This window comes from Pseudomonas sp. B22129, from assembly GCF_044218875.1.
Classification (GTDB): domain Bacteria; phylum Pseudomonadota; class Gammaproteobacteria; order Pseudomonadales; family Pseudomonadaceae; genus Aquipseudomonas.
On the sequence record NZ_CP162592.1, the window covers coordinates 5,960,277 to 6,074,648 of the forward strand.

The 114,372-nt window shown below is 57.4% G+C and carries 107 protein-coding genes and 9 pseudogenes (2 of these 116 running past the window's edge); 63 read left to right on the forward strand and 53 right to left on the reverse strand.

What is annotated here, in order from left to right; genetic code table 11:
- From AB4P94_RS26970 to AB4P94_RS27005, 8 genes are all read right to left on the reverse strand, one after another.
- Positions 1–788, reverse strand: partial view of an ABC transporter substrate-binding protein gene (locus AB4P94_RS26970; protein ID WP_395608322.1) — the 5' end (the start) only. It extends 871 nt beyond the left edge of the window; the window shows 788 of its 1,659 coding nt (coding positions 1–788); the start codon lies at positions 786–788; its stop codon lies beyond the left edge, outside the window.
- Positions 789–1,084: 296 nt separating this feature from the next.
- Entirely contained in the window at positions 1,085–2,503 is a 1,419-nt protein-coding gene (locus AB4P94_RS26975; RefSeq protein WP_395608323.1) for an LLM class flavin-dependent oxidoreductase, read from the reverse strand.
- Between the two features lie 36 nt (positions 2,504–2,539).
- Positions 2,540–4,198 carry a dipeptide ABC transporter ATP-binding protein gene (locus AB4P94_RS26980; protein WP_395608324.1) on the reverse strand — a complete coding sequence of 553 codons (1,659 nt, stop codon included), beginning with the start codon at positions 4,196–4,198 and terminating at the stop codon, positions 2,540–2,542.
- Positions 4,195–5,070 carry an ABC transporter permease gene (locus AB4P94_RS26985; RefSeq protein WP_395608325.1) on the reverse strand — a complete coding sequence of 292 codons (876 nt, stop codon included), beginning with the start codon at positions 5,068–5,070 and terminating at the stop codon, positions 4,195–4,197. Before AB4P94_RS26985 ends, AB4P94_RS26980 begins: the two co-directional genes overlap by 4 nt.
- 15 nt (positions 5,071–5,085) lie before the next feature.
- On the reverse strand, positions 5,086–6,138 hold the full coding sequence (locus AB4P94_RS26990) for an NADP(H)-dependent aldo-keto reductase (RefSeq protein ID WP_395608326.1): 1,053 nt from the start codon (positions 6,136–6,138) through the stop codon (positions 5,086–5,088).
- 32 nt (positions 6,139–6,170) lie between these two features.
- Positions 6,171–7,424, reverse strand: coding sequence for an acyl-CoA dehydrogenase family protein (locus AB4P94_RS26995; protein WP_395608327.1), 1,254 nt, complete (start codon positions 7,422–7,424; stop codon positions 6,171–6,173).
- A 23-nt stretch (positions 7,425–7,447) separates the two neighbouring features.
- Positions 7,448–8,380 (reverse strand): ABC transporter permease, encoded by a 933-nt coding sequence (locus AB4P94_RS27000; RefSeq protein ID WP_395608328.1) that lies wholly within the window; start codon positions 8,378–8,380, stop codon positions 7,448–7,450.
- Positions 8,377–9,987, reverse strand: a complete 1,611-nt coding sequence (locus AB4P94_RS27005; RefSeq protein WP_395608329.1) for an ABC transporter substrate-binding protein — start codon at positions 9,985–9,987, stop codon at positions 8,377–8,379. Before AB4P94_RS27005 ends, AB4P94_RS27000 begins: the two co-directional genes overlap by 4 nt.
- A 525-nt stretch (positions 9,988–10,512) precedes the next feature.
- Between AB4P94_RS27005 and AB4P94_RS27010 the strand changes: the two genes are divergently transcribed.
- The 3 genes and pseudogenes from AB4P94_RS27010 to AB4P94_RS27020 all read left to right on the forward strand — a co-directional run.
- Positions 10,513–12,642: a TonB-dependent receptor family protein gene (locus AB4P94_RS27010; protein ID WP_395608330.1), complete on the forward strand. Its 2,130-nt coding sequence runs from the start codon at positions 10,513–10,515 to the stop codon at positions 12,640–12,642.
- Between the two features lie 210 nt (positions 12,643–12,852).
- Positions 12,853–14,063 (forward strand): annotated as a pseudogene (tnpC, locus tag AB4P94_RS27015) (IS66 family transposase); the annotation flags it as partial.
- A 255-nt stretch (positions 14,064–14,318) separates the two neighbouring features.
- Positions 14,319–14,524 (forward strand): annotated as a pseudogene (locus AB4P94_RS27020) (FAD-dependent oxidoreductase); the annotation flags it as partial.
- Between the two features lie 916 nt (positions 14,525–15,440).
- On the opposite strand, the gene AB4P94_RS27025 reads toward AB4P94_RS27020, so the two are convergent.
- Genes AB4P94_RS27025 through AB4P94_RS27035 form a run of 3 tightly spaced genes read right to left on the reverse strand, consistent with a single transcriptional unit; the run spans position 15,441 to position 16,704 of the window.
- Entirely contained in the window at positions 15,441–15,743 is a 303-nt protein-coding gene (locus AB4P94_RS27025; RefSeq protein WP_196775063.1) for a hypothetical protein, read from the reverse strand.
- Positions 15,744–15,765: 22 nt separating this feature from the next.
- On the reverse strand, positions 15,766–16,275 hold the full coding sequence (locus AB4P94_RS27030) for a formyltransferase family protein (protein ID WP_196775062.1): 510 nt from the start codon (positions 16,273–16,275) through the stop codon (positions 15,766–15,768).
- 21 nt (positions 16,276–16,296) lie between these two features.
- Complete coding sequence (locus AB4P94_RS27035) at positions 16,297–16,704, reverse strand: ABC transporter transmembrane domain-containing protein (RefSeq protein ID WP_395608331.1); 408 nt, start codon at positions 16,702–16,704, stop codon at positions 16,297–16,299.
- Positions 16,705–17,250: 546 nt separating this feature from the next.
- Here AB4P94_RS27035 and AB4P94_RS27040 point away from each other — a divergent pair.
- The gene (locus AB4P94_RS27040; protein ID WP_130886755.1) at positions 17,251–17,658 is read left to right on the forward strand and encodes a hypothetical protein; all 408 of its coding nucleotides are present in this window, start codon (positions 17,251–17,253) and stop codon (positions 17,656–17,658) included.
- Here AB4P94_RS27040 and AB4P94_RS27045 read toward each other — a convergent pair.
- Positions 17,624–17,881: a hypothetical protein gene (locus tag AB4P94_RS27045; protein WP_016973502.1), complete on the reverse strand. Its 258-nt coding sequence runs from the start codon at positions 17,879–17,881 to the stop codon at positions 17,624–17,626. The two genes, AB4P94_RS27040 and AB4P94_RS27045, sit on opposite strands and share 35 nt — an antisense overlap.
- On the opposite strand from AB4P94_RS27045, the pseudogene AB4P94_RS27050 reads away from it, so the two are divergent.
- From AB4P94_RS27050 to AB4P94_RS27065, 4 genes and pseudogenes are all read left to right on the forward strand, one after another.
- Positions 17,859–18,432, forward strand: a pseudogene (locus AB4P94_RS27050) (transposase); the annotation flags it as partial. The gene AB4P94_RS27045 and the pseudogene AB4P94_RS27050 overlap by 23 nt on opposite strands.
- A 139-nt stretch (positions 18,433–18,571) precedes the next feature.
- On the forward strand, positions 18,572–21,130 hold the full coding sequence (gene valS / locus AB4P94_RS27055; protein ID WP_080520669.1) for a valine--tRNA ligase: 2,559 nt from the start codon (positions 18,572–18,574) through the stop codon (positions 21,128–21,130).
- A 990-nt stretch (positions 21,131–22,120) separates the two neighbouring features.
- Positions 22,121–22,180, forward strand: a pseudogene (locus AB4P94_RS27060) (hypothetical protein); the annotation flags it as partial.
- Between the two features lie 74 nt (positions 22,181–22,254).
- The gene (locus tag AB4P94_RS27065) at positions 22,255–22,470 is read left to right on the forward strand and encodes a 3-hydroxyacyl-CoA dehydrogenase NAD-binding domain-containing protein (protein WP_250638331.1); all 216 of its coding nucleotides are present in this window, start codon (positions 22,255–22,257) and stop codon (positions 22,468–22,470) included.
- Here AB4P94_RS27065 and AB4P94_RS27070 read toward each other — a convergent pair.
- The 6 genes and pseudogenes from AB4P94_RS27070 to AB4P94_RS27095 form a co-directional block, all read right to left on the reverse strand.
- Positions 22,406–23,566: pseudogene (locus AB4P94_RS27070) on the reverse strand (IS3 family transposase). The gene AB4P94_RS27065 and the pseudogene AB4P94_RS27070 sit on opposite strands and share 65 nt — an antisense overlap.
- 410 nt (positions 23,567–23,976) lie before the next feature.
- Positions 23,977–24,279 carry a TetR family transcriptional regulator C-terminal domain-containing protein gene (locus AB4P94_RS27075; RefSeq protein WP_016973507.1) on the reverse strand — a complete coding sequence of 101 codons (303 nt, stop codon included), beginning with the start codon at positions 24,277–24,279 and terminating at the stop codon, positions 23,977–23,979.
- Between the two features lie 14 nt (positions 24,280–24,293).
- Positions 24,294–24,551: a TetR/AcrR family transcriptional regulator gene (locus tag AB4P94_RS27080; protein ID WP_051032812.1), complete on the reverse strand. Its 258-nt coding sequence runs from the start codon at positions 24,549–24,551 to the stop codon at positions 24,294–24,296.
- Positions 24,552–24,682: 131 nt separating this feature from the next.
- Entirely contained in the window at positions 24,683–24,853 is a 171-nt protein-coding gene (locus AB4P94_RS27085) for a hypothetical protein (RefSeq protein WP_395608332.1), read from the reverse strand.
- 335 nt (positions 24,854–25,188) lie between these two features.
- The gene (locus tag AB4P94_RS27090; RefSeq protein WP_196775061.1) at positions 25,189–25,335 is read right to left on the reverse strand and encodes an NAD(P)H-binding protein; all 147 of its coding nucleotides are present in this window, start codon (positions 25,333–25,335) and stop codon (positions 25,189–25,191) included.
- A gap of 51 nt (positions 25,336–25,386) precedes the next feature.
- Positions 25,387–26,493 (reverse strand): annotated as a pseudogene (locus AB4P94_RS27095) (alkene reductase).
- Between the two features lie 525 nt (positions 26,494–27,018).
- Between AB4P94_RS27095 and AB4P94_RS27100 the strand changes: the two are divergent.
- Both AB4P94_RS27100 and AB4P94_RS27105 read left to right on the forward strand, forming a co-directional pair.
- The gene (locus AB4P94_RS27100) at positions 27,019–27,231 is read left to right on the forward strand and encodes a LysR family transcriptional regulator (RefSeq protein ID WP_395611396.1); all 213 of its coding nucleotides are present in this window, start codon (positions 27,019–27,021) and stop codon (positions 27,229–27,231) included.
- Between the two features lie 17 nt (positions 27,232–27,248).
- Positions 27,249–28,154, forward strand: a complete 906-nt coding sequence (locus AB4P94_RS27105; RefSeq protein ID WP_016973508.1) for a LysR substrate-binding domain-containing protein — start codon at positions 27,249–27,251, stop codon at positions 28,152–28,154.
- Positions 28,155–28,179: 25 nt separating this feature from the next.
- On the opposite strand, the gene AB4P94_RS27110 is transcribed toward AB4P94_RS27105, so the two are convergent.
- Positions 28,180–28,530, reverse strand: coding sequence for a RidA family protein (locus AB4P94_RS27110; RefSeq protein ID WP_016973509.1), 351 nt, complete (start codon positions 28,528–28,530; stop codon positions 28,180–28,182).
- Positions 28,531–28,613: 83 nt separating this feature from the next.
- Positions 28,614–29,936, reverse strand: a complete 1,323-nt coding sequence (locus AB4P94_RS27115; protein ID WP_016973510.1) for an FAD-binding oxidoreductase — start codon at positions 29,934–29,936, stop codon at positions 28,614–28,616.
- A 426-nt stretch (positions 29,937–30,362) separates the two neighbouring features.
- Here AB4P94_RS27115 and purU point away from each other — a divergent pair, with 426 nt between their 5' ends.
- From purU to AB4P94_RS27130, 3 genes are all read left to right on the forward strand, one after another.
- Positions 30,363–31,211 (forward strand): formyltetrahydrofolate deformylase, encoded by an 849-nt coding sequence (gene purU / locus AB4P94_RS27120; RefSeq protein ID WP_016973511.1) that lies wholly within the window; start codon positions 30,363–30,365, stop codon positions 31,209–31,211.
- 9 nt (positions 31,212–31,220) lie between these two features.
- A complete protein-coding gene (locus tag AB4P94_RS27125; protein ID WP_016973512.1) occupies positions 31,221–31,565 on the forward strand; it encodes a tetrahydrofolate dehydrogenase/cyclohydrolase catalytic domain-containing protein in 345 nt (114 codons plus the stop codon).
- 157 nt (positions 31,566–31,722) lie between these two features.
- Positions 31,723–33,066 carry an amino acid permease gene (locus AB4P94_RS27130; protein ID WP_016973513.1) on the forward strand — a complete coding sequence of 448 codons (1,344 nt, stop codon included), beginning with the start codon at positions 31,723–31,725 and terminating at the stop codon, positions 33,064–33,066.
- 193 nt (positions 33,067–33,259) lie between these two features.
- Here the strand turns inward: AB4P94_RS27130 and AB4P94_RS27135 are convergent, their stop codons facing one another.
- Positions 33,260–34,312 carry a GlxA family transcriptional regulator gene (locus tag AB4P94_RS27135; protein ID WP_016973514.1) on the reverse strand — a complete coding sequence of 351 codons (1,053 nt, stop codon included), beginning with the start codon at positions 34,310–34,312 and terminating at the stop codon, positions 33,260–33,262.
- Between the two features lie 66 nt (positions 34,313–34,378).
- Between AB4P94_RS27135 and AB4P94_RS27140 the strand changes: the two genes are divergently transcribed.
- From AB4P94_RS27140 to AB4P94_RS27150, 3 genes are all read left to right on the forward strand, one after another.
- Positions 34,379–36,013 (forward strand): L-serine ammonia-lyase, iron-sulfur-dependent, subunit alpha, encoded by a 1,635-nt coding sequence (locus AB4P94_RS27140; RefSeq protein WP_395608333.1) that lies wholly within the window; start codon positions 34,379–34,381, stop codon positions 36,011–36,013.
- Positions 36,014–36,016: 3 nt separating this feature from the next.
- A complete protein-coding gene (locus AB4P94_RS27145) occupies positions 36,017–37,027 on the forward strand; it encodes a proline racemase family protein (RefSeq protein WP_395608334.1) in 1,011 nt (336 codons plus the stop codon).
- 132 nt (positions 37,028–37,159) lie between these two features.
- A complete protein-coding gene (locus AB4P94_RS27150; protein ID WP_051032813.1) occupies positions 37,160–38,479 on the forward strand; it encodes an MFS transporter in 1,320 nt (439 codons plus the stop codon).
- Between the two features lie 241 nt (positions 38,480–38,720).
- Here AB4P94_RS27150 and AB4P94_RS27155 read toward each other — a convergent pair.
- A pseudogene (locus AB4P94_RS27155) lies at positions 38,721–38,891 on the reverse strand (LLM class flavin-dependent oxidoreductase); the annotation flags it as partial.
- A gap of 78 nt (positions 38,892–38,969) precedes the next feature.
- Here AB4P94_RS27155 and AB4P94_RS27160 point away from each other — a divergent pair.
- The 25 genes and pseudogenes from AB4P94_RS27160 to AB4P94_RS27280 all read left to right on the forward strand — a co-directional run bounded on the left by AB4P94_RS27160 (position 38,970) and on the right by AB4P94_RS27280 (position 60,565).
- Positions 38,970–39,137, forward strand: a complete 168-nt coding sequence (locus AB4P94_RS27160; protein WP_231124379.1) for a transporter substrate-binding domain-containing protein — start codon at positions 38,970–38,972, stop codon at positions 39,135–39,137.
- Between the two features lie 59 nt (positions 39,138–39,196).
- A complete protein-coding gene (locus AB4P94_RS27165) occupies positions 39,197–40,957 on the forward strand; it encodes an aconitase X (protein ID WP_395608335.1) in 1,761 nt (586 codons plus the stop codon).
- A gap of 226 nt (positions 40,958–41,183) precedes the next feature.
- Positions 41,184–41,276: pseudogene (locus AB4P94_RS27170) on the forward strand (LysR family transcriptional regulator); the annotation flags it as partial.
- Positions 41,277–41,662: 386 nt separating this feature from the next.
- The gene (locus tag AB4P94_RS27175; protein WP_130886754.1) at positions 41,663–42,415 is read left to right on the forward strand and encodes a hypothetical protein; all 753 of its coding nucleotides are present in this window, start codon (positions 41,663–41,665) and stop codon (positions 42,413–42,415) included.
- Between the two features lie 101 nt (positions 42,416–42,516).
- Positions 42,517–42,747, forward strand: a complete 231-nt coding sequence (locus tag AB4P94_RS27180) for an AlpA family transcriptional regulator (protein ID WP_016973520.1) — start codon at positions 42,517–42,519, stop codon at positions 42,745–42,747.
- A gap of 4 nt (positions 42,748–42,751) precedes the next feature.
- Entirely contained in the window at positions 42,752–43,594 is an 843-nt protein-coding gene (locus AB4P94_RS27185; RefSeq protein ID WP_016973521.1) for a ParA family protein, read from the forward strand.
- Between the two features lie 83 nt (positions 43,595–43,677).
- Positions 43,678–43,887, forward strand: coding sequence for a hypothetical protein (locus AB4P94_RS27190; RefSeq protein WP_031320302.1), 210 nt, complete (start codon positions 43,678–43,680; stop codon positions 43,885–43,887).
- 14 nt (positions 43,888–43,901) lie between these two features.
- Entirely contained in the window at positions 43,902–45,488 is a 1,587-nt protein-coding gene (locus AB4P94_RS27195) for a ParB family protein (protein WP_016973523.1), read from the forward strand.
- Positions 45,485–46,033 (forward strand): DUF2857 domain-containing protein, encoded by a 549-nt coding sequence (locus AB4P94_RS27200; RefSeq protein ID WP_016973524.1) that lies wholly within the window; start codon positions 45,485–45,487, stop codon positions 46,031–46,033. The genes AB4P94_RS27195 and AB4P94_RS27200 overlap by 4 nt, the downstream gene beginning before the upstream one ends.
- A complete protein-coding gene (locus AB4P94_RS27205; protein WP_080520666.1) occupies positions 46,030–47,214 on the forward strand; it encodes an STY4528 family pathogenicity island replication protein in 1,185 nt (394 codons plus the stop codon). The genes AB4P94_RS27200 and AB4P94_RS27205 overlap by 4 nt, the downstream gene beginning before the upstream one ends.
- A 221-nt stretch (positions 47,215–47,435) precedes the next feature.
- Entirely contained in the window at positions 47,436–48,191 is a 756-nt protein-coding gene (locus AB4P94_RS27210) for a PFL_4669 family integrating conjugative element protein (protein WP_016973527.1), read from the forward strand.
- Positions 48,188–48,706 (forward strand): DUF3158 family protein, encoded by a 519-nt coding sequence (locus AB4P94_RS27215; protein ID WP_016973528.1) that lies wholly within the window; start codon positions 48,188–48,190, stop codon positions 48,704–48,706. The genes AB4P94_RS27210 and AB4P94_RS27215 overlap by 4 nt, the downstream gene beginning before the upstream one ends.
- Positions 48,703–49,158 (forward strand): single-stranded DNA-binding protein, encoded by a 456-nt coding sequence (locus AB4P94_RS27220; RefSeq protein ID WP_016973529.1) that lies wholly within the window; start codon positions 48,703–48,705, stop codon positions 49,156–49,158. Before AB4P94_RS27215 ends, AB4P94_RS27220 begins: the two co-directional genes overlap by 4 nt.
- Positions 49,159–49,383: 225 nt before the next feature.
- A complete protein-coding gene (locus tag AB4P94_RS27225) occupies positions 49,384–51,351 on the forward strand; it encodes a DNA topoisomerase III (RefSeq protein WP_016973531.1) in 1,968 nt (655 codons plus the stop codon).
- A gap of 894 nt (positions 51,352–52,245) precedes the next feature.
- Positions 52,246–52,827: an STY4534 family ICE replication protein gene (locus AB4P94_RS27230; protein WP_016973532.1), complete on the forward strand. Its 582-nt coding sequence runs from the start codon at positions 52,246–52,248 to the stop codon at positions 52,825–52,827.
- 71 nt (positions 52,828–52,898) lie between these two features.
- Positions 52,899–53,156, forward strand: coding sequence for a hypothetical protein (locus tag AB4P94_RS27235; RefSeq protein WP_016973533.1), 258 nt, complete (start codon positions 52,899–52,901; stop codon positions 53,154–53,156).
- Between the two features lie 99 nt (positions 53,157–53,255).
- Complete coding sequence (gene radC, locus AB4P94_RS27240) at positions 53,256–53,750, forward strand: DNA repair protein RadC (protein ID WP_016973534.1); 495 nt, start codon at positions 53,256–53,258, stop codon at positions 53,748–53,750.
- Positions 53,751–53,802: 52 nt separating this feature from the next.
- A complete protein-coding gene (locus tag AB4P94_RS27245) occupies positions 53,803–54,549 on the forward strand; it encodes a hypothetical protein (RefSeq protein ID WP_016973535.1) in 747 nt (248 codons plus the stop codon).
- Positions 54,550–54,655: 106 nt separating this feature from the next.
- Complete coding sequence (locus tag AB4P94_RS27250) at positions 54,656–55,198, forward strand: PilL N-terminal domain-containing protein (protein ID WP_016973536.1); 543 nt, start codon at positions 54,656–54,658, stop codon at positions 55,196–55,198.
- On the forward strand, positions 55,195–55,866 hold the full coding sequence (locus AB4P94_RS27255) for a hypothetical protein (protein WP_016973537.1): 672 nt from the start codon (positions 55,195–55,197) through the stop codon (positions 55,864–55,866). The genes AB4P94_RS27250 and AB4P94_RS27255 overlap by 4 nt, the downstream gene beginning before the upstream one ends.
- Positions 55,867–55,875: 9 nt before the next feature.
- Positions 55,876–56,595: a TIGR03759 family integrating conjugative element protein gene (locus AB4P94_RS27260; protein WP_016973538.1), complete on the forward strand. Its 720-nt coding sequence runs from the start codon at positions 55,876–55,878 to the stop codon at positions 56,593–56,595.
- Positions 56,577–57,116: a lytic transglycosylase gene (locus AB4P94_RS27265; RefSeq protein WP_016973539.1), complete on the forward strand. Its 540-nt coding sequence runs from the start codon at positions 56,577–56,579 to the stop codon at positions 57,114–57,116. The genes AB4P94_RS27260 and AB4P94_RS27265 overlap by 19 nt, the downstream gene beginning before the upstream one ends.
- Complete coding sequence (locus AB4P94_RS27270) at positions 57,113–57,628, forward strand: integrating conjugative element protein (protein WP_016973540.1); 516 nt, start codon at positions 57,113–57,115, stop codon at positions 57,626–57,628. Before AB4P94_RS27265 ends, AB4P94_RS27270 begins: the two co-directional genes overlap by 4 nt.
- A gap of 8 nt (positions 57,629–57,636) precedes the next feature.
- A complete protein-coding gene (traD, locus tag AB4P94_RS27275) occupies positions 57,637–59,796 on the forward strand; it encodes a type IV conjugative transfer system coupling protein TraD (RefSeq protein WP_016973541.1) in 2,160 nt (719 codons plus the stop codon).
- Positions 59,797–59,836: 40 nt separating this feature from the next.
- Entirely contained in the window at positions 59,837–60,565 is a 729-nt protein-coding gene (locus AB4P94_RS27280) for a TIGR03747 family integrating conjugative element membrane protein (RefSeq protein ID WP_395608336.1), read from the forward strand.
- Positions 60,566–60,584: 19 nt separating this feature from the next.
- Here the strand turns inward: AB4P94_RS27280 and AB4P94_RS27285 are convergent, their stop codons facing one another.
- Entirely contained in the window at positions 60,585–61,166 is a 582-nt protein-coding gene (locus AB4P94_RS27285) for a hypothetical protein (protein ID WP_080520663.1), read from the reverse strand.
- Positions 61,167–61,463: 297 nt separating this feature from the next.
- On the opposite strand from AB4P94_RS27285, the gene AB4P94_RS27290 reads away from it, so the two are divergent.
- From AB4P94_RS27290 to AB4P94_RS27330, 9 genes are read left to right on the forward strand one after another with little or no spacing between them, the layout of a single operon-like run.
- A complete protein-coding gene (locus AB4P94_RS27290; RefSeq protein WP_016973543.1) occupies positions 61,464–61,799 on the forward strand; it encodes an RAQPRD family integrative conjugative element protein in 336 nt (111 codons plus the stop codon).
- Positions 61,796–62,035 carry a TIGR03758 family integrating conjugative element protein gene (locus tag AB4P94_RS27295; RefSeq protein ID WP_016973544.1) on the forward strand — a complete coding sequence of 80 codons (240 nt, stop codon included), beginning with the start codon at positions 61,796–61,798 and terminating at the stop codon, positions 62,033–62,035. Before AB4P94_RS27290 ends, AB4P94_RS27295 begins: the two co-directional genes overlap by 4 nt.
- 17 nt (positions 62,036–62,052) lie before the next feature.
- The gene (locus AB4P94_RS27300; RefSeq protein WP_016973545.1) at positions 62,053–62,424 is read left to right on the forward strand and encodes a TIGR03745 family integrating conjugative element membrane protein; all 372 of its coding nucleotides are present in this window, start codon (positions 62,053–62,055) and stop codon (positions 62,422–62,424) included.
- 7 nt (positions 62,425–62,431) lie between these two features.
- On the forward strand, positions 62,432–62,845 hold the full coding sequence (locus tag AB4P94_RS27305; protein WP_016973546.1) for a TIGR03750 family conjugal transfer protein: 414 nt from the start codon (positions 62,432–62,434) through the stop codon (positions 62,843–62,845).
- The gene (locus tag AB4P94_RS27310; RefSeq protein ID WP_177007289.1) at positions 62,842–63,483 is read left to right on the forward strand and encodes a PFL_4703 family integrating conjugative element protein; all 642 of its coding nucleotides are present in this window, start codon (positions 62,842–62,844) and stop codon (positions 63,481–63,483) included. The genes AB4P94_RS27305 and AB4P94_RS27310 overlap by 4 nt, the downstream gene beginning before the upstream one ends.
- Positions 63,480–64,292, forward strand: a complete 813-nt coding sequence (locus tag AB4P94_RS27315; RefSeq protein ID WP_016973548.1) for a TIGR03749 family integrating conjugative element protein — start codon at positions 63,480–63,482, stop codon at positions 64,290–64,292. The genes AB4P94_RS27310 and AB4P94_RS27315 overlap by 4 nt, the downstream gene beginning before the upstream one ends.
- The gene (locus tag AB4P94_RS27320; protein WP_016973549.1) at positions 64,282–65,799 is read left to right on the forward strand and encodes a TIGR03752 family integrating conjugative element protein; all 1,518 of its coding nucleotides are present in this window, start codon (positions 64,282–64,284) and stop codon (positions 65,797–65,799) included. Before AB4P94_RS27315 ends, AB4P94_RS27320 begins: the two co-directional genes overlap by 11 nt.
- Positions 65,762–66,178, forward strand: a complete 417-nt coding sequence (locus AB4P94_RS27325) for a TIGR03751 family conjugal transfer lipoprotein (protein ID WP_080520661.1) — start codon at positions 65,762–65,764, stop codon at positions 66,176–66,178. Before AB4P94_RS27320 ends, AB4P94_RS27325 begins: the two co-directional genes overlap by 38 nt.
- On the forward strand, positions 66,178–68,931 hold the full coding sequence (locus AB4P94_RS27330) for a conjugative transfer ATPase (RefSeq protein WP_016973550.1): 2,754 nt from the start codon (positions 66,178–66,180) through the stop codon (positions 68,929–68,931). The genes AB4P94_RS27325 and AB4P94_RS27330 overlap by 1 nt, the downstream gene beginning before the upstream one ends.
- Before the next feature lie 36 nt (positions 68,932–68,967).
- On the opposite strand, the gene AB4P94_RS27335 is transcribed toward AB4P94_RS27330, so the two are convergent.
- The 3 genes from AB4P94_RS27335 to AB4P94_RS27345 all read right to left on the reverse strand — a co-directional run bounded on the left by AB4P94_RS27335 (position 68,968) and on the right by AB4P94_RS27345 (position 70,365).
- Entirely contained in the window at positions 68,968–69,702 is a 735-nt protein-coding gene (locus AB4P94_RS27335; protein ID WP_016973551.1) for a zeta toxin family protein, read from the reverse strand.
- Positions 69,699–69,962, reverse strand: a complete 264-nt coding sequence (locus AB4P94_RS27340) for a hypothetical protein (protein ID WP_016973552.1) — start codon at positions 69,960–69,962, stop codon at positions 69,699–69,701. Before AB4P94_RS27340 ends, AB4P94_RS27335 begins: the two co-directional genes overlap by 4 nt.
- Positions 69,963–70,107: 145 nt before the next feature.
- The gene (locus tag AB4P94_RS27345) at positions 70,108–70,365 is read right to left on the reverse strand and encodes a LasR-specific antiactivator QslA (protein ID WP_016973553.1); all 258 of its coding nucleotides are present in this window, start codon (positions 70,363–70,365) and stop codon (positions 70,108–70,110) included.
- A gap of 169 nt (positions 70,366–70,534) precedes the next feature.
- Here AB4P94_RS27345 and AB4P94_RS27350 point away from each other — a divergent pair, with 169 nt between their 5' ends.
- The 5 genes from AB4P94_RS27350 (at position 70,535) to AB4P94_RS27370 (ending at position 75,091) form a co-directional block, all read left to right on the forward strand.
- Positions 70,535–70,789, forward strand: coding sequence for a helix-turn-helix domain-containing protein (locus AB4P94_RS27350; protein ID WP_016973554.1), 255 nt, complete (start codon positions 70,535–70,537; stop codon positions 70,787–70,789).
- A 105-nt stretch (positions 70,790–70,894) separates the two neighbouring features.
- Positions 70,895–71,851, forward strand: a complete 957-nt coding sequence (locus tag AB4P94_RS27355; RefSeq protein ID WP_031320304.1) for a TIGR03756 family integrating conjugative element protein — start codon at positions 70,895–70,897, stop codon at positions 71,849–71,851.
- Positions 71,848–73,230, forward strand: a complete 1,383-nt coding sequence (locus AB4P94_RS27360) for an integrating conjugative element protein (protein WP_031320306.1) — start codon at positions 71,848–71,850, stop codon at positions 73,228–73,230. The genes AB4P94_RS27355 and AB4P94_RS27360 overlap by 4 nt, the downstream gene beginning before the upstream one ends.
- Before the next feature lie 3 nt (positions 73,231–73,233).
- Entirely contained in the window at positions 73,234–73,542 is a 309-nt protein-coding gene (locus AB4P94_RS27365; protein WP_016973557.1) for a hypothetical protein, read from the forward strand.
- 10 nt (positions 73,543–73,552) lie between these two features.
- Complete coding sequence (locus AB4P94_RS27370) at positions 73,553–75,091, forward strand: conjugal transfer protein TraG N-terminal domain-containing protein (protein ID WP_016973558.1); 1,539 nt, start codon at positions 73,553–73,555, stop codon at positions 75,089–75,091.
- Here the strand turns inward: AB4P94_RS27370 and AB4P94_RS27375 are convergent.
- Positions 75,084–75,491, reverse strand: a complete 408-nt coding sequence (locus tag AB4P94_RS27375) for a DUF3742 family protein (RefSeq protein WP_081493190.1) — start codon at positions 75,489–75,491, stop codon at positions 75,084–75,086. The genes AB4P94_RS27370 and AB4P94_RS27375 overlap by 8 nt on opposite strands.
- Positions 75,492–75,947: 456 nt before the next feature.
- Between AB4P94_RS27375 and AB4P94_RS27380 the strand changes: the two genes are divergently transcribed.
- On the forward strand, positions 75,948–76,286 hold the full coding sequence (locus AB4P94_RS27380; protein WP_016973560.1) for a hypothetical protein: 339 nt from the start codon (positions 75,948–75,950) through the stop codon (positions 76,284–76,286).
- Positions 76,287–76,411: 125 nt separating this feature from the next.
- The gene (locus AB4P94_RS27385) at positions 76,412–77,392 is read left to right on the forward strand and encodes an ArdC family protein (RefSeq protein WP_080520658.1); all 981 of its coding nucleotides are present in this window, start codon (positions 76,412–76,414) and stop codon (positions 77,390–77,392) included.
- 292 nt (positions 77,393–77,684) lie between these two features.
- Here AB4P94_RS27385 and AB4P94_RS27390 read toward each other — a convergent pair whose 3' ends face one another.
- Complete coding sequence (locus AB4P94_RS27390) at positions 77,685–77,879, reverse strand: hypothetical protein (protein WP_031320307.1); 195 nt, start codon at positions 77,877–77,879, stop codon at positions 77,685–77,687.
- A 230-nt stretch (positions 77,880–78,109) separates the two neighbouring features.
- Here AB4P94_RS27390 and mobH point away from each other — a divergent pair, with 230 nt between their 5' ends.
- From mobH to AB4P94_RS27415, 5 genes are all read left to right on the forward strand, one after another.
- Positions 78,110–79,840 carry a MobH family relaxase gene (gene mobH / locus AB4P94_RS27395; protein ID WP_016973562.1) on the forward strand — a complete coding sequence of 577 codons (1,731 nt, stop codon included), beginning with the start codon at positions 78,110–78,112 and terminating at the stop codon, positions 79,838–79,840.
- Between the two features lie 141 nt (positions 79,841–79,981).
- Positions 79,982–80,350 carry a hypothetical protein gene (locus tag AB4P94_RS27400; RefSeq protein ID WP_016973563.1) on the forward strand — a complete coding sequence of 123 codons (369 nt, stop codon included), beginning with the start codon at positions 79,982–79,984 and terminating at the stop codon, positions 80,348–80,350.
- Positions 80,347–81,144, forward strand: a complete 798-nt coding sequence (locus tag AB4P94_RS27405) for a hypothetical protein (protein ID WP_016973564.1) — start codon at positions 80,347–80,349, stop codon at positions 81,142–81,144. Before AB4P94_RS27400 ends, AB4P94_RS27405 begins: the two co-directional genes overlap by 4 nt.
- A gap of 264 nt (positions 81,145–81,408) precedes the next feature.
- Complete coding sequence (locus AB4P94_RS27410) at positions 81,409–82,224, forward strand: hypothetical protein (RefSeq protein ID WP_016973565.1); 816 nt, start codon at positions 81,409–81,411, stop codon at positions 82,222–82,224.
- A gap of 46 nt (positions 82,225–82,270) precedes the next feature.
- Positions 82,271–82,489 (forward strand): antitoxin Xre/MbcA/ParS toxin-binding domain-containing protein, encoded by a 219-nt coding sequence (locus AB4P94_RS27415; RefSeq protein WP_218166706.1) that lies wholly within the window; start codon positions 82,271–82,273, stop codon positions 82,487–82,489.
- A 189-nt stretch (positions 82,490–82,678) separates the two neighbouring features.
- On the opposite strand, the gene AB4P94_RS27420 is transcribed toward AB4P94_RS27415, so the two are convergent.
- The 10 genes and pseudogenes from AB4P94_RS27420 to AB4P94_RS27465 form a co-directional block, all read right to left on the reverse strand.
- Positions 82,679–83,272, reverse strand: coding sequence for a hypothetical protein (locus tag AB4P94_RS27420; protein WP_016973566.1), 594 nt, complete (start codon positions 83,270–83,272; stop codon positions 82,679–82,681).
- On the reverse strand, positions 83,273–83,782 hold the full coding sequence (locus AB4P94_RS27425; protein WP_130886752.1) for a hypothetical protein: 510 nt from the start codon (positions 83,780–83,782) through the stop codon (positions 83,273–83,275).
- A gap of 110 nt (positions 83,783–83,892) precedes the next feature.
- Positions 83,893–84,378, reverse strand: a complete 486-nt coding sequence (locus tag AB4P94_RS27430; protein WP_016973567.1) for a Mov34/MPN/PAD-1 family protein — start codon at positions 84,376–84,378, stop codon at positions 83,893–83,895.
- Positions 84,366–85,982, reverse strand: coding sequence for a ThiF family adenylyltransferase (locus tag AB4P94_RS27435; protein ID WP_016973568.1), 1,617 nt, complete (start codon positions 85,980–85,982; stop codon positions 84,366–84,368). Before AB4P94_RS27435 ends, AB4P94_RS27430 begins: the two co-directional genes overlap by 13 nt.
- A gap of 3 nt (positions 85,983–85,985) precedes the next feature.
- The gene (locus tag AB4P94_RS27440) at positions 85,986–87,125 is read right to left on the reverse strand and encodes a CBASS cGAMP synthase (RefSeq protein ID WP_016973569.1); all 1,140 of its coding nucleotides are present in this window, start codon (positions 87,123–87,125) and stop codon (positions 85,986–85,988) included.
- A 280-nt stretch (positions 87,126–87,405) separates the two neighbouring features.
- Complete coding sequence (locus AB4P94_RS27445) at positions 87,406–88,065, reverse strand: hypothetical protein (protein ID WP_080520656.1); 660 nt, start codon at positions 88,063–88,065, stop codon at positions 87,406–87,408.
- Positions 88,066–88,233: 168 nt separating this feature from the next.
- Positions 88,234–88,389: pseudogene (locus AB4P94_RS27450) on the reverse strand (IS5/IS1182 family transposase); the annotation flags it as partial.
- Between the two features lie 335 nt (positions 88,390–88,724).
- Positions 88,725–89,882, reverse strand: a complete 1,158-nt coding sequence (locus tag AB4P94_RS27455) for a hypothetical protein (RefSeq protein WP_016970324.1) — start codon at positions 89,880–89,882, stop codon at positions 88,725–88,727.
- A gap of 108 nt (positions 89,883–89,990) precedes the next feature.
- Entirely contained in the window at positions 89,991–91,121 is a 1,131-nt protein-coding gene (locus tag AB4P94_RS27460; protein ID WP_016970323.1) for a hypothetical protein, read from the reverse strand.
- Between the two features lie 50 nt (positions 91,122–91,171).
- Positions 91,172–91,588 carry a hypothetical protein gene (locus tag AB4P94_RS27465; RefSeq protein ID WP_231124393.1) on the reverse strand — a complete coding sequence of 139 codons (417 nt, stop codon included), beginning with the start codon at positions 91,586–91,588 and terminating at the stop codon, positions 91,172–91,174.
- Between the two features lie 595 nt (positions 91,589–92,183).
- Here AB4P94_RS27465 and AB4P94_RS27470 point away from each other — a divergent pair.
- The gene (locus AB4P94_RS27470) at positions 92,184–93,662 is read left to right on the forward strand and encodes a glycosyltransferase family 9 protein (RefSeq protein WP_031319654.1); all 1,479 of its coding nucleotides are present in this window, start codon (positions 92,184–92,186) and stop codon (positions 93,660–93,662) included.
- 6 nt (positions 93,663–93,668) lie between these two features.
- Here the strand turns inward: AB4P94_RS27470 and AB4P94_RS27475 are convergent, their stop codons facing one another.
- From AB4P94_RS27475 to AB4P94_RS27545, 15 genes are all read right to left on the reverse strand, one after another.
- The gene (locus AB4P94_RS27475; protein WP_051032790.1) at positions 93,669–94,406 is read right to left on the reverse strand and encodes a glycosyltransferase; all 738 of its coding nucleotides are present in this window, start codon (positions 94,404–94,406) and stop codon (positions 93,669–93,671) included.
- Positions 94,407–94,468: 62 nt separating this feature from the next.
- Positions 94,469–95,599 carry a hypothetical protein gene (locus AB4P94_RS27480; protein ID WP_370590140.1) on the reverse strand — a complete coding sequence of 377 codons (1,131 nt, stop codon included), beginning with the start codon at positions 95,597–95,599 and terminating at the stop codon, positions 94,469–94,471.
- 2 nt (positions 95,600–95,601) lie between these two features.
- A complete protein-coding gene (locus AB4P94_RS27485) occupies positions 95,602–96,459 on the reverse strand; it encodes a histidinol-phosphatase (RefSeq protein ID WP_016970318.1) in 858 nt (285 codons plus the stop codon).
- Positions 96,456–97,484 carry a radical SAM protein gene (locus tag AB4P94_RS27490; RefSeq protein WP_016970317.1) on the reverse strand — a complete coding sequence of 343 codons (1,029 nt, stop codon included), beginning with the start codon at positions 97,482–97,484 and terminating at the stop codon, positions 96,456–96,458. Before AB4P94_RS27490 ends, AB4P94_RS27485 begins: the two co-directional genes overlap by 4 nt.
- 38 nt (positions 97,485–97,522) lie before the next feature.
- A complete protein-coding gene (locus AB4P94_RS27495) occupies positions 97,523–99,349 on the reverse strand; it encodes a hypothetical protein (RefSeq protein WP_016970316.1) in 1,827 nt (608 codons plus the stop codon).
- Positions 99,346–101,802, reverse strand: coding sequence for an AAA family ATPase (locus AB4P94_RS27500; RefSeq protein WP_130886736.1), 2,457 nt, complete (start codon positions 101,800–101,802; stop codon positions 99,346–99,348). Before AB4P94_RS27500 ends, AB4P94_RS27495 begins: the two co-directional genes overlap by 4 nt.
- Entirely contained in the window at positions 101,802–103,295 is a 1,494-nt protein-coding gene (locus AB4P94_RS27505; protein ID WP_016970313.1) for a hypothetical protein, read from the reverse strand. Before AB4P94_RS27505 ends, AB4P94_RS27500 begins: the two co-directional genes overlap by 1 nt.
- Positions 103,279–106,686 carry a DEAD/DEAH box helicase gene (locus tag AB4P94_RS27510; RefSeq protein WP_016970312.1) on the reverse strand — a complete coding sequence of 1,136 codons (3,408 nt, stop codon included), beginning with the start codon at positions 106,684–106,686 and terminating at the stop codon, positions 103,279–103,281. Before AB4P94_RS27510 ends, AB4P94_RS27505 begins: the two co-directional genes overlap by 17 nt.
- 6 nt (positions 106,687–106,692) lie before the next feature.
- On the reverse strand, positions 106,693–108,087 hold the full coding sequence (locus AB4P94_RS27515) for a protein kinase (protein WP_080519972.1): 1,395 nt from the start codon (positions 108,085–108,087) through the stop codon (positions 106,693–106,695).
- Positions 108,084–108,785, reverse strand: coding sequence for a PP2C family serine/threonine-protein phosphatase (locus tag AB4P94_RS27520; protein ID WP_016968904.1), 702 nt, complete (start codon positions 108,783–108,785; stop codon positions 108,084–108,086). The genes AB4P94_RS27515 and AB4P94_RS27520 overlap by 4 nt, the downstream gene beginning before the upstream one ends.
- Positions 108,785–109,456 carry a VWA domain-containing protein gene (locus tag AB4P94_RS27525; RefSeq protein ID WP_016968903.1) on the reverse strand — a complete coding sequence of 224 codons (672 nt, stop codon included), beginning with the start codon at positions 109,454–109,456 and terminating at the stop codon, positions 108,785–108,787. Before AB4P94_RS27525 ends, AB4P94_RS27520 begins: the two co-directional genes overlap by 1 nt.
- A gap of 165 nt (positions 109,457–109,621) precedes the next feature.
- Entirely contained in the window at positions 109,622–111,106 is a 1,485-nt protein-coding gene (locus tag AB4P94_RS27530; RefSeq protein WP_031319371.1) for a sigma-54-dependent Fis family transcriptional regulator, read from the reverse strand.
- Positions 111,107–111,814: 708 nt separating this feature from the next.
- The gene (locus AB4P94_RS27535; protein WP_016968899.1) at positions 111,815–112,723 is read right to left on the reverse strand and encodes a carbohydrate kinase; all 909 of its coding nucleotides are present in this window, start codon (positions 112,721–112,723) and stop codon (positions 111,815–111,817) included.
- A 44-nt stretch (positions 112,724–112,767) separates the two neighbouring features.
- Positions 112,768–114,270, reverse strand: a complete 1,503-nt coding sequence (locus AB4P94_RS27540) for a mannitol dehydrogenase family protein (protein ID WP_016968898.1) — start codon at positions 114,268–114,270, stop codon at positions 112,768–112,770.
- 15 nt (positions 114,271–114,285) lie between these two features.
- On the reverse strand, positions 114,286–114,372 hold the end of the coding sequence (locus AB4P94_RS27545) for an ABC transporter ATP-binding protein (protein ID WP_016968897.1). Its footprint extends 1,014 nt past the window's final position; only the last 87 of its 1,101 coding nucleotides appear in the window; its start codon lies beyond the right edge, outside the window; its stop codon occupies positions 114,286–114,288.

Sequence of the window (114,372 nt, forward strand, 5' to 3'; positions counted from 1 at the left end):
ACCTCGCCGGCCTGCAACGAGGCGAAGCGCACGGACGGCTCCTGGATGAACTTCCAGACGATGCGGTCCAGCCACGCCGGGCCCTGATGTTTGGCGGTCGGCGGTGCCCAGTTGTAATCCGGGTTGCGCACCAGTTCGACCTGGCTCTGGCGGTCCCAGCGCACTACCTTGAACGGGCCGCTGCCGACCGGGCTTTCACAGTTCACATCGCGCGAGCGCAACAGCGCCGTGGGCGACTCGATCCCGAGAAAACCCTGGGCCAGCACCTCCAGAAACGCCGCGTAAGGCGTGGCCAGATGCACCACCGCCGTGGCGTCGTCGAGCACGTCGGTGCTGCGGTATTGGCGAATATAGCCGCCGGCGGTGCTGGACTGGGTCTTGGGGTTGGCCATGTGGTCGAGGTTGGCCTTGACCGCCGCCGCGTTGAACGGCGTGCCGTCGGTAAAATGCACGTCGTCGCGCAGGTGGAAGGTGTAGGTCAGGCCGTCGGGCGAGACCTCCCAGGCCTTGGCGAGCCAGGGGCCGATGCGGCCGTCGGCGTCCATCGAGACCAACGAGTCGAGGTACTGCTGCGCGACAAACACCTGCGGCATGTCGCCGGCCACATGGGGGTCCAGGCAAGTCGGTTCACGGTCGGTGGCGTACACCAGGGTGCCGCCCTTCACCGGCTGGTCACTGCGCGCAACGGTCGAGCCGCTTTGGCCGCAGCCGAGCAGCAGGGAACAGAGCGCGACGGCGACGACAAGGCGGGAATAGGGTTGTCGCAGGTATGGGGCGGGTTCTCGCATGATGAGGGATGCCTGAAGTGCGGGAACAGGGGCATTGCACAAGGCATGCCGGGTTTTTGGGGCCGTAAACACGGCACATTGCGGGGTCAGGGGATGGCTGAAAACGACAATGTGTGGGGTAGGTGTTGGTTAGCCAACAGCGACGGGCTGGAGCGATGGGAACGCGGTGAAAAATGTGGGAGCGGGCTTGCTCGCGAATGCGGTGTGTCAGTTGATACATATGCAAACTGATCCACCGCATTCGCGAGCAAGCCCGCTCCCACATTTTTTGACCGCGTCTATCAGGAAGACAGCTGTCAGATGTTGATTGGCTGCTGCTCAGGAAACCGCAACGGCAACGCCGGTTGCAGCAACGCCGCCGGGTCGCGATAACGCGCGCCGAAATGGTCACTCGGCAACCGCGCCTGCCCGGCGCCGAACAAGCGCTCGCGCAGGGTTTCGCCGTCGTTGTAGCGCTCGCGAAAACGCCCGCGTCGGCGCAGTTCCGGCACCACCAGTTCGATGAAGTCGCGCGCCGTTTCAAAGGACAGGTACTGCCGCAGGTTAATCCCGTCGATACCGTCTTCATCCAGCCACTTCTCGATGGCATCCGCCACCACCGTCGGCGTGCCGGCGACGAAAAAGCGCTCGCGATTGAAGCCGCCCAGCTGCGCCAATACCGCGCCCACCGTGGCGTCGGTTTTGTAGCGGCTCAGGCTCTGCCATCCCTTGACCTCACGGCTGACCAGTTCACTGATCAAGGTGTCATGGGGGTACGCCGTCAAGTCAATCGCCGATTGCCCGTGGGCCAGGGACGCTTCGACACTGACCAGCTTGCGGTAGCTGTCGAGCTTGGCACTGACCTCTTCGTCGGTGCGCCCGACGATCACCCCGGCCATGACGATAAATTTCAGGCCCGCCGGATCACGCTCATGCTCAACCGCCTTTTGCCGCATGGCCTGGATATTCGCACGCACCGCCGGCGCATCGTTGCCGCCGGTAAACACCACTTCGGCATGGCGCCCGGCAAACTCGATGCCGGCCGGTGAACCGGTGGCCTGGAACAACACCGGCGTGCGCTGGCGCGACGGCTGGCACAGGTGCGGGCCTGCCACCTTGAAATGCTCGCCGACGTGGTTGATGTAGCGCACCTTGGCCGGGTCGGTGTAGATGCGCCGCTCGCGGTCGACGATGACCGCGTCGTCGTCCCAGGAGCCTTCCCAGAGTTTGTAGAGCACGTCGAGGTATTCGTCGGCGATCTCGTAACGGTGGTCATGCACCACTTCCGTGTCGTGGCCAAAATTGCGCGCGGCATTCGGCAGGTAGGAGGTGACGATGTTCCAGCCCACCCGGCCCTTGGTCAGGTGGTCGAGGGTGCTCATGCGGCGGGCGAAGGCAAACGGGGGTTCATAGGTGGTGGAAAAGGTCGCGCCGAAACCGAGGTTTTTCGTCACGCCGGCCATGGCCGGAATCACCAGCAGCGGGTCATTGCTGGGGATCTGCATGCCTTCGCGCAGGGACGTTTCGGGGCCGTCGCGAAAGCGGTCGTAGGTGCCAATCACGTCGGCCAGGAACACCCCGTCAAAGGTGCCGTATTCCAATAATTGCGCCAGCTCGGTCCAGTAATCGAGGTCGTTGAAGCGGTGCCGGTTGTTGTCCGGGTGCACCCACAAACCATGGACGATGTGACTGACGCAGTTCATCTCAAACAAATTCACGTGCAGCTGCTTGGGCACCGGGAATACTCCTTTCGTAGAGGCGTGTACAAGACGTCAGATCGCGACGTTCAGGTAGAACGGGACTGGCGTGTAGTCGGTTTCAAGGGTCGGGATCGCGTCGATCAGCGCGCGGGTATAGGCGTGTGCCGGGCGGTCGAACACCGCGCGCACCGAGCCGGACTCGACGACTTCACCGGCCTTCATCACCAGCACGCGCTCGCTGACGTGGTTGATCACCCCGAGGTCGTGGGAGATGAACAGGCAAGCCAGACCGAGGCGGCGTTTGAGGTCATCGAGCAGTTCGAGAATCTGCGCCTGTACCGACACATCCAGCGCCGACACCGGCTCATCGCAGATGAGGATCTGCGGTTCGCTGGCCAGCGCACGGGCAATCGCAATGCGCTGGCGCTGGCCGCCGGAGAGTTCGAGGGGCCGACGCGACAATGCACTGGCATCCAGGCGAACCAGCTCCAGCAATTCCAGTGCACGGGCGCGCCGGGCATGACGCGGCACGCCCGCCACCACCAGCGCTTCGAACAGCACACGCTGCACGGTGTAGCGCGGGTCGAACGAACTCAGCGGGTCCTGGAACACCACTTGAACGGCACGCCGGGCTTCACGCTTTTGCCGGGCATCCAGGTCGGACCAGCGCTGGTCCTTGAGCCACACCTCACCGGCATCGGCGGTTTCCAGGCCGAGGATCAAGCGGGTCAAGGTGGTTTTGCCGCAACCTGATTCACCCACCACGCCGAGCGTCTCGCCGCGCCGCAACTGCAACGACACCTGCTTGAGCACCGTGCGCGTTTTACCGTCGGGGCCGACAAAGGACTTGGATAGCTCACGCGCCTCCAACAGCACTTCACCCTGCGGCGCGGGCTCGGGCTCCACGGCGGCGAGCAGCCGGCGCGCGGGCTGAAAGTGCACGGCCTTGGCGGCGCGCAGCAGCAATTGGGTATAGGGATGTTGCGGGTCTTGCAGGACCTGTTCGGTGCTGCCCTCCTCCACGATCACGCCATGGCGCATCACGGCCACGCGGTCGGCCAGCCGTGAGACCACCGACAGGTCATGGCTGACCATCAGCAACGCATTGTCCTCACCGCGCAGGCTTTCCAGCAGCTCGATGACCTGCGCCTGCACGGTGGCGTCGAGGGCGGTGGTCGGCTCATCGGCGATGATCAGCCGCGGGTTGCAGGCAATCGCCGAGGCGATCAGCGCGCGCTGGCGCAAACCGCCAGAGAGTTGCCACGGGTATTGGCGGGCACGCAGTTGCGGTTCCGGCACGCCGACATCGCGCAACAGCTCCAGCACCCGCAGGCGGCGTGCCTCCAGCCCCAAGGCGGTGTGCAGGTGCAAGGGTTCTTCAATCTCGGCACCGACGCGGCGCAACGGGTCCAGCGCGCCCAGCGCATCCTGCATCACAAAGCCGATGCTCGCGCCGCGCAGTTGCTGCCAGGCGCGCTCATTGAGCAGGCGCAGGTCGATGCCCTGAAAGGCCAGCTTGGCCGCCTGAATCTGGGCGCCCTTGCCGGTGAGGCCGGCGAGGGTGCGGGCGGTCACGCTTTTGCCGGAGCCCGACTCCCCGACGAGCGCCAGGCACTCACCGCGATGCAGCTGCAAGCTGACGCCGTGCAGCACTGGCTCGGCCTGGCCGAAACGGACCGTCAGGTCGCGGATATCGACCAGCGGGCCGAGGGTGTGAATGTTCATCGTCATAGGGGTTTTCCTTCGCTGCGACGCAGCAGTTCACGGCCGATGGCGCTGATGGAAACAACGGTCAAGGTGATGATCAGGGCGGGCCAGGCCACCAGCCAGGGCGCGTTGGCCAGGAAGCTGCGCCCGATGGCCAGCATGCTGCCCCACTCCGGCGCGGGGGGCGGCGCGCCAAAACCGAGGAAGCTCAAGGCTGCGCCGGCGGTGATTGCGCCGCCGATGCCGATGGTGGCGAGGATCAGCACCGGCTTGAAAGCATTCGGCAAGATATGCCGCAGCACCACCGCCAGCTGTGACTGGCCGAGGGTCACGGCGGATTCGATGTAACCGGCGTTGCGCACCGTGAGGGTTTGCGCCCGCACCAGCCGCGCGTATCGCGGCACACCGGCGATGCCGACGGCCAGAATCAGGTTGGCCGTGCCCTGGCCGAAAAACGTAATGATCACCAGCGCCAGCAACAGGTCGGGAAACGACAGCAACACATCGATGCCGCGCATCAGGGCGCCGTCCAGCCAGCGCGGGCCCAGGCCTGCGGTCAACCCGAGCAACGTGCCCCAGGCCAACGCCAGTGCGGTCGCCGCCAGCCCCATGAACAGCGAGGCGCGCACGCCATGGATCAGCCGGCTGAGCACATCGCGGCCATTCTCATCGGTGCCCAGCCAGTGCACATGACTCGGCGGCCGAAACGCCTGGCGCGCGGACGCGTCCAGCGGGTCAAAGGGCGCGAGCCATTGGGGAACCAGCGCCGCCAACAGCAGCAGCGCGACAAATACCCCTGCCAGCAGCAAACCGGGGCGCAGCCGGGCCCACCCGACAAGACGCAACGGGCGGCCAGTTGCAGGCCTTGCGAGCAGCGTTTCAATGCTTTGCGTCATGCCAGGCTCCTTGTGCTAGGGCGCGGGGTTGGGAATGCGCTGGTGAATGGCCTGGACCTGCGCCTTGATCGCGTCGCTGAGGTTCACGTCCAGCGCACTGAGGTTGTCGCGCAACTGCGCCAGGCTGGTTTGCCCGGTGAGCGCGCTGGTCACGAACGGCTTGTCGATGACGAACGCCAGCGCCAGTTGCGCCGTTGTCAGGCCATGCTCGCGGGCGATCTCCACGTAGCCGCTGATGGCGTCCTGCGCCGAGGCGCTGTCATAGCGATTGAAGGTGCGGTACACCGACGACAACCGCGAACCCTCGGGGCGGGCGCCGCCCAGGTACTTGCCGGTCAGTGCACCAAAGGCCAGCGGCGAGTACGCGAGCAGCCCAACACCTTCGCGGTGGGTGAACTCCGAGAGCCCGCCCTCGTACAGGCGGTTAAGCAAGCTGTAGGGGTTTTGCACGCTGGCAATGCGCGGCAGGCCGAGGTGTTCGCTCTGTTTGAGAAATTCGGCGACGCCCCATGGGGTTTCGTTGGAGACGCCGATGTGGCGCACTTTGCCGGCCTTGACCTGATCGGCGAGCACCGCCAGGGTTTCCTCGATGGCCACGCTTTGGCTGTCGTCCTGATACGGGTATTCGCGCTGGCCGAAGATGTTGGTGGTACGGTCGGGCCAGTGCAGTTGGTAGAGGTCCAGGTAGTCGGTGTTCAGGCGTTTGAGGCTGCCGTCCAGGGCTTCGACAATGTTGCGTCGATCATGGCGGCTGAGGCCGTCGCGGATATGCTGCTGGCTATTGGGGTCACGGGCCGGGCCGGCAATTTTGCTCGCCAGGATCACCTCGTCGCGCCGGCCGCTGGCGGTCAGCCAACTGCCGATGTAACGCTCGGTGGTGCGCCAGGTTTCGGCTTTGGTCGGTGTGGGGTACATCTCGGCGGTGTCGATGAAGTTGATGCCTTCAGCCAGGGCCAGGTCGATCTGCTGGTGGGCATCGGTTTGCGTGTTCTGATGGCCCCAGGTCATGGTGCCCAGGCCCAGCACGCTGACCTGGATGTCGGTGTTGCCCAATTGGCGGTAACGCATGGGTGATCCTTTTTGATTAAGGGGTTGAAGGCTCATACCGCACTCGCTTCGTCGCGGGCGGCCTGCTGTTCGGCGTCGGCGGCTTGCAGGCTGCGCCACGCGGCATTCGGGGTGACGTCGTTGAGGTAGTAATTGCCCAGGGCGCGCTCGCGGAAAATCGCCGGGTTATGGGAGGCCAGGGTGCGGGCGTTACGCCAGTGGCGATCGAAGCGGCGCGATTCACTGGTGGCCGATGCGCCCCCCACTTCGAACAACAAGGTGGTGGCTTCCAGTACTTGCTCCAGCACGATCTGCTGCGCCTGATAGGCGCGAATTTCAGCCTCGGTGTAATGCGCCTCCACGGCCGTGCCGCCCTGCTCTGCCTCGTGCACCTCTTGCAGCACTTGGGCGACAGCCAGCACTTGCGTGCGCGCGGCGTATGCCAGGCTCGACAGGCGGCCGATCACGCGCTGCACCAAAGGGTCGTCCTTCGGGCTCGATTGCCCCGGCACGCCAAACGCCCGGGTGCGCCCTTTGACAAACGCGGTGGCGTCGCGCAGCACCGCGTTGGCGATGCCGGCCAGGGTGGCGAGGTGGAACAGTTGGTAGAACGCGCTCAGGTAGGACTCGGCGCGCAGCTCGTCTTTTTTGAAGCGCCGCACGATGTGCTGCGCCGCGACGTTCACCGCCTTGAAGCGTGTGGTGCCGCTGCCCGTGAGGCGTTGGCCGAAGCCGTCCCAGTCGTCCTCGACCGTGACGCCCGGAGCGTCGGTGCGCACCGCGAGGCTGACAAAGTCTTCCCCCTCCAGGGCAACCGCCGCAATCCAGTCCGCGTACAGCGTGCCGGTGCAGTAGTACTTCTCGCCATCCAGCTGCCAGCCGGCGTCCACGGCGCGCAGGGTCACCGAATTGCGCGTGGTGTCGGTGCGCTCGGCCATCGCCGCGCCCCACAGCTCACCGCCGACCACTTTGGCAAACCAGTAAGCCTGGGACTCGGGGTCGCGGCTGGACAGCCGGCCTTCAACGAAACCGAAATGCGCACGCACAATCTGCGGCAAGTTCGAATCCGCCTCGCCCAGCTCGATCAGCAAGCGAAACAATTGCGGCAGGCTGGCGCCCAGGCCGCCCTGGGCCTGCGGCACGCGCAGGGCACCAAAGCCGGCTTCGCGCAGCCAGCGAACCGCGTCATGGGCCAACTCGCGTTGCTGTTCGCGGGCGACGGCGGTAGCGGCTATCTGCGCAAAAACGCCGGCAAAACGCTGGTGCAAATCGGGGTAGCTCACCGGCGCAGGAATCGAAGCACTCATGGTTTTTCCTTCTTCAGAGGCACTCACGCTTGAACGGCCCGAGGGTCGATCCAGCGGTTGATCAAATCGACGGCCAGGTTGACCAGCACATAAACGGTGGCGGCCAGCAGCGTCACGCCCAGCACCACCGGCACGTCTTTGTTGCTGGTGGCGTCGAGCATCAAGCGCCCGATGCCCTGGCGGGCAAACAACAGCTCCACGACCACCGCGCCGCCCAGCAGGCTGGCGAACACAAAGCCGGCCAGGGTCACCAACGGCACCAGTGCATGGCGCAAGGCGTGGCGCAGGCGCACGGCGGTTTCAGACAGGCCGCGTGCACGAGCCATGGCGATAAAGGGTTGTTCGAGGGTGTCCTCCAGGGACTGGCGCAACAGCTGGGTCAGCACCGCCGCGACCGGCAAGGCCAGCGCAACCGAGGGCAGGATCAGCGAGCGCCAGCCCACGGAACCGGACGGCGGCAACAGGTGCCAATGAAAGGAAAACACCAGCAATAACAGCATGCCGATCACAAACGACGGCGCCGAAGACAGCACCAGTTCGCCGCCCGAAACGATTGACCGAACCCGCCGCGAACGGTTGGCGGTGAGGATCGCGCACACCAGCGCCAGCACCACCGCCAGCACGGCCGCGCTTAACGACAACTGGAGCGTGGCGCCCATCTGCTCGGCAATCGCCTGCTGCACCGGGATGCGCAAACGGTAGGACTCCCCCAGGTCGCCATGGGCCAGGCGCACCAGGTAATGGCCGTACTGCACGATCAGCGGCTGGTCCAGGCCGTACTCGGCGCGCACCCGAGCCAGCAGTTCCGGGGTGGGCATTGCGTCAGGCCCGCCGAGGATCGCCAGCGCGGTGTCGCCGCCACTGAAATTGACCGCGAGAAACGTCAAGGTGGCCGCGCCCCACAGAACGCCAATTCCAGCGAGCAGGCGCCAGGCAATGGCTTTGAACAGGCTCATGGTTGCCCCCGGTCCAGCCAGAGGCTGGTGAAAAACGGCACGTTGTGGGAGGTGTCGAAGATCACGCCCTGGACGTGACGGTTGTAGGCGGTGAGCACCTGGCTTTCTACCGAGGGCACTGCCGGGACGGTTTCAGTCAGGCGCTGTTGTGCTTCGCCATACAGCGCCTGCAACTCGGCAGGGTCACGGGAACGGCGAGCGGCACTGAGCACACGATCGACTTCAGCGTCGCGAAAGCGCCCGACGTTTTGGCCGATCATCTTGTCGGTGCTGATGGCCTGGCTGTGATAGAGCACGAACAGGGCATCAGGTGTATTGGTGTGCCAGTAGCCGCCCGCCAGTGCCTGGAATTTTCCGGCGTAGCGTTTCTCGGTGACACGGGTCAGCGGGAGCATTTCGATGGGCATCTCGAAGCCGACTTTTTTCAGGTCAGCCTGAATGGCCACCGAGACGCTGGCGGGAAAGGCCGGGTTGTCGTAGGACAGCAAAGTGGCCTTCAGGCGCTGGCCGTCTCTGGTGCGGTAGCCCTGGGCATCACGGCCGGTCCAGCCGGCGTCGTCGAGCAAGGCATTGGCGGCTTTCACGTCGTAGGCCAAGGCGTCGTTGTTGGGCTGGTAAAACCGGGTGTTGGCCGCGAGGAAGTCAGCCTTGGCGAGGTATTCGCCAAAACCGGAAATCCACGCCAGCCCTTCGCGGTCGATGGCTTTGGCCACCGCGCGGCGCACGCGCACGTCATCAAACGGCGGCTGCTCGACGTTGAACGTCATGCTGCGGCTCGGGTTGCCCTTGCGAATCCGGCTGCGCATCACCAGCTCAGGGTTGGCACGGATCGCGGCGGCATTCTGGGCCGGGGCATCCAGGGTGAAATCCGACTGGCCGGATTCCAGTGCGGTGAAACGAATCATGGCCTCGGGCACATAGCTCAGCTCGATGCGGTCCAGGTAGGCCTCCCCCGTGTGCCGCGTCACCGGGGGTGCCCAGTGGTAGCCGGGGCGCTTGATAAACACTGCGCCCTGGTCGCGGGTGTAGCTCTGCAACAGGAACGGGCCGCTGCCGACGGGGTGCTCGGCGATGGTCTTGGGTGCTTCGCGAATCTGTTTGGGCGAGACCATCCCCAGCCAGGACTGTGCCAGTACGTCGAGAAAGGGCGTGTAGGGTTCGCGCAAGTGGGCTTCGAAGGTGTACTCATCGATAACCTTGCCGTCCAGATACGGCGCGATATAGGCCGCCGCCAACGGGGACTTGGTCGCCGGGTCGCGCATATGCTCCAGGTTGGTCTGCAACGCGCGGGCGTTGAAGCGTTCGCCGTCGCTGAAGGTCACGTCGTCGCGCAGGTGAAAGGTGTAGGTTTTGCCGTCGTCGGATATTTCCCAGGAACGCGCCAGCCACGGGCTGATAGCACCCTGCTCGTCCTGATACACCAGGCAATCGAAGAGAATCCGGCCCATCCATTGGATATTGCCATTGGATAACGCATGAATATCAAAACTGCCGGCATCGGCGGCGGCCGACACTCTTAACGTGCCGCCCGGGCGCCCGGGCGCTGTTTCATGAAAGTCGGTGGCGGCATACGACACCACGCCATTATTGACACTGCCATCCGCCATGGAAGTTGAACTTCCTGGCTCAGCAGGCGGCGCACAGCCCCCCATCGACAGGGGCAGTAACAGCCCCGCAAACAGTTTCAGGTAGTTGGTCAACGTCGCTTCCCTGGAAGAACTTCATGGACACTTAAAGTTTGCATCTTGAAGAGGTAATGCAGTGAACATGCCACTCTTGGAGATTGCTCTTCCACGGCCATAAAAGACGGAAAAACCCCGCAGAGCAGGCGCCTATCATCAAAATACTTATATGAATATGCCCAATGTAATGCCACTGATTGTTGATAGCCTTACACACTGCCCGAGCGCTGTTGCCTTTGCGACAGTTGCAAAAAAACCTCACACAAACAATGACTGTTGAGAATCAAACATCGCGCCAAAACAAAGTACCGCGCCAGACAGCCGGACTCCATTAAACGCCGCTGTTTATGGCCAAACAGCCTTGGCATAAAAACTGCTCAAGGGAAAACAGGCATGACTATTCGAATAGAAAGCTGGGGCTCTTTTATCTATTCACAAGGAACACGCTTAATGAATCAACATGTTCGGGGAGCGCTGCACGGTTTGACACTTGCGGTACGCCAGGCCACCTGGCTGGGGCTCGGTTCGGCGCTGGTATTTTCCACCGCCGCCTACGCCGATGACGACGCATCGCCACGGCTCAAGACGGTGACGGTAGAGGCACAGAAAGTGACGGCCGTTGAGGCGGCGCAGAGCCAGTTGTCCGAGGTGCCGGGGGGCACCAGCGTGGTGGACAGCGAGCAGGTGGCAAAAGGACGAACCGCTACCTTGCAGGACACCCTCGCCTATCAGCCGGGTGTGTTTGTGCAATCCACCGGCGGCAACGACGCCGCCAAGATCTCGATTCGCGGATCGGGTGCGAACACCTCGCCCGGGTACTTTCGCGAAGGCATCAAGTTCCTGTTCGACGGCCTGCCCATCACCGGCCCGGGCGGTACGCCCTATGAGTTCCTGAACGGTTCCGGGGTGAACTACACCGAAATCCTGCGGGGCGCGAACGCCTTCCAGTACGGTGCGTTGAGCCTGGGAGGCGCGATCAATTTCGTCAACCAGACCGGCTACACCGCACCCGGTGTGCGCCTGCGCGCCGAGACCGGCAGCTACGGCTACAACAAGCAAAGCGCAAGCGTGGGTGGCGTGGAGGGTAATTTTGATTACTACCTCAATGCCGACAACTACCGCAGTGATGGCTACCGCGACTATAGCCTGTCGAAAAGCCAGGGCGTGGTGGCCAACTTCGGCTACCGCTTCAGCCCGCAGCTGGAAACCCGGGTGATGCTGCGTTACCGCGACGAGTTCCACAACGACCCAAGCGCCACCACCCTGGATGCCGTCAAGCATCACTCCGATCGCGCCAGTGCAACCGCCGAAAGCAGCGGCGCCGGCAGCCGGCGCCCCGGCAGCGTGTGGGCGGGCAGCAAGACCACCTACACCTTCGATGACGACGCCACCCTGTCAGTGGGTTTTGTCTACTACCAGTACGCCCACAACAACAGCCCGAACAGCCCGAGCAACCCCAGTTATTGGGACTGGCATGACCTGAGCGCCGTGATCAATTACGACCGCAGCGACACCTGGTTCGGCCACGAAAGCCGCTCCAGCGTGGCCTTCACCTCCACCGAACACCTCAAGGGCGAGGTCAACTCCACGTTCGCCAACAAGCAGACCCGCAAGCTCGTTGACTACGGCTCATCGTTTGATCACGTGTTTTCCCTAGGCAATGACCTGGAACTGGTCGACGGCCTGTGGCTGACCAGCGGCGTCTCGGCCATCAACGTGCGCCGGCATGCCAACGTCAAGGAAGCCCTGGTCGCCAACACCACCACTTACCCCAGCGACGTGACCTACAACAACTGGAGCCTGGCGCCCCGCGTCGGTGTGCGCTACGAGTTCACGCCGCAACTGCAGGTGTTCGCCAACGTCAGCCGCTCCATTGATCCACCGGCCTCGTGGGAGTATTCCGGCTCGGGGCCGACCGCGCCCTACGTGAGGCCATTGGTTGAGCAGAAGGCCAACACGGTGGAGGTCGGCATCAAGGGTTCATCGGGTATCTTCGACGGCAGCCTGGCGATTTACCGTTCGTGGGTGCGTGACGAATTGCTCAACGTGCAGATCATTGCGCCGACGGCCACCGCCGCTGCGGTCACGGGCGCGTTCAATGCGACGCCGACCATTCACCAGGGCATCGAGGCGGGCTTGAACACGCGCCTGTGGGAAAACACCTCGGGCGAGAAGATCACCTTGCGCCAGGTCTATACCTACAACGACTTCTATTACCGCCACGACCCGACCTTCGGCGACAACCAACTGCCGGGCATCCCGAAACACATCTACCAGGGTGAGCTTCAGTACCAACATCCGCAGGGCTTTTACACCGGTGTGAACGTGCAATCCGTATCGCGTACTGCCGTCGATTACGCCAACACCTTCTATGCGCCCTCCTACACGATCTTTGGGGCCAACATCGGCTACGAAACACCGAAGAAAGACTGGAAGGTGTCACTGGACTTGAAAAACCTGACCAACGAGAAGTATGTGACCGCCGTACAGCCGCTCTACAACGCCGCAGGCCAGGACACGGCTTCGCTGTATCCGGGTGACGGCATCGGCGCTTATGTGGGGGTGGAGTACCGCTATTAGGCTTGCCAAATCGCGGACAAAAAAAAGCCCGCTCAATGAGCGGGCTTTCTGTGGTGACCTGGCGTTCAGTGTTCCAGGTTACCGAATATGGCGCAGCGGACGGGAACATAACTCAACCTCTAACCTGTTGATTTAACGCAAAACCAAACTAGAAAACATAATGCAAGTACTTAAATATGTACTCATTTTCTCTGGCTGACAAGCCCCTCACCGCTCGCGCCGCTAGAGCAACGCCAGCAACCCAATCGTGCGCCATTACCGCCGCATTTCCCGCGCACCGTGACCTATTAATAACCGGACACCACTCGATGCGTTTGCGGCTGCCAGCTTCAGCGCATCGGAGAAGATGTCAGCGAGAAGCGGGATTACACACCGGGCGTGTTCACCGCTGAACAGTACGTAAGGGGGAAATGGGTTTGCCCAGTGCGAAACACTGATCCAAGCGCCGGTGCCGCCGCAGGTGATCGACAAGGGCATCCCCACGGCGGGCCTGCTGGCGCACGTGATGGTGCCAAGTTCGCCGATTACCTACCATCCTGCGTTCAACGCTGTCGTAGTGGGTGGGTCAAACCGGCGTACTACTTCAACCCTTGGTCGATGCGCTGCGCGATGTGGTGCTGGCCCAGCGCGTGGTTCACGCTGACGAAACGCCGGTACAAATGCTGTTGCCGGGTCGGAAGAAAACCCACCGCGCTTACATTTTGGCCTACAACTCTACGCCGGTTTCGGCACTCAACGCCGTGGTCTACGACTTCAGCCCCAGCCGTGCTGGAGAACATGCGCGTTACCTCCTGGGCTCCTGGAACAGCAAGCTGGTCTGTGACCACTTCGCCGGCTATGTGGCTAGCTTCGTGCTGGGCATCACCGAAATTGGCTGCATGGCCCATGCGCGCCGCAAGTTCTTTGACCGGCATATGGCCAACAAAAGCCAGATGGCGGAGCAGGAGCTTCACTCGATTAGTGGGCTGTACAAAGTCGAAAAACACGCCAAGGAAATGAGTGACGAGGACCTTTGGCGATTACGCCAGGAAATGGCGGTGCCCATCGCTGGAAAACAGCATGAGTGGATGTTGGCTCCGCGTGCACTTGTGCCCGAGGGTTCGACCACGGCCAAGGCCCTAGATTACAGCCTGAAAAGCTGGGTAGCGCAGGCGCGCTACCTAGAAGAGGGTGCTGTGCGCATAGACAACAACCAGATCGAGAACTTGATCCGCGCGTGGGCGCTTGGGCGGTCGAACTGGTTAGTTGCTGGGTCGCTGCGCAGCGGCAAAAAGGCGGCGGTGATAATGAGCTTGATTCAATCTGCACGCTTCAATGGGCATGACCCGTACACTTATCTCAAGGATGTGCTCACGCGGCTGCCGACTCAGCGAGCCCTTCACTTTGAGCAATTGCTGCCTCATCAGTGGTCGCCTGCCTAACTTGCGCATGGGAGGTGCACTCAGGCTCGAATACTCGCAGCCGGAGCCACCGCGCAGTACCCTCATCCTGTCTTCGAAGCCGAAGCGAACAGGGCGTTAGACCGCGTCATGCAAGACGGCTTCGACATGTTATGGGATGTCTACCTCTCAATCCCTGACTCTCCTGCCCCTGTCGATTTGCTAAGCCCAACGGCGCATCAGCGTCGATGAATAATTGAGTTTCGAAAGTTTAGATAACATTAATGAGGGTGGATCATGGCTCAAACCGAAGTTCTCGTAGTCGGAGCTGGCCCAACTGGGCTCGCTCTCGCTCTCTGGCTAACCAAGCAAGGGGTTACCGTAAGAATCATAGATAAAAGCAGCGACTCAGGTGAAACGTTTTGCACAATGGCTCTTAAGGCGCGAACGCTGGAGTTCTATCGCCAACTCGGCTGGCCGATGCGGTCGTAGAGGCCGGCTATTAAAACTGCGAAAAACAATAGTGAAAGGCTAGACCAAGCAAAGGCCTGTCCAGCAACTATCCTCATTTATGAACTTGTTGTTGGGCGGATCGGTGGAGGAATCCACGCCTGTGGCTGCAGCACCTGCCCTCGATATTGAGAGTCGACCGGGTCTTACCTTCCACCCAGGGCTAGATGCGACTCAGCCCCCTGCACCTATAAAGGTGCGCATCAGGGTAATCGATCTTGATCGAGGTGACCATGAAGTAAATCCTCCATCCTGCCCTGCCGTTTGCACGCTTGGTTGACGTCCTGAATTTGCCCCTTTGTGCTGGATACCAACTCTCAGTTAAGTCGATGTCTCCGCTGACGAAGCCCTGCGCCAAACCGTTACCGTTTAGGCTTTGCCGGGGGCGCTTTGCACATGACACCATATCGACTTTCAACACTCCCTAGCTTCAAGTCGCGGGCATTAACACCGCGATATCCGGCTGGGGACGCCGCAGTCGATGTCCGATAAATTTGTTTCGCCGGACAGCTAATCGCGAGCGCACCATACCAAGATAACCGGGTCCGCTAGCCATTTCCGGCGACAAAGGTAAGGGGACAATCCATCTTCGCGAGCAGATAATCACCACGGTATCTTTGAGAATTTTCGCCTCCCGAGTTTTCTGCTCAGCATCCGTTGCAGTTCGCGAATCGCCTGAGCATAATTTTCAGCTCGGGCGCCCGCACCTACTCACTGGGGTTGCATGCAGGATCAGACTGGAGGGAAAAATGGGGGCGGGCAGCGCATGAATAAAATAATAACATTTAAATTCAAGAACTTAATAAAATAAAAACGTCTCCCACAAGCCGGGCTAACCTAAAACCAAATAGCTAGAGTCAGAGGGTTGCCGGGGACGTACTGACGAGAGTTGAGTCCACACGCCTCGGCCTAGGAGGTCTTGTTTCGCACATACACCCGGCTGGCCATGTCCTCGCCGACCAGCACCACTGCAGGACCAGGTGTAATGGCGTGCCACCCCACAGCCGAGCGAATCCCTTCCAAGATGTGTTCCACGATGACCTGGCTGCGCATCACCTGGGCGGCACTAGTAGAAAACGACTGTGCGATCGTCATTGAGCAGAATTCTGTGTTCAACGTGAAGTTGCACGGCGCGGGCGAGTACCTAGCATTCGGTGTCGCGACATTGGCCACCAGATCATCTGCAGTTGGGGCATGATCAATGCGCTGCAAGTTCGACTCGATGAGTGGATCCTCATCGTGGCCCGCCGTCACATAGTGGGCAGTGGCTGCGATGAGCTTCACCCCTAAGTTTATGGGTTTGATGGTAAGAACCCTCGACCTTGACGCTGAGTAGGATCGAGTGATGGATATCGATGATTTGGCCGGCCCATAGTCTTGATACGTCACCGCTCAGGATCTGTGTGTAACGGGCGAGAATCACGGTGTCGATCTTCTGCTCACGCACCATTTCCAGAAGTTGGCTTCCTGCTTGTTTTTTTTCAGAAGTGACAGGCAGGTAGTGAAAATCCAGCCTCTCATGCTCAGCTCTGCGCCTGAACTTCTCAAGGTTCGATACGATCAAGACCAGTTCCATTGGCAAATGATCGACACTGTTGCGGTACAGCAGGTCATTCAAGCAATGGCCCATCTGAGACACCATCATCATGACCCGCGGCTCCACTGACGTGTCATAGGTGTTCCATTCCATGCCGTAGCAGGCTTCGCGCGAGTCGCTCAGCGCAACGCCGTGGCGCAACTCCACGCAAACGCGCATGAAGAACTTTTACGTTAGGCCGAAAAAATTCAACGACTGATGGAGCTGAAGTATGTACGCATTGACTAGTACAATATCGCCCAAGCCCATTGCCCCTTCATGTATGCGCCTTACTGCAATCAGCATTATGAAAATTAGGCCGGTGGATATGATGAAGACCTGCCCAATGCTCAAACAAACAAACGTCCACTCATTCCTGGCAGATGCGTCCTCCCGCTTTCTCAACGCAGCATCGAGACGCTGAGCCTCATGATCTTCTGCGCCGAAGTATTTCACCGTCTCGAAATTTAGAAGACTATCAATTGATTTGCTGCTGGATTCAGCGCTCGCCTCGTTGAGCGCGCGACGGAAACGAGTGCACCACGCGCTAATGGAAATTGTAAACCCTGCGTAGGCAGCCACAGTAGCCAAAGTCACCAATCTGAAGATCGCACCGAAGAGGTACCAAAGAATGGTTCAGACAAGCACGACCTCGAAGGCGATAGGCACCAGAGAGAACAAGACTGTCGATAGAATGACCGGGATACAGTGGGTACCCGCTCGATTTAACGCGCTACCCCCTCCCCTGTCTTCCGATCAAGGTGGAATCTGAGACTGAGCTGATGCAGCCTCTTGAAGATGCGAAGTCCTGACAAGCGAGTTGCGTTAGCGTTGACACGGACGAATACTGCGGTCCGCAGCTCATCAAAGACGGTAGCCATCAGTCGGCCGCCGCCGTAGGCGAGTACAAGGCCAACCGGTGTCGCAAGATCCCCCGTGTTTACCTCCAACTTCAAGCGATCGATTTCCCGCAGGAAATTCAACTGTTTTTCCAGTGCTAAGACCGTCATGACGCTTACCCTTGTGATTCTGCACTCAGCAATACCCATTCGAAGAGCGTGTAGGTAGGTCCAGGAAGAATAATTTTTATTTGCCTTCCAACTAGTAAACAGTTAAACCCAAGCCGTGTCATAAGGAACTATCATGATCATCATTCCTGCCCTGCTGCCAGCACCTTATGTGTTACCAAAAACCGCAGAAACCGGGAGTTGCCCGGGGGCGAAAGCAGTTGCCGCTGATTTTCCGGCGCTGTTGAAGGAACAATGCCAGCTTACTTCGGCGAGCGTCGACGTCCACAGCGCACCCCGAGACGACATCGGACACGCCAACACGTGTAAGAACGCCTATATTCTCGGTATTCCTTTCGAATGCAGAGTGCCCGCTTCCCTTAATGCCTTGGCGCAGCCCGCAAGCGTGCTCACCTGGATACAGACTGACGTGGCTCGAACGTCGGCGCAGCCGCCCCGGGCCCGGCCTTCTTATAAGCCCGAACCCGTGCTCTCTGACTTCAATCTTTTTAAAGGAAGAGCCTGTCGAACAGGGGCTCAGTGATCACACCGAAGACTTCTGGATCGCCATAGGCGCGCGCCGAAAGCATGGCGCCATGGACCGCTGCCATGAACATCTCTGCTTCGGCACGCGCATCACTGGACAACACCAATACTCCCTGTTTTGCCCCTCGCTCTAGTACAGAGGTTATCCAGGCCGAAAGCGAGCGAAAATGGGCCCGCACCTCCAAAACCACGTCTTGAGGCATCACCGAGATCGGCTGCATGGCACACGCATGCCGTAAGTTCTTCGAACTGCATGCGGCAAACAAAAGCCAACTGGCTGAACAGGCACTTCACTCAGTCGGCGGCCTGTACGAGATCGAGCGGCAAGCCAAAGACATGGACGATGAAGAACGCAGGCGATTACGTCAGGAAATAACGGTGCCCATTGCAGCAAAGTTGCATGAGTGGATGCTGGTTCAGCGCGAGCTTGTGCCAGAAGGCTCAGCGACGGCCAAGACTTTGGATTACAGCTTGAAACGCAGGGTAGCGCTAACGCGCTACCTGGATGATGGTGCTGTGCCCATCGACAATAACCCGGTCGAAAACACGATCAGGACATGGGCGCTTGGGCGCTCCAATTGATTGGTTGTTTGCCGGATCTCTGCGCAGCGGCAAACGAGCGGCCGCGATCATGAGTTTGATCCAGTCGGCGCGGCTCAACGGGCATGATCCATATGCTTACTTGAAAGACGCTGTGGCTCGACTGCCAACACAGCGTGCAAGTGACATCGCCGAGCTGCTGCCGCATAAATGGGCTCCTCAGGTGATGTAAATCTGAATGCATCCTCTTGGACGAGCCGTCAGTTGCATTGAACTACGAGGGTAAACGTTGATTAGGGGGTTTACTTCAAAGGGGATTCAATATAATTTTAAATTGTGCGCACACTAACCGTTGTGCCCCTTGATATTAAATAGGAGGATGCTATGTCACCGTTAAACGTGATGAAGTTCTAAACGATCAAGCTGTCACCCCCTCTCTCGAAAATCTTGAAACACGCTGGTCTCAACGTTGGCAGCTCGAAGGCACTTACGCCTTTGACCACGCAGCCCAACGCGACGCCGTGTTCTCAATTGATACGCCCCCGCCGACGGCTTCAGGCTCGCTGCATGTCGGCCATGTCTTCAGCTATACCCACACAGATATCATCGCTCGATTCCAGCGTATGCGAGGCAAGGCTGTGTTCTATCCCATGGGATGGGACGACAACGGATTGCCTACCGAACGCAGGGTCGAGAATTTCTATGGGGTACGCTGCGACTCGCTGGCAGCCTATCAGCCTGGTTTCAGGCCATCTGAGCCCGCTCCTTTAAAGCGAGGTGACTTTACTGTCATCAGTAGGCGCAACTTCATCGAGTTGTGTCACGAACTGACAGCTATTGATGAGCAAGCATTCCGTGCACTCTTCGTGCAACTGGGCTTGTCCGTTGATTGGAGCCTTTCATATGCCACCATTGATGAGCGCTCCCAACGAGTAAGTCAGCGCGCTTTACTTCGTAACTATCAGCGTGGCGAACTTTATAGCCAGGAAGCGCCTTGCCTGTGGGATGTAACGTTTCAGACAGCCGTGGCTCAAGCAGAGCTTGAAGAGCGCGAGGTCGATGGTGCATATCACGAACTCGTCTTTGAGTCAGCGGATGGTGGCGCATTGAAGGTTGCTACCACTCGGCCTGAGCTACTGATGGCATGCGTGGCGCTGGTAGCTCACCCGGACGACGTTCGCTATCAGGAGCAGTTCGGGCAATCCATGCGCTTGCCGATTTTTGACTTTGAGGTACCGCTGCTGGCACACCCTTTGGGTGATCCTGATAAGGGCACCGGCTTGGTCATGGTCTGCACCTTTGGCGATCTTACCGATGTGATTTGGTGGCGGGAATTGCAGTTGCCAACGCGATCGATACTGGGAAAAGATGGGCGCCTGTTGCTTGAGACGCCTTCCTGGTTGACGACACCCCGTAGCCAGCAAGCCTATGCAGGCTTGGCCGGCCGTAATTTGTCTCAGGTTCGTACACTGCTCGTGTCGATGCTGCGCGACTGCAGCGCCATGCAAGATGAGCCACGACCGATTCGACACTTTGTAAAGTTTTTCGAAAAAGGTGACCGACCTTTGGAAGTTCTCGCCACTCGGCAGTGGTACTTGCGCAATGGCGGACGCGATATGAGCCTGCGGAACTCGTTACTTACCTCTGGCCAGGCGCTGGACTGGCATCCGCCGCATATGCTCAGGCGTTACGAGCACTGGGTCGGTGGTTTGAATGGTGATTGGTTAATCAGTCGTCAGCGCATGTTCGGCGTGCCGATACCGTTCTGGTACAGCCTGAACGCACAAAGCGAAGCGCAATACAGCGCTCCGATTATTGCCTACGAGGAAAGCTTGCCAGTTGATCCGAGCCTGGATACTCCGCCAGGGTATCGGCCAGAACAACGTGGGCAACCGAATGGTTTCATCGGCGAACAGGACATCATGGATACGTGGGCCACCAGCTCGCTGACGCCTCAAATCGCAGGAGGGTGGGGAGATGACGACGCATTGTTCGCCAAAATATACCCCATGGATCTCAGGCCTCAAGGTCACGACATAATCCGCACTTGGCTATTCTCAACTTTGGTACGCAGCCATTTTGAACACCGTTGCGTGCCATGGCGTAATGTCGCGCTCTCTGGGTGGATTCTTGATCCTGACCGTAAAAAAATGTCTAAATCCAAGGGTAACGTGGTGACCCCTCAAGACTTGCTCGACCAGCATGGAAGTGACGGCGTGCGCTACTGGGCAGCCTCAGCGCGGCTCGGCAGTGATACAGCCTTTGAGGAACAGCAGATGAAGATCGGCCGCCGTTTGGCCGTCAAGCTGTTCAATCTATCAAAGTTGGTTCAAGGTTTTGCGAAGGATGACAACGGAGATATCGACCAACCGCTGGATCAGGCCATGCTTAAACGCTTGGACTGCGTAGTCCAGGACGCTACGTTCGCCCTTGAGGCGTACGACTATAGCGTGGCGCTCTCGCGTATCGAAGGGTTCTTTTGGTGGTTTTGCGATGACTACGTCGAGTTGGTCAAGCGTCGCGCCTATCGACCAGAAGACCATTCGGCCCGTAATGCTCTTGCACATGCACTGAGCGTGCAACAGCGACTGTTTGCGCCATTTCTGCCATTTGTGTGCGAGGAAGTATGGCAATTTTGGAATTGCGGCTCAGTGCACAATGCGTCTTGGCCGCAAGGGGATGCTTCTCCTGACGCGTCTAGTGAAAGCTTATTGATGAGTGTTAGTGCCGTGCTATCCGCGATTCGCAAAGCAAAATCTGACAGCCGCCAATCCATGAAGGCTCCGGTAGCACGTGTTGAACTGGTTGACAGTGCTGCGCGGCTTGAAGTGATAAAAGGCGTTCGCCAAGACTTGATCGAAGCAGGTCAGGTTGAGGCTTTGGTGTTTATAGAGGGAACTGAGCAGCAGGTCGGTGTATGGCTGAAGTGACGCATACTTAAAGGCAAGTCTATTCGCGGGGCGATCAAGGAGATCGCTTCGCGTGCACGTGTATAGTCGTCCATCAAACACTTGGTTCATATACCAAACAGAAGATATGCCGTAGTGGTTTGACCTGCAACCAGATCTCATTCCGTCAGGCATCTCAGTAGTTAGAGCTCCTACCTGCCTAGATTGCTGCCGTCAAAGTTATCGCGTTGGGTGGGTTTACCAACCGCTTACCCCACAGACCCGTAGGTGCTGAACTACCGCATACGGCTCCTGCCTTGGATGGGTGACGCGAAACGATCCTCAGGGTAAGGATGTGCACTCTTAGGGCTCGGCATATTGAGGTCAGCAAAGCGTCCAAGACGTGACCATTGAAGCCGATGACGCTGACTGCGACGCTTGTAGGCTTGCCGCTAGAGACGACACACTGCCAGACGAAAACCGCCAAGACATATCAGTTTTCCGGCACCGCGTGGTAATTGAAGTAACCGCTTATCACACGTTTTAGCCATCGCCCTTGAATCCGGATAAGGTCATGACGCCGGCGACTCAACTCCTCACGGATCGCAAGAAGGGTCGCACGCATACACTTTTTGACAGTCAGTGGCAGTACTTGCATACCATGGCGAAAAAGGCGGTGTTAACGATCCACCTCGACTCAGCCAGCCCCCCGCATCGTTTTCCATCCTGCCGAGGCTTTTTCCTCACGCCCAATCCCTCCTAATGCCAATCGTCCGGCACCTCAAACAAACATATTGTGATCTGTAATAACACTAGCTAGCAAGATCCACACGTCACCCGACTTTGTTCCCTTGTATCTGCCAGCAACGCCGGAGGTAGCCAGGGCAATGATGATGGCGAGAGCGAAGTCACAACTCAGAATCACAAATAAAAGAAGTTGGAAACAACTTGAGTACTACATCATCCGCTGCCGCTGGTCGCGAACCTGTCGCTGTTGTAGGTGCAGGCCTGATCGGTAGAGCTTGGGCAATTGTGTTTGCTCGCGCAGGGCACCCTGTACGTTTGCACGACATGGATGAGCAAGCCGTGGCAAGCAGCCACGGCTATATCGAGGCCAGATTGAATGAGCTCGCTGAATTCGATCTACTGAATGACACCCGTCCACCGTGCTGGAGCGCATTACCTGCGTTGCGGATCTGGGTGAGGCGTTACGGGACTCTGTTCTCATGCAAGAAAACGTGCGAGAAACCGTCGAGGCTAAGATCGACATCTTCTCTCGCATGGACGCCTTAGCTCCAATGAATCGCCCCGGATTCTCTAGATACCTTGCAAGTTCATTACGTAACGCTTTTCAAACTCTACCGGCGACAGCTTATTGTTGAAACCATAACGACGTTTTGCGTTGTAGTACATCTCGATGTAATCGAACACATCGCTACGAGCATCCTCCTGCGTGGTGTAAGTTTTTCGTTTGATCCGCTCCCGCTTTAGAAGCTGAAAAAAGCTTTCGGCCACGGCATTGTCATGGCAGTTGCCACGACGACTCATGTTGGCGACTAAGTTGTTCGCCTTCAAAAAGCTGCGCCAATCGGAGCTACTGTATTAGCTGCCCTGGTCGCTGTGAACCATCACTTCCTGCTTCGGCTTTCGTCTCCAAACCGCCATCAATAACGCATCAATGGCCAAATCACTGGTCATTTGCGACTTCATTGACCAGCCAACGACCTGACGAGAAAACAGATCCAGCACCACAGCCAAATACAGCCAGCCTTCATGCGTACGAATGTAAGTGATGTCGGTGACCCAAACCTTGTTGGGTTCCACGACATCGAACTGGCGCTTCAGCAAATTGGGTGAAGTGACCGGTGGCTTACCGCCGTATTTTCCAGGGGGACGTCGATACCCTGTCTGAGAGCGCAGCCCTTCAAGACGCATCAGTCTTGCCACACGATGGCGGCCACACACTTCACCCACTTCGCGCAGATCGTCATGGATTTTTGCGATAGCCATAAACGCCGCCACTTTCCAGCCATGAATGCTTGATCAAACCCAGCAGTCGCTGGTCGTCTTTGGCGCATGAAGATTGCGGTTCAGACAACCAGGCGTAATAACCACTGGGATGGACTTTCAGCGTCTGGCAAAGCCGTCGAATGGAGTTCGCCCGCGCGCTGCGTGATAAAGGCGTACTTCAGCCGCACTCCTTGGCAAAGTACGCGGCGGCCTTTTTAAGATGTCTCGCTCTTCAGTGACACGCTTGAGTTCCGCTCGCAGGCGACGCAGTTCAGCGTACTGATCATCATCCTGCTGGCGCTCCTCTTGAAATTTGCTGTAGCGCTTTATCCAGGCATGGAGGCTGTGCGCCGACACGCCAAGACGGGCCGCCACATCGGCGACGGCTAGCCTCTTTTCGGTCACTTGATTGACCGCTTGGATTTTGAATTCTCGGGGTAACGTGGGTTGTTCATGGCACCTCCTGATTGGCCTCAGTTTAAGGCAAAGAGGTGTCTAGGAAACTCGGGGCGATTCAATCCGTCGTCGACGACGAATCACAGAAGATGAAGATTCCAGGCCCCAGGATGACTCGCCGCAAGCCTGCTGCGGGCATGGCATTGAAGAAATTGGACAACCTGGTTGAGGTCCTCGGCTTAGCACGCTCCGTTTTAAAAGCGACTATCCAATCCTGTTCGCCTGGGTGTACCGGTAGAGGCTCAGTCTGTGCTGGCAGTCCTCCCGAACTTGTAATTACCCCGCCATGCTCGGAGTGAATCGACACCTGAAAGAACGCATGCCCGATCTGATCGTTGGCCAACTCAAAAGCTGTCTGGAGCAGTAGCGCTGCACACGGAAATCCATCGTTAATAATATATCGAATGTACTTCACACGTTGTTCAGCCGAAGAAGGTGGGGAAGACGACGAACTCAAACTGCTCAAGAACGTCTTGGTCACGTTCGACCTTGGCGCGCAGGATGGTCCCTTCCCATGCACTGACCGGAAAGCTAACGACCGCCTCTGCAGGTGCAGGGGACTTCAGTTTTCCGGCCCCGCCGGCCTGTTGAATACAGGTCGCGAGCGCATCAGTCCAAGCCTTGTACATGCCTTTCAGTCGCGCCCTGACGTCGTCATTGCGCGCCATCTCAGCACTGAAGTTACCAATCAGGCATCCCTTCTGAAATTCTTGGGCGACCACCATGTCGGCGTATGCCTTTAAGTGATCACGCAGACGCACACTGGATCGACCGAAGGGTCCAGAAGACGCGCACGGCGTTCCGCCCCGCCTTCCCAAAAACGCTCCAGCACAAAGAGTGCAAGCGCTTCCTTGCTCTCAAAGTGGTTGTAGAAAGAGCCCTTGGGTACGCCGGCTGCGCGGGTGATGTCTTGCACTGCACAGCCGTTGAAACCGCTCAGGTGAAGCGTCTCAAGCCCTGCATCAATCAGTTGTTTACGAACACTATGTCTTGCCATGGGAGATACGCCTATCGAGCCTGAATAATATGACCAGTCATCTCCAAGTCAAGCTGAACCCGTCTGACTTACGTCGGGCGTAAAAACCCACTGGCAACACCATCCCCATGTTGCCGCCAGTGGGGCATTGCCTAGTAGCCGATGGTGAACCGTGCGCGCTCGTGCTCAGGATGTTCCAGTTCATTCACCACAGCGATTGCGTAGTCCTCAAAATAGATCCAACAGCGACCCATGCCATCCTGGATGACATCGTCTTTACCCAAGCGATACGGCCCGGTGCGCACACCTGGCTCGATCAACATCGCAGGACTGAAGTAGGTGCAGTTTATGTCGGACTCACGCAGCACCTTAAAGGTTTTGACGTGCGAGGATGCAATCGGAACATACTATTGCGGCCAGTGCCCCGACTCCAGCACGGTTACCCCAGGTTTGAACCAAAGCGAGCCGGCGCCGCCTGCAACCAGCACCTGCGGGACCTTGGCGATCTCAACGGCTTTGATAACTAGCTCAGTGACGCTGACCAGTTCGTCGGTATAGGACAAATCAGAGAAATAGCGCTGATCTTCCTTGTATGGACCGTAGGCGCTTACAACCGCGTCAAAGCCAGAAATGATGTCGGCCAGGCGATCGGCGTTACTCAGGCCGTTTTTTTTATAGTGTTGATGCTGCTGGGCAGCTTTTCTGGCCTGCGGGCGACGGCGGTGACATCGTGGCCGCGGCTCAACAACTCGCTGATGACAGTGCGGCCAATCCGGCCGGTGGCGGCAAGAACTACAACTTTCATATTAAAAAGCCTCCAAGTATGAGGACGACAAGCTGCAGTGATCGCAGCACTTCAATTTGAAGCTGCGCCATCACTCAGCGTTGGGTGGTCGGTGTAGTGTTTAGCGCCCCCTCCGTAGAAGGTCGAGCGGTCATAGGCATTCAGCTACGCGCCCTGACGGAAGCGCGCTGGAAGATCGGGGTTGGCAATAAACTGCCGGCCGAAGGCAACGGCGTCAGCACGACCTTCGAGAATCGCTTTTTCGACCGTCTCCCGGGTGAAGCCTCCAGCTAGGATCAGTGTCCGCGGCTAGAACTCTCGGAGGGCATCGACATTGTTCGGTGTGCCGGTCTCCATGCTGTCACCGGTGCGGGCCTCAATCAGGCTCACATAGGCCACATTCAAATTGTCCAGACTGCTCAGCACGTACTAGTACAAACCGATTGGGTCTGCGTCTCCGACATCGTTGTAGGTGCCGAACGGGGAAAGACGGACTCCGACTCGATCAGCACCCCAAACATCGATGGCCGCCTTGGTGACTTCCAACAACAGGCGAACTCGGTTCTCAACGGAACCACCGTAGGCGTCGGTTCGGTGGTTGGATTTGGAGTGAAGGAACTGCTCCAGCAGATACCGTTGGCACCGTGGACTTCAACACCATCGAAGCCAGCGGCCAGAGCCTTACGTGCCCCTTGGCGATATGCCTTGACGATCCCTGGGATCTCATCGAGTTCCAAGGCGCGGGGCGTCTCGTACGGTACGGTTTTCCACTCCGGCGTCAGGGATTGTTGATCGGTGATCGGAATTGCAGACGGCCTAACAGGCAATACCCGCCTGGTTGGAAGCTGGAGTGCGGGGACCGCCCTACGTGCCAGAGTTGTTGGAAGATGATGCCGCCATTCTTGTGGACGGCCTCGGTTACTTTCTTCAGCCAGCCACCTGCTCGGCGGAGTGAATGCCTAGTGTGGCAGGGTAGTCCTCTCCATATGGAGTGACCTGGGTCGCCTCCGAAATGATCAGCCCACCTGGTGTGGCTCGCTGACTGTAGTACTCAGCAGCGTGCTCGTTGGGGACATTTCCCTCAGCGGCGCGCATACGGGTTAGTGGCGCCATCACCACGCGGTGCGACAGCTTGTACTGGCCCAGTTTGACAGGGGAAAGAAGCGTGGAATCGATCATCAAGACTCTATCCAGTTAGGGTGAGAACAGAGCGGACCTAGGTCGGAGGCGATCGGTGTGCCCGCATGATGAAACTAATACGACCGGCCATATTGATTCCGTCAACAGCTTTCCGGCAGACTTCGGACACGTCCATAGGCCCCCTCTTCAGCTGAAAAGGGCAGCGTAAGGCGTGCCGATGACGTCTTTGATCATGAATATCTCAGACATCCACTTCGACGAGCGGTGAGTACTTGTCTGAGGTATCGATATTTTTAAAAAGGTGAAATTTACGATATACCAGCAAATTAAAAAGCCTGATACATGAGCAAAAGGAATAGCTGTATGACTTAGTGGGATACGAATATTTCTACTTAGGCTCTGTAATCTTTCTGAGTAATTATGTAGATTTAAATAATTACATCTTGAGAGACCGCCATGAGCACAGCCCTGCCGACGCTGCAAGCCATCCATTACTTTGAGGCGGCCGCCTGACACCGCAGCTTTACAAGGGCTGCCGAGGAGCTTCACATCACGCAAAGCGCTATCAGCAAACAGATATCTAACTTAGAGCAGAGCTTAGGGATTGTTTTGTTCGAGCGCACCCGAAGAGGTTCCGATCTGACATTAGAAGGGTATATTCTTCTCACAACTACTCAAACCATTTTGAAGAACTTAGAGCGTGTATCGACTCATTGCATAGTCAACAGGGCACGATTGAAAACTGAAAAATTGATTATAGTTGATCTTGAGTATTAGAGCCAAAGGTCCTTGGTATGGATAAAAACACCAAAGCACTCCCCCCAGTGGGTCCTCTGGTTTTCTTCGAAGCTGTAGCTCGGACAGGCAGCTTTACGCTGGCCGCCGAGGAGCTGTTCATCACGCAAAGCGCCGTCAGCAAGCAGGTGAAGAAGCTGGAGGACAACCTTGGGTTTGCGCTGTTTACACGCAAGTACCGCGGGGTTGTGCTGACCGAACCTGGGCGTGAGCTATACGAAGGTGTGCAGCCGGCGCTAGAGTCTTTCCGCGAAACCGTCCAGCGGGTGCGCAAATGGTACGACCAGAACACCATCAGCGTGGTGTGCACGCACGCGGTCGCTCACTACTACCTCTTCCCCAAACTCGCCCACTTCCAGCAGCAGTTCCCCGACATTACGGTCAACGTGGTGGCCACCAACCAGCTTTCCGCCCCACTGTGCTTGAACTATGACTTCGGCATTCTCTACGGTGCGGGGGAATGGACAGGCCTTTCCGGTGTGAAGTTGTTCGATGAGATCGTGTACCCCGTTTGCAGTGCAAAATTCGCCGCCGAGCAGGTGGAGTCACTTGATGACCTGTTGAAGCTCCCGCTGGTCCAGATCGACAACGAGGGCTGGAATATCATGAACTGGAATGACTGGCTCGGGCAGTTCGGGAAGACGTTCAAGCCTACCGGCAAGGTCATCACCTACAACCAAGTCACCTTGGCCTTGAACGCTGCGGAAAGAGGATTGGGGATCGCTCTGGGCTGGGAGTTCATGGCTAGAGAGATGATCGAGAAAGGCGCTGTGAAGGCGTTGCAGCAGTTCGAGCTAAAGACCGGCTTCTCAGACTTCCTCGTTCACTCGAACAAGGCCAAGCTCTCGAACGCATGCAAGATTTTTGAGGAGTGGCTGCTGCAATCAACCGCTGACGACCGATAACGGTGTCAGCGGTTAGCCTTCAGGCTTACTCGGCCACGTAGGCGAAGGCCTGTACCTCGACCACGTAGCCGCCGGCAACGAGTGCGCTCTCGACGCAGGCGCGCACCGGCTTTGGTCGGCCATCCAACCACTTCTCGTAGACAGCATTGAAGGTCTCGAATTCGGCGATGTTGGTCAGCCACACCTGAACACGCACTAGGTCATTCAGCGTGGCGCCGACTTCCTCCAGCAAGCCAGTCACTTTGCCAAGGACTTCAATGGACTGCTCTTCCAGTGAAGCCGCAGTATTGGTAGCGACCTGACCCGCGGTCTCTACAGTGCTCCCGTAACGGACGACCTGGGCTATGAGGTGGTTTTCGTGAAGACGTTTGATCATTCGATCCTCTCTGCAATGGATGAGTGCTGACCCAGCCCGCCGGTATCAAAGCCGGGCGGGCTATGTGCAGCTAAGGGTAGTCCTTAGATATCGCCACCAGCGTTGCTGGATTCGTGCTTGAGCCGAATGCCGGCCCCGATGGCCTTCAGGGGATCAGGCGGTACCCAGGACGGGTTGCTGTTATCGAAGATGAAATCCAGCTCTTCACTTGGGATGCCGCAGATGTAGTCGGCCATGTAGTAGCCGAGGTAGGTGCCCTTGGCCACACCTACACCGTTGCAGCCAACGATGGTGTAGACGCCTTCTGCGGACTTCTTGAAGACCGACTGGTGATTCAGCGTCATGCACAGCATCCCGCCCCAGGTGTATTCAAAATTCTTGTGGGCCAAGAACGGGAAGCGCGCCTCGTAAGACCGGCGGTGCTGCTTGAAGGCCATTTCCAGGCCCTCGGCGTTGCTGTTCAAGCTGCGCTCGTAGTTGAGCGAGTTGCGCACGAAAATACGCCCGTCAGTGGTGAAGCGCACGGTGGTTCCGGCTGGGTGCGCGGAAGTGGTGCCCCATGGCTTTACGCCGTCGAAGTACTTCTTCAACTCGTCCGGTGTCAGCTTTTCGGTAAGGCTCGCGTAGGTGAAGATCGGTGCCAATCGATTCTGCAGGTGGCCGAACTCCTCGTTGAACGAACTGGTGGTCTGGATCACGGTGCTAGCTTCGATCGAACCGCCCAGGAAGTTGAGCTTATGCGGCGAGCCATACTCACAGCTGACCACCGGGCTGTTTTCGAACAAGGTGACATTTTTGGGCAGCGCAGCAGCCAGGCCTCTGATCAAGGAAGAAGGGTTGATCAGGATGTTACCCGGCGTGTACACCGCCATGCGGTAGTAGTCAGTACCCAGTCGCTTCTTCAGCGCAGCGCCTTCCACGACCTCGTACTCAAAGCCGGAGGCCTTCAAGGTCTCGACGAAGTGGTCCAGGCCGGCGACGTTGCTCTGCTCATGGGCGGACATGTACTTGCCGGCGTTCTGCCAGGCGCAATCGATGGAGTGCTTGTCCTTGAGGGATCGTAGGCGCTCGATGGCGAAGTTGTTGAGCTTGAACAGCTTGTGGTCGTGCTCGACGTTCGACTTGCCAGCATCCAGGTTGTGCGGCACATCGATCACGAAGCCTGCATTGCGGCCGGACGTGCCTTGCCCAACACCCAGCGCATCCACAATCGCGATTCTTGCACCGGGATTCAACTCGGCCAGGCGCTGCGCCACTGCAACGCCCGTGTAGCCGGCGCCAATCACGGCGTAGTCGAACCTCTTCCTGCCTTTGAGTCTTTCACCCAGCTTCTGCCCATGGGACGGGGATGTTTCATACCAGCCCAAGTTTCCGTCGACGATCGGGAACTTACTAATCTTTTGCATGGCTACCTCCAAAGGTGTTGTTGCAAGCATCCAGTAATCACCAATGGCTGACTAACGAAAAAACGGCATTTAGGTATTCCAGATGCTCATATTTCAACGGAAGGCTGCATTACCCTGCTCCGGTAAAGAAAGGCCAGTAGCACCTAGGCGGCGCGATTACTGCGACCCCTTCTTCGAAACCCTTCTAGCGCAGAGCTTTGAGATTCCTCACTCTAGGGCCAGCCGGTGACCCTGGGCGTGTCACTGTGAAAAGTATTCCATTCCAGAATCTATGGATTCCAACATATCCGTTGTTTTCGCTTATCTAATCCTCGATAGTTTCCTCGCAGCAACTCAATGAACTAACCACAAGCATCCATCACTTTGCTTGAGGGCCGCTGCTGCCGTAAGTCCGCGAAGCCGCTTCAATTGCTCCCTGAGGTATCCATGAGCAAACTGATTTTGACGCTCGTCTGTAATGATCAAAAAGGGATAGTTGCCGCCGTCGGAAATTGTATTTCTGTTCAATCGGGCAACATCACTGAGTGCGGCCAGTACGTTGACTCGGCCAACAACAAATTCTTCATGCGCGTCTGCGTTGAGCTCGGCCAGGGCGTCGCCCTGAGCGATTTCCGTGAGGTTTTTTCCTTCGTGGCGAGTGCCTATGGCATGCAATGGCAGATCTACGATGCAGCGTCCAAGCCGCGCGTGATGATCATTGTGTCCCAACTCGGCCACTGCCTGAATGACCTGCTCCATCGGCACAGCATTGAGCAACTGCCGATGGAACTTGTGTCCATCGTGTCGAACCATGAGCACTTTCGTCGCAGAGCCGAGCATGAGGGCCTGGCCTTCCACTACCTGCCAGTGACTCCCGCCAACAAGCAGGAGCAGGAGGACAAGCTGCTCGAAATGGTTCGAGACCAGCAGATCGACTTGGTAATCCTTGCCCGCTACATGCAGATCCTGAGCGATGACCTTTCACGTGCCCTCGCTGGACACGTCATCAACATCCATCACTCCTTCCTGCCTAGTTTCAAAGGCGCGCGTCCGTACCACCAGGCGCACAAGCGCGGGGTGAAGCTCATCGGGGCAACCGCCCACTACGTTACTGCGGACCTAGATGAGAGGCCGATCATCGAGCAAAACGTGCAGCGCATCGATCATGCCGCGACCGCGGAAGACCTTGTGGCCATCGGACGCGACACGGAGTGCCAAGTTCTGGCCCGTGCCGTGAAACTCCACCTCGAACACAGGATTCTGCTCAATGACGATCGCACAGTTATTTTCCACTAAGCCCCCCAAGTGATCCGCAGCAAGGCGATCGTCGAGCGCATCCTGGCCGAAGTGCGAACAGCTGTTGTCCAGCATTCAATCGCACCAGGACTGGCGGTGGTGCTTGTCGGTGAAGATCCAGCCAGCAGGGTCTATGTACGTAACAAGAGCGCCCAGGCCGAAGCCTGTGGGTTCAATTCTCGCCAGTTTGAGTTGCCAGTCTCGACCAGCGAGGTCGAACTCCTCGACTTGATCAACTCCGTGTCACGCCACGCCCGGGCAATCACCCCCGTCCCCGGCGGCGCTGGCCCTATGACCATTGCCATGCTCATGCGCGACACACTGGAGGTCGCTCTCAATCAGAACGAACAGTGACTTCCACCATCCCAAGCTTTTCCGCGTGCAACACATAAGGCTGCTGTGACCGGCAGCCCACAGAGCCACATATTAACAACAATAAAGGTGTAGCCATGTCCACTTCTGTATCTGAGCAGGTGCGCTCGCGCACGGCTTCAAACAACGACATATCACGATGCTTTCCATCGCCGGCGTGATCGGCGGGGGCCTATTCAGCGGTTCCGGTCATGCGATCGCAGCTGCAGGTCCTGCCGCCATCCTGGCCTACATGATGGCGGGGGCACTAGTGGTACTCGTCATGCGCATGCTCGACGAGATGGCCATCGCCTCTCCGGACACCGGGTCATTTTCCACCTATGCAGATCGTGCCATTGGCCCATGGGCCGGCTTCACCATCGGTTGGCTGTACTGGTGGTTCTGGGTGCTGGTCATCCCGCTTGAGGCCATCGCTGCAGCTGCAGTCCTCAATACCTGGTTCCCCGGCATCGAGACGTGGGTGTTCGCTTTCAGCATCACCGCATTGCTGACCATCACCAACCTCTTCAGAGTCGGCAAGTACGGGAAGTTCGAGTTCTGGTTCGCCATGCTCAAGGTGATCGCGATCATCGCCTTCATCGTACTCGGCGGCCTGGTGCTGTTCGACTTCCTGCCGAACCGTGAAGTCATCGGGCTCAGCACCCTGGTCGCTCAGAATGGCGGCTTCATGCCCAATGGGTTCGGCGCGGTCATCGGCGCACTGCTGACCACCATGTTCAGCTTCATCAGTATCGAGGCGGTGACCATCGCTGCGGCGGAGTCGAAAGATCCGGCGCGCAACATCGCCAAGGCGACCCGTTCGGTGATCTGGCGAATCTGCCTGTTCTACCTGGTGTCGATCTTCGTAATCATCTCGATCGTTGCCTGGAATGACCCGCAGTTGCCGGTGCAGGGCTCATATCAGCGCGCGCTGGAGATCATGAACATCCCACACGCCAAGTTCCTGGTCGACATCGTGGTGCTGGTAGCGGTCTCCGGTTGCTTGAACTCAGCGATCTACATCTCCTCGCGCATGGTCTTCTCGCTGGCTAAGCGGGGCGATGCGCCAAGTGTCATCCGCCGCACCACTCGCAAAGACGTACCAGCTTTTGCAGTAGTAGCCAGCACGGTCATCGGACTGCTGACCACTGCATTGAACTTCTTCGCACCGTCAGAGGTGTTTGGTTTATTGCTGGCATCATCTGGCGCGATCGCTCTGCTGGTCTACCTGGTGATCGCGATGTGCCAGCTGCGCATGCGTTATAAGCTTGAGCGCAGCAACACGCCGATCGCGCTCAAAATGTGGATGTTCCTGGTACTGACCTGGCTGGCAATCGGCTTTATCGTCGCCGCGCTGACCACGATGGTCGTGCTGCCTGAGCACCGCAGTGAAGTGACAGCCACGGGTCTGCTGACGTTGCTGACGGTCGCGCTAGGCTTGATCTCGCAGAACCGTAGGAAAACAAAAAACTCAGCAGGGGCCCAGAGTGCGCTGAGTAACTGATCCAGCTGCTAGAGCGCCCTTATCCCAAGCTTGGGAGAGCGCTTCACCGTAAAGCTAGCTGGCTGTCAGCATCGACCTGAGCCCGGTTGGGTCGAAGGGCGGGCCTAGCTCGCCGTCTGGGAGCAAATCTTCGCAGGCTTGAGCCCTCCAGCGTACCGATGATGCTTTTGGACTTATAGTGGTTTGCAGTCCGCTATGACGGGGCACGCGCTTGGTCCCGCCACCGCGATGGTAGCATTCCGTACGCTTGAGCAAACTGCCGATTGAAATGTGATAAGTCAGTAAACCCGGTCTCGTATGCCACCTGCGTGACCGGGTGCGCTGTGCTTTCCAGCAACCAGCACCCCTGCTCCAGCCTGACACGCCGGTAATACTCCGAAGGTGTCACTCCCAGATATTTCACGAATAGCCGTGAAAGCTGCCGCTCCCCGATGCTCGCCTTCTCGGCGATCTGCGCAATCGTCAGCGGCGCACGGATATATTGATGCATGAGGAACACCGCCCTGCGTACCTTGCCGTCGAGTGAAAAGGCTTTCGAGTCCGAGTGCAGCAATGGGATCTGCGGATGGTTGGCCTCGCGCATCTGGTCGGAAATCAGGTGCCTCAGGCTCTTCGTCGCACGGTCAACGCCGCAGTGGCGGCTGACCAGATACAGCGCCAGATCCATCGTCGATGTGCCACCCGCGCAAGTGATAATGCCTTTGTCGACGATGAATATTTCATCGGTCACGGGGATCGACTCAGGGAAGTACTCTTGGAATTCGGTGTAGTGATACCAGTGAACGCTGGTGTGCACGGCGTCCATCAACCCCGCCTTGGCCAATGCGAAGGAACCAGTGCAGGCTCCGACCAGCACTTTCCCTGTCGCCTGGGCTGTGCGCAGGTACTCCAGCACTCGGCGATCGTAGTCCAGAGGCCGCGGTACTCGCCCGCCCACTACCACGATGTAGTCGAACTGCGCGGGGTCCTCAAGTGTGGCCTCCGGCCGTACTTCCAGCCCGCAACTGGCTTTAAGCATCGATCGATCAGCGGCCATCAGCTTCCAGCGGCACAGTACCTGATCACTCTTGTCGCCTCGATCGGCCGCGTGCCGCAAGACCTCGACGAGGCCGGAAAACGCCATCAGGGTAAAACCTGGCAACAGCACAAACCCCACCGACAGGCCGGGCACGCTCACCACCGGCAGATGGTCGTCCACCGGAGAGGGAAAATTCAGCCTGGGAATATTCATCGTCAGCATCCTCATGGCGGATGTCCGGATAATACCTGCTGATGTCGCCTGTGTACTCATATTAACTAAACTTTCCCCCTTATGATTTTTTCAACGGGCACGCCTGAGTCCGTCCATAACTCCAAGACCACATCAGTAGAAGCGTTCATGACCCAAGACATCAGCCTGCTAAATACTGTCATCGGCCCCGTGATGCGTGGCCCTTCCAGTTCTCACTCCGCTGCGCCCTACATGATCGGCCGGACCGTGCGGGAACTGGCGCTCGCCCCAGGAGAGCAGTTGAGGTCGGTGGTCGTCCATTTCGACCCATCGGGCTCATTTGCCGAGGTTTACAGCAATCAGGGCAGCGATGAAGGGTTTGCCGCCGGGCTGGCGGGTGTGACCATAACCTCCGAGGCTTACAAGCAGGCCTTGCAGCGCGTTCGCCGAGGGCAGGATTTCGAATTCGCGATCCGCATCGTGCCGCTGGAGCGCAACGACCATCCGAACCGGGTCGATCTGCACGTCTGCGTCACCGGCATCCAAGCCCATGAGCGCACCGATGTGTTCGAGGGCGTGTCACTCGGTGGTGGTACCTTTCTGGTCACCCACCTCAATGGCCAGCACATCAATGTGGACGGCGCCGCGTACACCCTGATCGTCGAACACGAAGGAGCGGTAACGAGCGACCTGATGTTCTGCCTTGAAGGCTCGCAGGTAGCGCAGCGCCGAAGGCTCCACGACATGACGATCTGCGCCCTGACAGCCGCGCCGTCGGCCCGGATGCTCGCCGACCTGCGCGGGCAGGCTGGCCTGCGTCGGGTGCGTCTGGCCAGCCCCACCCAGGAAGTAGTGTGCAACCGCGAACGCACCTTGCTGGGCGCAAGCCATCTGCTGCAATGTGTAGCAGCGGACGCCGACCTGGCCGACTATGCGACGGCCTACGAATGCGACCGGCTCGGGCTGGACGTGGCCACTGTCCAGCAGCGGTTCGATGAACGCGTGCAACTGATGGCCGCCTCGGTGGAAGCTGGCTTGGCCAAAGAAGACAGCGCCGGCATGAAATACCTGCGCCCGACGGCCCGCCGATTTTCCCGCACCCCGTTGCCGGAGCCGCTGGAAAGCAGCTTCCTCAAGATCGCGATCGCCGGCGCGCTGGCTGCCATGGAAGAAACCACCAGCCGCGGCGTTGTCTGCGCCGCGCCCACGGCAGGCAGCGCCGGTATCGTACCCGGTTGTCTGCACGCACTGCGCGCATTCGGCGCCAGCTACCACGCCCTGAGCGACAGCCTGAAAGTGATGGCGCTGATTGGCGCGCTGTTCGCGGTGCGCGGCTCCTACGCCGCAGAAATGGGCGGCTGCTCCGTGGAAACCGGCACCTCGGCGGCCATGGCGGCGGCTGGCATCACCCACTACTTCGGCGGTACACCGGCGCAGATCCTTACCGCTGCATCGATCTGCCTGATGAACACCCTGGGGCTGATCTGTGACCCTGTGGGCGGCGAAGTGGAGATCCCCTGCCACGCCCGCAATATCGCCGGTGTGGGCCACGCGTGGAGCGCCAGCACAGCAGCCTTGGGCGGCTTCGATGCGGTTATTCCCTTCGATGAACTGGTCGAGCAGACCGTCAAGGTCGGCGACATGATGCATCCCGACCTGCGCTGCACAGCACGCGGCGGTTGCGCCACCACGCCCTCGGCGCTGCGCTTGGTCGCTGTCAAGAACCTGGAGGCCTGAACTATGCAGATCATCGAATTGGCTGGTGTGCACGCCGAAGGCGAAATCGGCCGGGTGCTGCTCAAGGGCGCACCGGCCATTCCCGGGCACACGCTGCGCGAGAAGATGGACTATCTCAACCTCGTGGATGACAGCCTGATCCGGCGCTGTCTGTTCGAACCGCGCGGCTCGGCCAACATGACCGTGAACCTGTTGCTTGAGCCGGTGGATACCTCGGCGGACATCGCCTTCATCCCGCTTCAGCCCGACGGCGCCCACGCGCTGTCTGGGTCCAACTGCATCTGCGTGACTACCGCCGCCCTGGAGATAGGCACGGTCGCCATGCGCGAGCCGCTGACCACCGTGACGATCGAGACACCGGCCGGGCGCGTAGAAGCCCGCGCCAAGTGTCGCGATGGCAAGTGTGAACGGGTAACGGTGAAGATGGCGCCCAGCTTCGTCGAGCACCTGGACCACGCTCTGGAGGTGCCCGGCCTTGGGCAGCTGAAGGTGGATGTGGCATACGGCGGTTGCTTCTTTGTGCTGGTCGAGGCCGAGCAACTGGGTGTGCGTCTGGTGAAGCAGGCGGCGCGGCGGCTGGTTGAACTGGCCGCGGTCATCAAGCAGGCCGCCCAGGAGCAGATTCACCTCGCGCAGCGCCCGGGACTGGGTTCCTGCAAGATCGAATACGTGATGTTTACCGACACCGAGGACGGCAAACGGCTGAACTGCAACATCATCCACCCCGGTCGCGTCGACCGCTCACCATGCGGCACCGGCTGCGGTGCAAGGCTGGCGATCCTGCATCGACGGGGGCAGGTAGCAGTGAACCAGCCCGTGACTTTCCACAGCCTGATCGGCAGCACGTTCGAGTGCCGGATCGTCGAGCAGGCCGAACCTCGTAGCGGCAACATCACCCATGAAATTAGCGGCAGGGCCTGGATCTACTCCCGCGAAAAGTACTGGGCAGATGCCACAGACCCCTACGCCAACGGCTACGTGCTCTCAGACACCTGGGGCCCGAATGCTGAATAGATAACCGCCGCTTACAAGCATCACGCCCACTTGCCAGGTCGGCCTTCTGACCGTGCGACGGATTCGCTCAGCCCCAATAAAACCGATCCACATCCTTTGACCAAGCCAACTATAAAAACAGCGAGGCACACCATGAGTACAGTCGTTACTGGATACTCGGATTCCGTTTCACCCGGCTCGATCTCCTTTGATGATGCGCCGCTGCGGCGCGTACACGTCAAGGCTATTGCCGGCGGCATGGGCGGCCAGTTCACCGATGGTTTCATTATCGGCATGATCGGCATCGCCCTAAGCATGGCCGCTGGTGACCTGCACCTGAACAATTTCTGGACCGGCCTGATCGCCGCCGGCTCTTTGCTCGGTATTCTGTTCGGCAGCTTGCTTGCCGGCTCGGTGGTCGACCGTATCGGTCGCAAGGGCATCTACAACCAGACGATCTGGGTGTTCGCCGTTGCCGCGGTGCTGCAATACTTCGTCACTTCCCCTGAGCAGTTGCTTGTCTTGCGTTTGGTGCTAGGGCTGGCGATTGGCGCCGATTACGCGGTCAGCCTTTCGCTGGTCAGCGAACTAGCGCCCAAGCGCCATCGCGGTCGGATCATGAGCGCCGTGATGATCGCCTGGGTGGCTGGCTTTGTGTTCGCCTACTTTGCGGGTGTGCTGATCGAGAATATGGGTGAAGGCGCATGGCGCTGGGCCTTGGCCAGCAGCTTGATTCCGGCGCTGATGACTTTGTTGATCCGGATGGGTACGCCTGAATCGCCGCTGTGGCTGATCTCGAAGGGGCGTCGGCAGGAAGCGCAGGCAATCGTCAAACAGCATATGGGCGCCGACATTGCTCTGCCAGAGCAAGGCGCTGTGCAGAAGAATGCCGGCTGGGCGCAGTTGTTCAGCCGAGCCTGGCGTAAGAATGCATTTGTTGGCGCGGCGTTCTACTTCTGTCAGGTGATACCGTTCTTTGCACTGGGCACGTTCATTCCGCGGGTGCTGGAAGCCATAAAGGTGGAGAACACCGAGGCAGGCTCGATCATCTACAACATCTTCCTGTTCGTCGGCATCCTGGCTGGGTTCTGGATCGTGGACAAGATCAGCCGCCGTGTCTTCCTGATCGGCAGTTTCTACTTCTGCGCCGCCGTGCTACTGGTGCTCACCCTGTGGGCGGGCATGCCGCCAATGTTGGCTGTGGTGCTGTTCTCGGCGTTCGCTGTAGTGATGTCAGGGTGCACTGTGCTCGAATATGCTTATCTGCCGGAGCTGTTCCCGACTGAATTGCGGGCTTCTGGAATCGGATTTTCGGTGGCCATAAGCCGGCTAGGAGCAGCGGGCGGGACATTCCTGTTGCCGATCGTGATGGAGACCCATGGCGTGCAGGCAACACTGGGCATCTGTATTGGTGCGTTGGTGCTCGGCGGAGTAATCTGCCAAGCGTTTGCGCCGGAGCCTGCGCGAGCTTAATACACCGTGGGTATGCCCCTGGTCCGGGGGAAACGCCAAATCTCGCTCCGGCAGAGCCATCATCTGGCTTGCTGGAAACAAGTAGTGGCGAATGCCAAGTGCCCGCTTGGGTCGATAGCTGTGAGCCGTGTACGGTTCGATCGCACTGCTTAGAAGTGCCCGGCGTATCATGCCGGGCATTATGGGATGATCATTTGGCCTCGGCGCCTGGCAAACTAGTCGCCAGGTCAAGCATCTCTGATCAGACGCTTTGGTTCAGCTTTTCCTGGTGAGTTGCGTTGCGATTCGCTGGGGGGGCCAGGCCAAAGTGGTCTCTCAAAGTCGTGCCGCTGTAATCAGTGCGGAAGAGGCCACGGGCCTGCAGTACCGGTACTAAAAGCTCCGTGAAGTGCTGCAGCCCATCTGGGAGCAACGGCATCAAGTTGGCGCTGACGCTAGCAAATACGCTGTGTTGAGCCCGCCTATTGGTAACGAGTTCTGGAGTATCGGTGTGAAGAAGGGCGAGCCAGCCTTGCTTGAATCGGTCAACAAAGCGCTTCGAGATATGGAGAACTCTGGTGAAATGCAGACAATTTTTGATAAGTGGCTGGGCGAGGGTACGCTCTACAAGATGAAGCGCTCCTTCACTGTGCAGCCGGTCAACTCTAAAAACAGCTAAATGACGGCCTTCAGCGTCCGATTGGGCGCCGAAGGTAAAGTTGAGTGCCGAGGTTACTGATGACGAACGAGGATAAAATTCTCCCAGGCCGCAGCTTGGTTGGCGGCTCTGCACAGGGCGAACTGCTTTTCGCTGACGTAGGACTCAGCTTCTGGGGAGGAGTGAATTCACTCACAGGTGACGTAATCGACCAGCATCATCCGCTAGCCGGGAAGAACTTAGCAGGTCGTGTCTTGGCGATTCCTTCTGGCAGGGGCTCTTGCACTGGAAGCAGTGTGATGATGGAGCTCATCAGTTCTGGCCATGCGCCTGCAGCGCTTATCCTAGCGGAAGTGGATGAGATCCTTACACTCGGAGTGTTGCTGGCGGAGATGATCTACGAGCGCTCAATACCTGTTATCAGCATCGGTAAGGAGGCGTTTGAATCCCTTCGTGGTAGCTCCTATGCACGTGTCAGCGACGAGTCCGTAAGGACACTGAGTAGCCTTCCCCAAGATGATTTTGCACCGAGCAAGCCCAACGGCACGCTCGACTTTTCAGCGTACCCAATCGTTCTTTCGGATGAAGATCGAAAAATGCTAGCAGGCGATCAAGGCAAAGCTGCCCAGGTTGCTATGCAAGTCGTTTTGAAGATGGCCGATTTACAAGGTGCCAGTGAGCTTATCAACGTCACCCAAGCACATATTGATGGATGCATTTACACCGGGCCAGCGAGCCTTAAATTCGCTGAGCAGTTTGTCGAGTGGGGTGCCAAGGTTGTTGTTCCTACGACGCTCAACTCAATTTCCGTTGATCAGCGCCGGTGGAAGACTCTCGGTGTAGATCCAGCATTCGGCGAGCCTGCCAGCGCTGTGGGAAGTGCCTATATGGCAATGGGAGCACGGATGAGTTACACGTGCGCGCCCTACCTGCTGGAGTCGGCGCCTAAGGCAGGTGAGCAAATCGTCTGGGCAGAGTCTAACGCGGTCGTGTATGCGAACAGTGTTCTTGCGGCCCGAACATTGAAGTACCCCGATTACCTAGATATCTGCATCGCCATCACTGGGCGAGCGCCCCTTTCCGGATGCCACCTAAACGAACACCGGAAGCCTCAGTTGAAAATCCACGTGGCATTGCCTAATGAGCTAGACGATGCGTTTTATCCTCTGCTCGGGTATCACGTCGGATTGTTGGCCGGGAAGCGTATTCCGCTTGTGTTTGGGCTAGAGAGCGCTGCTCCAACCCTAGACAACCTGAAGGCTTTCTCGGCAGCATTCGGAACCACATCAGGGGCCCCGCTATTTCACATCGCGGGTGTTACGCCAGAAGCACTGGATGTCGATAAATCCGAGTTTTTGGACTCCGGCTTAGAAGAGATAACCATTGCCCCAGTCGACTTGCTTCAAAATTGGAACAGTCTGAACAGTGCCAGTGAATCGCGCGTCGATATCGTAACGCTGGGTAATCCACATTTTTCGCTGACGGAATTCAAGACTCTGGCGGAGCTCTGCAAGGGTTTAGTCAAAGCTCCTGATACAGCAATGGTCATCACATGTGGACGTGCTATTTACGAGCAGGCGATACAAAACGGCTATATCGCGGAGATCGAGCGGTTCGGCGGCCAAATCGTAAATGACACTTGCTGGTGCATGCTAGGCGAGCCAGTGATCCCGCTGGCTGCCAAAAACGTCATGACCAACTCGGCGAAATTTGCGCATTACGCTCCAGGTCTCGTCGGTCGCCCCGTCCACTTCGCGAGCCTAGCTGGTTGTGTTGAGGCTGCTTCCAAAGGACATACTCAAGGAGCTTATCCTGTTTGGCTAAAATCTCTAGCTACATAATCGACTAGAGCATCAGGTGTGGGCCGGGACATCGCACGCCAAATGCTCTAGCTTAAGTTATAGATGGCCTTGGGCGATCCCCAGAGATCTAAGCGTCGAGTGACCGTCACAGAAGGCTGATTGGCGCTAGCTAATAAGGTAGCGCCACGCCACTGGAGCATCTCGTGCAATGGGAGATACACGGATGAGTGCCATTCAGACCGCAATATCTCCGGCCTAGTGAATTATGCATATCACTCCCATGCCACCATTGCAAAACCTCGTCGCGGTTGAGGCAAGCGCGCGCCACAGTAGTTTCACTCGGGGCGGCAACGAAATTATGTACGCATGTGCCAACGAGAGAGGAACGGTGTGATGGCAACCATCAGTAAATCGCCACAGACAGGCGCGGTAATAGCCCCATGCCAACCTTGAAGATCGCGCAAAGCCTAGGTCCCAAAGCTTGTCTGGCGCCCCTTAATCTACCTTGGGAGTGAATCCTCATCTTCGGTAGTGTTAAGAATGAATGCGCCATTAGGGCGGGACATAGTGCGAAACCATACCGTCCATCCGTTGATGGAACCGTACGACCTGTTCCCGCTGCTGCCTTGGTCGGTAGCCTAACCGTAGGTCAAGCGGCGCCATTTGCTTAACGCCGCCCGGTCAGCGTAACCAAACTCATATGGCTGGTGACGTTCGTATTTTTGAGTGAAGAAAGATATTAAAATGGATAATAAATCCCTCAAATTGCCACACTCAAAAACTTTCTATCGCCCAATCGAAGTTGCCATCCGCTGGTGCGATTTATTACATCTAGAGGCGCAGATAGTCAGCGAAGCCGATCACTTACTACTGCAGCGAGGATATACTCATTCTTATCCCTGCATTCAACAAAAACTCGAAATTTTATGGGATGCCATCCGTCATCAGGAACTGCCGTACGGTTGTCTGGGAGTCACTGTGTCATCTAGCGAACACGTCGAACCTGCCTTACTGACTATCCGACATACTGACCTAAAAAACTGGTTCACTCAATTTCTTTCGGGTGAAAAACCAGCCTTCTTATTCAATGACTTGGAAAGAAAATCTGTACTACCTGAAACTTCTGACACGTACAATTTTTTATTGACAGAGATCGAAATATACAAGATCAAGCAAGCTCGCACTCAGTCCTTACTTCTTGAACTTCAGGAGGAACGAGACTCCCTTCGCGAAAAGAATATTGCTCTTACTTCAGAACTTTGCGTGCGAGGCAAGCCCTCCGAACGAAGCCAAAAAAACTATCTGCGTCTGATCGGAGCGCTTTTGAAGCTTATGCTTGGGAAATCCCCAGGAGGCAGATCTTATTCCACATTGACAAGTCAAGCTTCGATCATCAGTGCGCTGATTGCACACAATCGTAATAAGCCAGGTTTCAGCCAGCGTACTCTTGAGGAAAAATTTGCAGCGGCCAAGCGATGCATCGATGATTTTGAATAGATACCGAAATCCGCGAGAGCCACTATCGCATTTTTCGGTGCTCAGTTACTCATCTTGTTCTTGAATGGCAACTCCCCAGCAAGTGCTATGGAGTGCTCCACATGACTGATCAATTGGCCCTCTACCTGCCCACGCGCGCAGACAACATTGAACGCCACATCATGCGACGTGACGAGGTGGAACGAAAAACCGGCTTCAAACGCGCGCACATCTACAACCTGATGAAGGAAGGTAAATTCCCTCAGGCTAAACGCATTGGATTGCGGGCAGTCGGCTGGGACTCGCTGGAAATCGAGCAGTGGGTCGTTGAACGCTTAGGCCAACAGGCCTGATGCCATGCGTGTGGTATCGGTGGTTTCCACCAAAAGCGGGGTGGGCAAAACCACAGTAGCCGCCAATCTCGGCGGCCTACTGGCTGACGCAGGCCTACGCGTCCTGCTACTGGATCTGGATAGCCAACCCACCCTCTCCAGCTATTACGCCTTGAGCCAGAAGGCTGATGCCGGTGCGTACGAGTTCATCGCACTCAACCTAGCTATGCCTGCCCAGATTATTTCCAGGACAGTGATTGCAGGGCTCGATCTGATCGTCTCCAACGACGATCAAGGTCGACTGAGTACCTTGCTGCTGCACGCCCCTGACGGGCGATTTCGCCTACGCAATCTGCTCGACAACTTCCGCGCCCGTTACGACCTGCTTTTGATCGACACCCAAGGTGCGCGTAGCGTGCTGCTGGAGATGGCCATCCTGGCCTCCGACCTTGCCCTCTCTCCCATCACCCCGGAAATGCTCGCCGCCCGCGAACTGCAGCGTGGCACCTTGAAGCTACTCAGCGAACTCGAACCTTTCCGCCACATGGGCATTCCACCGCCCCCTTTGCGATTGCTACTGAACCAGGTGAATAGCATTCGAGTGGACACACGGATGATCATCCGAGGCCTGCGCGAAACCTTTGCTGGGACTACCAATATCTCAGTTCTAGACACCGTAGTTCCAGACCGAGTGGCGTATCTCAATGCCGCCTCCCTTGGCCTACCGGTCCACCGAATCGAGACGCGCCAGTCACGCGAACGACGCTCGCCATCCGCGATGGAAACCATGCAAGCGCTGGCCATTGAGCTATTCCCGGACTGGCACAAAGCGATCTCTTCGGTAAGCCGATGCGCGGAGGTTCAATGAGACAAGTCACCCAACTGGCACTTCTCACCCCGTCATTGTGTTTGATCGATCTTGAGGCCAACCGTTTGGCTAGGAGTTCTCTGATGTTGGATCAACTTCCCATCATCGTTCCACCGTCCACTCAACCACACCACCCGCCTTGTGAGGAGTACTGCACCGTGGTCTTTCGCCTGCAGGGTGGGCGCTCGGCTATGGGCTGGTTCCTCGCAGAACTCTCTCGGCATTTCGAAGGTTCGGGTACTGCCGAGATCGTCAAGTTCGAGGTCGGTGACCATTTGCGCAACCGGCGTTAACTGAGGTTGTTCAGATGAAGAAGCTCAGTCAGGAGCAGATCACCGGCAAGCTGCACCAGGACCACTTCCCTCGGGGCCCGGAGCTGGAGCGGCTGTCCGATCCACTCATCGACACGCCCATGCTGGTCACGCTGGAGCAGTTGCGGCCCTACGAACACAACCCGCGCTTCATCCGTAATCCGCTGTACGACGACATCAAGGCGTCGATCCGTGAGCGCGGACTGGATCAACCCCCACCGATTACCCGCCGCCCGGGCGAATCCTATTTCATCATCCGCAACGGCGGTAATACACGCTTGGCAATTCTCGGCGAGCTGTGGCAGGAAACCCGCGACGAGCGTTTCTTTCGCATTCATTGCCTGTTCCGACCTTGGAGCAATGAAATCACCGCCCTACTCGGCCATCTGGCCGAAAGCGATCTGCACGGCCAACTCACCTTCATCGAACGGGCTCTGGCGGTAGCCAAGCTCAAAACCATGCTCGAAGCAGAGGGAGCGCTGCTCTCGCAACGTGAGTTGGCAGGACATCTTGCCGCTGGAGGCTATCCGATTTCGCAGTCGCACATCAGCCGAATGCTGGACACCCTCGAACACTTATTGCCCGCCATTCCACAAACCCTGTATGCCGGTTTGGGCAAACCTCAAATAGAGCGCCTGATCGGTCTACGTAGCCAGGCTGAACGAACCTGGAACCGCTATCCAACCGCCCCCATTGCGTTCACCGATTTTTGGTTCGATACACTGGGTTACTTTGATGCCGAACCCGAGTCATTCGATCTTGAGCAGCTCCAGGATGAACTGCTCGAACGCATGAGCCGCTTGCTCGGACAGTCCTACCGTATGTTGGCCCTGGAGCTGAGCGATACCCAGCGAGTCATCTCAACGCCGGGCATCGTCGTGACTACACCCTCAGAGAATAGCCATCTGCCGAGCGTTGATGTCGCCGCGGCAGGACCTCCCTCCTCCGAGCTCCATCCCAAATCAACTGAGACTGGGCCCCATACCGAACCCACGCTAGAAGAGCCGCTCACACCGCCAGAAACGAAGGTCGTATCAGCGGTCAGTCTTCCATCACGCGTTCAACAGATCCGTGAACAGATCGATCGCGAGACCGCCACCGACGCGGCATCTTCGGTCGACACCTATGCGATCGACGACATCTGGACTATCGCACCAGCACTGGATAGCCCCGAACAACTGCGATCCGCCATTGCCAAACTGGCGCGGGAAATGGCGGCCTATGCTGGACATCCCGAGAGCATCATCGATCAGAAGCTTGGCTTGGGCTTCGCCCTGAACATCGAGCGAGTTGATCTTGCAGCGCCGCGCACGGCCGGCGTTCACTTATTGCTCCTGGCCCTGCTGCGTGCTCAAGACGAAGTGAACTGGGAGGATCGCAAGCAACTGCCTTCAGCCCTGTTCGGGCAGCTGCTGTTGGGGATCTATCAAATGCCGCTGACAGATCGTCCCGCCATGGATGTGGGACTGGAGCGATTGCCCGACAGTCTGCTCATCAAACTGTATCGCCTGATCCGCCTGGCCCGCCGCCTGATCGACTTAACGCTTAACCAGGAAGGCAACTCACCGAAGGAGCTGCTATGAATCCGTCTTTCAATGTGCTCAACCAAGCCATGCTTACCCAGGTGCTACACGAGTTGCGCCAGGGCAACCTGCAGCGCTGCAAAGCACTTGGACTGGGTGAGGACGACATCTACCTGTTGCAATCTTTACCGCCCACCACCCTGTCACGCCTGGCCCATGCCGCCGTACCATGGGTAGAGGTCAAGATCGACTCGCCGGTGCTGCACCGGTTGATCGAACAAGCCGAACGCGACGAACAGAACGAGCGCTTGATCAACCGCGCGCTCAAGTTAGGCGCCAGCAGCACAATCATGTATCACTACTTCGGCTTGGCGCATTCGGAAACCGCCCTGCGTCGACGTCTGCTCAAGATAGAAACCCGTAAGGGCCGCCCTCAGCATTTGAGCGAAGCCCAGGAACATGCGCTCTGGCAGCGATGGTGCCAGCTACGCACTCAAGACGGTACCGAGGATCAGCTCGACGCCATGATGCTGCTGGCCCAAGAACAGCAGATCAGCTTGACCATCGTCTGGCAGCAGATCAACCAGTACAGCAACGGAACATGAACCCTGCACCTTCCAGTCGCTGGCAGCGTGTTCTGCAGCAATGCACCCAGCAGCTTAGTGAACGCTGGCCCGCACGCCCCACCACTGAACAACCCTCCAACCAGGCCCTGCAGGCGGGCTTTTTGTTCAGTGGCCAATCTCACGAAGTCGTGCTACGTCGGCTGATGTTGGATAATCGGCTGACGCCATTGGAACGGAATGCCTGGCAGGTGTTTCGGCTCATGCTGCACGGTCAGGGCGTGGTCACACCGCGCTATGAGGATTTGCAGCCTTACCTATCAAGCGTGCCCTACGGAGCGTCAGCGTCCCGTGAAACCATTTCTCGGGTGTTGACGATGCTCAGGTTAACGCGCTGGCTCAGTTTGGTGAGTCGCGGACGCGATCAGCTCAGCGGACGTCTTCAAGGTTCGCTGTACGTTCTGCACGATGAGCCGTTAACCCCCGCCGAAGCCATGGAACTGGATCAGGATTACCTGGCGCTGGTCGGACATGCCCTCGGTCATGCCACCAAGGCGGTACGTATTGTCGCCCAGCACGTTGTGGAGGAAGTCCGCCAAGACACGAATATTGATCGGGATCGATTACCGACGCGGCTCGACAGTTGGGGCGGACTTTGGGCGCAGCAAGGATTGGATCCGGAAACCGATGCCGCTCTGCACGATTCCGAACCGGGAGAAAATTCCCTCGTTCGGAATCGTGCAGATCCTTGTTCGGAATCCAAACCAGGCGTGAACGCCAGTGTTTCCGGCAGCGTTCGGAATCCGAACGGCGCCTGTACTGTATTAAAAGAAAGAATAAGTACTGTAACGCGCGCGACTCCACCAGTGGATAACCTTCACTGGCCCGAGCCGCTGCATCTAAGTCCAAGTGAGCGTAAAGCCGTCGCCGTGGCGCTGAACAAGCTCAGCCCAGCGGATCGGCAGGCAGTCCTTAACGAAGCGGGGGCACGCTGTGCGGCTGGTGGTATACGCAAGCCAGCGGCCTATCTGATGGGCTTGGCCCAGCGTGCGCTGAAGGGTGACTTTCGGCCTTGGGCAAGTCAGGCCGAACCATCACCCATCGCAGAGCCGTCCCCACCAGCCCCTTCGCGGACGTCTCGAAAAAAGGGCGAACCTGCATCAGCCGTCGCTCAAGCGTGCCTGAATGAGCTGCGCCAACTGCGTGGAGGGAGTGGACGTTAGTAGATTTGATGCCAGTGGCATCAAATCCATGGAGTTCCACTCTACGAACACATCGGAGCAAACGATGAAACTTTTAGGGAAAAGCCGGTCCCCCCTCCCCACTGACGTCGCCATAGTTAGCCCTCTTAAACCAAATCGAACAGACCGCATTCAGCTTTTTGGCTGCCCTTGACCCTCATCTGTCGCAACGTTCCCGTCCAAGCTTCTGTGAGGACAACACCGTGGCCGATCACTACCAACTCAACCTGGGTTCATTGCGCAGCAGTATCACCCTTACCCTGCACACTCACCACGCCGCCCGCATCTGGCAAGGTCGGACCGCACGTGAAGGTGCCCACTCGATCATGGGCATGGCGGGCTACATCAGTGTCACCAACCTGATCAAACAAACCGCGGCCCAAGACGACCCCTATGCCGACTGGGCTATCGTGCAACTCGAAGAAAAACTCATACAGGCCAAGGCTGGGATGTTAGAACTGAGCCAACAGCTGGATCGGATCAGGCAGGATCTGCCGACACAGATCGACATGGGCGACAACCTCAACATCCACCCCGTCACCTTGCCGTTGTACATCGGTAGCCAGCTGGGCTTTCTCGCGGTCTACCTGCTGACCGACTACGACACTCTGGTGCGCCGGACCCTATTGGCCCATCACACCGCCCTGATCGGCCGCATCGATATGGAAGCCTGGATCGACGACGGCGCCCATCTACTGCGTAGCCTGTTTGGTCAGACACAGCGCTACCGGCATGCCGGCGTCACCCGTGATGACATGGCGGCGAACAACGCCCGTGCCCTGGCGGCCATCGATAAATTGGGTTTGCCCCCCATGGATATACTTGAGGGTCATCGACGCTCCCAGTTCGCGCCGCCGATCACTCGGCGTGGTGCGGTGGCAGTGGATGACGCTGAAGCGTTGGCAGAGCAAGCGAGAGAGCTAGCTGCGACAGTGGATGAGCCGGAGGACGAAGCATGAATCTCATGATCCCGGCTCAACCAATGCCCTTCGAAGTGTTGACACCGGATGCCTATCGACAGCTCGAACACGCCGCCTCCCTAAAAGGCCTTTTAAAACCATTTAAGGGTAAGGGGGAGTTGGAGCAACTGGCACAGGTGGCGAGGGAAATCGAGGCGCAGTTACGTCACCTGATGGAGGCTGTGGTGCAGCAGGCCGGACAGCCCCCTTACTCGCTGCTGGACATTCGTTTAGTGCTGCAGAACACCAGCGCAGGCAGCACCTTTTTGCGTTGGCGCACCCGTGACTTCGCCCGTATGGGGGTTGCGGTCTGGGAACGCCAGGTCTGCAACAAAGCCCTGCCGCAGGCCGTACGCGAGAGATTGCACCGTTTCGAATGCGATCGCATTGCACTGAACCTGCAGATGAGCGTGGTGCACTCGCTCTACCGCCAGGCCACGACCTGCGCGATCAAAATGGACAGCGCCGAGCGGCTGCTGCGCCAGTTCACACCCGCAGTGGAGGTATCACAATGAGTACTTTTTTCGTCGGTGAAGGCAATATCGGCAGTGCGCCGGAGTTCCAGGAGTTCGCCTCAGGCAATGACGAGCCACGGCGCTTGCTGCGGCTGAATGTGTATTTCGACAATCCCGTGCCACGCGAGGGCAGCTATGAAGATCGAGGCGGCTATTGGGCGCCGGTTGAGCTCTGGCACCGCGAGGCTGAACACTGGAGCACGCTGTATCAAAAGGGTATGCGCGTGCTGGTCGAAGGTCGTACGGTGCGTGATGAGTGGGAGGACAGCGAAGACAATGCGCGGGTGACCTTCAAGATCGAGGCCCGTCGAGTCGGCATCCTGCCTCACCGAGTGCACAGCGTGGTCATGCGGGAGCGCTCCAGTGAACCGACGGCCTCTCAAAATACAGAGCAGGCCAGTTCACCGGCGTCGAAATCCAAGAAACGCAGAGAGCCACCACCTACGGACTGACGGACATCAGGCATAAAAATTGCACCTCCACACGAAGTTGCTGGCGTGTTATTACGCGCTGCTCGTGAAGCTCCACACTGCCGACAAACTGCAATGGGCTAGCAGCCTCGGACCATTCAAGCATGCCCTCACCGACTAATATGAGGAACCTGCCATTCAGGTTTCTCATATCCCGTCACTGCTGTTTCCAATAACGCTGCTCCGAACTCAATCTGGAGCAGTTCTATGCGTCTCTTCCTCTGCGAGAAACCTTCCCAGGGTCGGGACATTGCCAAAGTACTCGGGGCCACTCGGCGCGGTGATGGTTGCCTGATCGGCGCCGACTCCACTGTCACCTGGTGTATTGGCCACTTGCTGGAGACAGCCCCACCTGAAGCTTATAGTGATCAGTACAAATCCTGGTCGCTGGATCATCTACCGATCATTCCCGTGCAGTGGCAGGTCGAGGTCAAACCCAAGACAGCGGCACAGTTCAAGGTCATCAAACGCCTGCTCAGTGACGCTACCACCGTCATCATCGCGACCGACGCCGACCGCGAAGGTGAAATGATTGCCCGCGAATTGCTGGAGCTTTGCAGGTATCGAGGACCCGTTCAGCGCCTCTGGTTGTCCGCCCTCAACGAGGCGTCGATTCGCAAAGCATTGTCCTCGCTGAAATCCGGTCAGGAGACCTTCCCGCTTTATCACTCCGCCCTCGCCCGCAGCCGCGCCGACTGGCTGATTGGCATGAACCTCAGTCGTTTATTTACCCTTCTCGGTCGGCGGGCAGGCTACGATGGCGTATTGTCAGTGGGACGCGTCCAGACACCCACTTTACGTCTGGTGGTCGATCGGGATCGTGCCATTGCCAGTTTCGTCCCGGTACCTTACTGGAACGTTGAAGTGCACCTATCGTCGATGGGCCAGCGATTCATCGCATCGTGGTTACCGCCATCTTCAGGACGGGACGAGGCAGGTCGCTGCCTGCAGCAGGCGCTTGCCAGTCAGGCCGTCCAAGCGATCTCTAGCAGTAAGACCGCCACAGTGGTCTCGCTGCAGACTGAGCACTCCCGCGAACCGCCGCCCCTGCCCTTTGACTTGAGCACACTGCAAGAAGTCTGCTCACGCAAGCTGGGACTCGGCGCTCAGGAAACCCTGAACATCGCCCAAACCCTGTATGAAACCCACAAAGCTACCACCTACCCCCGCAGCGATTGCCGCTATTTGCCAGAGAATATGTTCAACGAGGCACCCACGGTACTTGATGCCCTGCTTAAAACGGACCCTGCACTCAGAACTGCATTTGGGTGCCTGGATCGATCATTACGCTCCCGCGTATGGAACGATACCAAGGTCACCGCGCACCACGGCATCATTCCCACTACCGAGCCGGCAAATCTGGTGCGGATGTCCGAACAAGAACGCCATGTCTACGAACTGATCCGTAGCCACTACCTCGCGCAGTTTCTTCCGCGCCATGAGTTTGATCGTACCCAGGTCGAACTGGAGTGTGGCAAAGAGCGATTGGCTGCTGTCGGCAAACAAATCCTGGTCCAGGGCTGGAAAGGCTTGCTCAGCGAAAACACCGAGGAGGATGAGCCCAGTCAAAAATCCCAAGTATTACCCATCTTGAAGCAGGGCACGCACTGCGCAGTGGACGATGTCGAACTCAAGTCCATGCGCACTGCCGTTCCCAAATCTCTCACCGAGGGTGATCTGATCAAGGCGATGAAAAACGTGGCCAAGCTGGTCAACGACCCACGCCTGAAACAAAAACTTCGGGACACCACCGGTATCGGTACCGAAGCCACGCGAGCCGGCATCATCAAGGGGTTGATTGATCGCGGTTATTTGCTGAAGAAAAAACACGCCTTAATGGCCTCCGCCGCGGCCCATACCCTGATCGAGGCGGTACCGGCAGCAGTCGCAGATCCGGGTATGACCGCAATCTGGGAACAGGCGCTGGACGAAATCGAAGTGGGACGCCTGACCCTGGATGCGTTCGTTGCCAAGCAGGCCAACTGGATTGCACAATTGGTCGAACACTGTGGCGCACTCACTTTGGCGGTACCGGTCGAAGCCGGCCCAGGCTGCCCCATGTGCAACGCCTCAATGCTCAGGCGAAAGGGAAAATCAGGTCCGTTCTGGTCATGCTCCCGCTATCCGGGTTGCAAGGGCACTGTGTCAATCAGTAAAGATACGCGTCGCTCTTGATGTGCCATGAGACGATCATCATGAGAACGGTGAGTTCTCTGGCTTGACCTCGTCCCACCCTCTCTGCTGTAGTGCCTCAGGATCATCGCCAACGGCGACCCAAGACCGACTCGCTCCGGGTAGTTCGGTCGGACTCCTTGAGTTCGGAGCCTTCTCTTCTGCGGGGTTTCGTTCCCGTTTTGTGCTCGACCTGATCGTGGTGGCGGATGACCACTGTTGCCTCTACCCGGCAATAGCGGTCATCCGCTTCGGCGATCGTATTCAGTCCCGGAGCCCACCGGGGAAACACGGGGCACCCTTTGTGCGCGGATGCGTGCCAGCATGTTCCGACCCAGGCCACGACAAGGGTCGGTTGGCGAATCATGGCGCAGTTAAACCAAGTTTTGCGAGGAGCTTGTGACTGCGTAAGACCGTCAAAGGTGGCTTTTCTGTTCCTCGCCTGGCGCCTCGCCAGGCCTACTCTTCATTTTTTCATTCCAGTGACTGCTACCGTATTCCAGGCGTAAAAAATCGGGTGGCAGCGCCTTGACGCTCCCCTGTGACAGGCTTATACAAAAGGCGTGGTTCGCTGTCGTTGACAGCCCAGCCCAGGTAGCTTGAACCTTCAAGGCTACGCCACGTTCGTGGTGGTTTACCCAAGTGCGATCAGCGTTCGGAAGCTCGCGCGATTACCGCTTCAGCGGTGATGAATGCCCACTACCCATGCCTGCGGATCACCACCGCAGACGCTCCTCTTCTGCACAGCTATTCCTCCAGACGCATCGTTCGGATCGTCATCGGCTTGCCGGTAGCGAGTCGTTCATTGCTCACCTTCACTTTACCCACCCTGACGGGGGCTCACTTCCCTCTTAGGGATTGTGCGTCGCCGTTTTCCCTTGAAACAGGAGAACCACCATGGCCCACACCAACCAATCCCAAGAAGCGACCACTTACTTCAACCTTCACACCGTCGGTATCGGCTACCTCAACCGTGTTCGTGAAGTACAGGTCCGCCGCGGCCAGCCGTTCATGGCCTGCGATATCGCCGCACTGCACGGTGCCAGCGATGCGGTGGAGTACACCCGTTTCGACTGCAAAGTCGCTGGGGGTGAAGCTGAACGCTTGATTCGTCTCTATATGGACGCCGTCAAAGCCGAGAAAAAGGTCTTGCTGTCGTTCCGTATCGGCGACCTGTGGATCGATCCGTTTCTCTACGAGAAAGGCGATAAACAAGGTCAACCCGGTGCCAGCCTGAAAGGTCGTTTGCTGTTCATCGATTGGATCAAGGTCAACGGGATGTTCGAATACAAAGCGCCCGCCAGGCAGGAAGCAACAGCACCTGCTGAGCAAGCGCCCACCAGTGAACCATCCCCACCATCGGCTGATGCCGAAGCTGACGGGACCGACGAACCAACAGAGGCTCAGGTCGAACCTGAATCTCCACCCACTCCCCGCACGGCCCGCCGTGATGCCACCCGCACTGTTCAGTCCGCCTGAACAGTCCACGATGTTCCACATCAAGGCGCTCTCTCGAGCGCCTTTTCTTCAATCAGCATAGGAGAACCGACATGGAATCCTTCTGGCTTTGCGACGACTGCCTATTCGCTGCGGCTTACGAGGACTACAGCGCGTTATCGCTCTACTACACGACGGATGAGATCGAGGATCGCATCGCCAATATCCATCGTGGACTGGTTCGATTAATGCCCATCAGTGCCGACTTCGATCCCGAAGCCGGCTGGGGGATAAGAGCCTTTTCCCCATTGCCCTGCGACGGCTGTGGTTCACCCCTGCACGGTCAGCGCCATCAATTCACTCAGCTGTAAACAGCGCGCCAGCGACTAACACCCGCCACGCTATATCCACCTGGGGACTCCACTCCCCTCGGGCGTGTACCCCTGATTGTTCCCTTCGGAGGTACCACCATGAGCACCCAACTCACACTGATTGAAACCTCGGATGTCGAGGCTGATCGTATCGTCCAAGAAAACCAGATGATCGACGAAGCGTTGCATATTCTGGATCGTCGGCTGTTCACCCGCGGCCCTACCCTGACCTCACCTGACGCCGTGGCCTCGTACTTAAAACTGCACCTTGTGCAACAGGAGCATGAGGTCTTCGGTGTGATGTTTCTCGACGCCCAGCACCGGGTGCTGGCGTTCGAGATCCTCTTTCACGGCAGCATTGACGGCGCCAGCGTTTACCCCCGACAGGTCATGAAGAGATCCATGGCTCATAACGCCGGCGCTGTCATTTTGGTCCACAACCACCCTTCAGGTTGTACGGAACCCAGTCAGGCGGATCGCCTCTTGACCGCACGGTTGAAGGAGGCCTTGGCCATGATCGAGGTGCGCGTTTTGGACCACTTCATCGTCGGTGAAGGCCGTCCGCTCTCCCTTGCCGAACATGGCTGGCTGTAATCCTCACAGGCGTCTTCGGGCGCCTTGTTCATTTTCACTCTCGAGAACCCTCATGCACCCCGCACACCAAACCTCAACCCTGCTGACGGCCTCAAACCCATTTGTTCGCGGCTACGACAACCTGCATATCGCACGGCTGCTACTGATCACCGATGAAAACGACTGCCCTCCCTGCTTTCGCCCCGTACACGACACACAGGCGCAGCTGCCCGACGAAGAGTTGCAACTGTTCCCCTGCCTGTTCAATGACGATTTCGTCTTGATCAGCGAAGGCCAATCCATTCCGAAGGACTTGGAGGAACGCTGCCCGTCTACCGGGTTGGTGCGCCAAGTGATCTACGCCGTGATGGGCGAAATGTTCAACGAGCGGCATCACGTCGGCGATTTGTACTCCCTGGAAGAAGCCCAAGTCATGGTCCATCGCTTGAGCTTCGAAACGGGACACTACAGTCGAGCCTGGGAGATCAGTACCGCGCACCTTCCCGACGAAGCGATGCTGTGCCTGGAGGCGTGGGTCGGTCACTCCGCCCTGTGGCAAACCGGCCTCTTGTTCGAGCTGTTCAACTTGCCGGATTGCTGTGGCATCGGTTGCAAACTGATCGGCACGCCATGGACGGACGACAACCTGCTGAACATTGAGAGCCAGCCATACTCCAGCCTGAGACAAGAGCAGCTCGACGCCGGCACGCCGGAAGCCTTGGTCAACACACTGTACCTGGCGGCATTGGCGGATGTGCGATTGTTGATTTTCGACCCCGACGCTGCCGTTTTGGATGGGCTCGCCATTTTTGACGAATAGCAACGTGTTCAGCGTTAACACGAACCGCCTTGAATCAACTTTCTCACTGAATCGCTCCTTCACCTCATGTCAGGTTCTGCACTGAATCTGACATGAGGTTTTTTCCATGGAGCGTTTTTTCACGCCTGTGTGCCTGCTGGGTTTGTTGAGCGCCTGCACTGCGCAAATCCCTACCCCATTACCGACCCATTCAGAGATCGACAGTGGCTTCAATCAGGCCCAGCTCTCGTCGGCCACAGCTGTAGGAAGCCATCCGGCAGAGCTTCGTTATGGCCGCTATACGCTGGTCAGCACCGAACCCACCACGGAACAACGCGATCTTCTCGCTCAAATCATTGACGTGAGTATCCCGTCCAACCTAAATCCATCGGTAGAGGAGGCGATGCACTACGTGCTGCTGCGCTCGGGTTATTCGCTCTGTCCAGTTTCCCCGTCGGTGGAGGTGCTGTTTACCCGGCCCCTGCCAGCGGCCCATTACCAGCTCGGTCCAATCCCGTTGCGCCGCGCGCTACAAGTGTTGGCTGGCCCCGCTTGGCAACTCACGACCGATGAAGTCAGCCGTTCGGTTTGCTTCGAACAGCAAAAAACTAATGCCAGCGTCACGCCGATCACGCCAGTCTCGCCCCATCAATGGGAGGCGCGTCCATGAAAGCCTCAACGTTTCAAACCCTCATCATTGGATTGCTTTGCCTGGCGGTCGCCGGCCTGAGCAGTGGTTTGTATAACCAGTATCAGCGCTTGGCCGAGCTACAGAGCACGGATACGCAATACCAACAAACCCTGGACATCCTGCAACGAGATTCAAGCGCCCTCAAGGACACACAGGAAAAACTGCAGTACGCACTGATAGACCTGAAGCAAATGGTCGATACCGGTGAGCTACAGGCCAATACCCTCGATCCGATGCTGGATCAGTGGGCGCAAGAAATACAGGAACTGCACGATGGTCTGGCAGCCCGTGCCACCGCGGCAGACATGACCGCGCTACGTGCACGCTTTGAGCACGTCGAGCAGCAGCTCCTGAACCTCAAGACCAAGCCTTCACTCCCACCACCGACCTCTTCCACGACCCAGCCGAAAAAGACCGCTCACCCCAAGCCCATCCCGCTCTCGCCACCGTTCTCAGTGTTGGGGGTCGAGTCCCGCGGTGGAGAGCACTTTCTGGCGATCGCACCTCATGACAGCCGCTCTCTCACAGAGGTTCGACTGCTGCATAGCGGCGAGGAATTCGGCGCCTGGCACCTAAAAGTACTGGAGCCGAACGCTGCCATCTTCGCGGTGGCCGCTCAGCCAGACCAGACCGTGCACCTCCCTTGAGAAGCAATCATGAACAGAACGAAACTGCCCGCCATCGTCTGTCTGGTTTCGCTACTGATCACCGGTGCTGCGGTGGGTAACCCCGTCACGACACAGTCACGGATTCAGGACACGCAGTCCGCTCCGCTGCGGCGCTCTCACTCTGAACAGGCTGCGAGCTGGGGGCTGACCGAGCAGGAGTGGACGCGCTTCGAACAGATCCAAGCCGGCCCACGCGGTTTCTGGAGCCCGAACCTCGATCCGTTGACCACACTCGGAGTCGAAGCCGAGACCGACCAAGAGCGCCATCGCTATGCCGAACTACAGGTAGCGCTCGAAGCCAAACGCGCCGAACGCGAGTTGGCCTACCAAAACGCTTACACCGCGGCCTGGGCCAAGCTGTTCCCCGGGCTGCTGCCGATCCAGGGCATGGCATCCCCGTCCCCCATCGGCTCAGCGGCCGCGCCCCGCCAAGCCTTGTTTGTCGAGGATCACTGCCCAGCATGCACCGCCGAAGCGCAGCGTCTGCAAAGCAGTGACACGGCGTTCGATATCTACCTGGTGGGCAGCCAAGGCGAGGATGAACGCGTCCGTCGCTGGGCTCGGCAAGCCGGCATTGATCCGACCAAGGTTCAACGCCGCCAAATCACCCTGAACCACGACCGTGGTCGCTGGTTCAGCCTGGGTGCCTTGGGGTCATTACCTGCCACATTTCAACAGGTGAATGGACAATGGCAACGCCTCGACTGAGTGGTATTGCGCTGATGCTAGCGGCACAGGCCGAGGAGCTTCCACCTCCAGCCTACCAATTGGCGGCGCGTGGCGCCGACATCCCTTCTACGGTGCTGTTCGCCATTGCCCTGCAAGAGAGTGGTATTCGCGTCCGTGGTCGACTGCGACCCTGGCCTTGGACCCTTAACATCGCCGGAACACCTTACCGCTTCGCCAGTCGCCAAGCCGCCTGTCACGCCTTGCTTCAGGCGCTCGCCCGACATGACGCGAAGCGGGTCGACGCCGGACTCGGGCAAACCAACCTGGGTTACCACGGCCAACGTTTTTCGAGCCCCTGTGAAGCCCTGGATCCCTACCGAAATCTCGCCGTGACCGCCGCGCTGTTACAAGAGCATCACGCCGCCACCGGCGATTGGGTATCAGCAGCCGGACGCTATCACCGCCCGGCAGGCGGCGCGCCGGCTGCGCGTTACCGCGTAGGCTTTTCCCGACAACTCGAACGACTGCTGGTTTCCTTCGAACAGGGCACACCACCATGAAGCGAATATCCCTTACCGGCTATTTCATCCTACTCTTGGCACCGTTCGCCCAGCCGGAGTTGACCGTAGCCGGGGATCAGCCTAGCGACTTCACCCGCCTCCATTTTCAGGTCGCCAGGCCGCCCATAAACAACCAGATCCAGTCCGATCGGGCCATACATACAGACCTATCCACGTTTGCTGATGAAGCCTGGACACTGCCCGTCCGCAGCTCTCTCTTGACCCCAGGCCAGATCACGTCTCGTGCCCTGAACATGCCGGGCTTACGGCCATTTTTCCTGGTCGGTGAGGATAACCAGTCACTGGCTTGGTTGCATCAACGCGCGGCTGGATTGCAGAAAATAGGCGCGGCTGGCCTCGCCGTCGAAGTGGCTAATACTGAAGCCCTGGCCCGGATTCGAGCAGCCGCTCCGGGCATCACTATACTGCCAGTCAACGGCAACGACATCGCCACCCGCTTGCAGATTGAGCACTACCCCGTCTTGATCACTGCCACCTCACTGGAACAGTGAGCCCGGTCATGACCGAACATGCAATGGAATCCAAGCTCCGGCCAGCGGTGGAGCTGTACACCGTAGCGATCTGCATCGCCGCCGCGGTGCTGTGCGTGTATTCGCCCTGGGCCGTGGCCCTATCACCCGAGATCGGTCTGGTTGCAGCGCTGGCCTACGCCCTATTCGGCCTCATCCGCCTGCGACAAGCCTGGGAGGTGCTACGCTATCGGCGCAATATCCGTCGCCTACCCCGCTACGAACTGACCAGCCGACAGATTCCGGTCAGCCGCAAACGTCTATTCATGGGTCCCGGCTTTCGCTGGACCCGCCTGCACACCCAGCGCTTGGTCGAGGCCCAGGATCCGGCAGTCGCCCACTATGTCGAGCAACCGACCACCTACCGCCTGGCCCGAGGACTCGAACGGCGCCTGGAGCATGCACCGTTTCCGCTCTCGACATTGGCCCGTGTCACCGCCTGGGACAGTGCCTTCAATCCGTTGCGCCCTTTGCCCTCGGTAGGTGGCTCGCCGCTGTTGCATGGGGTCGAGCCCAATGAAACGGAGGTCAGTCTGCCACTGGGCGAACGGGTCGGACACACCCTGGTGCTCGGCACTACTCGTGTCGGCAAGACGCGACTTGCCGAGGTGTACATCACTCAGGACATTCACCGTGTTGAACATGAGGTAGTGATTGTCTTCGATCCGAAGGGCGATGCCGACTTGCTCAAACGGATGTATGTCGAAGCCAAGCGCGCCGGTCGGGAGAAGGAATTCTATGTTTTCCATCTAGGCTGGCCAGAGATCTCCGCGCGTTACAACGCCGTAGGACGTTTCGGGCGAATTTCGGAAGTGGCGTCGCGCATCGCCGGGCAGCTCAGCGGTGAAGGCAACTCTGCGGCCTTTCGTGAGTTCGCCTGGCGTTTCGTCAACATCATCGCCCGCGCTCTGATCGAGTTGGGCCGGCGTCCAGACTACCTGCAGATCCAGCGACATGTGGTCAACATCGACGCCCTGTTCATCGAGTACGCCCAGCAGTTTTTCGCCAAGACCGACCCGAAGGCGTGGGAAGTGATCGTCCAGCTCGAAGGCAAGCTCACCGAGAAAAACATTCCCCGGCATATGGTGGGACGCGATAAGCGCGTGGTGGCCATCGAGCAGTACCTGGCGGCCAAACGGGTATTTGATCCGGTAATGGACGGGCTGCGTTCGGCAGTGCGCTACGACCGTACTTACTTCGACAAGATTGTTGCCTCGCTACTACCGCTGCTGGAAAAACTCACCACCGGCAAGACCGCCCAGTTACTGGCCCCCAACTACACCGATTTAGATGACCCGCGGCCGATCTTCGACTGGATGCAGATCATCCGAAAACGCGGCATCGTCTACGTCGGCCTCGATGCGTTGACCGACGCCGAGGTGGCCGCCGCCGTGGGCAACTCCATGTTTGCCGATCTGGTCTCAGTGGCCGGGCATATCTACAAACACGGCATCGATCATGGCCTGCCCGCATCAGGCAGCAGCAGTGACAAGCTACCGATCAACCTGCACGCCGATGAGTTCAACGAGTTGATGGGCGATGAATTCATTCCGCTGATCAACAAGGGCGGCGGCGCGGGTATCCAAGTGACGGCGTACACCCAAACCCTCAGCGATATCGAAGCGCGTATCGGCAACCGCGCCAAAGCCGGCCAGGTCATCGGCAACTTCAACACGCTGCAGATGCTCCGCGTGCGCGAAACCGCCACCGCTGAGCTGCTCACCCAACAGTTGCCCAAGATCAACGTGCTGACCAAGACCCTGGTCTCGGGGGCCACCGACACCTCCGATCCGGAGGCCAACACGGATTTCACCTCGTCCTCCCAAGACCGGGTCAGCAGCACCAGCGTGCCACTGATCGAACCGGCCCATATCGTCAGCTTACCCAAGGGGCAAATGTTCTCGTTCCAGGTGGGCGGTCAGCTCTGGAAAGTCCGCATGCCTCTGCCCAAACCTTCGCCAGACGATGCCATGCCCAAGGATCTTCAAGAGCTCACTCAGCGGATGCGCGTCAGCTACAACGAACAGGCGGGGCACTGGTGGAGTGCAAGTGGCGGCGGTCCGACGCTAGACTTCGATCCAGATCGGGTTACGCCTCCAAGCACTCCTTCAGCGCTGGATGCAAGTGTTCCTGCTAAGGAAGCCCTATGACGCCGTCGGCCCTACAGTGCATCTCGTGGATTCAAGGAGGATGACTTCATCTCAGCGCCCTCCACCGCAACCCATCCAGAGCCCAGGGCTGATCGTCTCGGCGATTAGCCTGGTCCTGCGCATTATCGGTTTGTTGATCGCCTCGTTGCTGCTCTCGATTCTAATCGAGTGGGCCGGTCTGCTGCTGTTCTGGGGCGATCAAGGCTGGCGACACAGTCAGGCGATGATGAGCAGCGAACTGGGCTGGTTCAGTGAGCACTTCACATCCTCACTGATTATCCAACAGCCTGGACAGACGATTGTCCAGTGGTTGGATTTCCTCAAGCAGTGGTTACTGGTCAAGACCGGTTTTACGGATTTTGCCCAGCAGGCTCGAGTCTCGAGCCAGGGCAACGGCTTATGGAGCGGGATCAATCAGCTCTACGTGAACATCGAGGACTTTGTGCTGGCAGCGGTGTACGTCAGCTTCACCTTCGTGGTGCGCCTGACCATTCTGGCCCTGGCCACACCCTTGTTTCTGCTGGCGATGTTCACCGGCTTTATCGACGGCCTGATGCACCGTGACCTGCGAAAATTTGGAGCCGGGCGAGAGAGCAGTTTTGTCTATCACCGCGCCAAGCGGGCAGTGATGCCATTGCTGATCGTGCCGTGGATCATTTATCTCTCTCTACCCTTCTCGCTCAATCCTATAGCCGTATTTTTGCCGTGCGCGGTGACGCTCGGAATAACGACAGCTATCACCGCGGCGACGTTTAAAAAATACATCTGATAAACGTATTGCTGGCGTGTTAGACCATTCCGGTGAGTTTGGCCAACACCGCGACGATGTAGCCGCCAATGATAGACAAACCAACAATACCCAACGGCCGCTGCCACCAATCACCGCTAGAGGACGGCGGCATAGATTGCTGATAGAAATTTATCTGTCCGACCTGATTCGCGTTGACTTGGGTCGCTACGCCATTTTGCATCGAATTGCGCCACTGAGCCTCCTCAAGACGTTCGAGTTGAACCTGAACACGCCTCTTGAGTTGGCTCGCGGAAAGGAGAATTTGCTTTCCAATAATCATCACACCCAGCAAACCGAAAAACAGCAAATTTCCATAGCTGAGCGGGTTTTCCTGGCTGAGGGTCGGCGCGTGCTGCCACACAAAACCGATGTAGGGTGATGTGGCCTGATAAATGTCGGCTACTAAATTTTGCACAACCCCTCCCAGATGCCCAAAAATCTTTGTGCCAGCGAGAATCTCTGCTTGACGGTGCAAAAAAATCAACGATGAAACCAAATAAAATAGCGCACCGAAAACTATCAAGGAGAAACCCACGGCCTGTCGAATACGGTACCGCCGAATTGCTTGTTGGATGTTCACTCTTTGCACTCACTTTTCGTTAACTGATTTCGTCCGCGCTTATCTGCGCCCTCCTAACGATGGTGTTAGTAGAGTCAAACGTTAACGGCTACTGATCGTTTTTCATGAGTAACCGAGGCCGAACTTGCGGTCCAATCGCGTCATTTTCCGCGTTTTATAGCGCTCGATACGGTTTCCGAACTCGCTACTGATCAGAGACTGTGCCGAAATAAAATGACGCAGCGTGTTTCGTGTTTCTTACTGCTGAGCCTTGGACATTAGTTGAATGCTGGCCCCATCTTCAAATGGGCCATCCACATGCCAACTACATTTTTCCGAATCTGCTCGCTGTTCATATTGATGACGTTCCATAGCGGCGGCTACGCCGCATCTGCGCATGAGCAGGATCAGTTCAGTCTTATTCTGCATCAACTCGCCATTCTCGAGCGCCTAACAACGCAAGCTGAGGCAGCCAGCACGGCCGAACCGGACGAACGCTATCGCTTCGACTATCCCCAGTTCGTTCGAGACATACAGCGCGTCCGTTTTGGTGTGCAGGGCTATCTCTCCCCTTCCCGTGCTCAACCCCGCGATCCCGCTGAGCTGGTCGGTGAATACCGTCTCGACACATTGTCTGTGGAGTCGGCGCCATGAGCATGACCGACGCCCAAAGCTCAGCGTTCCAAAACGCCTCCGGCTTCTCGGCACAGAGCAGTTCGACGCTCTGGATCTCGCTGATTCTCGTCCTGGCGTTGCTCTGGTGCGCCTGGGTGATATGGACCGCTTACCGGGGCTGGGCCGCCGGCAGTGTGCGCTTCGGCGCCTTGGGCGGCAGTGCCGCACGCGTACTGCTCACCTTACTGGTTTTGATGTTCTTCACCCTGTCCTAACACCGGAGATCGCCGTCATGCTCAAGTGCCTTGCCCCTCTGAAAAACAACCTGCGCGATGGTGCCAGCCAGCGCTTGATCGGTCTGCTGCTGGTGCTCGGTCCAAGTTTGGCTTTTGCCGAGCTTCCCACCATGGAAGCTCCTTCACGTGGTGAAGGATCCGGCTTGATCGATACGATCAAAAACTACGCCTACGACGGCGGCATCCTGCTCGGCCTGCTGATCGCCTTGCTTGCGTTTCTTGGCGTGGCTTGGCACTCGCTGACGGTGTATGCCGACGTGCAAAATCAGCGCAAGACTTGGAAAGACCTCGGTGCCGTGGTTGGTATCGGCGCCCTACTGGTGGTGATCATCATCTGGTTCCTGACCAAGGCAGCCGCGATTCTTTGAGGTCGACATGAACGACACTATCGAACACCTCGTCGACGGCACCTTGGTCTTTCTGCCTGAGCGACTCAATCGTGATCCCGCCGTGCTGCGCGGTTTGACCAACGACGAGATGTGGGTGGCGCTCGGTGGCGGTGCGGTCATTGGTCTGCTGCTGGGCATTCCGCTGGCGATCGCCACCGCCTCCATTGCTGTGGCGCCAACCGGCATGATCGCAGGCATGGCGCTGGTGTTATTTGCCGGCGGCACGCTTTTGCGTCGGGCCAAACGGGCCCGCCCCGAAACCTGGTTGTATCGCAAGCTCGAATGGGTACTCGCCAGCCGTTGGCGTCTGAGCCGCGGGAGTTTGATCCTTCACTCCGGTGCCTGGACGGTTCGTCGTTCCCGCCGACTGCGCCCTGCCCTGTCTCGGTGGCAGTCATGAGCCGATTTCGAAACAAGGTGGATGCCCAACAGGCGCATATCTTCAGCCTGCGTCTGGCGGTAATGGTCCTTGCCCTGGTCTGTGCCGGACTCTGGTATGGCTGGCGCTCGGCACCGACCGATTTGACCGTGCATGTCCCCCCGGATCTGCGCTCGGGCAGCACACGCAAGTGGTGGGATATTCCCTCAGAGAATGTCTATGCCTTTGCCCTGTACATCTTTGGCCAACTCAACCGCTGGCCCTCAGACGGCGAGCAGGACTATCGCCGCGCCATCTATGGCTTGCAGTCCTACCTGACACCCGCCTGCAAGGCCTTTCTCGATGGCGACTACGAGTACCGCAAGGCTGCCGGCGAACTGCGCCAGCGGGTGCGTGGCGTCTACGAAATCCTGGGCCGAGGCTACAGCGAGGATCCGGAACTCAGGGTCAAGCAACTCGACCGCGACAGCTGGCTGGTCAAGCTCGACCTCAATGCCGATGAGTATTACGCAGCGGAGCCGGTGAAACGGGTGGTGGTGCGTTATCCATTACGCGTGGTGCGTTTCGACCTGGACCCCGAACGCAATAAGTGGGGGCTGGCACTGGATTGTTATCAGGGCACGCCGCAAAAAATCGCCCTGCCGGGAGGTGAACCATGAAGCGGATGTCTACCCTGGGACTGACCGTCGTACTGATGCTATGGGGAGTTGCGGCGCAGGCCATCGAGCTGATGCATTGGGAACGCCTCCCCCTCGCGGTCCCACTGGTGATCAATCAGGAGCGGGTGGTTTTTATCGATGAGGCTGTTCGAGTCGGCGTGCCCTCAACCCTGACGGGCAAGCTGCGCGTGCAATCAACTGGCGGCACACTGTACCTGCGCGCGTCGGAAGCTATCGCACCGACCCGCCTGCAACTGCAATCAATCACGACGGGCGAGATCATCCTGCTGGATATCGCGGCCACGCCTGGCGATCAACCGCTGGAGCCCGTGCGTATTCTCAAGAATGCTCCGATGCAGGCTACCGAGGCTGAATCTAACACCGTGCCTGTTCCAGAACGCACGCCGATCCCGGTCGCGTTGACGCGCTATGCCGCGCAAAGCCTGTACGCGCCGCTGCGCACCGTAGAACCCTTGCCCGGCGTCCGCCGCCTCCCGCTCAAGCTGCGCACCGAACTGCCGACCCTGCTGCCGACCGAAAACGTGTCCAGCACGCCCATCGCCGCCTGGCGACTCGGTGATTTCTGGGTGACGGCGGTGAAGTTGCGCAATCGTGGTCCAGCGACGGTGCAACTCGATCCGCGTCGGCTTCAGGCCACGCTGTTCGCCGCGACCTTCCAGCATGCTTTCCTCGGGCCGCTCGGCAGTGCTGAAGACACCACGGTTGCCTACCTCATCACCCGCGGAGCCGGCCTCGAACACGCCGTGCTGCTCCCGCCCGTTGCGCGAGGGGCTGACGATGAAAGCTAACGCCTTGCTCAAATGGCTGGTACCGGCTGCGCTACTGGCCGTGGTGTTGATCATTTTGAAAACCTGGGTCGCGGGTAGTAACGCTCCCTCTTCAAAAAGCACGGTAGATCAGGGCAACCTTCAGCTATCCGCCGAGCAAGCCAAGTCGCTCGGCATTGCTGGCGATACCCCACGCGACACCGTCGCCACCCTGGTCGGCCAAGTGAAGGCCATGCGCAGCGACATGCTCGGGTTGAAGAAACACAACGATTCACTGCAGACGGAAAACAACCGCCTGCGCGAACGGGAAAACAGTGTCGATTCGCGTATCCAGACGGCTCTGGGCAGCGTGACCCAGCAGGTCGACGAAGGCCGTCGACAAGCCAATGAGGTCCGACTCAAAGCAGAACAAGACAGTCGTCAGGCTCGCGGTCTACTGACGCAATTGCAGGAACAGCTGTCGGGGCTGTCCGGCAAAGCCAAGGACATGCCGATCGGACTGGGGCTTGAGCCGGGTGATGGGGCTCAGTTCGACGGGCAGCATCCTGCTGTTGATGCGCTGCAGTGGATTGAACCCTCGGATACTCCGGCCACCGACGCCCGAGGCAAAACCAAGACTTCCTCCGCAATGAGTCTGCCTACCGCGTTCAACTCGCTGGAAGGCTCAAACGATAACGCGATTGATCGCAGCCAGAAACAGCTACGTGTTGTCACCAAGGGTGAGCGCGACCTGACGCGATCCGTTGATCGTACCGAAGGCGCGAAGCCGGTCTACACCATTCCCGAAAACGCGACATTGATGGGTTCGGTCGCCATGACCGCGCTGATCGGCCGAGTCCCGGTGGACGGCACCGTGAATGATCCCTATCCCTTCAAGGTACTGGTCGGTCCGGAGAACCTGACCGCCAACGGCATCGACCTGCCGGACGTCGCGGGTGCCGTAATGAGCGGCACGGCGTCCGGTGACTGGACGTTGTCTTGCGTACGCGGACAGGTCGAGTCGATCACCTTTGTGTTCACCGATGGCACCATCCGCACGGTGCCTCAGCCGAAGGCGGTAGCCAGCCGCAATGCCTCCACCACCCAGAGTTCGAGTACCGACAAAATCCGTGGCGGACTCGGTTACCTGTCCGATCCGTACGGTATTCCGTGCATTGCCGGCGAGCGCCGCTCGAACGCCCAACAATATCTCGGCAGCCAGAGTTTGATCACCGCGGCCGGCGCGGGTGTCGCCGCCTTGCTCGGAGATGAGCAGAGCAACAGCAGCGTGATCAGTTCGGGCGGCAGTACGCTCGGGGTCACCAGCAGCAGTGGCAATAGCGCGCTGAATTCAATTCTCAGCGGCGGGGTCAGCGACATCCGCGAGTGGGTCAACAAACTGTATGGCGAGGCCTTTGCTGCCGTGTACGTGCCACCGGCCGCCCAAGTCGCACTGCACCTCGACCATGAGATCACCATCGACTACGAGCCCAAGGGCCGGAGCGTTCGCCATGAAAAAGACCGTACTTCCCTGCCTGACCTGGATTAGCGTGTTCTGCTGGGTCCTGGCGGGGTGTTCCACCGACAAGGAGACGCTGCTGCCCCATGGCGAGCAAACCATGCTGGACATCTGGAACGGTGACGGTTCGCAAGGCACTCAGCTGCAACTGCTGGAAGCTCGGCAGCAGTTACGCCGCCCGCTGGCCCCGGCAGATTTCTCCGTTGCTCTCCAAGAAGCGTACACGCGCACAGCGGCGAACGAGATCCGCAATTTGTTCCCTCGCTTGCCCAATCCCGATCTAGTGCTGTACGTGTATCCGCATTTGAGTGGTACCGAGCAGGCACCGGTGCCGGGTTACTCGACTGTTTTTCCGTTCTACCAGCGGGTGCAATACGCATTACCGGGTGAACGTCAGGAAGACTTGTAGTGCGTACCGGCGAATCGGGCAAACGCACATCTGCGTGGAAAGCCTGGCGCCACCCATTGCGACCTCGCGCCACCTTGACCGATGAAGCTGCACTGTATGCGCACAATCCTAGCTTCACCGATCACCTGCCTTGGGTGGAATACCTCGAAACCGAACAGTGTTTTCTACTGGATGACAATCGCTCGGTGGGTGCGGTGTTCGAGTTGCTGCCCCTCGGCACTGAAGGGCGCGAACCCGATTGTCTGATGGCGGCCCGCGATGCCCTAGAGGATGCCCTGCAGGACAGTTTCGATGAGCTGGATCAAGCGCCTTGGGTGGCGCAGTTTTTCTGCCAGGACGACAACGACTTCACCCCCTACCTGACCCGGCTCACCGAGTATATTCAGGACAGCGCGCGAGGCACGGTCTTTACCGAGGCATTTCTCGAACTCTGCCGCCGTCACCTTAAGGCCATCGCCAAGCCCGGCGGTCTGTTTGAAGATAAGGTGATGACACGCCTGCCCTGGCGTGGCAATAACCGCCGGGTGCGCCTGGTGGTCTATCGCTGGCTCGAGTCTGACGCTGAGGAAACGGGGCTCACTCCGGAGCAATCCCTACAACAGGCTTGCGAACGTATCGGTGCTTCGTTGCAGGCGTGCGGCGTGCAATCGACGCGAGTCGATGGCCGAGGTCTGTATGCCTGGTTATTGCCCTGGTTCAATCCGGCACCCAGGCTCACCGAGGAAGCGCCCGAGGAGTTCTACCGCCGCGTGGCCTATCCGGAGTCGAACGACGGCGAGTCGCTGGAACTGCCCTTCGACCACGATTTCGCCGAGCGCCTATTCTTCAACTTACCTCGTTCAGACGTCCAACGCGGACTCTGGTTTTTCGACGATCAGCCCCATCAGGTCATGGTGGTGGACAAACTGCGGCGGGCACCCTTGATTGGTCAACTTACCGGCGAAACCCGCAAGGGTGACGCGCTGAATGCGCTGTTCGACCAGTTACCCGAAGGTACGGTGATGAGTCTGACCCTGGTGGTCAAACCGCAAGATGTGCTCGAGGACCAGTTGAACCGCCTGGCGCGCAAAGCCATCGGGGAAAACCTGGCCTCGACCCAGACCCGCCAAGATGTCGAAGAGGCTCGCGCGATCATCGGTCGCCAGCACAAGCTGTACCGAGGAACCCTGGCGTTCTACGTGCGCGGTCAGGATCAACAGCAACTGCACCAGCGCTCGGTCAACCTGGCCAGCGCACTGCTGAGTGCGGGGCTACAACCGGTACGCGAAGGCGATGAAGTCGCCGCCTGCAACAGTTACCTACGTTGGTTACCGATGGCGTACAACCCGGCCCGCGACACGCGCAACTGGTACACGCGCCTGATGTTCGCCCAGCACCTGGCGAACCTGGCCCCCATCTGGGGCCGCAGCACCGGCACCGGCCATCCGGGTATCACCCTGTTCAACCGCGGCGGTTCGCCACTGAGCTTTGATCCGTTGTCGCGCCTGGACCGGGCCATGAACGGCCATCTGCTACTGTTCGGCCCCACCGGCGCCGGCAAGTCGGCCACCCTGGTCACCCTGCTGATGCAGGTCATGGCGGTGTACCGCCCTCGCCTGTTTATCGTCGAGGCCGGTAACTCATTCGGCTTGCAGGGCGACTACTTCGCGACATTGGGTCTGTCGGTCAACAAGGTCCAATTGAAACCTGGCGCCTCGGTCAGTCTCGCGCCGTTCGCCGATGCCGGGCGGCTGGTCGAGCAGCCGGATCAGGTGGCGAGTCTGTCGATCGATGAGCTGGACGACGAGGTGGTAACCAATCGCGAAGACCAGCGCGATGTTCTTGGCGAACTGGAAATCACCGCCCGCCTGATGATCACCGGCGGCGAGGCCAAGGAAGAGGCGCGCCTGAGTCGAGCCGATCGCAGCTTGATTCGCGAGTGCATTCTCGATGCGGCGCAGACCTGTGTCGCAGCGAACCGCCAGGTGCTGACCCGCGACGTGCGCAACGCTTTGCTGCGCGTCGCCGCCGACCCGCACCTGCCGGAAAAACGTCGCGAACGCGCCCAGGAGATGGGCGAGTCCATCGACCTGTTTTGCCAGGGTTTCGAAGGGGAACTGTTCGATCGCGAAGGCATGCCTTGGGCCGAGAGCGATGTGACCATCGTCGACCTGGCCACCTATGCTCGTGAAGGCTACGAAGCACAGATGTCCATTAGCTACATCAGCCTGATGAACACCGTGAACAACCTTGCCGAGCGCGACCAGTACCTGGGCCGACCGATCATCATGGTCACCGACGAGGGCCATATCATCACCAAGAACCCGCTGCTGGCGCCATTCGTGGTCAAGGGCACGAAGATGTGGCGCAAGCTCGGCGCGTGGTTCTGGCTCGCCACACAGAACCTTGCCGACTTCCCCACGGCCGCGCAGACCATGCTCAACATGATCGAATGGTGGATTTGTTTGAACATGCCGCCCGCGGAAATCGAAGAGATCGCGCGCTTCAAGAAACTCACGCCGGCGCAGAAAGCCTTGTTGCTCTCCGCCAGTAAGGAGCCAGGGAAATACACTGAGGGGGTCGTGCTGTCAAAGAAGCTCGAAACGCTGTTTCGGGCCGTACCGCCTAGCCTTTATCTCGCTCTGGCTATGACGGAGCCCGAGGAAAAAGCCGAGCGTTGGACTCTGATGCAGGAGCACGGCTGCTCAGAGCTGGAAGCGGCTTACCGGGTAGCCGAACGGATCGATAGCGCGCGAGGAATAGAGCCGATCTAAGGGAGCAGTAGCACACCGCTCTAGCCTATCCAGCAGCTAGCCATTGGACACCTTTTCAACGTAGGCATCCATGAACCAGTCAGGAACCTCATCAACCTTGAATTCAAGGTCAGTTCCATCCGTAACTTCGGCCAGCAGCACCAGATCGGCACCGGAGTTATCGAAGATGTAGGCCCGGTTCGAAGCGGCAATAGCCGCAGGCAACAGGTTCAAGCAACGGGCGTAGCGCTGGACAATTTTCTCGGTGGGAACTGGGTGTCCACCTGCCGCAACACGGTTCTTGACCCTGTTGATATTGATGTCTGGGTCTTCAGTTGCCACGAAGTAGAGGTAGGTTCGGTACCCCGACGCTCTCGCCTTGAGCATAAAAGCGACTTTGTCTTCGCTGGACATCACCGTCTCGAAGGTGAAAGACAGTTGCTCTTCGAGGAGCTTGTTCCGAATGAAGTCGGAGAGCACGGAGGCAAAATAGGAGTTCATCGCGACCGCCTGAAAATTCAGGCCGTTGCCGCTAAAGCCTATTTTGGCCGCCTCCTCATCGAGCCTGGCGGACCTGACCAGCCGATGCTCTCGAATGAAACCGAGGATTTCATCACTCTCAGCTTCCAGTTGAAAATCACTGAACTCCAGACGGCCGCTCTCTTTGGCAGCCTTCTCGATTTCATCCGGGTTAATATATATGCCGATCAAGTGGGAAGGGATGGCACTTTTCATCGTGCTCTTGCCGGAGCCGTTGGGTCCAGCAAAGACCCTCAAGCGAGGGACAATCATGAGCAGCGGCGCACCTTGATGACACCACCCTGCGTCACTTTGTGCTTGGGTTTAGCCACCCGAATGACCTTGTGCTTACCGTCGGCAGTCGTTTCAACAAGCATGCCGTTCACGACTTCCATCACGCTACGGCCAGCAGCCAGCGCGTTGATATAGGCGGTATTGATGGCGCCTTCAGCCATGACCGGGATCTTATTCTCCAGCCTGCTCACCAGGTCATCACTCAACACTTCGTCACTCGACACTCGTTTGGCTTTCATATCGCGCTCCACGTTCTCAGAGCGTGCAGAATTTGCACTTAATCAGAATCTTAGCTACGTGAACCTGTTGGTAACAGGGCAAAGGCTGGTTCTGTCGACTCCATTCTAGAGGAATGGCGTCTGGAACCATACCTTTCAAGAGTTTTTAATGTGACACGCTCTGAAGCCGCTGCTGAATCCTCAACAGGAATCCGGCTTCAAACGCATCCTGGCAGTCGCCAACAGGAAACGTCTTGCGGGTTTGCGCCAGCTCCCACCACAGGGGTATCTCGCCGGGCGTATCAAGCCAAGCCTGGGCGCATTGCACGCCACGTTCGATCATCGGGGCAAACTCGCTGCCCCAAGGTGTCAGAAGACTCGGGCAACCATCCGCCGCGGGAATTGAAATGTAGTTTTCGTCCATACACACCCTAGATTGCTGATTTTATTGTTAGACGCTGGACCCAATCTGGAAATCATAACGAAACAAAATGAACGCTCGATAACAGACATCAGCATCAAATGGCCTAGATCAATACCAATGTAGACTATATCCCGTGGATTGAGAGTCCCTCAAGGCGCAATTTGCGCGCATGACTCAAGACTACGAACAGCTGCGTCTGCAACTGGCGGAAAACATCCGCTTGATGCGACGCGTGAAAAACCTTACCCAAGAGCAGCTGGCGCTCATGGCCGAGGTCGATCGCACCTACGTCAGTCAAATCGAACGATGCACGGGCAATCCGTCGCTGATGGTCCTGTGCAAGCTCGCCAATATTCTCGAAATCACCACAGATCAGCTACTTGTAGAACCCGACATCCTACGAAGCGTCCTTCACGTCAAATAATAGTCTCACGTCTCACAAATCCGATAGATCCGCCTTCATAATTTCCACTGACAGTCTTCAGTCCGTAACCGAACCTGCCCAGGCCATACATTGAGTACCTGGATCATGCCTGTTGACTGCTCGTCAATCCCGCCTACGAAGCTACGGCCCTTGGCCCTGGGTATCCTGCTGGCGTGTGGCCCAAGCATGGCGATGGACACCCCTAGCATCATCTCCTCCGTGCTTTCGCCAAACTGCCTCGCCTACAGGGTCGTCGGCATTTGTTTCTGGCTGCTCTGCACGCCCTTCGGCTGCTCAATCAAGACCTCGACCAAGGTTCGTCATTTCATTCCTGAGCTGGTGGTCACGAGCTACGCCACCACCGGCAACAACCCCTGGACCGAGATGGCTACACTCTCCGCTCCCATCAGCGGCGCGGAGGGTGGCGGCAACCTGATCACCCCAAACACCCACCGCGACAACCTGCCTCGTTTCAAAAACGTCGATGGCATCGGCCACCCCGGTGGCTGGGCCGCCACGCAATTGGCTTCTCAATCTGGCTATGCCTGCGCCAGCGGTGCAACTGCGTTCATGCCCTACTACCTTAGCACCCTGGACTCGCTGGCCTGGCGCCATGGCATACCGGAAAGTCTTTACCCCGAGTCGCTCATGCCGGGGATCCGTGAAATCGGTCGGCAGGCTTCGGGAAACATGTGGGGGAACCTTTATCCCCGGCAAGGCTTTCTGGTACAGCCCGACGACTTCAAGGCGGCCGCTGTCATGACACAACGGGCCGGCGATGTGATTACCCGTAACGGACAGCCGCATGTGTACTTACCGCTCACGCCCGCGAAAGGCGACGGCTACTGGCCGCCTGGCCCGATCGTTGAAAACGACGCGTCGACCCACAAATGGCAATTACTCTTCCCTCAGGTTCAGTCCACGTGTGCCATCTTCCCCAGCGATCCGGTACAGAGCGCGGATGGCGGCTACGCCTGGTCGCTGTGGCGGCCCTACAGCTGCTGCAAACGCGAGGGGCAGACATTTCTGTTTAGCATCGACTTCGAAGGCGGTGCTTCATGAGTCAGCCTCGCGCGCGGCCCAGGTTGGGTGTAATGAGTCTGTTGCTCTACGGACTGCTCGCCATGGCCACGCATGCCCACGCTGCCGAGGACAATTACCGTCTGGGCACGCAGGGCGAAGTGCTCGACGACCGGGTGATGTACACCATCGGCGGCGGTTCGGCAGTGGGCTCACCCAGCTCGCTCTACCGACCCAGCGGTCTCGGCGTCGGCGGGGCCTGGCGAGCAAACATGATGTGCGGCAATATGAGCCTCACCAACACCCTGCAAAACCAGCTGAACGGCGCCACCGAAGGTTTTCAGCAGATCATGGGCAGCATCGTGCAGAACGCGACCCAAGCGGTGATGTCGCTGCCGGCGTTGATCATCCAGCGTGCCAACCCCGGCCTCTATGAGTTACTCAGTAACGGGGTGATGCAGGGGCGTATCGACTTCGACCGCTCCAAGCTGACCTGCCAGGCCATGGCCGAAAAGATGGCCGACAAAGTCGGCCAAGCCGGTTGGGGCGCGTTGGCCAAAAACCAGGAGATGCAGGGCAATCTGGAGCAAACCGGCGGTGATGCAGTGGCCGCGGTGAAAAACACCGAGACTCATAACGGCAACAATGGAGTGTCCTGGATCGGCGGTTCCAAGGCTGGAGGCAGCGGGCAGACGCCCATTCGGGTGACCGCCGACGTGGTGCGCGCGGGTTATAACCTGCTGCATAACCGTTCGGTGGATGACAGCGCCTCGATCAGTAGCAATGATTGTCTGGGTGGGGCTATTTGCCAGACATGGACCTCGCCCCAGGAGGAATCCGAATGGGCCGTTCGGGTGTTGGGCGAGAGCGAAGTCGCGACCTGCGACGCCTGCGAAACCCTACGTGCTACCGCTGGCAGTGGGCTAACGCCGCTGATCCAGGAGGCCTACAGCGAACATCTCAAGGCCCTGCAAGGACTGCTGTCGGGCGCTCTACCACCAACCCCTGACAAGCTGACTAAAGCCTCCAGCCCGATGCTGCCGGTGACCCGTGGTGTGATCGAAGCCCTGCGCGACGATCCCGACCAGGAACTCCTAGCACGACGACTGGCCAGTGAAACGGCCATGTCTAGCGTACTCGACAAGGCCCTGCTGCTATTGCGTACGCTGCTGGCGGGCAGTCACGAACCGAACATCGCTTCCGCCGAGCCGGCTCAGACCGCCTTGACGAAAAATATCGACGCCTTGGAGCGCGAAATACGCCTGCTACAAACCGAACTGCAGGTCCGGCAGATGCTCGCTACCAACACTGCCAGCCTGGTGCTCGATCGGCATGCCGGTGGTGCCGATGCTTCGCGCACCGTCGAGCAAGGCGACCCTGAGCCGGGCCGACTCAATGATGCTGACGCCAGGCGCAAGTGAGTCATGAAACGCTCACCGCTATTCACTCTGCTTTCAGGTCTGGGGATTGCAGCACTGATGATCCTGACCGCCGCACTGGTCGCCTGGATCGGCCGCACTGCGCTGGGTAGCTTTGAGGTCTGGCAGCAGGCTTTCGAATCCGCACGGCCTTATCTGCAGTGGTGGCGCGCCCTGCTCTACGCCGCCCTCTTTGTGCTCTGGTGGGATCTGCTTCGGCGCTACCGACATCGACCACAGGATCGACGGCGCATGAAACGTATCGGGGCATTAGGGCTCGTGCTCTTTACCTGTGTCGAACTCACCCGACTGTGAGGTCACCACCATGCTCATGAGCACCAACAGCTACCTGGAGTTTTACCTCTCTCTCCTAGCCTGGATCATCAACAACGGCCTCTGGAGCGTCCTGTCCGACACAGGGCTATTCGCCGCGCCCTTTGGTGCAATTATCTTGCAGGAATGGTTGTCTGCCCGTCAGCAAGGTGCGGATGAGGGCAACAAGGGACTGCTCTCGGTGCCGAGGATCGAGAACCGGCTGTGGCTGGCCTACATCGTCGTCTTGTTCGGCTGCGCGCCGGTCTTTCCGCTGAGCCTCGCCTCAATGGCGTTCGAAGATGCGGCGAGCCAGCGCTGCGGCGTGAGTGTGGCCAAGCCAGCAGAAACAGCCTGGGGAACCACCTTCAATACCATCGGCGAACGCTCCGCTAATGTACCGATCTGGTGGTTTCTGGTGCATGCCTTGAGCAAAGGGGTGACTGCCGCGGCTACTGCCTCCATCCCCTGTGCACCGGATATCCGGCAGATGCGTATGGAGATCGACAGTTCGCGCATCAACAATCAGGTACTGCTGCAGGAAGTCGCCGACTTCACCCGCGACTGCTACGGCTATTCCCGATCTAGATTGTTTACCAATCGCCCGCAGCTGGACAAGGCGCAAAGTCACGACGCCTCCTGGATCGGCTCCAGCTATTTTCTCGACACGCCCGGCTATTACGACACCGATCGCTCACGCACACCGCGAGTCAGTTGGCCGTATGATGAAAATCGCGATGTCTCTCTGCCTCGATTAGAGAATGGCGCGGGCTACCCCACCTGCAAGCAGTGGTGGAATGATAGCGGTGTCGGGTTACGCGAACGCTTAATCGAGCAAGTTGATCCCTCGTTGCTGACTCAGCTGAAAGGTTGGTTGACTGGCCGTTCGAGCAACGAGATCGAGGATGCCACCTTGCGCGAGCTGGTCAGCCCGCGCCAGCAATCGATGTCCATGTCGCCCGGACAGGTGTATCAGGACTATGGCTCCAGCGCTCGTGGCGGCTCGGTCAATCAGGGGCTTAATAACCTGGCCACCAATACCGGATTGGCCCTCGGCTCCTTCAGCAACTTCCCGGCAATGAATGCGCTACGTGCAGCGCTGCCGATGGTGCAGGCTTTCTTGATCATGGGCGTGATCATCAGCTTGCCGCTGGTCCTGCTGGTCAGTACCTACCAGCTGAAGACCATCATGACCGTGACGTTCGCGCTGTTCACGCTGCACATGCTCACCTTCTGGTGGGAACTGGCCCGCTGGGTCGACTCCAGCATGCTCGACACCTTGTACAACCAGGTTTCGGCTTCCAATCAGGTGCTGTTATCGGTGCCCACATCCGGCCTCATGGATGGAACCGTCACGACGCAGGTGATCGAGTATGTGATGGGGGCGATGTTCTTGGTGCTCCCTGGACTGTTTTTGGTCGCCATGAGCTGGGCAGGCTACTCAATCGGCAACAGCCTTGAGGGGATGTTAGGTGGTGCAAGCAAAGCCGCGCATGGTGCAGCGGGCAAAGGAACAGATCAGTTGATGGGTGCTACGAAGAAACTCATCTGACGTCATCAGATGATTTGAAATGACCTATGTAGTGGCCATTGTCATCGTAGTTGCCAAGATAGGAGCTAGCACCAAGATAGTCCGGACCTGGATTATCCTTTTCAAAATCCGTGTCGATGACAGCCTTGGACTGCAGAAGAGCAATCACAGCGATCATCACCACAACAGAAGCGACCAGCCAGAAACCGATAAAGAGCAGCCCACCAACCAACGCCAACTTGGCAGTCAGAAAGCTCCCGCGAACCAGTAATTTACCTGCGGGTATACCTGCCGTTACCACACGCTCAGCCACGCAGGACTCAAACGTTTTTAACCTACGGTAACCACGCTTTACCGACATGCCACAGGCGTATACCCAGTAGTGGGCACGTGAATTCCGAACAGGTTGCTGAGTCGGCATGCTCTCGCCCTCGTCTGAGCGTTGTCATGGTTGAGACAGGAGTAACAGCCTACTACTGAAATCTGTCCGTGCCTGACCGTTTATCAGTTTGCCCAGCCGAAAAATCTTCACTGGAAGACAGAAGACAAGCCCCGTGAAACAGCTTCTCTACAGTGATTGACCCATATAAATCGTCCAGCTAAATACAAGGTACGGATCGCTGTTATCGACAGCACCTTCCCAGGTAGCCAGAGCCTTCAAGGCTACATCACTTCGGTGATGGTTCTCCCCAAGTGCGATTAGCGTTCGGTGGCTCGCACGGTGACCGTTTCGACGGTGATGAACGCCTACTTGCTCTCCTGAGCGCCTTTCGAGCTCTGCTCGCCAGGCAAACCTTCTTGTTTTTTTGCAACCCACTGCGGGGAAATCTTTCCCCGCACGGGACAGGTTTCTTCGCGTTTTCAACGGAGGCACACCATGTCCGATTCACTTACGCCGGAAGCACTGAACACCCTAAGGTTGCCCGTTGTGTTCACGCCTGGCGCGTGGCAACGCGCAGTACTACTCGAGCGCTCAGATCATCCTGAGACGCTGCAGGTCGATCAGTTGAGCCACGTATTGCGCGCAGCCTTCGAGGCTCACCTGGCCTCTCCACGCGAGCCCTATGTGCCGTTCGAGGTAGTCCACATTCAATCAACGGATCACTCAGACCAAGACCTGTTGCTGCAATTGAGTCTCAGCCTACTCCAAGAACCGGGTCAGCCTGGCGCCTTGCTGATAGCACTTGCAGGAGAGGCCAACGCAAAACGCACATAACCGAACTTGGCGCTCAAATTCAAATTCGGACAGCAGGCAAGACCTGCATCAATCCACCCTTCACCCAACCGGGGAACCCTCCCCGACGGGCAAGGCGTTCCTCCGTTTTCTCTCGAGGAAATGCCATGCACGATATCTACCAAGACGTGACTGACAAGATCGTTACCGCCTTGGACCAAGGCGTAACTCCCTGGATCAAACCCTGGTCCTCAAGTGGCTCAGCTGACGTCCGTCATCATCAACCTTACCCCATTAACGCCATCACGCGTCGTCCGTATTCGGGTATCAATTTACCGTTGCTCTGGGCTGAGGCCAGATTACAGGGGTTCACTCAAGATCGTTGGCTGACCTTCAACCAAGCCAAAAAGGCCGGTGGGCACATTCGTAAGGGTGAGCACAGCGCCCTGGCAGTGCTCTACAAGCCGATGGAGCGCGAGGAACAGACCGAGTCAGGCCAGCCAGTACTGGATGAAAACGGTCAGTCCAAGGTTGCTCACTTTGGCCTTCTCAGGACGCATTTTCTGTTCAACATCGAGCAAACGGAGGGGCTCGAAGCGCTCAATGAAACCCTGCTCGAAACGGAATTGACCGATCCCTTCCAGGCCAACAGCGTTGCGGAAAATCTGCTGCTGAGTTCAGGTGCACGCATCGTTCATCGGCCGGCCGACGAAGCCTTTTACCACCCGATCAGGGATCTCATCCAACTGCCGACAAAAGCACAATTTCACGATGAAGGCGGGTACTACGCCACCGCACTGCACGAGCTGACGCACTGGACCGGACACCACTCGCGGTTGCAGCGCGAAGGCGTAACGTCAGCCTGTCCGTTCGGCTCGCCAGGCTACGCGTTTGAGGAGTTGATTGCCGAAATGGGCGCTGCTTTTTTATGCGCCTACACCGGTATACAGGGAGAGCTGCGGCACGAGGGCTACATCGACTCGTCGCTCGGCCTGCTCAAGGCTGACAAGCGCGCAATCTTTCGTGCCAGTGGCCAAGCTAGAGCCGCGTCAGAGTATGTACTCAATCTGAAGCAACAATTGGAGCAAGCAGTATTGGAGGAGCCCGCCGAGCAGAAGCGCCAACGTTTAATCGTGAGCAACTCTTAAACTCACCGCATCAAATGCTTCACAGGGCCCGACACGAGTTGGGCCTTTTTCTACTCGGCGATGACACATTAGCAGAGAGACCTCGCGCCCTTGGGAGACGTTCTTCGATGTCGGGATCGCATGCCATCAGCCATCATGAGCGCTATCGCTCAATTAATAATCACTCCATCGCAATCAGTGTGCTCCGCGGCATGCCGAGCTTTATCCACAGACATACCCACGCATTTCGTGGACAACTCACTCTCGCCACCGAGAGCCATTTCGAGAGCTGAACGCCCCGAACAGATTGTGGTCAGTCATCCAGGTTTTCCGCTAGAAACCCAACCAACTCAAGTGGTCTCCGGCTGTCGATCACCTGGTAGATCAGATCACGCTTACTGCGCGGCAACTTCTTGACCACGCTCTTCGCCGAGGCCCTGACGGCTTCGTCGGTCCCATGGATACGTGCCGCGAGCAGCAGTACGAGCGTGGCGTCAGTGAGGTTCATAGCAAGACCCGAGAAAATTCGCACACGCAGTGTACCGACTCTTTCCTTGGCCGTACCAGCACTCACCTCCAACAAAATGGCACCAGCGCAAATCGATATTCCGATTGCCGCACAAAGGGACCCAAGCCAAAAGGACGGGTAAGGGTTGGAAGGGAATGGGGACTCAAGGGTAAGAGCGCTATCCAAAAAGGCTAAAAGGCCACCGACCCAGCCAATTCCCGGAGGCCACAATGCTCAGTCTGTTTCGCCGCAAAAGGCAAAAGCCCCCTCCACCACCGACCGTGAGCGTCGCCGACGGTTACCTGCCCATTGAGTCGGCCCACAGTTTGTTAGCAGCGGAACACCGCCGCCAGTTGCTCGATCGCATCTGGCAATACACCGCCCTCTCCCACGTCCAATTCACCCAGCTCTATTTAAATCCGATCCATCGCTACGCCGAACAAGTCCAGCAACTCCCGGCCAGCGAGACGCACCACCATGCTTATCTCGGCGGCATGCTCGACCATGGACTGGAACTGGTCGCCTGCAGTTTGAAACTGCGTCAGTCGTATCTGCTTCCCACCGGCGCTGCGCCCGAAGACCAGGCCGCCCAGACTGACGCCTGGTCCGCTGGCATCGCCTATGGCGCCCTGCTGCATGACATCGGCAAGATCGCCGTGGACCTGCTGGTCGAACGCCAGGATGGCCGTGTTTGGCATCCTTGGCAGGGCTCCCTGGATCAGCCCTACCGTTTTCGTTACATCAAGGGTCGTGATTACCACTTGCACGCTGCCGCCGCAGGCTTGTTTTACACCCAAATTCTCGAGCGCCCAATCCTCGATTGGCTCAGTGGGTTTCCGCCACTTTGGGCCAGCCTGCTGTATGTCCTGGCCGGCCAATACGAACGTGCCGGCGTACTGGGTGAGCTGGTCATTCAAGCCGACCGCGTTTCCACTGCGCAGAACATTGGCGGTAACCCGAGCAAGGCGCTGCAAGCACCAACTCATTCGCTGCAACATCACTTGATCAGCGGACTACGTCATCTGGTTCAGCACGAGCTGAAACTTAACCAGCCGGGTGCCGCGGGATGGCTGACCCAGGACGCACTCTGGCTGGTCAGCAAGACGGTCACGGACAAGCTACGGGCCTATCTGCTGTCGCAAGCGATAGAGGGCATTCCCTCATCCAACATTGCCGTGTTCGACGAACTCCAGTCGCATGGTTTGGTTGAGTCCACCCCAGAAGGCAAAGCCATCTGGACTGCGCTCGTGGTACAGGGAGACTGGCAGCAGAGCTTCACCTTTCTGCGACTTCAACCGGCGTTGATTTGGGGAAGCGAAGACCGCCCTGAGGCTTTCACTGGAACAGTGAGCGTGGCACTCGATGACAATCAGCAGAACGCTCCGGTATCACCACCAGCCCCCAAGGCTGCCAATACAAAGTCAACTCAAAGCCCATCGCAGCCAGATCCCATGACGAGGGAGAATGCCGACTACCTCGGCACGCTGCTGGAAATGTTCGAGTTGGAAGAGCCTGAGGCCAGTGATGCACCGTCAGAAAGTGCTCTCGAAACTTCAACCCTCCCTTCGGATAACCCTGGCCAGGCATTTCTGAATTGGGTCAAGGAGGGCATCCAGAGCCACAAACTGATCATCAATGACAGCAAGGCCAAAATTCACACGGTAAGTGGCAGCGTATTACTGGTCACACCTGGCCTTTTCCAACGCTACGTCCATGAGTTTCCTGGTATCTCACAGGGGGCCGATCTAGAAATTGAAGAATGGCGCTGGGTGCAGAAGCAGTTTGAGAAACTGAAAGTCCACAGAAAGCGAGACGACGGTTTGAACATCTGGACTTGCCAAGTTGAAGGTCCTCGGAGAAAGGCCAAACTCAAAGGCTACTTTCTAGAAAAATCAGCAGCATTGTTCGAAACTGCACCTCTACCGGCAGACAATCCTTTTCTTAAAGTCGAAAAAACATAAATTTCAGTAATATCCCATTAACGCAATGATCGGCGCCTTACATGTAACGCACTCCATTAATTAATGTTTTTGTCCGACTGGCCGCTAACCTGCACAGGAAAACACTCTCCAAACTTCAACCTAACAATACCGGAGTTTAAATTGAACAACATCAAGTGGGAGTCATGGGTTCCCTACCTAGAGAAACCCAACGTCCTGATTGGATTCGTTGTGCTGCTAGTCTCGCTCATAGCTTTTTTCTTAATAACTAATAATCGACAAAATATAAAGATCGCCCACCAAGTGTTTTTTTGCTTTCTGACGATTGCTGCTTTTGTTATTGTAGTCGCAGCTTATAAGAGCATTCAAGAGCCTTTATCCATCCCACATACTCCTTCTGTGCCGGAGAAGCAAGAGTCGACAGTAAAACCAATAGAGGGACCGGACCTGAGCGCTGTTCAATCCAATAATATGCAGATTGTGAACGGCTCCCACAACACGATTACAAACCAAGTTGGAAAAACCAAATGATCTCTCGGATTCTATGCGGCATTATTGCGACTATCTTTGCCTGGATTGCGCCGGTTATAGCTGCCAATCCAGCCTCTGAAAACAAGCAAATAATCAGTGGAGATTGTAACGTCGTTGTGAACATAGTGAATGGTGAGGCACCTAACATTCAGCCTACTTACTGTACAAATCTTTCGGCAATTAAGGGTATGGCTGATGCAGTCACGAAAATCGCACGTTTTTTGGAGGTCACAAATCCAACCGAGGTAAAACTATCCACTGCCCAAATGGAGATGTGGGCAGTGGATGCTGAGGAGTATCTGACACTCACATTAAGCAACGTCAGCAAGCTACCTGCAGAAAAGTTAAGGATTCAATTATTAGAGCCCGTCAGACCTGGTGAAAAGTCTTCTCGCGGGCTCGCTTTCACACCGAGCCAGGCAATATCAAAATCAACATTAAGCCGCCTTAGCGTACCTGCACAAGGAGAAATAAAAATCCCCGTAGCCCCCCTTTCCGAACTACTGAAACTTTCGAAAAATAAATTTCCGAATGATTATGAGTTTATGGGCTCAGGCACATCACCAAACATACCAGATGAAGTGAAAGAAAAATTTGCCCATAAACATCACCTCGCAAACAATTACTTTCTCAACGCTTCGACATCCAGTGTCGGGATTGAAATCAAGTACGATACAATTTTCGACGGCAATGTAAGTCTGTTCACAGGCATCTATCTGTATTTTGGAAAGATTTCTCCTACGCAGAAAATCGTTCCGTTTGACCATAACCGCCCGGGCAACTCACCTTCCTAACATCACCGCTTAAGTCGATGGTGTCCACCTACCAGCGCGGCGCTCTTAATATCCACAATGCAGTACCTATAAGGCACTACCCAAAGGGGCATGGCAGGTTGCCCCTCTGCTTGCGGAAACAGCATTCAACCTAGGAGAAATGATCTGCTGGTATCGAATTTTCCAGTCAAAAAATCCGAGAAATCAGGAAAGAAAAAATCAACTAATAATCTCGTCAAAACAATTCAAAAGTATCGAATCTTAAACAAGCGAATAGGTCATCTCATGTCTGGATCAGTAGAGCTTACGAAAGAAGAATTATTTTCCCTAGTTGAAAAAGCGGTCAAGCCACAGTTCTTTTTTCTCACATTTAGTTTCGTTGTGCTCTTCGACGCTTCGCTAGTACGTTTTCACCACACCGGACTCTTTGAACTCGGCACTTCGAACCTGAGCACTTCAACCGTTGGAATCCACTTGATTCTGACCTTCCTGGTCTTTTCAGGTTTGGCTTCAATGATTCTTCCTTTTTTATACATAGCATCGATCCAACTCTATATCCCCACGATCTATACTTTCCTTCTTTGGTTGAAGCAGAAGATCGAACCGGACAATGAGCCTATACACTATACAGGGCCAAAAAGACGCGAACGTGACCGTGTACGTCCATGGGAGCTGCGAGAGGAAGCACACAAAACACAAAGCGACTTCCTCATTCAGCTCTATAACGCCTATGACACGATTCGAAACCAAGAGCAAATGAACCAACGAAGAGTCGATTTTTTTGCATTTTGTGCACTGTGCTTTCTCATACTGAATTGCTGCCTACCTAGCTCACCCCAAGCGCAGACCTTGGCCCAGATGAGCATTACATACTTTTCAACGACTACACACATTTGGCTAAGCCTATCTGGTTTAGCCATCATGGCATTCCATTCGTTGCACGATGACACCTACGAAAAACGATGGATCTATTGCCCGCCATTGCATAACGCCCTTGAAGACAAAGACGAAGAAAAACGCAAACAGGAACGTCAGTTCCAGGAAGAAATCAGAATTCGCAGTGAAATCAGCAGAAGACGCCGCGAGGAGACACTGGAGTAGTTGAACAGAGTTTGACAGTTCAAAACATAAGCCGTCCAGGCGGCTTATGTCTGCCGCGGCCCGATTTTCTATAAACATAAATGATGTCGGGCCTCTTCAGCGTCGAACGGAGAATTTTTTTGACAACAAACAAAAGCGACGCTGGCTGAACCACCCAAAAACCGAGTTGGGTGGACTCACGCCACTGCAATTCGCGCCAAGCGAGTCCGGGCACGCATTCGTCAAAGATGCACTGGAGATAATCAATCAAGGATACACCTATTAGTCAGAGTCCTATCGATGTAGATGGCCGATGCTGCTAGTTATCCAGGGGCTTGAATTTGGATGCTGTAGAGAACTGAAAAAATCGGCGGAAATCTGTACTCCGAACTAACAGGCAGGTGACGCTTGCAATTATCTGCCAGCTAGCCACTTCGACTTTCAAGAAAGTTCAAAAATCGAAAAAGAACATCCGCTACCTTTTTGCCAACGAAAAACGTCCCTGACTGTTATTACTTGTAAAATAATTACCCCTCAATATATCACCTTCATGACCATAAAGCTTTAGAATGGAAGCCCCCTCATAGCCACTTCCAACCACACCTTTTGAAACCTTAGGAACTACTCTATAGAAATAATAAAGAACAGGACGCGCCGAGTTAATATCCTTGATAGTTTTCACTGCAAGCGTTTCGGAGTCGGAACTTTCAGAGTGAACCTCCATACTTACTGAAAACAAGCTTTGCTTGATCGTCGCAACTGCTTTTGCCGAGCCCTCTGTGCCATCCCACACGTAAGCAATATCCATATCCCACATACCATTCAAATCAGGAAAGACCCAGTCATTAAGAACTGGAAAGAGCCCCCACAATTTTCTCCACAGAAAACTACCAAGTACGAACAGTGAAACCTCTAGCACTACCGCTCCACCTCCCACGACCCTGAGAGCTTGCTGAAGCGTAACCTCGACACCACAGAGAAACAAAATAAAAACCAATAATGTAACGAAAGCCGCATATATCTTAGCAACCAAAACCATTGCTTTTAACGGAGACAAAGTAGAAAACATTTACACTCCTTGAAAAAAAACCTCATTGCCTTTCTCAAACACGGCCACTCCCAGCCTCGGTGTGGAAACGCCAGTAAATATTACACCTGGCAGACACGAGCCAAATAGAGCTGCTAAATAGCGCCCTCCGAACGCGCGGCTTCGATTTGGCAAAACACCTGAAGGGATCGGAGGAGAGAAATACTGCGCTAATAAAATAATCTTTAGATCAGCGCTCAAAACATGAAAACCATCATGTAAATCGTTATCAGCATGTGATATCTCCGCCAATAGATGTGCAGTATCCAACGTACTATTTACTGTCGCGTTAACACGCATAGGGAATGCAGGTAGAATGGCATCGTCCTCCATCACGATTACCCCCGCCCCAGAAAAATCTTCTCCTGAAAGGGCTGCCACATCTACGAGCAGATCGGCCAATCGCTGCAACGTCACGTTGTTGCCAGCCGAATTAACGTCATAAAAAACACACCTTGGCTTGATTTTTGGTCTGACTGAGGCATTCAACATCTGAATGCCCCGCTAGCATAGCGGCTCGGCCGCGCTTTAGAAAATATCCCCTGGTGCTAACGATTGGAGAAAAATTAAAGGAGCGGTCCATCTCGGACACGTCACTCGTCTCAACGCCTCAAGTGCGCATGCTCAAGAGGATGGCGCTTACCTGTGGGCGACATGTATTCCACATGCAGATCTTCCCAGCCAACGATAAGGGCCAGGAGAGGCCTTCCGTCGACACGGTCAGCAGCTAAAATTTGCCACTCCTTCAGGTCAATTGACGACGGTGTTGGGCGGCCTTGCGGATGGATATGCCACTCCCCGATGTACCTCACAAGGCCATTGCTCTCCTTCCAACGTTTCATGGCCAATTTATGGTGGAAATAGGGCATTCGCTCAAAAAAAAATCTGAAGCGCCTGTCCCAAAACGAGGGCTCAGTCGCTTCAATGATCTCCAGATGCTCACCGCGAACATGACCAAGCAATATCCCACCAGCCTCCGTCGAGTCGACTCCTTCCTGGATGTAGCGACTGAAGACCTCTAGGGGTTGCTCACGCAGATACACCATCTGCTGGGTACCAGGCACAACCCAAGTCGTTACGAACGGCATGCTGGACATCCCATATGTGGCAATGGTGAGCAGTCTGGGGTTGCCGGCTCATAGGTATAATCCGTCAGGCGAGTCGTGAGGGTGGGCCAAGGCTTGTCTGCGACCCACGCCAGAGCAGTATCCATTGCCAACGCTGCTGCTTGGATGGAGACCGATGCAGGGAATGGTACGTATAACCCTTCACACCCCTGCCCTGCGAAAATGGGCTCTACACCGCCGACGACCGATAGCAACTCACCTTGGCTATTTGCTTCCGTCAGGCACCGATAACAACCTTGCTCTGCGCGGTGTTTGATCAGCGAACGCACAGCGACACCAGCTCCCTCGATCCAGATATGCAAGGTTGGACAGGGTGAAGCTTTAGCAAGCCAGTGGCCGAAGGCCTCTTCTCCGGTAGCATCAATGATGAGATCCAAGTCAGCCAAATTTACGTCCTTGGCGTCGTTGTTATACCCGCGTACCTGGGCACTCGGCAGGACAATTTTGAGCTCATCCGCAAGCGCTTTTGCTTTGGGTTTGAAGAGGTAGTTGAAGCCTAATCGGTGGCGCCCTAGGTTCTGTGGCATCACCAGATCGTCATCGACCAACAGCAACTCACCCCCACCTGTTCCGGCACCGGCTTTGATGAGCATTTCGCCAAGAAACCCGCCGATGGTGCCGCACCCGATCAAACCGATGCGCTTACCGGCGAGGGTTGTACGCCCCGGAATGTTGCGCTCCGCCAGGTATTTATCATCGAGCCGAAGCATCTGCACCGGCTCAATCGGGCAGTCGAAAATGGGTATGCGCTGATCACAAGCACGGTGGTCACTTGGACGGTTGCGCTGAAGCTCATGCACGATAAAACCGTAGCTGTATCCCGTCTTCTCAGACTCGATGACGATGAGTAGGCCCGGTGCTTTATCGCGGTACGCTGCGATGATTTTGTCGCGAATCTTGCGCCGGCAGGCTTCATCCATCTCGTGTTGCCAGTCGAGAATCTGGCTGACCGTTTTCGGTGGCCAGTTTTCCTGCAGCGGTCTCGGTGCTGCGCTGGATGTAATCAGCGCTATCTGGGAGATGAACTCATCAATGTTGCGCCCTGGGCGTGCAAACTTGGCACGACTGCGATCAACATCGTCAGTGAGCACGAACATCTTGTTGTCGGATAGCTGAAGCAACTCAGCCCGGCCAGACGTACGTCTTTCGATGTCATGGAAGCAGTAGATACCGTCCCAGTAGACGAAGAACTCTTCCTGGAGATCTTCTTTCATCTTCCCCGCGAGCAGCTGCTCCAGAACCTCTGCGGCCTGAAGCAAGGATGTCCGGATTTGTCCAACAGGATCGTAGATATCAATCACCTGTGTCCCGGGCGCGGCGTAGCATAGATACCCATCCGGCCCAAGGTGCGGCACCAGCCGTGGAAGCGACCTAGGTAGCTTGGTGACCCACAGCTTCAGAGGCCGTTCGAATGAATGGTCTATCCACACTTCGCACGGCACATTGCCTTGAGTAGTGGTCGACAATTTTCCAGTCATCACAAGCCAGGCTGCACGGGGCTGGGGTTCCATTTTGGTGAACCCCCAGGCCGTCATGTGACGCAACACCTCCTGCATGGCACTCATGGCTCAACCTGCCTTGGTGCGTTTCACAGGCTCTGCAGGGCCAGCCAAGGGCGCGATCGCAGCCATTGATGCCGGCATGCCCTCAGGGGTCGACTTCATGCGGTGAGGGGCGTAAGGGAAACGGTCACCCAGCATCTTATGCAACCAGTTATTGGCGGTAGTGGCATCAGTTGCATTGATGGCGCCTTCCAGGTGCCGGGCGAACTCTTCGAAAAATTCCACTGCGTCAGCAATGGCCTCTTTGGGCATGTGTGCAGTGAGCGATGCGGTGGAATCGATGGGGCTGGCGACACCGTTGCGCAGAGCGGCCGGAATGCCCTTCACCACATTTAGCAGCGAGCGGTCATCGCGCTTGTCGAAGGACTCGAACAGTGGGCAGGCTGCGGCCATGAGGAGGATCGAACTCGGCCCCTTCTCTTCCCACTGCTTGTCCCGGAATGCCTTCAGGTACCGCACGACGCGGATCAACTGATCACCCTTTTCCAAGCACTCGCGCTTGAACCAATTTTTCATTGCCATGGGGTCAGACTTACGCCAACCCTGCTTGCGGTCAGCTAGCAGGATTTTGTCCGAAGGCAGGGTCTTCCAGCTATCGCGCTCGGAATTGATCGCGCTATCGAAAACCGCATGCCCGCGGCTCTCCATGTTGGCCTTGATCTGCTGGAACAGCGTGTCGGGGATCACGTACAGCGGTAGGTCGATGTGCGCGTAAGGCGAGATGGTTACGCGAACGCAGGTGTCCTTGCTCTCGGTATGCCAGCCCCGCTCAGCGCACATAGGTCGAAGCACGTCCAGGACTGCATCAAAGAACAATGCGATTGCAAGCTTAGGGCTGCTCTCCTCACGCATAACACTAAGAGGCAGGTAAACGCCGTCATCGATATCTGATTGCTGAGGAGGGGTCGTGCAAGGGCTGTTCAGGGTTTTGTAAGCACGCGAACCCTGGATGTAAAACCGGGGTTCACAGATATCGCCTTCCAGGCCTTTACCGCGAAGAGCGCCTGGAAGATCGGCCTTCAAGGCTTCCCGGATGTCTTTCCGGGCATTATCAATGCGGGATAGTTCTTCGGGTGCCAGGTCAAGCTGGTCAAGGAAGCATGCTTCCCCAGTAGTAGTGAACAGCAAAGGACTAAAATTGGGCATAAAGCCTCCGCTCAGTCGCTAAATGAACGGTGCCTCCAGCAACTGCTGACCTTCACATCGAGATTACCGAGCGCTCATGCGCCCCTGAATCTCGTCACTGCCACCCTACGCCAACCACGTATTTCCAAAGGGTGCAGTCCTTCCCGGTTTGTCAGCTACCATGCTCGATGACATGTGTGAGATGACATAGTGCCATGCCACAACATGTAGATCAACAGATAATACATAGCACTACATATAGTGTTATAGCGGTTGCAAACCGCGTAACTCATGGAAAGGGTTAGGCTGATTTAGCTCTTGTGAAGGTGACCTGCCCCGCGGTGTTGAGGCCTTCAGTCCATTTGCGATCGGTGAAGTACGTGCCTTCCATGTAGAGTTCATCACCCGACTCTTTCACGAAAACCCGCGCAGCACCGGTATGCGTGTTCGTATCAGTCGCCACAGGGATCTGGGTGAAGTTGACGAACATGTAGTTCAGTTCAAGTAGACCCGTCTGATCGCTGGACCGCACCGAGACGCTGATGGTCTTCGACTCGGAATACCTATCAGCAGACGTGAATTCCATCTTGACGCTGAACAGTCGCGCATAGATTTTGACCTTGCCGGGCACGCTGATGAGCGAAGTCCCAGCGCCCTGTCCCAGCCATTTTTGCTTGATCCCCCAATTGGATTTTAGCTGCATGTCCCAGTCTCCTTCGATGGGGGGAAGGTACTTGCGAACAAGGGGCACCCGACACAGCCAAACGAACAGAGGGCTTTGACCCAGCACCCAGAAAACGCTGGCGCCGATCGTGACCGCTGAGGAGATCGGTCGACCGAGATCAATCAGCGGCCCAGTGACCAGCACAGAGATGTCCTTATAGTGCATGACCAGAAAAACTAGCACGCACGTGCTAGCAAAATACCCAAGGGTCTTGGTGATCCCTATGACTTGGTACATTCCTTACCTCGATGTCGGCTGGCTTACGTCCTACCCCCATACGCACGTCGTGATGGAGTACATGACAATCAAAATGCGCGTGTCAATCATTAATATAAAAAACCACCACGACACATCATCAGGCGCGCTTGCGGCCCGAAAAGTCTGCCTGGTTCTGTCTGAAAAAAATTATCGCAGACACCGCGTAACACAAGCCAGCGAGACCATCGCGCCATAACTTTTTGCGAGCTTGTCGAAGCGTGTCACGACTCGACGGTTCTCCTTCAGCCAGCCGAACATACGCTCGATCATATTACGTTACTGGTATTTGAGACGATCAAACAGTATCGAGTTTGATCGAGAACCATGGAGGTCAATCGAGGAAGCGTCGCCCAAGCTGCTGTTAATTGGCTTCACATGCTCAGATGCTGGAGCGTGGCCAAGGGGAGCTATCAACAGCATGCCAGTTCAAGGGTGGTATCGAACCTGGCCTACCATCTGACAACAGCATGCTGACGATCAGGGCCCCAGGCTCGCGTTCAGGCTGTACCGACCTGCAGGCTGCCCCCCCCAATCCTGGGTGTCGATGCACAGCGATAACCGATCAACCTCTACCCCCAGACTACACATACCAGCCCCCGAGATCGTGACCGCAACGCCGCAAAGTGAGGCTCCGAGCGTCATTCGCCATTTGCGGAAAAGTAGGCGGCCTTTCGCTCCGGCGTGACGCTCGGCAAAAGCTCTTCGACGGGCGAGAATTTGGCACTGAAAACCCCGTTGACCATCACGAACTCGGACGGCCTGATTCCCGCCCAGAAGAGCACGAGATCCTTGTCCCCAGTGCAGAGAAGAATCTCCTCATCCGGGAACGCTGCAAACAGGTGCATCAGTACCTCAAGCGATCGAAGGTCGGCCAAGGCGTTGTACGCATCCTCAACCGTGTACTTACTTACGTTAAACTTGAGCAGACCTTTGGCCGGACTCTTGCCGTTTGGCACACATACAACACTCAAAGCAGCCAGCACCACAAGTGACAGAGCAGGAACGCTACATGCTTTGGCGGTGGATAACACATCATCCCAGACCTCCGTCACACGTCGCGCGGCTATCGGAGCCCGTAGTTTCGGCGCCAAACACATCAGAAAGTCCTGCTTACGCGCCATGCCCGCTTCACTGTCGCGAATGAGGCCCCTTACACCCTCCAGACAACCCCGCCCGCTCGGTACTATCTGAGCCAATGGCAATGCCGCGTTTATGATCTCAGTTGCGACGTCGAACTGCTGTTCGATGCTTGCATAGTCGGGATTTTTTTTGAGGTTACCCTCAAGCACATACAGCAAAGGATTGATTCGAACCGGTCGCCCGGTGAGGAAATCAAGGAAGTCCTTGTCCTCCAACTTTGTTTTTTCCCCAGCACGAAACCTGCCGGCAAGCTCAGTGAAAACGCATCTGTCGGGAAGCACAATCATCGAATCCTTGAACGCGATGCCGGAAGGGAGCCAGCCATCTCGCACCAACCCAAGTGTCCTTGACGAGTATGGGCTATTCAGCACTGCGCTGACCGCCCCCTGTGCCTCTAAAGTGAGGTCTTCCAGATTGCTCTCTACGACCCGAGCATTTGCCAGGCGTAGTGGCATGGTAAGGGGAGTACCCAACGTATGCCCTATGAGATCTGCATACCCTAGGCCACGGAATTTTAGATCAGCAAAGGTAGCGCTACGCCCAGTTGGAACTCCGCTCTCATCGACTTCTTCGTAGCTTATGACCCGCTCGCTCGCCTGATCGGGCACCAGGAGCGCTTGTGATGGCTCTTTAGATTTCGAAGTTGCCGGGTTCATTTTGCTCCGTTGCCATCGAGGCATTCTGAAAATGTGTACGACGAAGTATCACCAAAAAATGCTGAGCTCACGCCTGGTCACAAACCAGCTCTGACCAGCTCTCCCCGATCAACAAGCAAGAGGTTTGTGATAAACAATTGCCACATCCTCACACAACGTCTCATCCGCCATCCGGATGGGGGAAACTCTCAGCCGCTCGACAATCACGGTCGCAAACCCTGGGAGCTCCGGCACATCACCATCGCCGAAATGCGGGTGACAGAGAACACCACCAGGATTTAACAACGCCCGCATCTTCGCAGCTCGGGACGCTCGTTGCACCTGCTTACAGTCCGGCCCATCACCTTGATCGCCCTCTTCGATGTGGTAGTCAAAGGGGTCGAAGAAAATGAAGTCGTAATGCCCATCGATGTGACACCGGTTCCAGTCACCGCAGAACGGTTGCACAGAGGGGTGGCGCTGAGAGAAAGCCAGCAGGTCTAGGTAGATACTGGTCTCTATCTCAAAGATGTCGTGACGCTCAGGTTTTAAATATCGCTGAATCAACGTAGCGGAGATCCCCAAGCCATAACCAATCTCCAGAACAGTGCGGGAATTGAGGTGTGCCAGCTTGGAAAAAAGCACTTCAAAATACGCTTCTTCGGTACGGGACATGACGACCTGACCGTTCCAGACGAGGACATCGCTGTTTTTTTCGTCAAACTGCAAATCGATCGAGCTCACCGGCACCTCGTCGAGAGTTTTCATCGTTGTAGGAGGCTGAATCTGAGCACCATTTTCCGGCGCGCTCTTCCCGTGCATTCCTAGGGGCACTTCTGGGCATGCAAGCTTGGGGGCCCGGTTAGCCTCTCGATACCAGACCAAGACGAGCTGAGAGTCGCCGACCGCCGAAGCCTCTTTAAATCCGGCATGCTCAGCAGCCTTGCGTGACGCCAGGTTGGACTTGCGCATATGTGCGTAGATGACATCGTATTGGCTGTTCTGACAGCAATATTGGTAAGCCCCGCGGCCAATCTGCCGCCCTTGGCTTGGTCGGTTGAGGAAGACATGGAACGACGCGTGGCGGCCTCGAACCTCGTCCTTGACCAGATTGATGAAGGCGATGCCCGCTCGCTTGCCTTCAACCGAAATGACCCAAGCTTCTCCTCCTGGCCCTCCTCCTCGCTCACGCGTTCCCGGCGTACGCGTGAACTCCAGTTTATCCAGCGGTAAGGGGCCGAGCTTCGACTTTGCTTTCACAGGGGGAGGCTTGGGAGTCGTCCGCGCTGCAGCCTTGGATTTTGGAGGACTCACTGGTCGCGCCACGGCTGCTCTCCCAGTCCAATAAGAAGCCGGTCGCAGCTCTCAGCCCAGAATTCCGCAGGGAAAAATCCGGGGGAAAACGCAACCACGATATCTACGAGTCGCTCAACCAGACCATGTCGGTGTAACGCATCGGTCAGCCCATCGATGCTGTCCAGAATCTGCGGCAGCGCATCATTCAATGGGCCTGGGTTGTCAATGTGATCGCTATCGCCATCGTACCGGTTGCAGAAGTAATCCATGTCCACATGTAGAAGAATGGTTGCGCTAGTCTTCGCCAGGCCTTCAAGCCATGAGTCGAGGTCATGCGTAAATCGGTACCGACCACGCCCAGCTCCTTTGTCATCAGCGATGAGTGAAATAGCAGGACGCAAAGCCGAGGGATCAAGCAAAGTATCAGCCACCGACTCCAGTATGATCTGCGAATCGACCGTTCGAGTGCACTTGGGCCCTTGACAGAGATGCCGCACCTCGGTGTCAGGATGCCTATGAAGAAAAGGTGTGAGGAAACTCCCCATGCCTAGCGCCCCCTAGCACCCCATCTCCTTTTTCATGTTTCTGGAAAGATTCCAGAATTTTACTCTGGATTTTTCCAAGCTAGTATTTACTTGAGCTCCAGCGGCGTTCTGCTCTACGAGAGTCCAGTAACGTCCATCAAGAGCCGACGCTTTTTTGGGGGTAAAAGTAGGGGGAGTCCGTTTCATGGCCAAAAATTACCATCAAATAACTCGAGTCGCTGATAGCCAACGACGCCGGTGGGATCCCCAAGGAGGATGGTAATCTCGCCGGTCGAATCTCAGTGCGTAAGGACGCTGTGTCGGTCAGCTTTTTTTATCGCTGTCGCTGGGGTGAGCAGAACAAATCGAAGCCGTGCCAACTCGCTTTCCAAGTCAGTGATTGGGTTATCTGGCACTCTTGGATGCGGCTCGGAGCGAAGCATTGCTAATACTTCGAGTCCATCACTAACATCACCGTATTTTTGGCATTAGATGTTCCTGCATGTCATACCTGCGAAAAATTCAAAAAACCATCGCACGTTGTTTAATTCGCCAACTGGCAGACCGGCATCCGATGGAGTCGTCCTTGAGCGACCGCATGCACATTGTCGTCCCTAGATGGGATGCCAAGCTGGGTGACTCAATAGTCTCGTCGTTCTTTTTTCGCGAAGCTCGAAAGTTGAATGCCCGAGTAACCGTGTTGACGGTGTCGGAGCTTGCGCCCCTGCATACCGAGGTCTTCGGAGTGGACCGCGTTATCGTCACCGGTGCGAGCCCCGGCGTTGCGCGGCTGCGCCACATTGCGCGTCAACTCGGCCCGGTGGATGTGGTGGTTCATCTGGTCGGCAGAATCCAACCGGCGGAGATTATGTTTCTGCACTGGTTGCAGCCGTCACGGGTGTACTCACTGGATGACGACTTACGCTGCGTCAACCGCAAATTTGGCGCGGCAACGGCAGACAAGAGTTTCCCGGAACGCTACGAGCAAGTGCTGCTGGATCTGGGTGCAAAGGCGGTCGAGAGACAGTACATCGTCCCCCTCCCGCCCCTGTTTCAAGGTGCCGCGGATGCACCGCAGATACTGGTCAACTCCTATGCCAGTCGACCGGACAAAGGCCTGTCCTTCAACACGGCCGTCATGCTGCTGCGCGCCGTGGCCGATGCATACCCCGGAAAGTCAGTGGGGATCCTATGCAGCCCCGTTACCCGGGCGGACGCGCAGCGCCTTGAAACCAGCGTCGGCAGGCCCAATGTCCGCGCCCTCAAAGACCTGAACACGCCCACGGACGCCGCAGGCTATATAATCCATGCACACGCAGTTGTCAGTGTCGACACCGCGATCGTGCACATGGCTGTCGGCCTAGAAACCCGACTGGTTGCCATCTACCCCGCCATGGGGGACGAACACAATCCATGGTTGCCACCCCTATCTACCAAGACAACGGTGGTCTACAGCCCTCAAGACGAACAGCACTACCGCCGTACCGGGCAGAAAAACATGAACGCGTTTTCCATCGAAGATGTGGTCACAGAGCTGGACAGGCTATTGTCGACCGATACAGGAATAGACCCCGTGATCACCCTCCATGCACGCATCGTCGCGGGCCTGGGCGTCGCCACCGGCACCCTCACCCGCCAACTGCCCCTGATCAGCCAGGCGTTCCCTGAGGTCGGCGAGTGTTACCCCGGGACCATCAACCTGCTGCTGGAACGCCCCCTTGTCGTGACCAGGCCCGATCACCGGACGGCGCCGATTGCCTGGACGCCGAGTGGAAGGATTACCGAAGTGTTCGACCTGGTGCGCATAGAACTGGAGTTAGACCATTCACCACTGCGCGTGCCCGCCTGGCTGTACATCGCGCACGGCTCCCCTCACAGGCAAACCCCGAGCACTCACGAAGTGATTGCCCAGGCCCTGGACCTGGAGGGTATACAAGGCTGCCGCATTCATCTTCGTGCAAACGCAGTGGCGCTGGCGTAGGGCTAGTTATTGCTCACACCACTCGATCAGTCGAGACGTCTCACTCAGCCAGTACTCTGGGGCCTGCTCGATGTGCAGGAATAGCTTGGCCATCAACGAACCTTCTGCGAGAAAGTCTGCAACTGACCCGACACGATGAGCTGTACGGTTGAAGTACGTATTATAGAGTTTGAGCATCGCCACATCGGCCACCAGAAAGTCGGCAATCGCCACATCCTGTCGGCGCATCACGTCACAACTGTCGAAGTTATAGAGCGGGCGGTAGCCGGGGTCTACGACGCTGGGTGAGATCAGCACCCGCTCGCCAGGTTGATGCCCGACAATATCCTTGATGCCCCCAGGGTTGCCCCAGGCATGCACACCACCCGCCAGCCCAGCTTTCAGTGCCTGGGCAAGCAATGCATTACCCGGTCTGGATGCAAAGATACATTCGCTGAACCAGTGCAGCTTGTCACTCAGTCCAGTGGGAAACAGCTGGCTCGTCGGATCACGCAAGAAAATACTGTCCGCGTCCACCCAGGCACCGCCGTGCCTGTGAACGAACGCCATGCGGATGAGATCGCTCTTGGCAATAATCGCCTCGATGCCCTCTGCTAGGTTGAAGGCCAGGGGTTCAAACCCCCATTCCTTGCCAAGGATGCTCGCGTCAATAAAGTCCGGGGTTGTACGCGGGGTCAGCAGCAGGAACTTCTCGCCCAGGGCCCTCTGGATCGAAACCAGCGCCAACGCGATGTAAGGCGGCATTGAATGCCCTGGGGCCGTTTCCCAATAGCTCACATAACGGATGTCCCTCCCATCGCTGCCGTTCAACCCCAGACCGCCATGCCATCGGGGCGCAGTAGACCGACGTCGGCGAGATGGCGCTTGAGTATGGCCAACGACGGCGCACACTCAGGCTGACCGAGGAACTCATTGCCCAGCGCGGACTTATACAGGCGCAACCAATTGCGTGCGGGCACCCTTGGCAGGAACGCTGCCAAGTCAGCGTAGTTGTCGCTGGAAAACACCAGGCGCAGCGTACGCAGGATCGCCTGGTAATCCGGCTCGGACAGCAGCGCGGCGAGGGTGTCGTCGAGCCGGTGCGTGATCACGACCTTGTTCAGCCGCTCCTCGACGGTAGCGTCGGCAAGCGCCACCCGTGGGTCAATGGCCACCGGGTAAATCGACTGGAACGACTTCGCGCCGCTGAGCATGGACTCGTAGAGCACCTTGTCCGCCGTCGAACCGGTGACCAATACATCGTCGCCAAAGATCAAATGCACCCCGCTCCAGCGGTAGAAGTTCTCGGCAGGGATCACATGGTCCTGGACTAGGTTGACGCGTTCACGTTCTTTAGTACTCAGGCTGGCGTAGTTCTCGCAAGGAGGCGCGATCCGCGGCAGCTTGACGTTGATGATCGTGGGCAAGTTCATATGTGCCAACTTGACATTGATCTCGCTGACAACGATTTCATAGAGCACGTTCGCCGTGGACGGTACGTTGCGCCAACCGGTGGTCATCATCACCACGTTGTCACCACAGGCCTTCGCTGTGCGAAACAGCCGAGCCCAATGAGATTCAGGTTCGTCCAATTGCGCGCACCAGTAGTCGATGACCAACCCGGCCAGGTGGCGAATATCTTGAATGCTTCCATATTTGGCGCGACTGTAGATCGCCACCAGCGTAGAGGCATCAGCACCGGTCGCCATGTCGCGGAACGAACCCGTACCATCCGGCGTCAAGCAGTTCAAGGCATGGCCGCCGAATACCGAGACGTACCGGGGCATGCTGATCAGCTGGCGCGACAACAGGTCAGCGGCGAATGCGCGAAACCCCAGTTTCACATCCTCAGGGCGGATCTGTGCCAGAGCTTGTTCAAACTCATCCAACTGGGTTTCTACGGGGGCGTTTGCGATTTCACTCCAACAGATCGGCAGCGGCGCTTCGGTCATCGTCATGTTCACGGTTGAATCAATCCATCGGTAACGGTCACGGTTGCGGCCAAAGTTCCCAGAGGGACATCAACCCGGCGGCGACGCTCGTAGTAGCAGATGTTCTGCAAGCCAAGCGGCTGCAGCGTTTCAAGCAATTCACTGATCCCGGCACCGGCATCTCGCGGGTCATGAGTATCAGAGCCGACGGTGAACACCGCATGATGTTCGATCAGTTGCGGCAACAAGGTGCGCGACGGGTAAGACCAGCGCCCATGCACCTCACGACCCGAAGTGATGTCCAGGCTCGATTTGCGCATGCCCGAGGCGTTCAGCTCATACGCCACGCCGTTGCGCGCAAACAGCGGCAGCAAGGGCTCGAAACGGCGCAAGATGATCGCTTCATCTACACCGCGCAACAGGGTGTCGGCATGCCCCACGGCATCAAACAGTCCGCTCTCCAGCAGGGCTTCCAAGTCCGCGAAATAACGATCCAGGAATTTTTCTGCAGCCAGGCGCGGTAATTCCCACACCTTAACCATGGGTTCGCCGGGCACTTCGACGTAGTGAATGGAGCCGATCACAAAGTCCAGTTCGTGACGCGCCAGCAAGGCCCGGTTATAGCTATCGGAGCCCGGCATATAATCGAACTCAATGCCACGCAAAATCTTGATTTCACCCCGGTACGCCGCCTGCGCCCGTTCGATATCGGCAAAGTAACTGTCGAGTTCCGACTCCAGTAGGCGGTTATCGGTATCCACCGGAAAAGGCGCGTGGTCGGTGATGGTCAGCACCTTTACACCGGCCTTGATTGAAGCGCGCACCAACTCGTCAACCGTGCCAATGGCATGTTTGGAATAGTAGGTATGGCTGTGGGAGTCGATCATGGGCACACCATCTGTTCAAGCAGGCCATCGTGGTTGGCCAACTCCTTGACCAGCCAGTAAGGGTTGTTCGCTTTGGCCATAATCGACTGCACCAATTCGCGGTCATCGAACCGGGCCAGCAGGTCGGTCAGCGGCTGGGTATACAGCGCCCGGGCCAAGGGGGTTTCGCGGATATGGGTGGCCAGGTGTTCCCAGCGCACGTGATCAAAATGGATGTTGCCCAACCGCTGATTCTCGATGCCATAGAGGAATAGGTCACCATTGGGCTTGACCGTCAGGTCCATGCCATTGGCAAGCGGTGGCTTGTTCAGGCTGCCAAAAGTAAAGCGCTTGTTGATCTTGGTCTCGATGGCCTGGATGTAGTCAAATAGGTCCAGGTAGCCTTCGGGTGTGCCTAGCGCGGGATGGACGAGGTTCTTGTAGTCGATGCCGAACGATTCGCCTTCCACCATCAACACATCCTCCAGCGCGTTGCAGGGTTCGATGGTGGCGTGCATCCCCCAGCTGGCCAACTCGGCGACCAGGAAGTCACGGGTGAATGCCCGGTCCGTGTCGATGGAGCGAAACGAAAAGCTCAAGCCCCCCGGACGTCGTGTGCGCAGGTAGTCCAGGCTCAGCCCATGGGCGCGCCATTTCACTTTCTCGATGTGGTGGCTGTCGGCGCTCAGGCGGATGTTGCAGGTGTCGCCGTTGCTCAACACGATCTGGTCGGTGGCGTCATAAAAGTCGAGCATTTTGTCGTGGGGAAAGAACCCGCTGGTGATGAACTCGAACGCTTTGCCACCATTGGAAAGGTGCAGGATTTCGTGGAACACCTTGATGTTATTGAGCGGCTCGCCTTCCCCGCTGATGGAGATGCGCTTGACCTGCGGGGCATTGATCAGGGCCGCCAGGTTTTCCCGGGCGAGCGTCGAAAGCTCCATGCCGATGCCGGTCTTGTGCTTGTCGGCATACATGCAGAATGCACAGCCGATGCCGCATATCTGGGTGATGTCGATGTAAAGGAGATGACCTTGCAGATCCATGCCTGAATTGCCTTATACGTATGAAGATCAAAATGGAGTCAAGGGCGCCGTGGCCCCTGGATGTGTGTCGCCCGGCGCCCGACCTTGCGGAAATCGACCTCTGCATTGAGTTTCTGCTCATACACCCAGTGGCGTGCCTGGTGGCGCAGATAGCGCTCGGTTGCACAGCTGTCACAGTTGGCCTTGAAGCCAGCCGGCTGTTGGAGTACCAACCGCACGGGCGACCCGCAGACCGGGCAGGCCTGCAGCGCCACAAGTTCCTGATGGCGCAACCCCAGGGTCTCGGCCTGCTGGCTGGCATTTGCGGCGTTCAGTGCCTGTTGCAACTGGGCCAGGTGTTTTTCCGGCAAGACCTCGCGAAGCACCATCTGGGCCGATCCCGGCTCCAGGCTGATGGCACTCACCGGCTCTCCCGCCCCGCGCATCACTGTGCCCGGCACCTTGGTAATCGGTGTTCCATAGGCCTGCAGCAGCGGCTGCCAGAGAATCGCATCAACCAGATGGCCAAAGCGCTCCACACCGTAGAGATCAAAGGGCGAAAGCGCTATCCAACCCGCCTCGAGCGCCGCCTCGTTGCTGACCTGCTCCAATGCGGGCCAGGCAATGATCCGCTGGGGCTGGCCAGGGGCATCGCCCGACCGCTCGGTAAAGCTGAACCAGGGCACCACCGTCAACACCACCTTGGCGCGCTCTCCTGGCAGGGCGCTCACCAGTTCCCACTCCAGGCCCGAACTGCGCAGGCTCAGGGTTCGCCCCGCCCATTGCGCCTCGTCCTTGCCATCCAGGTAAGGGGCCAGGGCGTGGCGCAACATCAACCCGGCATAGCGCGAGTAAGCACTCGCCAAGTGACGGTTTTGCTGATGGCGCTCCTGCGGTGTTTTTCCCGCACGCCCCTCTACCTTGCGCAGTTCCTCCCACAAGACCGCCACGTGACGATAGTGCGCGTCGTGACTGAGGATATTGGTCAAGTGTAGGCCACCGCTGGCTTGCGCCGACCGAGGCACCAGCGGATACAACCCAGTCTGTTTCAACCCGGCTATCGCCTTGGAGGCAGCCTTCAATTGCCGCAGGGTTTCACCCAGTAAATGCGAAGCTTCGCTGGTCATTTCCTGGTTACTGAAGGTTTGCCCCCAGAGCGCGCAAATGGCATTAGCCAGTCGATGATCAAGGCCATCGGCCCCATAGAATTCCAGCGCCTTGCTCAGGGTGCCCTGGAGCTGCTCCAAGGTCGCGATGCGTCGCCACAGATGCCGCTCGATACGGTCCAGCAGGCAGGCATACACACGGTTTTCGTAAGTGTTGTAGTCGTCCTCGCTGAAACGCGCCAATACTTTCCTTGGGATGACACCGCTCAAGGTCTGGCGCTGCCAGCACTCCGAGTGAGACGCCAGGTGCACCAACGCGCCTTTGGCCATGCGCTTGACCCGGGCTACATCCGTGACCTCATCTTCGTAGTGAAGGTCCACGCGCGGGCGCAGTGATACCTGATGCAAGTGACCCTTTTTGATCACCTCCAACAGCAGGTCCTCAAAACGCAACAGGTGGCTTTGCCCGTTAATGACCTCGGCCGGCATCAACGGCGACATCAAGGTTGCCCCTCGCGAACGCTCAGCATCTAGAGACTCAAGCGCACTAGCAAACAGCTCCGCCTGAGGAGACAGCGAGGCATTCGACGGTACGAAGCCATGCAGTTCATCGTCCAGCTGACAGCGATCGCTGCCATCAGGCACTAGGATGTCTTGCCGCAGCAGGGTGTGGCCGTTGAACGTCGCGTCGGTTTTGCCTGCCCGACAGAAGCGCCCAGGCTCGACCAGTCCGGGCAACGTGGCCAAGGGTTCGCCCAACAGTCGGTCAAACCAGTTCAACGATGCCCTTCCCGGCGCTTTATGTCCGCCGCCAGCAGGTCCAGGGATTTGGTCGGATCGCCCTTGAGGTTCGCCTTCTTCCAGAAGTTTTCCAGCGCCCGCATCAACTCCGTAACATCGGTGGTGCCAACATCGTAACGCCCCGTGACCTTGCCCCTGCGCATCACTCGAGTGGACAACAGATGGTCGAGGGCCTGGCCCTCACTCGCTCCGGTCTCCAGCATGACCGGAATAAACCGCAGTGCCTGTTTCTCAAAGCGGTTGCCCCAGCCAAGATCAAAATGGCTGGCCAGTTGCTGGGTAAACTCATCGCGGGTCAGCCTGCCGAGCAAGTCCTTTACAAGCGGCTCATGGAGCAAGCACGCCCGATTGAAGGTTTTGTACAACGAGAAGAATGAATACCGTTTCTTCTCGTAAGGCAGGATGTCAAACTGCGCATCCTGCTTGGGCAGCGTCATTACATGGGCACGGTCGTAGGTTTTGTCGGCCAATTCGCTGGTGGATTCATCATGGTTGGCGGTACCGATAAACCAAACGTTGTTTGGCACCAGGATTTCCCGACCGTTCTTGAGTTTGAGCGGCGCACCCGGCAGCTCGGTTTCAGACAAGCTGATCAGGCGCTCGTTGGGATCGTTCTTCTCCAGCGCTGAAAGGAACTCGGAAAAATACTGCTCGGGCCTGGACAAGTTCATCTCGTCTAACAGCACCACGTTGCAGGCGTCTTCCCAGCGCGGGGTCTGCGCCTTGTACAAGGCTTGCAGGCAGTCCTTCTCATAAAAACGCCGCTCAAAGGCGTTGTAATGCCCCAGCAAGTCATCCCGATCACGCCAACCAGCTTGTACGGCGATATCAGTGCAGAAGCCGCCCATGGCCTTGGCGAAGGCCTTGGCCAAACTGGTCTTACCTGTACCGCTGATACCTTGGAACACATGCAGCTGGCTCATGGCCAGGCCACCCAGCAACACCCGAATGTCTTCGATGGGGTAAAACAGGTGGACCGAGGTTTCAGCGGTGGCGATGCGGTGCTGCAATTCAACCGCAAACTGCCCTAGGGCCGGTACGTCCTCCAACTCAGCGCCAGCACGGTAGTCCTTGTGGGTGTCCATCAAGGACATGGCCGGGAATGGTGTCTGGGTTTTCTGGGCCTTGGTCAGTTGCTCAACGGTGGTAGCCAGCTCACTGAGCTTGGCGTCCAACACCGTTTTATGCACCTCCAGCACGCGTCGTTGCCGCTCGCTTGATTCAAGGTCAGTAGCCGCAACGCGCGTCATGCTGACTTCACGCTTGGACTTTTCGTACAAGGGAAGGATGTCGGCAATCTGCTTGTCCCGATCCGCGAGCTGCCGGCGTAACTCATCAACATCGTCCTGCAATTGCGCCGCGTCGGATTGGTCCAGGCGGGTACGCAGCATCCGGTTGCCTTCACGCAGTGCACTCAATTCGTCGAGCAGAACCGTCGCCGACTGGTCCCCCAACTGAGCTTTCAACAATTGCAGCTCAGACAGCTCAATTGCGTGCTTATCCACCATTGCCCAGGCCTTACGCTCGCGCGTTCCCACGCGTTCTAGCTCTCGTGCGAAGCCGTCGCGCTCCTGCTCCATTTCGCGCGCAACCTGATCCTGCTGGTTCGCCTTCGCCTCCTTGACTGCTGCCCACTCCCGGTTCAAGCGGCGCGTGATGTCCTCCACCTGCTGCTCGCGTTGTGCAAGCGCATCTTCACGGGTATCCAACACTTCAGCACGGGCAGCCTCGGCTTCTGTGCAACGGAATTTCACATCAGCGAGCTGCCTGGCGAGCTGGCGCAACTCCTGGTTCAGGGCCTTTTTTTCTTCCTGAAGCAGCCCAAGTTCGCTGTCATGCTGTTTGCCCAACACACGCTGGCGCTCTTCGAGGGCCATCAGCGCCTGGCGGTTTTGCTCGGCAAACCCTGACTCGGCGTTGACCTCACGCAGCATGACCTCACGCTCGCGCTGCGCCAGTTCGCCATCAGCTTGCGCCTGCCGCTGCTGCACGCGTTCAAACTCGGCCTGGCGAAGAGTCTGGGCCTCACTCTGTACGCCAAGAACCACCTCACGCTCATCCAGCTGTTGCATCCGCGCATCACATTTCCTACCGGCCTGGTTGGTCAGTTCCCAGCGTTCCTCATACTCTTCGAGCAGTGTATCTGCGCGCTTGCCCAAGTCCTTGCAGAACTGGGCGAAGCGCTCGATCCAAGTTGAAAACGCCTTACTGTCGTCATCGCTGATGTGGGCGACCAGCTTGCTCAAGAAGGCTTCATCCACTGAAAAATCAAGTGCCAGGGCCCCACCGGTATACAGCTTGGAGGCGTTTCCGAAGGAGGCGCTCCACATTGGCACCTGCTTCTCCAATTGCACGCGATTAGCAGTCTTGGCAGGTGCGGATGCGCCGCCAATCTGGGCGCTATAAGGGGAGTTACGATTATTTTTGGCCATTACATCCATTCCTTGAAACGTTCGGTGAAGCCCAGGGCGTATTGAATGTGCTGCTGCGCCATCGGTACGGTCACTGGGGTGACCTTCTTGCCGGTAAATTTGCTGTGAGCGTGGCTGCCCTGGTTACGTAGTGTGGCCAGCGCTAAAAGCTGTTCCAGTTGCAGTTGCTCATCGGTCAGAGTCTTGAAGGGATGCCCGGCATGGCTGCTCGCGCCCCATCCGGCGGCAAAGAGCAGAGCCTTGAGGGAGCTGCTGGGGCTGGAGCACGCCGAGATAACCTGATCCAATTTTTGCCAGGCCAATTGCCTAACGACCTCGGCGTTGAACGCGGGCAACCGAAATGACGTCAGGATTTTGTGATTGGCGTGATAGCCAGCACGCTGCTCTCTCATGGGCATCAGGGCAGGGTCGACCGGGAACGTGCCTATCAGCCATTGCATAACCACCTCCAACAACTTCTGGCACTCAGTCATGGCTGCTTCAAGCTCATTCTCGGCGGTATCGCCTTGGGTGAGTTTTTCTTGGCGGGAAAGCAGTGCTGCCAGGTAACGCTTGATATCCGTCTGGCGCTCGACCCAAGGAAACTCGGTTAACACCCGAAGATCCGCCTGCTTTTGCAGATCTGCCAGCCAATTTTCGACGCTTTGCTCGTCGCCGCGAGGTGCCTCTACCAGACTTGACAGGTACTTGAGCAGCCCATGGTTTGTCTTCACCAACGGCAACAAGCGGCTTTCCAACCACCAAGCCTGGTCACGCAGGTCGAACGGGTCTCTGATTGCCCACAATTGCCCACCATCAGGGTCTGGCGTAATCCACACCAGGACATGAGCGAGCCGGGCATGGGCGTCCTGGCGCTCCACCCCTTGCAGCTTGATCTGCTCGGGCAGATCAGCCTTGCCATACAGCTGCAGAGTTGCCCGGTAGTCCTCGCGATAATCCCGATAGGCCTTCATCAAAGCTGGCGTGTTGCAGGCCGTCTGTACACGTTGGTTGGGCAGAAGCAAAAAAGGAGCAGTCGTTTGACCGGTTTTCCTGCTCAGGGCAAAGACCGGGAACTGTCCACGTGTTTCGATCGGGACGATGTCTTTGAGCTCTGCCTCGAAACGTGGCCAAAGTTCACCGCCGAGCGCGTCCTGGAAGAGGTACCCGGATTTGAGATTGGCACTGGCCTCCTCCTCCTCGAGCAACATGCGCAACCCCCTAGGGGTAACGGCATCCGCATGGTTCACCAGCCAGCCATTGCTGACAGCTTGGGCGAGGATCAGCTTGATTAGGTCTTCATGCAGGTTGGTCAGCTCGGCAATCGCCTCTGCCCGCACCACTTGGGCCCTGATCAGGCCCAATACGGCACGTTGAAACAGATTCAACCGTGCACGCGTGACTTCGGGGTAAAGGACTCGATGTACCCACACCGGCCACAACACGGCGCGAGAGCTTCCATGGGGCCTTTCGCCGAACTTGAGGTAGGTTCCCGACTCACCGAAGACTGCCATGCGCACCTCCACAGAGTTGGTGCAATGCCACTAGGGCAGGCACGGCCTCCGCTGCATCGACATGGGTCGCCAGCGCCGCATCACCGACGCAGATCAGCATCTGGCGCTGGCGACTCATGGCCACGTTCATCCGGTTAGGTAAGCGCAGGAATCCGTATCGCTCGTTGAGCAGGGTCTCCCGGGACTTCTCCGGGCTATCTTCGGCACGCCCGGCCGGCCCGCGCCGACCTTGCGGGCCGGTGCGCACACAGGACAACAGCACTACATCAAACTCCTTGCCCTGGAAGGCATCCACCGAACCAACCCGCAGTCGCTCTTCTGAGTACTCAGACCCATCACCGCGGACTTTTTTCGCCCACTTGAATTGCTCATGGGGCTCGATGCCGGTGCTCTTGCGTTCCATCAAGGGCACACCATCGATCTGCACCTGGGTCAGCTTTTCCATGATCAGGTCACGCTGTGCGGCATAAAACGTGATCACCCCCACGGAGAGGGCTTCACCGCCCGCGATCATCAAACGCTTAACCTCTTCCACGACCCGCTCGGCTTCGGTCTCGCGCATGGGGCTAGTCCCTCCCAGACGTTGCGCAAGGCCCGCGCTGGCCGGCACATCGATCCACTGGCAGACCTTGTTTTCGTAATGCCCACCGTCGTTGCCCAAGGCCCGGATAAAGTCCGGCGCAAACGCAAACTCATCATCCTTGCGCGTGGTCTTGACCGCTTCTAACCCGACTTTTTCATAAAACTGTGCACTGACAAAATCCCCCAGCACGCGGTGCATGCGAAACTGTGTGTCGAGCATCACCACGCGGCGAATGCCGTCAGTTTTCTCCAGGTCTTGCAACATCAGGCGCATCCGCTGGAAAAGACTCGATCGCAAGGCTTCCAGCTGCAAAGAGGTGAGTGCATGCTCCTCCTGCAACTGGCTCTCGACCTCTGGCTCCAGCATGTGCGGCAACTGCCGGTCGTCGCCGACTAGAACAATCCGCCGTTTGGCCATCGCCATGGGCACGAACAGGTCCAGCGGGTTGGCACGCGCGGCCTCATCAACGATGACGGTGTCGAACTCGATGTCCGTGCTGTCCAGGTCTGACACGGCCTTGAGGTTGGCCATCTGGCGGCCGGCCGCCTGCTGGCAGGTGGCGCCCACCACCATGGAGTATTCTTGGGCCGCCGCCATGGCGGCGACACGGTCCATTTCCAAACTGCCGGCCAGTTGCTCCAACACCCACGCCACACCCAGCTTGCGCTGGGAAATCTTGTCTTGCAGATGCTGTTCCAATTGGTCGATCAAGCTGATGCCCAGAGCATCGAGTTTGTGCGTGAGTTGCGCAGGACGGTAATCAGGCAGGAATCGATCCAACAAGCGGTTCTTGCCCTCGGCCAGGCGCTGCAACAAATCCTGCGAGGCCTGCCGGGTATCGGCAGCTTGCTCCAGCAGCTCAAGCATTTCCTCACCAAGCGCAAAATCGTGGTGCCTCAACCAACTGAGCAAGTCCCATGCACGGTCGGCACCGTCATCACTGAAGGCGCCAGGCTTAATACGCAGGGCGCGAATGCGGCGCAAGGTTGCGCTGTCGAGTGTGTCGGCACCGCGTCCGGGAGGCATAGGGTTAATCTGCTCGATATAGTCCCGCAACGCCTGCTCCAAGCGTGCCGGCAGGAGCAGGCCGTGTTGTGCCAGTGAACGGGTCGTCGCCAACATGTCCTTGAACGCATCGGCCCGCTCTGTTGGTGAAAGGCTTGAGACACGAGCCATCAGCAAGTTCTGTGACAGGCGGCTGACGGGCTCCAATTCGGGATAGCGTTCGTACTCTTGGGCAATTTTGCCCCGAACATGATCGACTTGGCGTTCAAGCCAGGGATCGATGCGATTATCTTCTTCAGCATCTCGACGTCTGCCGCCGATGCGCGTGGCCGGTAATTTGAATACGTCGCTGCGCTCCAAGGCGTTGTCAACGGCATCATGCTGAAAGCTGCTGATCAGCACCTGCCCGGCAATGTTGTGCTCGCGCGTTTCTTCCGCCAGCCTGCGCTGCAAGGCTGCGATTACCTGGGTCTTGCCTGTACCCGGAGGTCCGATGATGATCGCCAGTTCCGGCGTGTTGAGTGCCCTGTCCAACGCATCAATCTGTTTGCCGGTGGGTTGGCCACCTTTAAACGACTCCTTGGCGTAGGGTGTCAGGGCCTTGAGCGTGCGGCGCCGCTCCGCCGGTATGGCCAAACCTTCCAGCAACCATCTCAGAGACGGCAAGCGCCTGCCGGAATCAATGGACTGCTTGGCGATAAGGCGTCGCTTTCCAACAGTGCGGTTACCTGCAACGGACAAATATAGCCAGCCCACGGGGCTCTTGGGTTTGACGTCGTTATGTGTCGACACTGGAGTGAACACCAGACACTGCGCTTCAAAGCGGATCCGCCCACGGGGAGTCGGAGCAAACGAGGCGGACGGCGCTTCATTGCTCAATTGTTCTGACCAGTCCGGCGGCTCGTCTCCCAGGTCGAACTGGGTATCTCGAGACAAGTCCAAGCCCTTGTGACGCTCGCAGAACAGTTGGTAAGCCTCTGGAGATTTGGGCCACAAGCGCCAGGCATTTTCTCGACCGTTTTGGAAACTTTCATAGCGTACGAACCGCAACGCCTTGAGGGTCTGGGCCTGTTGCAGCGCTCGTTGCCATTCCTTGTCGTTGTACAGGTTCCACAATTCCAGATAGCTCGCATTGTCGCGCAGCATAGCGTTGAGCAGCACTTGCTGGGCTGGGCTGTTGAGCTGCGCCGCGACGGACGCATCCCGAAAGGCAAAGTCACCCACCAGCAACGAAAAAGAATCGCTGCGTCGCACATGGCGAGCCACGCGTTTTACCAGCAGCGCACCGTCGGCGGTGCGCTCGATATCGGCGCGCCACTCCATGCCCAACACCTGGAAGCCGCCCTTGGCTGCGGGGTTATTGAAGCGCGAAAGGGCCAGCCAATCACCTTCGTGTGCAGCCTTGACGACAAACTGCTCCAGCATCCACTGGCAGGCCTGTTCAGCATCGTTCTGGTCGATTTCCTGATGGGTGTACAGGCTGTCGGTAATCAGCCCGTCGACCCTGAACTCCAGGTTCATGGCCGATACATCAGCAGGTGCGCAGTACTGCACCTGCAATTGGTTTTTTTTGCACGCTGCCAGCATCCAGCGCACCTGGTCCCGTGACGCCAACGGGACGAACAGGTTGCTTTGCGACGGATTGCAGGTCACCACGATACGCTCGTCGCCCTGTACCAGCAGCCACTCATCCTGGTAGCGCTGAACGGTGATCGTTTCGTTCACGCGCAAGGACTGGGTTTCCTCAGTCGTCGAGAGGCTCACCACATCCGCACAAAACAATGGAAATTCTTGAAGGTTCATCGTTCATCACCACCGGAATTGCCAGACGACATGGGTTTCCTCGGGAGGGCCGATATGCAACTGGTATGGCTGGTCATACTGGCCACGACGCGTCGCCTTGAGCCCCTGAAATTTCCCCAGTTGCTTGGGATCACCCTCGCCTTGCAGGTACAGCTCGCCGTCTGGCAATTGGTGGATCCCAAGTCCCTTGTCGGTGTATTCGAGGCGTACATGGTAGGTGGGCCAGCGGTCATAACTGAACGAGGGCAACAACCGCTTGAGCTCTTGATCTGCCCCGGGTTGCAGGTACACACGGCGGCCGGTGGCGATGCGGTGGTCAGGCAGTTCGGCATCCCTTTCTTCTGGCGCCAAGCAGATGAACTCTTCAAACACCACTAATTTGGAGTCGACCGGTGCATCGCAGAAAAAGCAGGCCATGTGCGCAGAATCAACGCCAGTGCTCGGCATCAACGTGGTGGCGGAGCATTCGGCGCACTCAACCATGCGTTCGTCGATCTCCACCAGGGCTTCCAACCATTCGGCGACACCCGGGCGAGCGGTTGCATCGTGCTTGCCCTGCTCGAAGCAGCGACTGAACAGCGCTGGCAAGCGGCTGTGTTCGACCAACTGCAACGGCAGGTTGGCAAAGCAGGCATTATCGGGGTTATCCGAATCATTGATCCATGGATGCTCTCCCCGTAGCGCCGCGTCCTCCTCCTCTGGCTCACCCAGTTCGACCAGTTCGCCTTTAAAAGGATGGTTATGGGTCAACACACGATAGGCAATGACAGCAAAGCTCCAACAGTCCGTCAGGCTCGACAGCATGGCATCGCCACGCACTACTTCCGGCGCGCCATAGTCGGGAGTATGTAGGGTCAGACCGCTGTGGGCATGCGGGCTGATGTTGTCGCAGTCAATCAGCCAAGTTTCGGCAAACCCGGGATCATCAGACACAAAAATATTGGCTGGGGACAGGTCGCCGTAGAGCATTCCGCGCCCATGCAGCTGGTTCAAGGTCCTGGCCAACTGGCAAAGAATACGGACCCGCCGACGCAGGCCGCCCTGCGCCAGGTAATCACTGGGGGCATCGTCCTCGGCGGCGACAAAACTGTCCAACAGGCTTTGCAATGGAACTAGCCCGTCCATCAGTTCCATTACATAGCCAAAGCGCGGCGGTTGGAGGAGTGCCAGCGGTCGCGCCAGTTTCAGGTCGCTGAGATCCTGGCGGATCAACCATGCCATATGCTGATACCAGAGTTGTTTGGCATCGAAGTCAGTATGGATAAACCCCTTGACCAGGACAGTAGGCAGTTGTGTGCGATACACCACACCCTGCCCGCCGCGACTCATCTCGCTCAACAAGTCGTAGCGAGTGCCCTTTTCATCCAGGACATGCTTGGTACTGCGCTGAGTAGCGGTCATTGTTTGTGATCCGTTCGAAAGATACCGGCGATGCTCTTGTCATCACCGTGAAGTGGCGTGGACCAGGCGTTCATTTCTCGCTCCAACCAGGTTCGCATGCGGCGTCTGTTGCTGCGCGCAAGGCGGCGGTAAACCACATCGAAAAAAGGTTCCAACTGTTCAGGAATCAGATCATCACTGATGCCGTCCGTCATCAGAAGCACTCCATCGCCTGGCAGTACCAGTTCAAATTCGCAGGTCTGCCACAGCCCCTCGCCTGTTTGGCCCAGGGTGTCGGTCTGGTTACCAAACCCCTGGCGCGCCGCGCTGACCACCCGGAAGGAACCTCGACTCTTGAGTAGCAGCAGCCCATCCCCTATCTGTCCGGCCTGCCCGCGGCCGCGGGCATCGACCCGGGCCCACAGACAGGTGGTTTCGTAATCGCGATAGCGGGTGCCGAAATGCTCAAGCCAGGACCAGCGAATGGCCTGCCCCAGTGTTTGTGCAGACACGGCGAAGGCCTGCTTGGCATGTTGCTTGACTAAGCGTACCGCCTTGCTGGAGCCGATGTGGCTCAGGCGCCGGCTGCCAAGGCCGTCGCAGACCGCGATGCACCACCCCTGACGCATACCATAGACCCCTATGGCATCCTGGTTGACCACGCCGTCCTGCAGATGCCCCAGCCCGATGACCCTGGCACCCGAAGCTGCCAGGCGCATCAGAATTCCCAGTCTTGATCGTCGGCAGGCGGCAACTCCAACGGGAGCGTTTGATTGGGTGTCGACGACTGGCTACGGGCGCTGACACTCATGGTCACGGCACGGAAGAAGCGATGAATATCCCGTGCCTCGGAGGCTTGAAACAGCGGTGCTTCCGGATCATTGGCGAAATCAGCCAGCATGCTCACATCTGCATCGGCACCGATGCCCATGGCGAAGCGCGCAGCCTTGGAGGAGCGCTCGCCATTTTGCAATTGCGCAAAAGGTGTCTCCCACTCGTCATTGGGGTAGCCATCGGAGACCAACACAATCACCGGTTTGTAGGCGCGGGACGGCACCATGTCTTTGTCTTCGATCAGTTGACTGGCTAGGCGCAATGCGCCGCCCAACGGCGTGGCGCCATCCGCCGTGAGCTGGCTGAAACTTTGGATTTTATGGGCCGGGGTCAAGGGCAGGTTCAACCCTGCGCTGCTGCCGCCAAAGGTGATCACGCTCACCTGGATTTCAGCGCGCAGGCGGCTTTCATGGGCAAAGGTGGCGATCATGTCCTGGAGCGCGCTGTTCAACGCCTCGATCTTGCCGCCCTCCGACATGCTGCCACTGGTGTCCGCCAGCACAATCACAGGCAAAGGACGGGCAGCTTGGATCTGGAATTTCTTGAGCTCTGACATTTCAACGGTTCCTTGGTAATCAGTAAGTGACGTCCTGGTTATAGCGAGCTTCGTGCCAGAATAATTTATTTCTTTAAAAACAATAAGTTACGAAATACAAGGATCAATAACGCCCGAAAAAAATAATATTCATTACTTCAAAGTAATTTTTCTTACCCTCGCTTGTTATTCGACACAGTGCTTTTCGATCCACTTGCTCAGGGTCTGCTGGCTCTTGAGCCCCAGGAGCAAGGCGGCTCGGGTTTTGTTCTGGCCCGTTGAGGCCAATGCGCCACGCACGTAGTGGCTCACGACTTTGGAAATGATGTGGTTGATGTCCACCCCTTGGGACACATCCATCGTCATCAGGTCGTTGTCCTGCGCCGGCAGTTTGAACAACGCCTGGTCAATATCGCCCCGGGTAATCAGCGAGTCCTGGCACCAGAGCGCAGCGCGCAGCAAGGTGGCGTGTAACTCCCTAACGTTGCCGCGCCACGGGTGCCGTTGGATGAGTTCCCTGGCCTCCAGCGAAACCTTTTTTTCCTTCAGGCTGGGATCTTGGCTGCCGATACCGGCCAGCAGCGCATCGGTCAAGAGCCGCAGGTCACCCTCGCGCTCGCGCAGCGCCGGCAGATGCAGGACACCTACAGCGATGCGATAAAACAGGTCCTCACGGAAACTGCCCTGTGCGACGTCTGCCATCAGATTGCGGTGAGTGGCGGTGATCAGGCGCACATTCACCTGCACTTCACGACTGGCACCGACCGGCGTGAAGGTGCCCTCTTGCAGTACACGCAATAGCCGCACCTGCACGGCCAAGGTCAGTTCACCGAACTCATCAAGAAATAGCGTCCCGCCATGAGCCTGTTCGAACACCCCAAGCCGATCTGCAATCGCGCCGGTAAACGCACCTTTTTTGTGGCCGAAGAGCACGGAATCAACCAGTTCAGAGGGAATAGCACCGCAGTTGACAGTTACGAACGGCTGGCTAGCGCGCGTTCCTGCGTTGTGGATGGCTCGGGCAAACAACTCTTTGCCGGTACCCGTCTCTCCATAGATAAGGACCGGCACGCCTTTCTCAGCAAGAACGTGGGCCTGTGCCTTGATGGCCAGCATGCGACCACTTTCCGCGACAATGCTGTCAAACGCGGCATCCACCGGCACTTGCTGCTCAGCCAGTTTGGCCAACTGGTTGCCGCTGATTGCGCTGGCCGCTGGAACATACTCGGCAGCGATTTCGAAGGGGATATCAACCTGCTGGACACCTTGTTCCAACGAAGATTGATAGAACACTGCGGGGTAACGGGTCTTGCCCAACAGGATCCACACCGCCTGCATCGCAGGTGTTCCGGGGCTCAGCAAGATGGAAAGATGTGCCCCTTCTCCCACCAACCGCTGCAGATGCCGATTGGCCGCGTGATAAATCTCGCCGAAATGCACAGGGGAGGATAACGGCTCGACATAGGCCGTGACGGGAATATCGACTTGCTCGCGGAGCCAGCGAAGATAACGCTCAACCTGCTCCGCAGGGTACGCACACAAGAGTTCGACGACATCGAAATCGACAGCAGCGAGGGCCGAACGGACAGGCCCCGCCCCCTCGCCGATCACCGCTTTCAAATCGTTAGCGCCGATCCAACTGACCAAAACCTTATGCTTTACCGCAACCATCCCTGAGCTCCAACAAATCCTTTTGCTAACGAAGGCCCTCATCACGATCAAGGACTATCGCTACCAGATATCAAATCAAATGCCTTTATACTTAAAACGTGGCCATTTAACATCTATCCGTTAGTAGGCACCCACATGATCCTATTTACTTCGATTTAGCATCAGGCTGATGCGGCAGGCTACACGCACTCTCCACCACGATGGAGGCGGCTCCAATCAGTGCTTATGCAATCAGCCAGATTTTGAATCTTGAATGCCTTGGAAGCAGAGGTACGTGCAAGAGTCGATTAACGAAATGATCAATCTTCTCGTTCGAGATGCGAAACTCGGCTATCACAGGTATGACGCTCTGGAAATTTACAAGCTGCAATTCGCCACCAAGGTGGCAAGGCTTTTACTTCTTCGGGCTGGGCTGTTCACGCCGACGATGAATTGACCTACGTGCCGAGACAAGACTGCCCCACCTCCAAACCTTCAAAAGTCCAGCACAGACAAGGATTCGCGAGGAGTCAGACTGGGTCAGTGAAATCTCAGCAACTGGGGAAATTCGGCGTAGGCGCCAACAGATCATTAAACTGAAGAGCAAGCACTGAATCAAGAAATAGGCATCTCTGTAACTATTTTCACGCGTCCTAACGGAAACATGCTTGCTCGACATTAGTGTGATGCTGAAATACGCATCGATACGTCAGCCTCTTTTCCATTTCTTCAGCCACTGGGTAGCGAGGTAAGTAGATTTTTAACTTCTGCCAACGTTGGTGCATAGGCTCCGGTATGTCGACACGATATGGAGGCGCAAGCAGTTGAAAAACGCAGACGCTCCTTCAGATCGGTGATTCCCAGCAAATCTGCAGCCAACCAACCCGCCATGCTCGCATCGCCCGCCCCCACAGTATCGGCAACGTCCCCAAGAATCGCGGGCTGTTCGTATTGACGGTCCGACGTATGAAGAATCATTCCGTCTGCACCTCGGGTGAACAGGATCTGCGCCCTAGAGTTGAGCGCACGTAACTCATCCATGGCCTGATGTTCGGTCAATCCGGGATAGAGGTGACGAAGGTCTTCATCGGACAGCTTGATCATGTCAGCCAGGGCGGTCATCGTTGGGAAAGTGCTCTCCCGGTAATATCTGTCCATCAAATTGCGCCAGTTCGGATCAAAGCTAATTCGTTTGCCAGCGCGCTTCACCTGTTCGGCGAGGCTGACCAAACGATCTCCCAATGGCTGTCGAGCCAGACTGATGCAGCTAAAATGACAAACTTCGGTATGGTCAAGCCAACCTTGCGGCAGCAGGCCCGTATCGAAAAACAGATCGGCATCCCCGGCAAAAAAGTACCTAGGCGGGCGGCTTGACGGAATGATGGCGACCAAGGGCTCTCGGTCCACTCGTTGTATAAATCGCATATCTAACCCTGCCACCTCTGACTGTAGGGCTATCTCGTCGCCCAACGAGTCCGTACTGACGGCCCCTGCAAAGGAGCTGCTGACACTCAGGCGACTGAGCGCTCGTGCAACGTTCCAAGGCGCACCGCCCGCAAAACCCTGCCACTGTCCGGGTACGCCCTGGACAATGTCAGTCAGGGCTTCACCAAATACGATTGCCCGAGGCAATACCATCGTCCTTTCCTTTCTGATTAAAGAGATTTCTCGGCCGACTGGCCTTACACAATGGGTTCTGGAGAACCGCAGGGAATGGTGAGAACTTTTTCCAACGTCTGTGTCACTCCCACATCCCGCAAGCTGTTGTAGCACCATTCAAACGCCGCCACGAACTCGGGAGAGTTAGGAATCTGCACACCAAAAATCTCCTCAACTGTCAGCAATCGCTGAGTGATTAATGCATCATCGGCCACCAATACCTGACAAAACGCCGCCCGCGGATCCGCAATCAAGTAGATATTGCCATTCTCCTCCACCCCTTTCAAATACATAGCCCAGGCCGCCACCACCAGCGCCGCGCGCCGGGTATCCCGGCCCTCGGCAATCAAGCGGTTGATGGTCGGCACGGTGAACTTTGGAAGCTTCGACGAGCCATCCGAACACACCCGCTCCAGCTGATCGGCAATCGCCCGATTGGAGAAGCGTGAGACCAGGGTGTTCTGGTATTCGGTCAGGTCGATTCCCGGCACCGGCGCCAACTGCGGGGTCACATCCAGCTCCATGTAAGCGCGTATGTAGCGTACGAATAGCGAGTCATTCATGGTCTCATGGACGAACCGGTAACCCTTCAGGAACCCCAGATACGTCAGGGCCAGATGGCTGCCGTTGAGCAGCTTGATCTTCATCTCTTCGTAAGGCGTGACATCGTCGGTAAATTGCACACCGACCTTTTCCCAGGCCGGGCGCCCGTTGACGAACTTGTCTTCCAGCACCCATTGCGCAAAGGGTTCACAAACCACCGGCCAGGTGTCGTCAACACCGTGCTGGTCGGCCAGTTGCAGGCGATGTTCAACGCTGGTCATCGGCGTGATGCGGTCGACCATGGCGTTGGGGAAGCTGACGTTAGCCGCGATCCAGCCCGTTAGATCGGCATCGAGCAAAGCGGCAAAGGCCAGCAAAGCCTTGCGGGTCACGGCGCCGTTGTGCGGCAGGTTATCGCAGGACATCAAGGTGAAGGCTGGCGTGCCGGCGGCACGGCGTTTGGCCAGAGCAGCGCAGAGAAAGCCGAACACCGTTTTCGGGGCCGCCGGGCTGCTCAGGTCGTGCTGAATCTGCGGCAGATCGGCCATGAATTCGCCGTTGCTGTCGTCGATGCAATAACCGCCTTCGGTAATGGTCAGCGACACGATGCGGATTTGCGGGTCGGCGAGTTTTTCGATCAGTGCCTGAGCATTGTCCTCAGCCAACAGCATGTCGCGAATCGAGCCGATTACCCGCACTTCGGTGGCGTCGTTGTCTCCCAGTTCGAACAGGGTGAACAGACAGTCCTGGCCGTGCAGGTGGTCGTGGGCACGACGGTCTTCGCCGCGCAGGCCGACGCCGCAGATTGCCCATTCGAGGCCTTCGCCCAGGTTCATCAGCGCATCGGTATAATACGCCTGGTGGGCGCGATGGAAGCCGCCGACGCCGATATGGGCGATGCCCTGACGGGTGTCGCTCAGGTTGTAGGCGGGCAGAATCACCTCTGGGGCGAAACGGTTGAGGTTTTTTTTAGTGAGTTTCATACAAGATCCCTGAAATCAGGCGGCAGCGCGCAGTGGTCGGGTAACAGCCACGCCGTTGCCATCGAACAAATGGCAGTGGTCGGCATTCAAATGCAGGCTCAA

Excerpts from the sequence above, each read along its gene's own strand:
- AB4P94_RS27360 (WP_031320306.1), top strand. The coding sequence starts at position 71,848 with ATGAGTCAGCCTCGCGCGCGGCCCAGGTTGGGTGTAATGAGTCTGTTG.
- AB4P94_RS27335 (WP_016973551.1), bottom strand. The coding sequence starts at position 69,702 with ATGATTGTCCCTCGCTTGAGGGTCTTTGCTGGACCCAACGGCTCCGGC.
- AB4P94_RS27090 (WP_196775061.1), bottom strand. The coding sequence starts at position 25,335 with ATGAAAGTTGTAGTTCTTGCCGCCACCGGCCGGATTGGCCGCACTGTC.
- AB4P94_RS27300 (WP_016973545.1), top strand. The coding sequence starts at position 62,053 with ATGCTCAAGTGCCTTGCCCCTCTGAAAAACAACCTGCGCGATGGTGCC.
- AB4P94_RS27455 (WP_016970324.1), bottom strand. The coding sequence starts at position 89,882 with ATGAACCCGGCAACTTCGAAATCTAAAGAGCCATCACAAGCGCTCCTG.
- AB4P94_RS27350 (WP_016973554.1), top strand. The coding sequence starts at position 70,535 with ATGACTCAAGACTACGAACAGCTGCGTCTGCAACTGGCGGAAAACATC.
- AB4P94_RS27340 (WP_016973552.1), bottom strand. The coding sequence starts at position 69,962 with ATGAAAGCCAAACGAGTGTCGAGTGACGAAGTGTTGAGTGATGACCTG.
- AB4P94_RS27110 (WP_016973509.1), bottom strand. The coding sequence starts at position 28,530 with ATGATCAAACGTCTTCACGAAAACCACCTCATAGCCCAGGTCGTCCGT.
- AB4P94_RS27245 (WP_016973535.1), top strand. The coding sequence starts at position 53,803 with ATGCACCCCGCACACCAAACCTCAACCCTGCTGACGGCCTCAAACCCA.
- AB4P94_RS27370 (WP_016973558.1), top strand. The coding sequence starts at position 73,553 with ATGCTCATGAGCACCAACAGCTACCTGGAGTTTTACCTCTCTCTCCTA.
- AB4P94_RS26980 (WP_395608324.1), bottom strand. The coding sequence starts at position 4,198 with ATGACGATGAACATTCACACCCTCGGCCCGCTGGTCGATATCCGCGAC.
- AB4P94_RS27220 (WP_016973529.1), top strand. The coding sequence starts at position 48,703 with ATGAGTACTTTTTTCGTCGGTGAAGGCAATATCGGCAGTGCGCCGGAG.
- AB4P94_RS27320 (WP_016973549.1), top strand. The coding sequence starts at position 64,282 with ATGAAAGCTAACGCCTTGCTCAAATGGCTGGTACCGGCTGCGCTACTG.
- AB4P94_RS27225 (WP_016973531.1), top strand. The coding sequence starts at position 49,384 with ATGCGTCTCTTCCTCTGCGAGAAACCTTCCCAGGGTCGGGACATTGCC.
- AB4P94_RS27490 (WP_016970317.1), bottom strand. The coding sequence starts at position 97,484 with ATGGATCTGCAAGGTCATCTCCTTTACATCGACATCACCCAGATATGC.
- AB4P94_RS27010 (WP_395608330.1), top strand. The coding sequence starts at position 10,513 with ATGAATCAACATGTTCGGGGAGCGCTGCACGGTTTGACACTTGCGGTA.
- AB4P94_RS27405 (WP_016973564.1), top strand. The coding sequence starts at position 80,347 with ATGATCTCTCGGATTCTATGCGGCATTATTGCGACTATCTTTGCCTGG.
- AB4P94_RS27445 (WP_080520656.1), bottom strand. The coding sequence starts at position 88,065 with ATGTACCAAGTCATAGGGATCACCAAGACCCTTGGGTATTTTGCTAGC.
- AB4P94_RS27130 (WP_016973513.1), top strand. The coding sequence starts at position 31,723 with ATGCTTTCCATCGCCGGCGTGATCGGCGGGGGCCTATTCAGCGGTTCC.
- AB4P94_RS27185 (WP_016973521.1), top strand. The coding sequence starts at position 42,752 with ATGCGTGTGGTATCGGTGGTTTCCACCAAAAGCGGGGTGGGCAAAACC.
- AB4P94_RS27355 (WP_031320304.1), top strand. The coding sequence starts at position 70,895 with ATGCCTGTTGACTGCTCGTCAATCCCGCCTACGAAGCTACGGCCCTTG.
- AB4P94_RS26995 (WP_395608327.1), bottom strand. The coding sequence starts at position 7,424 with ATGAGTGCTTCGATTCCTGCGCCGGTGAGCTACCCCGATTTGCACCAG.
- radC (WP_016973534.1), top strand. The coding sequence starts at position 53,256 with ATGAGCACCCAACTCACACTGATTGAAACCTCGGATGTCGAGGCTGAT.
- AB4P94_RS27505 (WP_016970313.1), bottom strand. The coding sequence starts at position 103,295 with ATGGCAGTCTTCGGTGAGTCGGGAACCTACCTCAAGTTCGGCGAAAGG.
- AB4P94_RS27200 (WP_016973524.1), top strand. The coding sequence starts at position 45,485 with ATGAATCCGTCTTTCAATGTGCTCAACCAAGCCATGCTTACCCAGGTG.
- AB4P94_RS27250 (WP_016973536.1), top strand. The coding sequence starts at position 54,656 with ATGGAGCGTTTTTTCACGCCTGTGTGCCTGCTGGGTTTGTTGAGCGCC.
- AB4P94_RS27515 (WP_080519972.1), bottom strand. The coding sequence starts at position 108,087 with ATGACCGCTACTCAGCGCAGTACCAAGCATGTCCTGGATGAAAAGGGC.
- AB4P94_RS26990 (WP_395608326.1), bottom strand. The coding sequence starts at position 6,138 with ATGCGTTACCGCCAATTGGGCAACACCGACATCCAGGTCAGCGTGCTG.
- AB4P94_RS27510 (WP_016970312.1), bottom strand. The coding sequence starts at position 106,686 with ATGAACCTTCAAGAATTTCCATTGTTTTGTGCGGATGTGGTGAGCCTC.
- AB4P94_RS27260 (WP_016973538.1), top strand. The coding sequence starts at position 55,876 with ATGAACAGAACGAAACTGCCCGCCATCGTCTGTCTGGTTTCGCTACTG.
- AB4P94_RS27105 (WP_016973508.1), top strand. The coding sequence starts at position 27,249 with ATGGATAAAAACACCAAAGCACTCCCCCCAGTGGGTCCTCTGGTTTTC.
- AB4P94_RS27290 (WP_016973543.1), top strand. The coding sequence starts at position 61,464 with ATGCCAACTACATTTTTCCGAATCTGCTCGCTGTTCATATTGATGACG.
- AB4P94_RS27180 (WP_016973520.1), top strand. The coding sequence starts at position 42,517 with ATGACTGATCAATTGGCCCTCTACCTGCCCACGCGCGCAGACAACATT.
- AB4P94_RS27315 (WP_016973548.1), top strand. The coding sequence starts at position 63,480 with ATGAAGCGGATGTCTACCCTGGGACTGACCGTCGTACTGATGCTATGG.
- AB4P94_RS27115 (WP_016973510.1), bottom strand. The coding sequence starts at position 29,936 with ATGCAAAAGATTAGTAAGTTCCCGATCGTCGACGGAAACTTGGGCTGG.
- AB4P94_RS27135 (WP_016973514.1), bottom strand. The coding sequence starts at position 34,312 with ATGAGGATGCTGACGATGAATATTCCCAGGCTGAATTTTCCCTCTCCG.
- AB4P94_RS27205 (WP_080520666.1), top strand. The coding sequence starts at position 46,030 with ATGAACCCTGCACCTTCCAGTCGCTGGCAGCGTGTTCTGCAGCAATGC.
- AB4P94_RS27440 (WP_016973569.1), bottom strand. The coding sequence starts at position 87,125 with ATGCCCAATTTTAGTCCTTTGCTGTTCACTACTACTGGGGAAGCATGC.
- AB4P94_RS27385 (WP_080520658.1), top strand. The coding sequence starts at position 76,412 with ATGCACGATATCTACCAAGACGTGACTGACAAGATCGTTACCGCCTTG.
- AB4P94_RS27470 (WP_031319654.1), top strand. The coding sequence starts at position 92,184 with ATGTCATACCTGCGAAAAATTCAAAAAACCATCGCACGTTGTTTAATT.
- AB4P94_RS27430 (WP_016973567.1), bottom strand. The coding sequence starts at position 84,378 with ATGCCGTTCGTAACGACTTGGGTTGTGCCTGGTACCCAGCAGATGGTG.
- AB4P94_RS27270 (WP_016973540.1), top strand. The coding sequence starts at position 57,113 with ATGAAGCGAATATCCCTTACCGGCTATTTCATCCTACTCTTGGCACCG.
- AB4P94_RS27425 (WP_130886752.1), bottom strand. The coding sequence starts at position 83,782 with ATGTTGAATGCCTCAGTCAGACCAAAAATCAAGCCAAGGTGTGTTTTT.
- AB4P94_RS27295 (WP_016973544.1), top strand. The coding sequence starts at position 61,796 with ATGAGCATGACCGACGCCCAAAGCTCAGCGTTCCAAAACGCCTCCGGC.
- AB4P94_RS27140 (WP_395608333.1), top strand. The coding sequence starts at position 34,379 with ATGATTTTTTCAACGGGCACGCCTGAGTCCGTCCATAACTCCAAGACC.
- AB4P94_RS27375 (WP_081493190.1), bottom strand. The coding sequence starts at position 75,491 with ATGCCGACTCAGCAACCTGTTCGGAATTCACGTGCCCACTACTGGGTA.
- AB4P94_RS27310 (WP_177007289.1), top strand. The coding sequence starts at position 62,842 with ATGAGCCGATTTCGAAACAAGGTGGATGCCCAACAGGCGCATATCTTC.
- mobH (WP_016973562.1), top strand. The coding sequence starts at position 78,110 with ATGCTCAGTCTGTTTCGCCGCAAAAGGCAAAAGCCCCCTCCACCACCG.
- AB4P94_RS27075 (WP_016973507.1), bottom strand. The coding sequence starts at position 24,279 with ATGGTGGTCGCCCAAGAATTTCAGAAGGGATGCCTGATTGGTAACTTC.
- AB4P94_RS27345 (WP_016973553.1), bottom strand. The coding sequence starts at position 70,365 with ATGGACGAAAACTACATTTCAATTCCCGCGGCGGATGGTTGCCCGAGT.
- AB4P94_RS27190 (WP_031320302.1), top strand. The coding sequence starts at position 43,678 with ATGTTGGATCAACTTCCCATCATCGTTCCACCGTCCACTCAACCACAC.
- AB4P94_RS27165 (WP_395608335.1), top strand. The coding sequence starts at position 39,197 with ATGACGAACGAGGATAAAATTCTCCCAGGCCGCAGCTTGGTTGGCGGC.
- AB4P94_RS27535 (WP_016968899.1), bottom strand. The coding sequence starts at position 112,723 with ATGGTATTGCCTCGGGCAATCGTATTTGGTGAAGCCCTGACTGACATT.
- AB4P94_RS27230 (WP_016973532.1), top strand. The coding sequence starts at position 52,246 with ATGGCCCACACCAACCAATCCCAAGAAGCGACCACTTACTTCAACCTT.
- AB4P94_RS27390 (WP_031320307.1), bottom strand. The coding sequence starts at position 77,879 with ATGAACCTCACTGACGCCACGCTCGTACTGCTGCTCGCGGCACGTATC.
- AB4P94_RS27520 (WP_016968904.1), bottom strand. The coding sequence starts at position 108,785 with ATGCGCCTGGCAGCTTCGGGTGCCAGGGTCATCGGGCTGGGGCATCTG.
- AB4P94_RS27325 (WP_080520661.1), top strand. The coding sequence starts at position 65,762 with ATGAAAAAGACCGTACTTCCCTGCCTGACCTGGATTAGCGTGTTCTGC.
- AB4P94_RS27540 (WP_016968898.1), bottom strand. The coding sequence starts at position 114,270 with ATGAAACTCACTAAAAAAAACCTCAACCGTTTCGCCCCAGAGGTGATT.
- AB4P94_RS27475 (WP_051032790.1), bottom strand. The coding sequence starts at position 94,406 with ATGCCGCCTTACATCGCGTTGGCGCTGGTTTCGATCCAGAGGGCCCTG.
- AB4P94_RS27085 (WP_395608332.1), bottom strand. The coding sequence starts at position 24,853 with ATGTTGATCGAGCCAGGTGTGCGCACCGGGCCGTATCGCTTGGGTAAA.
- traD (WP_016973541.1), top strand. The coding sequence starts at position 57,637 with ATGACCGAACATGCAATGGAATCCAAGCTCCGGCCAGCGGTGGAGCTG.
- AB4P94_RS27365 (WP_016973557.1), top strand. The coding sequence starts at position 73,234 with ATGAAACGCTCACCGCTATTCACTCTGCTTTCAGGTCTGGGGATTGCA.
- AB4P94_RS27480 (WP_370590140.1), bottom strand. The coding sequence starts at position 95,599 with ATGACGATGACCGAAGCGCCGCTGCCGATCTGTTGGAGTGAAATCGCA.
- AB4P94_RS27500 (WP_130886736.1), bottom strand. The coding sequence starts at position 101,802 with ATGGCCAAAAATAATCGTAACTCCCCTTATAGCGCCCAGATTGGCGGC.
- AB4P94_RS27255 (WP_016973537.1), top strand. The coding sequence starts at position 55,195 with ATGAAAGCCTCAACGTTTCAAACCCTCATCATTGGATTGCTTTGCCTG.
- AB4P94_RS27235 (WP_016973533.1), top strand. The coding sequence starts at position 52,899 with ATGGAATCCTTCTGGCTTTGCGACGACTGCCTATTCGCTGCGGCTTAC.
- AB4P94_RS27150 (WP_051032813.1), top strand. The coding sequence starts at position 37,160 with ATGAGTACAGTCGTTACTGGATACTCGGATTCCGTTTCACCCGGCTCG.
- AB4P94_RS27265 (WP_016973539.1), top strand. The coding sequence starts at position 56,577 with ATGGCAACGCCTCGACTGAGTGGTATTGCGCTGATGCTAGCGGCACAG.
- AB4P94_RS27215 (WP_016973528.1), top strand. The coding sequence starts at position 48,188 with ATGAATCTCATGATCCCGGCTCAACCAATGCCCTTCGAAGTGTTGACA.
- AB4P94_RS27000 (WP_395608328.1), bottom strand. The coding sequence starts at position 8,380 with ATGAGCCTGTTCAAAGCCATTGCCTGGCGCCTGCTCGCTGGAATTGGC.
- AB4P94_RS27305 (WP_016973546.1), top strand. The coding sequence starts at position 62,432 with ATGAACGACACTATCGAACACCTCGTCGACGGCACCTTGGTCTTTCTG.
- AB4P94_RS27420 (WP_016973566.1), bottom strand. The coding sequence starts at position 83,272 with ATGTTTTCTACTTTGTCTCCGTTAAAAGCAATGGTTTTGGTTGCTAAG.
- AB4P94_RS27080 (WP_051032812.1), bottom strand. The coding sequence starts at position 24,551 with ATGGCAAGACATAGTGTTCGTAAACAACTGATTGATGCAGGGCTTGAG.
- AB4P94_RS27195 (WP_016973523.1), top strand. The coding sequence starts at position 43,902 with ATGAAGAAGCTCAGTCAGGAGCAGATCACCGGCAAGCTGCACCAGGAC.
- AB4P94_RS27175 (WP_130886754.1), top strand. The coding sequence starts at position 41,663 with ATGGATAATAAATCCCTCAAATTGCCACACTCAAAAACTTTCTATCGC.
- AB4P94_RS27525 (WP_016968903.1), bottom strand. The coding sequence starts at position 109,456 with ATGTCAGAGCTCAAGAAATTCCAGATCCAAGCTGCCCGTCCTTTGCCT.
- AB4P94_RS27415 (WP_218166706.1), top strand. The coding sequence starts at position 82,271 with ATGTCTGCCGCGGCCCGATTTTCTATAAACATAAATGATGTCGGGCCT.
- AB4P94_RS27530 (WP_031319371.1), bottom strand. The coding sequence starts at position 111,106 with ATGGTTGCGGTAAAGCATAAGGTTTTGGTCAGTTGGATCGGCGCTAAC.
- AB4P94_RS26985 (WP_395608325.1), bottom strand. The coding sequence starts at position 5,070 with ATGACGCAAAGCATTGAAACGCTGCTCGCAAGGCCTGCAACTGGCCGC.
- purU (WP_016973511.1), top strand. The coding sequence starts at position 30,363 with ATGAGCAAACTGATTTTGACGCTCGTCTGTAATGATCAAAAAGGGATA.
- AB4P94_RS27005 (WP_395608329.1), bottom strand. The coding sequence starts at position 9,987 with ATGGCGGATGGCAGTGTCAATAATGGCGTGGTGTCGTATGCCGCCACC.
- AB4P94_RS27145 (WP_395608334.1), top strand. The coding sequence starts at position 36,017 with ATGCAGATCATCGAATTGGCTGGTGTGCACGCCGAAGGCGAAATCGGC.
- AB4P94_RS27435 (WP_016973568.1), bottom strand. The coding sequence starts at position 85,982 with ATGAGTGCCATGCAGGAGGTGTTGCGTCACATGACGGCCTGGGGGTTC.
- AB4P94_RS27045 (WP_016973502.1), bottom strand. The coding sequence starts at position 17,881 with ATGCAGCCGATCTCGGTGATGCCTCAAGACGTGGTTTTGGAGGTGCGG.
- AB4P94_RS27380 (WP_016973560.1), top strand. The coding sequence starts at position 75,948 with ATGTCCGATTCACTTACGCCGGAAGCACTGAACACCCTAAGGTTGCCC.
- AB4P94_RS27280 (WP_395608336.1), top strand. The coding sequence starts at position 59,837 with ATGACTTCATCTCAGCGCCCTCCACCGCAACCCATCCAGAGCCCAGGG.
- AB4P94_RS27410 (WP_016973565.1), top strand. The coding sequence starts at position 81,409 with ATGTCTGGATCAGTAGAGCTTACGAAAGAAGAATTATTTTCCCTAGTT.
- AB4P94_RS27485 (WP_016970318.1), bottom strand. The coding sequence starts at position 96,459 with ATGATCGACTCCCACAGCCATACCTACTATTCCAAACATGCCATTGGC.
- AB4P94_RS27040 (WP_130886755.1), top strand. The coding sequence starts at position 17,251 with ATGATCATCATTCCTGCCCTGCTGCCAGCACCTTATGTGTTACCAAAA.